Genomic DNA, 114081 nt, shown 5'->3' on the forward strand with positions numbered 1-114081 from the left:
CAGCGGGTAGTCGAAGGGGCTGCTCGCGCGTTCCTCGTAGGATGGCCGGCACATCAGGCGCAGGCCAGGGTTGTCCATGCGGGCGAAGAATACAACGGCGAAGTCCTCGGCCTTGCCGGCCTCCATCTGCGCCGAGGCGACCGGGGCGACGAAGGTGGCGTTGGTGATGGCGCTGCCGGTGGCGAGCATCTTCGCCCCGCTGACGACGATACCCTGGTCGGTCTCGCGTTCGACGTGGACGAACACGTCGCGCATCTCGTGGATCGCCTTGCTGCGGTCCAGCGGCGGATTGATGATCGCGTGGTTGAGGAACAGCCCGCGGTCGGCGAAGGCGCGGTGCCAGGCGCAGGCGTTCTGCCGGTAGTCGCCGTAGAAGCCGGCGCCGGCCTCCAGCCCGGACATGAACGCCGCCTTGTAGTCCGGGGTACGCCCCATGAAGCCGTAGGTCATGCGCGACCAGCAGCCGATCGCCTCGCGCGCGCCGAGCAGGTCCTCGGCGTTCTGCGCGGGGGTGAAGAAGCGGTGGCTGCGGCGGCCTTGGGCATCGACCCGGGTGAGGACGTCGCGCTGCTCGCCGTGGAGGCCGTCGTAGAGCCCGGCGATGCTGCGGCAGGCGTTGCGGAACGCCCTGTGCCGGGTGACGTCGGCGACCCGTTCGCCGTTGAGGTAGACCTGGCGACCGTCGCGCAGGCTGTCGAGATAGTCGGCGCCGGTCATCAGCGCGTTGGGGACGGAATGGCTCATGCTGGTTCCTTGTCGGGACGCCGGCCGTGGCGCGCACGGCCGGCGGGGCGGTCAGTCGCGCTGCAGGTGCGGGTTGCGCAGCGCCGGCTCGGCGTGGATATGCACCCGCCGCAGGTGGCGCGGCGCGCGGTGGACGAAGGCCTCGCGACCGTGCAGCAGGGTCAGGTTGTCGGCGATCACCAGGTCGTCGCTGCGCCAGCGGTGGGCGTAGTGCGCCTGTGGGTGGTACAGGCAGCGGCGCAGGCTGGCGAGCAGTTCGCCGCGCTGTTCCGGGGCGATGCCGTCGTAGTGGAACTCGGAGGGGTTGATGAAGCTGGCGTCGCCCTCGACCGGCGGTTCGCAGAAACGCAGGATGGGGAATTCTCGGCGCGGGTGGCGCTCGACTATCGGTGCCGCCGAGCGGCTGCTGTAGTGCGCCGCGCTGCGCTGGTACCGGCCGCTGGCGCGGCGCCAGAGTTCCAGCTCGCTACTGTCGGCCAGTTGCAGCGCCGCCGGGGTCGAGCTGAAGGTGGTGCGGCCGCCGTCGCTGTCGCCGGGCGCGTCGACACAGTGGAACACCTGGAATTCCGGCACCGTCTCCAGGTACATGCCGTCCCAGTGCAGCGGCACGTAGTTGTTGGCGAAGATGTGGTCCTCGGCGCCTTCCTGTTCCACCAGCTCGAGCACCGCGCCGAACGGCCACAGCATCACTTCGCCGAAGTCGTGGCAGTAGCGGGTCAGGCTCTCGGCGTCGGCGAAGGCGGCGAAGCCGCGCAGGAGCAGCAGGTGGTGGCTGCGCGCCAGGCCCTTGAGCCACTGCGCCGGCAGCTCGCCGACGTGCATGCCGGGGCGGCCGGGCTCCAGCAGCAGGCCGAAGCGCGGCTGGTTGCCCTGTTCGTCGCGCAGCGGCGAGAGACGTACCGGTTGATCGCTGAGATAGGCGTTCATCGTCTGGCTCCTCGGGCTCAGGCCACGGCGGCGCGCCGGGCGGCCCTGGCCGGCAGGCGGTAGTGACTGGGCTGGCCGTTTATCTGCACCAGTTCGCCGCCGAGTTCCAGCACCTCGCTGCGCTTCATCAGCACGAAGCGGTCCTCGGTGTTCACCGCAACGCCGTGCCAGGGCGTCAGCCAGTCGTCGCGGGTCGGCATCATGTGGATGCCGAACTTCAGGCTGTCCGCCGGCTGCGGATGGATGGACAGGCGGATCGCGCGGGGGAACTGGTCGGCCAGCAGCGCGCCCCAGGCCCAGCTGCGCTGGATCACCCCGTAGGCGCGCTCCTTGGCGTCGCGTTGCAGGGCGGTCTTCGAGCCCTGGTAGTCGGGGGTCAGGCCGTCCTCGTAGAGGAAGCGGGTGATGGCGCGGTACAGCAGCAGGCCTTCTTCGCTGGCCAGCAGGGTCTCGCGGATGCTTTCCAGCGGCTCGGCGTAGCCGTCGATCAGCAACTGGCGGAGCTGCTCGTGGTTGTCGCGCTGGGCCTCGAAGGCGCGTACGTCCTCCAGGTTGAACACGCCGATATGGGTGGCGCCGATCTCCTCGATCATCAGGCGCAAGGCATCCTGGTAGGCGCTGATGTGCGCATCGCCGATCCTCACCAGGTCGCCGAACACCCGGCCGTCGGAGCAGACGGTGATCTTCGCGCCCGGTGCATAGAACAGCTGGATGCGCTGGCACAGGTGGTTGAGGAACGACAGCGACAGGCGCTCGGCCATGTCCGGACGGCTGTCGAGGACCTTGCCGGGGTTCGGCGACTTGGCCGGAAACGCCGGCAGGACGAACTCGATGGGCTCGCCGGCTTCGATGAAGGCGGCGATGCGCGGCAACTGGACCTGTTCGATGCGGCGGACCTCGTCCGCTTCGCTGGCGCTCTGGCGATGCTCGGGGTAACGGCGGCGATAGAGCAACAGTTCTTTCAATACGCGTGCGGGACGGGTGTCTTCGGCGATGGCGTACATGCAGGTGTTTCCTCCTTGTGGGCGGATGCCGGCGGGGCCGGCAGCGGAAGGCGACATCCTGTGGACTCGCCGCCGGGGGATAAACCGGGGAAGGCCGGAAACACTGTTCGCTGAAGCTTGACGATGGGCGCCGGGCACGGGCGGGCCGCCGGCGTTGTCGCGTATCGCGGGGAGCGCGGAAGGAAGCGGCCGCCGGCGGGCGGCCGCAGGGCGGTCAGTCGGCGTTCTCGCCGCACAGGTCGAGGGCGAACCAGCGTTGCGCTTCGTCGCGTCCGAGGCCGGCGCCGAGCAGGCCGAAGAGCTTGCCCAGGGCCGCCTCGCGGGTCATTCCGCCAGCCGAGACCAGGCCGGCGTCGCGCAGGCGGCTGCCGGCGGCGTAGACGCCGAACTCGACCTGGCCGTAGGCGCACTGGCTGACCGCGGCGAGCAGCACGCCGCGGGCGTGGGCTTCACGCAGGGTCGCCAGCAGCTCCTCGTCGTCGGACGGGCCGGTGCCGCTGCCATAGCATTCCAGCAGCAGCGCTTCCACGCCGCTGTCGAGCAGTCCGCGCAGGTGCGCGGCGCGCAGCCCTGGATAGAGCGGCAGCACGGCGAGGTTCACTTCCCGGCGCGGCTGGCGGTAGCCGAGCGCCGCGGGCACCGGCGCATGCTCGGCGTGGCGTGGTCGCGGCAGTTCGGCGAAGGCGTCGAACGCATCGCTGCGCAGCTTGCTGACCCGCGCGCCGTGCAGCAGGGCATCGTTGAAATAGACCTGTACGCCGCGCGCGTGGCCCTCCTGGAGGACGCGCAGGGCGCCGACCAGGTTGTCCCAGGCATCGCTGCCCGGCGCGCCGGCCGGCAGCATGGAGCCGGTCAGCAGCACCGGGATCGGCAGGTCGAGGAGCAGGAAGGACAGCGCCGCGGCGCTGTAGGCCAGGGTGTCGGTGCCGTGCAGGAGCAGCACGCCGTCGTGGCCGGCGTCGAGCGCGGCGACGATGGCGTCGCGCATCGCCAGCCAGTTGCCCTGGGTCATGTTGGCGCTGTCCAGCGGCGGTTGCAGTTCGGCGAAGCGCCAGCGCAGGTCCGGGGCGTCGCCGAGGCTTTGCAGGTGGTCGCGCATGCGCGCTTCGAAGCCGCCGGCCGGGGCCAGGCCCTGCGGGGTCTGCAACATGCCGATGGTGCCGCCGGTGTAGAGCACGAAGAGGTTCTTGACTGGGAGCATCCGTAATCCTTGTGTCGGGCCTTTTCGCGACGGACGTGCGAAGAGGGGACGCCATTGTGGCGCAGGCGCCGCTCCAGGGGGAGGGCGCCTGCGCGAAACTCAGCGAGTGCCGCTCGGCAGCGGCTCGGCGTCCGCCTGCGCCGGGGGCTCGGCGTGCTGGCCGGCGGGCCAGGCTTCGCGGTCCAGGTCGAGGTCGGCGAACTGCGCCGAGTCGAACACCGGCTGCTTGATCCCGGCGCGGCGCTGCACGTCGTAGTCGCGCATCACCCGCAGGCCGACCTTGAACAGCAGAGCCAGGGCCATCAGGTTGACGAAGGCCAGGCAGGTCATGGTGATGTCGGCGAAGGCGAACACGGTGGACAGGTCCTGCACCGAGCCCCAGACCACCAGGGCCAGCACCAGCGCGCGGTAGCCGATCAGCACCAGGCGGTTGCGGCTGAGGAACTGCAGGCTGTTCTCGCCCAGGTAGAAGTTGTAGAGGATGCAGGTGAAGACGAACAGCGACAGGGCCACGCTGACGAACACCCGGCCCCAGTCGCCGACCACCGCGGCCAGGGAGTTCTGGGTGAGGACGATGCCGTCGCCTTCGAAGCCCGGGGTGTAGAAGCCCGAGAGCAGAATCAGCAGGGCGGTGCAGGTACAGATCACGAAGGTGTCGAGGAACACGCTGAAGGCCTGGACCACGCCCTGCGCCGCCGGATGGCGCACGGCGGCGACCGCGGCGACGTTCGGCGCGCTGCCCAGGCCGGCCTCGTTGGCGAAGACGCCACGCTTGACGCCCATCACGATGGCGCTGCCGAGCAGGCCGCCGAACGCCGGGTCGAGGCCGAAGGCGCTCTTGACGATGGTTTCCAGCATTGCCGGGACGTGCTCGATCTGGCTGGCGATGACGTACAGGGTGACACCGATGTAGGCCAGGGTCTTGATCGGCACCAGCAGGTCGGAGACCGCGGCGATGCGCTTGATGCCGCCGATGAAGACCACGCCGAGCAGCACCGCCAGGGCGATCCCGGTGTGCTGCGGGGCGAAGCCGAAGGCGTTCTGCAGCGAATGGGTGACGGTGTAGGACTGCAGGCCGTTGAAGGCGAAGCCGTAGGTCACCAGCAGGAGTACCGCGAAGACCACCGCCATCGAGCGCAGCTTCAGGCCGTGCTGGATGTAGTAGGACGGGCCGCCGCGATACAGGCCGTCGCCGTCGCTGCGCTTGTAGACCTGGGCCAGGGTGCATTCGAAGAAGCTGCTGGACATGCCGACCAGCGCGGTGACCCACATCCAGAACACCGCCCCCGGACCGCCGAGGGTCACGGCGATGCCGACCCCGGCGATGTTGCCGGCGCCGACCCGGCCGGCGAGGCTCAGCATCAGGGCCTGGAAGGAACTGAGCTGGCCGGCCTGGCCGCGCAGTGATTCCCTGAACACGCCGAACATGTGGCCGAAGTGGCGGAACTGGACGAAGCGCGAACGGATCGTGAAGTAGGCGCCCAGGCCGACGATCAGGACGATGAGGACTTTTCCGGAAAGGAAATCGTTGAGCATTTCAAGCATGGAGGTCTACCTCGGTTCTTATTCTGGTACCGGCGTGCGCTGCGGCAGCGCCTTGGTGCGCGGCGCATGGTTGGCCATGACGCACCTGGTTACAATTTCGCGGGTTGCTCCTGCTTGATGCGACCTGATGCTAGAATCGCGTCCATAGCATCACTTTCGGAGCCGCCGATGTCCGAGCACCTGGGCGCCAATCTCAAGCTGCTTTGCAGCCATTACCGCTCGATTTCCGAGGTTTGCCGGCAATTGGCGATCAATCGCGCACAGTTCAACAAGTACCTCAGCGGCCAGAGCCAGCCGACGCCGTACAACCGCAAGCGGATCGGCGACTTCTTCGGCGTCGAGGACTACGAGCTGGGCTTGCCGCCCGAGCAGTTCGCCCGCCTGATCGGCGCCCGTGCCAGCGCCCAGCCGCGCCAGTCCAGCAACGACCCGCTGTTGCGGCTGCTGCAACCGCTGCGCGCCGAGGCCGGCGACCTGGGCCGCTACTGCGGCTACTACTTCGAATATGCCAACTGCATGTCGGTGCCAGGCAGCATCCTGCTCTCCCTGGTGCATCTCTACGAGGAGGACGGCGTGTTCCTCTTCGAGCGCCAGGAACGCCAGGAGCGCACCAGCAGTACCGACGTGCAGGCAGAGGAGTGGGCGCGTTGCCGTTATCTCGGCGCGGCCTTCCAGTTGCAGGACCGGGTGTTCCTGATCGACTACGAGTCGCTGACCCTCAACGAGATGAGCCAGACCATCCTCATTCCCAGTTTCAAGAGCCGTATCACCCGCCTGAACGGCCTGAAGATGGGCGTTTCCAGCGGTGACCGGCGGACCCCGGCATGCAGCCGGGTGGTCTGGGAGTACCTCGGTGCGGAAATCAACCGGATCAACGCCTACCGCCAGGTGCGCCTGTACCGCCCGGACGATCCGCGGATCGACGAGGATATTCGCCAGCGCCTGGCGGCGGGGAGCTTGCGGCATGGGTTGCTGGAGACGGAGTGAGGGGCGGGGGATCGCGCAGGGCGGTGAGACCTGCTGACGACCCGGTTCGCGGCCACGAAAAAAGCCCCCTTGCCCGACGGGCAAGGGGGTAATGTGCGCCGGTGGTTGGCCGGCTACCGAGGTTCGCGGGAATCAGATGTGCAGGGCGTGTCCCAGCGCGCGCAGGGCGGCTTCCTGGACCGCTTCGCCGAGGGTCGGATGGGCGTGGATGGTGCCGGCGATGTCTTCCAGGCGGGCGCCCATCTCCAGCGACTGGGCGAAGGCCGTGGACAGTTCCGAGACCGCCTTGCCCACCGCCTGCCAGCCGACGACCAGGTGGTTGTCGCGACGCGCCACCACGCGGACGAAGCCTTCGTTGGCCTCCAGGGTCATGGCGCGGCCGTTGGCGGCGAACGGGAAGCTCGCCACCAGGCAGTCCAGGCCGGCATCCTTCGCCTGCTCCGGGGACAACCCGGCGACCACCACTTCCGGATCGGTGAAGCACACCGCGGGGATCGCCACCGGGGCGAACTGGCGACGCCTGCCGGCGATCAGCTCGGCGACCATCTCGCCCTGGGCCATGGCCCGGTGCGCGAGCATCGGCTCGCCGGCGAGATCGCCGATGGCCCAGACATTGCGCATCGAGGTGCGGCACTGGTCGTCGACCTTCACCGCCCGGCCGTTCATGTCCAGGCCCAGGCTTTCCAGGTTCCAGCCTTCGCTGCGCGGCTTGCGGCCGACCGCCACCAGTACCTGGTCGGCGGCGATCTCGCGCTCCTCGCCGGCGCCGTCGCGGACCCGCACGCCGTTCTCGCTCGGGCCCAGCAGGCTGTGCCCGAGGTACAGCTCGACGCCCAGCTTGCGCAAGGCCTGGGCCACCGGCTTGGTCAGTTCCTCGTCGTAGCCCGGCAGGATGCGCGGTTGTGCTTCCACCACCGCCACCTCGACGCCGAGCTTGCGGTAGGCGGTGCCCAGCTCCAGGCCGATGTAGCCGCCGCCGACCACCACCAGGCGCTTGGGCAGGCTGCCGGGCGCCAGCGCCTCGGTGGAGGAGATCACCTTGCCGCCCAGCGGCAGGATCGGTAGCTCGACGCTCTGCGAGCCGGCGGCCAGCAGCAGGTGCTCGCACTCGATGCGCTGGCTGCCGCCGCCGGCGAGTTCGACCGCCACGCTTTTGCCGTCGAGGATCCTCGCCCAGCCCTGGACGACATCGACCCCGTGTTTCTTCAGCAGCGCGGCGACGCCGCTGGTGAGGCGGTCGACGATGGCGTCCTTCCATTCCACGGTGCGGGCGATGTCGATGCTCGGCGCCTGTACCTGGATGCCCAGCGCCGACCGGCCGGCATAGTGGCGGGCCTTGAGGTATTCCTCGGCGGCGTGGATCAGCGCCTTCGACGGGATGCAGCCGACGTTCAGGCAGGTGCCGCCGAGGGCGGCGCCCTCCACCAGTACGGTGGGAATGCCCAGTTGTCCGGCACGGATCGCCGCGACGTAGCCGCCGGGACCGCCGCCGACGATCAGCAGGGAAGTCTTCAGGATCTGGCTCATCGCTTACTCCAGGAACAGGGTGGCAGGATGTTCGAGCAGGCCGCGCACGGCCTGGATGAAGGCCGCCGCGTCCATCCCGTCGACCACCCGGTGGTCGAAGGAGGAGGAGAGGTTCATCATCTTGCGCACGACGATGTTGCCGCCGACCACCATCGGTCGCTCGACGATGCGGTTGACGCCGACGATGGCCACCTCCGGATGGTTGATCACCGGTGTGCTGACGATCCCGCCGAGCGCGCCGAGGCTGCTCAGGGTGATGGTCGAGCCGGACAGCTCCTGGCGTTGCGCCTTGCCGCTGCGCGCGGCTTCGGCCAGGCGCGCCACTTCGCTGGCGTTGCCCCAGAGGTCGCGCGATTCGGCGTGGCGCAGCACCGGCACCATCAGGCCGTTGTCGCTCTGGGTGGCGATGCCGACGTGCACCGCGCCGTAGCGGGTGACCACCTCGGCCTCGTCGTCGTAGCGCGCGTTCAACTGCGGGAAGTCGCGCAGCGCCACGACCATGGCGCGGACCAGGAACGGCAGCAGGGTCAGCTTGCCGCGCTGGCCACCCCATTTCTGGTTGAGATGGGCGCGCAGGGCTTCCAGGTCGGTGACGTCGATTTCCTCGACATAGCTGAAATGCGGGATGCGTCGCTTGGCGTCCTGCATCTTCTGGGCGATCTTGCGACGCAGGCCGATCACCGGCACCGCCTGTTCGTCGTGTCGCTCGGCATACCCTTGCGCGGCGCCGCCGCTGCGCGTGACGCTGCCGTCCTGGGTCAGGTAGGCATCGAGGTCCTCGTGGAGGACGCGTCCGGCGGGACCGCTGCCCTGCACGAATTGCAACTCGATGCCCAGGTCGCGGGCGCGCTGGCGCACCGCGGGGGAGGCCAGCGGGCGTTCGCCGGGCTGGCGCCGCTGCCGTGGCGCCTCGCTGTCGCGCAAGGCGCGCGGCGCTTCGGCGGCGGCTTTCGGCGCCGCGACCGGGGTCTCCTTGGGTTCCTCCGGGGCGGCTGCGACGGGCGCGGCCGGCGTCGCCGCGGCCGGACTCTCGGCGAGGTTGCCGGCGCCTTCCACCTCCAGGCGGATCAGTTCGCCGCCCACCGCCATCACCTGGCCCGGCTGGCCGCCGAGGGCGAGGATGCGTCCGGCCACCGGCGAGGGAATCTCCACCGTGGCCTTGTCGGTCATCACCTCGGCGAGAACCTGGTCTTCATTGACCGAATCGCCGACCTGGACATGCCACTCCACCAGTTCGACCTCGGCGATGCCTTCCCCGATGTCCGGCATCTTGATCACATGGGTACCCATTCAGACCTCCATCACACGCTTGAATGCCGCGCCGACGCGCGCGGGGCCGGGGAAATACGCCCACTCCTGGGCATGCGGGTAGGGGGTGTCCCAACCGGTGACGCGCTCGATCGGCGCCTCCAGGTGGTGGAAGCAGTGCTCCTGCACCAGCGACATCAGCTCGGCGCCGAACCCGCAGGTGCGGGTCGCCTCGTGGGCGATGACGCAGCGGCCGGTCTTCTTCACCGAGGCGACGATGGTTTCCAGGTCCAGCGGCCAGAGGCTGCGGAGGTCGATGATCTCGGCGTCCAGGCCGGTCTCGTCGGCCGCGGCCTGGGCCACGTAGACCATGGTGCCGTAGGTCAGCACGGTCAGCGCCGCGCCGGGACGGACGATCGCCGCCTTGTCCAGCGGCACCTTGTAGTAGCCGTCCGGCACCTGGCTCGCCGGATGCTTGGACCAGGGCGTCACCGGGCGGTCGTGGTGGCCATCGAACGGGCCGTTGTAGAGGCGCTTGGGCTCGAGGAAGATCACCGGGTCGTCGTTCTCGATGCAGGCGATCAGCAGGCCCTTGGCGTCGTAGGGGTTGGACGGCATCACCGTGCGCAGGCCGCAGACCTGGGTGAACATCGCCTCCGGGCTCTGGCTGTGCGTTTGCCCGCCGTAGATGCCGCCGCCACAGGGCATGCGTACGGTCATCGGCACGATGAAGTCGCCGGCCGAGCGATAGCGCAGGCGCGCCGCCTCGGAGATCAACTGGTCGGAGGCCGGGTAGACGTAGTCGGCGAACTGGATCTCCACCACCGGGCGCAGGCCGTAGGCGCCCATGCCGACCGCGGCGCCGATGATGCCGCTCTCGGAGATCGGCGCATCGAACACCCGCGAGGTGCCGTATTTCTTCTGCAGGCCTTCGGTGCAGCGGAACACGCCGCCGAAGTAGCCGACGTCCTGGCCGAATACCACCACGTCGTCGTCGCGCTCGAGCATGATGTCCATCGCCGAGCGCAGCGCCTGGATCATGGTCATGCTGGTGACCGTCTGGGCGTTCTCGTGTTGCGGGTTCATGGCATTCATACCCCGAGCTCCTGGCGTTGCCGGCGCAGGTGCTCCGGCAGTTCTGCATAGACGTCCTCGAACATGCTGGCGGCGCTCGGCACCCGGCCGTCGATCAGGGTGCCATGGCTCTCCGCCTGTTTCTGCGCGGCCAGTACTTCGGCTTCGAGGGCCTTGTGGGTGGCTTCGTGCTGTTCCTCCGACCAGATGCCGAGGCCGATCATGTGCCGCTTCAGGCGGGCGATCGGGTCGCCCAGCGGGAAGTTGGTCCAGTCGTCGGCGGGGCGGTACTTGGACGGGTCGTCCGAAGTCGAGTGCGGGCCGGCGCGGTAGGTGACCCATTCGATCAGGCTCGGCCCGAGGTTGCGCCGGGCGCGCTCGGCGGCCCACTCGGAGGCGGCGTAGACCGCCAGGAAGTCATTGCCGTCGACCCGCAGCGAGGCGATCCCGCAGCCCACGCCACGGTTGGCGAAGGTGGTGCCTTCGCCGCCGGCGATGGCCTGGAAGGTGGAGATCGCCCACTGGTTGTTGACCACGTTGAGGATTACCGGCGCGCGGTAGACATGGGCGAAGGTGAGGGCGGTGTGGAAGTCCGACTCGGCGGTGGCGCCGTCGCCGATCCAGGCCGAGGCGATGCGCGTGTCGCCCTTGATCGCCGAGGCCATGCCCCAGCCGACCGCCTGGATGAACTGGGTGGCGAGGTTGCCGGAGATGGAGAAGAAACCGGCCTCCTTGCTCGAGTACATGATCGGTAGCTGGCGGCCCTTGAGCGGGTCGGCCTCGTTGGAGAGAAGCTGGCAGATCATGTCCACCAGCGGGTATTCGCGGGTGATCAGGATGCCTTGCTGGCGATAGGTCGGGAAGCACATGTCGCCGTCGCGCAGGGCCAGGGTGTGGGCGGTGGCGATGGCTTCCTCGCCGAGGCATTGCATATAGAAGGAAAGCTTTTTCTGCCGTTGCGCGGTGAGCATGCGCGCGTCGAACAGACGGGTCTTGAGCATCGCCCGCATGCCGCGCAGCAGTTGTTCGTTGCTGAGCTGCGGATTCCAGGGACCGACGGCGTGGCCGTCGTCGTCGAGCACGCGTACCAGGCTGTAGGCCAGGTCGCTGGTCTCGGCGGGCTCGACATCCACCGGCGGCTTGCGTACCTCGCCGGCGGGGGACAGGTGCAGATAGGAAAAGTCGGTCTTGCAGCCAGGACGCCCGGTGGGCTCCGGGACATGCAGACGCAACGGCTCGTAATCACTCATGACAGGCCTCCGGCCCGGTCCGGGCCAAACGGTTGGAGAGATCAGAAACGGGCGAACGGCGCTCGAAGCGGCGGACTGGGCGGATGGCGGGTTCCCGTCCTGTGGGTGGGGGCGGGTTGCAGGCATGCCGGGGTACGGCAGGCGCGGTCGTACTGGGTGACGTCACTCATGGTGAGGCCCTCGGGTTTTGTTTTTGTAATTTCAGTATAGGCTTCGGGTGCTAGTTTTTTGCTCCAAATTGACTAAGGTATTCCGGCAGTATTGGGTTGTTTGAACTACAAGAATTGCTAACAAGAGAAACAACGCACCATGGCTGAACTCGACCGCATCGACCTGAAAATCCTCCGTGCCCTGGCCGACGACGGCCGCCTGAGCTGGCGCGATCTCGCCCAGAAGGTCGGCCTGTCGCTGACGCCGACGCTGCGCCGGGTACGCCGCCTGGAAGAGGAACACTACATCCAGGGCTACTTCGCCCGGCTCGACGAGGAGCGCCTGTCCGGGGCGATGAGCGTGTTCGTCTCGGTGTCCCTGGAAAAGCAGACCGGCGACTACCTCGCTCGCTTCGAGGAACGCATCGTCGATGCGCCGCAGGTCATGAGCTGTTTCCAGATGACCGGCGATGCGGACTACATGCTGCGGGTTGTGGTCAAGGATCTCGCCGCCTACCAGGCGTTCCTCACCAATACCCTGACCTGCATTCCCGGCGTGGCTGGCATCAAGTCGGCCTTCGCGCTGAAGTCGGTGATGCTGCGCTCGGCCCCGCCGCTCTAAGCATAGACCCTGTCTATCTGCGTAACGTTACGCTATTCTGATTGCGTAACGTTACGCAGATGGAGGCGTTCATGAAAGCCAGCAAACCCGGGCCCAAGCCGAGCGGCAAGGCCAAGTCGGCCGCCCAGCGGATGCGCGAATACCGCGCGCGCAAGGCCGAAGAGGCCCTCGGCGCCGAGCATTCCGACAAGGAGCGCGAGCGGCAGATCCGCCGTGAGGCGCGCGCCGAACTCGAACGCGTGAAGCTGGAGCAGCAGCGCCGCGAACACACCCTGCGCAAGGAACTGGAAGCCTGCCAGACCGAGATTGGCCGCCTGCTCGGCCTGCTGCGCCGGCACGGCATCGATTCGCACCCGGGCAACTGATCAGCCGGGCGTGTCGAGGAAGGCCAGCAGGGTCGCTTCCTCGGCACTCAGCCAGCGGCGCTTGCGGGCGCGCCTGAGCTGGCCCAGTTGCCCGGCCTGGTAGGCCTCGATGATCGCCGGGTGGATGTAGCATTGCCGGCAGATCGCCACGCTGTTGCCCAATTCGGCGGCGACCTCCGCCACCACCGCGCCAAGCCCGTCGGCTTCGGCACGCCGCAGGCGCTCCAGCGCCAGCGCGCTGCCGGCCCAGGTACGGTAGTCCTTGGCGCTGAAATCCTCGCCGGTATGCCGGCGCAGGTACTCGTTGATGTCGTGGGAGCCGATGCGGTGCGGCTGGCCGTCCTCGTCCAGGTACTGCAACAGGTCCTGGCCGGGCAATTCCAGGCAGCGCCGCAGCACCCGCGCCAGGCGCGGATGCTCCAGGCTGACGTCGTGCTCGATGCCGCTCTTGCCCTTGAAGCGGAACCGGATGCGACTGCCGTTCACGTCCACGTGCCGGGTACGCAGGGTGGTCAGGCCGTAGGAGCGGTTGTCGCGGGCGTAGCGGTGGTTGCCGACGCGGATCAGGGTGGCGTCGAGCAGCGCAACCGCCAGGGCCACCACCTTGTCGCGACCGAGGCCGGGCAGGCGCAACTGGGCGTCGATGTGCCGGCGCAGCCGCGGCAGCGCCTGGCCGAAGCGCAGCAGGCGCTCGTACTTGTCGGCATCGCGTACCTCGCGCCAGCGCGGGTGGTAGCGGTACTGCTTGCGCCCACGGGCGTCGCGGCCGGTGGCCTGGAGATGGCCGTTGGGGTCGGGACAGATCCAGACCTCGCGATAGGCCAGCGGAATGGCCAGCTTGTCCAGCCGGCGGATCTCCTCGGCGTCGCCGATGCGCTGGCCGTCGGCATCGAAATAGACGAAGCGCTTGCCCTGCCGGCGTCGACGGATGCCCGGCTGGCGGTCGTCGACGTAGCAGAGGCCGGCGGGCAGGGCGGGGATATCCGGTGGCGCTGCGCTCATGCTTGGGTTCCGAAGGAAAGCTTGCCTGTTTAGGCCGCTGCGCCCGCTGGAACGTTCAACCGCGCTGCGCTTGCTCCTGCTCGTAGCCGAGGGCGCCGGCGATATGGCGGCCGGCGATGTAGCCGAAGGTCAGCGCCGGCCCCAGGTTGATGCCGCCGGAGGGATAGTGGCCGGCGAACAGGCTCGCCATGTCCGCGCCCGCCGCGTACAGGCCGGGGATCGGCTGGCCGCCGCCGTCCAGCACGCGGGCCTGGGCGTCGGTCTTCAGCCCGGCGAAGGTGCCGAAGCAGCCGGGCTCGACCTGCACCGCGTAGTACGGTCCGCGTTCGATGGGGGCGACGCAGGGATTCGGCCCCGGATACGCCGGGTCGCCCTGCTTGCGGTTGAATGCCGTGCCGCCGCGGCCGAACTCTGGGTCGCGGCCCTCGCGGGCGTGGCGGTTGTATTCGGCGACGGTGGCGGCCAGGCCGGACGGGTCGATGCCGCAGCTCCTTGCCAACTGATCCAGGCTGGTCCCGCGCTTGAGATAGCCGCTGCGCAGGTGCGCGGCGATCGGCAGCGGCGCCGGACGCACGTAGCCGAGGCCGTAGCGACGCAGGAAGCGCCGGTCGCAGACCAGCCAGGAGCGTGCCGGCTGCCCGGGCGGGGTGGCCTCGAGCAGGGCGGCGACATAGTCGTGGTAACCGTGCGCCTCATTGACGAAGCGCCTGCCGTTGGCCAGCACGCCGATCACCCCGGGCTTGCCGCGCTCGATGATGTGCGGGAAGTGCCCGGTCTCGCCATCGCCGTGGGGAACTCGCGAGACCGGCGCCCAGGCGATCGGCGAGCGCAGGTCGTCGGCCACCCGGCCGCCGGCGCTTTCCCCCAGGCGCAAGCCGTCGCCGTTGCAGCCCGGCGGCGGCAGCGGCAGCAGGGTGTCCAGGGTGGGGGCCAGCTCGGCGCGGCGCTGCGGATCATGGGGAAAGCCGCCGCAGGCCAGGACCACGGCGCCTGCCTCGATGCGCAGGAGTCCCTCGGCGCTCTCGACCAGCGCGCCGACCACCTTGCCGTCACGCAGCAGCAGTTCGCGGGCTGGCGCCGATTCGATCAGGCGCACACCCAGGGCTTCGGCGGACTTGGCCAGGCGCGCTACCAGGGCCACGCCATTGACCAGGTGCATGGCGCGACCGTAGCGCAGCAGGTGCCAGAGGTGGCTGGAAAAGCGCCGGGCGACATGCAGGAAGGCCGGCAGCGAGCGGGTCAGGTCGAGGAAGGCGGCGAGGTCGGCGCCGGCCATGATCGGCATGCCCATGAACGAGGTCTCCCGCAGGGTCTTGCGCAGGCGCGGCAGCAGCGGGCCCAGTTGCCGTGCGTCATAGGGCGCGGCGACCAACTGGTGGCCGCCCTCGGCGGCGCCCGGCGTGTCGCCATGCATGTCCGGGATGCCGTTGCCGTCGACGAACCGCAGGTGGGTGTGGCGCTCGAAGAAGGCCACCATGTGCGGGCAGGCTTCGAGGAAGGCGTCGATCCGCGCGGCGTCGTAACGCTCGCCCAGTTCGTGGCGCAGGTAGGTACGCGGTTGCTCGATGTCCTCCTCGATACCGGCGCGACGCGCCAGCGGGTTGCGCGGCAACCAGGCCCAGCCGCCGGACCAGGCGCTGGCGCCGCCGAACACCGGGTCCTTCTCCACCAGGACTACCCGGCGCCCGTGCCAGGCCGCGGTCACCGCCGCCGCCAGCCCGGCGGCGCCGGAGCCGACGACCAGCACGTCACAGGTTAGCGGGGTGGTCTCGACGGCCGCAGAGGTCATGGCTTCTCCCTTTTTCAATATTTCGGAACGATGTTCCATATTCTAGGGAGGCAATGCCCGCGTACCAACCCGCTCAGCGAAAGGAGCGGGCGATCATCGGCCAGGTCGAAGCGAGGTCGGCCGCCCGTTAGGGAAAAGGGAGACGGGAGGGGAAAGGCCCGGCGCAGGCGCACCGGGCCGAGGGCGTCAGCGCGCTTCGCCGCCGCCCTGGACCGCGGCGGTCTTCTTGCGCACCGGGAAGGGAAAGTAGAGGGCGCGCAGCAGCGCGACGCGCTTGATCACTTCGCCGATCAGCAGCGAGACGATCACCGAGATCACCAGGGCGACGCTGGCAGCGGCCGGTTCCGACAGGCCCAGGTGGACCAGCAGGTTGAAGGTCTTGTGCTGGATCTCGCCGTGGAAGATCAGCAGGATCAGGGTCGACTGGCCGATGTAGGTCATCGCCTTGCCCAGCCAGTCGATCTTCATCATCAGCCCGGACAGCGCCCAGCACAGGTAGACGCCGCTCACCGCCTGGACGGTGGCCCAGAACCAGTGGTCGTAGCGGCGCTGCGCCATGTCCACCACCGTCGGGTAGTAGAGGAAGCTGGCGGTGGTCACGGCAAGGGCGATGCACAGGGTCAGCAACGAACTCTGGTGGCGACGCAGGACGTCGCGCAGGACATAGCCGAACATGAAGTGGGCGCTGCTGATCAGGGTGATGTCCAGGCTGAACGGCAGGCCTGGCAGCAGGTACTGTTCGCCGCCGAACTCCACCGGGATCTGCCAGAACGTCTTGAGGAACAGGATGCCCAGGCCCAGTTGCACGGCCAGCAGCACGCAACTGGCGGCGAGGGACAGGCCGAGACGCTGGATGACGCGCAGCATGAACCAGGCGAACAGGGTCGCTACCCAGAAGTGCGGCAGGTACCAGAGCGCCTGCCAGGGCAGGGTGTCGACCGAGGCGTACAGCACTCCGCCGATGTCCGGCAGCAGCGGCTGGCCGCGCAGCAGGTCGCGGAGGATGACGTAGCCGAGCATGGTCACGAAGAACGGCTTGAGCAGGGCGTCGGCCTTGCGCAGGGCCATCTCGCCGAAGGGTTGCTCGGTCCTGAAGAACACCCCGGAAATGAAGAAGAACAGTGGCAGGATGAACGGAGAGAGCAACGGATAGAGCACGGTCGGCGAACTGGCGACGAACCAGCTGTGCCCGAAGACGATGATCAGGATGCCCACGCCGCGGGTCACATCCATCTGAATCCAGCGTTTTTTCACTTTGCAACTCCCGCTTGACGCGCTAACTCACAGTGGTTGTTCGAAGGCCCCCAGGGCCAGGCTCCCTACCCGGAGCCATGGGTCAATCGGTGCGCCAGGGCCGCAGCCAGAGCGCCATGCCGAGCAGCGCCAGGCAGCCGGCGACGGTGCCCAGGCCCAGTTGCAGCCAGATACCGTCGATGCGGAACAGCAGGCCGGCGGCGAGCGCCATGGCCAGGGCGCTCAGTAGCCACAGCCGGGCCCAGGGCAGGGCGCCGAGCAGGGCCTGGCGACGCATCAGCAGCAGCGCGGTGCAGAGCACCCCGCCAAGGGCCGCGAGGGGAATCCCCGGCAGTCCGAAAATCAACGGCAGGACCGCCAGCAGCGCGGCGTTCAGCGCGCTGCCGAGCAGCTCGCAGCGCAGTGGCAGGCGAGTATCGCCGGCGGCGTAGGCGTAACGCGCCAGCAAGGCGTTCCAGGCGCCGAACACCAGTGGCACGGCGAACCAGGCCAGCAGCGCCGGCAACGGCGAGCCGGCGGTCTGCTGCGGCAGCAACAGGGCCACCAGGCCGGGTGCGGCAGCGACCAGCCCGACCCCGGCCGGCAGGGTCAGCAGGCTGGCGGTCTCCAGGCCGCGGCGAAGCAGGGCCAGGCGCTCGCCACCCTGGCGTCGGCTCATCATGCCGAGCAACACCTGGTTGAGGCTCATCAGGGCGATCAGCGGCAGGTTCATCAGCTTGCGCGCCACGTTGACCCAGGTCACCGCGCCTTCGCCGAGCAGCGACGCCACCAGCCGCTCGACCAGCGCCAGGCCCTGGCTGGCGGCGTTGCTCAGCAACAGCGGAGCGATGCGCCCGCCAAGCTCGCCCAGTTCGACGCCGGACAGGCGCCAGTGCCAGGGCCGCCAGCCCTCGATCCATAGCGAAGGCAGCAGCACCAGCGGCATCAGCAGGCTGCCGAGCAGGCAGGCCAGGGCCAGTTGTTCGGGCTGGCTGGCCTGGCCGTGCAAGGCCAGGTAGAGCACCGGCGGCAGGTTGAACAGCAGCGAGCCGAGCCCAGCCAGGACGAAACGCTCGGCGGCCTGCAGGGGGATGCTGAACAGCGCATGGAGCATCAGCCCCGGCACGCACCAGGCGAGGATCCGCAAGTTGGCCGCGGCCTGGGCGCTGGCCGTCTCGGCCAGGCCCGGGCCGAGCAAGCGCACCAGCCAGGGCGCCGCCGCCAGCAGCAGGAGGCTGAGCGCCACGGCGATACCGAGCAGCGCCGGGAGGATCGCCGCCAGCCAGTCGAGGCGACGTTCGCCCTGGCGTTCGAGGAACAGTGGCAGGGCCGCAGCGCTGAGCACGCCGCCGGCCAGCGACATGCGCAGGGCCTCGGGCAGGAACAGGGCGATGAGGAAGGCGTCGCTGCGCTCGCCGGCGCCCCAGGAGGCCACCAGCAGCCATTCGCGGGCGAAGCCCAGGCACAGGCCGAGCAGGGTAGCCAGGGTCAGCCAGAAGGCGGAGCCGAGCATCTCAGGCCTCGGCCCCGCGCTCGAGCTGTCGCTTGAGCTTGCGATAACCCACCGCCCGCGGTTGCGGCTGGCGTTCCGGGAACAGCCGGCGGGCTTCCAGCAGGTTGATCCCGACCAGCAGCCAGAACAGGCCGATCATCACCACGGCGAAGCTGAAGTAGTGGTCGAACAGGCCGCTGACCAGCGCCGCCAGGATGCCGCCTGTGCTGCCCAGCCAGATCGCGTTGTCGCGGGTCAGGCGGATCGGGCCTTTCTCCGGACGGGCTTCGCGCCACCAGCGCCAGGTCACCGCGATGAACAGCAGCATGCCGCCGAGGCCGACCTTGTACATGAAGTTCAGCCACAGGTTGGAGATGCCCAGGAGGTCGGTGCCCGGCACCGGCGGGTCGACCTTGAAGCCGATTCCCAGCGGATAGCGGGCGACGGCCTTGGGGAACATCCGGTATTCGTCGAAGCGCACCTCGGTACTGGCGTTCTGCGGCGAGAAGATGGTCGCCAGGCGTTCCTGCAACGGCGGGTAGCTGAGCACCAGGACCACCACCAGGCCGACCCCGAGCAACAGCAGGCGGCCGGTGTAGGGCACCTTGCGCAGGGACATCCAGAACAGCACCACCGCCAGGCTGAGCATCGCCCCGCGGGAACTGGCGAGGAGGATCGCGGCGGCGCCGAGGACCGCCACGGCGAGGCCCAGGCCGCGCCGCCAGCCCTGGTTGGCGACCCCGTAGCAGAACGCCAGGGGCAGCAGCAGGGCCATGATCCCGCCGGTGGCGTTGGGGTGCATCCATGGCGAGCCCATTCGCGAGGAAAGCGCCTCCAGGCCGAACTTGAGGGTGTCCAGGTTGGCGTAGTTGAACATCGCCAGGATCGGCGCCATCCCCGACGCCGAGCGGTAGCGGATGAACACCGCGATGGACATCAGCAGCATCGCCAGGGTGCCCAGCAGCAGGGCGATGACCAGTGTCTCGCGGTTCTTGCGCTCCACCAGCAGGCGTCCGGCGAGGAACACGATGGACAGGTTGAGCAGCCAGCGCAGCCAGTTCGACAGGCCGCTGGCCTCGGCCTTGATGCTGACCTGGCCGACCACGAACGGCAGCACGGTGAACAGCATCAGCCACAGCAGCATGCGCTCGGTGGAGCGGTAGCGCAGCGTCGGCGCCGGCGGCAGGCGCGAGAGGAAGATGTGCCAGAGCACCGCGCCCCAGGTCAGGGCGAGGATCGCTTCGCTGACCGTCGAACGGATCCCCACGTTGACCGTGGAGTAGGGCATGAAGGTCGCCACCAGGGCGAACAGCAGCAGCCCCCAGAACGGGAAGCGCAGGATGGTGACCGCGGCCGCCAGGCCGACCATGGCGGCGCCGGCCTTGGCCGGGCTGAGCATCAGCAGCGCTCCGCCGAAGGCCAGGCCGAAGACGACAGCGACGAGGTTTCCCAACGACATTCTCAACTCAGTTCCTCGATCAGTGCGGCCAGCCGTTGCCGGTAGGCTTCGCGGTTGAAGCGCGCGGCCCAGGCGATGAGTTCTTCCGCCGAGGCTTCGCGCGGCGCATCGGCCAGGCGCAGCATCAGGCGTTCCAGGGCGGCGCCGTCGCTGGGCGAGAAGCGCGGCGCCGACGGCGGGGTGACTTCGTCCAGCGAGGTGCCGCTGGCCACCGCCACCGGCGTGCCGACGCTCAGCGCCTCGACCACCGGCAGGCCGAAGCCTTCCGCGTAGGACGGTTGCCAGAGCCGCTCGGCCTGGCGGTACAGCGCGTGCAGTTCGGCGTCGTCGAGCCCGCCGAGCGCGTGCAGGCCGGGCAAGCCGCGTTGTTCCTCGGGCAGGTGGTCGAGGCTGCCGACCAGCACCAGCGGCGGCACGCCGGGCGCCTGGGCGCGCGCCCGGGCCCAGGCGCTGACGAACCAGGGCACGTTCTTGCGCAGTTCGCGGGTACCCACCAGCAGCCAGTAGCGTGGCGGCAGGCCGCGTGCCGAGAGGTCGGCGGGTTCGCCGGCGAAGCCGTCGACCTGGTTGGGCAGCACCCGGACTTTCCCGGCGACCCCGGGAAACAGCCGCACAGCCTCGTCGGCGCTGTACTGCGAAGGGGTCCAGACACGGTCGGCGACACGCAGCGCATAGGCGATCGACAGGTAGTCGCTGACTCGATAGACCAGCGCCTTCAGGCGGTTGGCGTGGTAGTTCTTCAGGGTGATCTGGAACAGGTCGTGGATCAGCAGCGCATAGCGCACGCCCGGCGGACGCGGCGGTAGCGGCAGGCCCATGTTGAAGGTGCTGATGTACAGGTCGATGTCCTGCTCGCGCAAGGCGCGTGGGAGGAACCCGGCTTCGAAGCGCAGGCGCTGGTGCGGCTGGTGCATCGCGGTGCGCGGACAGCCCCACGGCGGGCAGACCGCCCGCTGGCGCAGCGGGTCGTCGAGAGGGGCCACGGTGAAGCGGGTCACCTGCGTGCCGGGCAGGCTTTCCAGGGCCTGCTCCATGGCATAGACCTGGCGGCTGATGCCCGAGTGCGGCGAGCTGCCGACGGTGCGGTAGTCGAGTCCTATGCGCATGCCGGCGCTCCTTCGGCGAGGCCGGCGTAGACCTGTTCCAGTTGGCTGGCGGCGACGCTCCAGTCGTGCGCGCGGCGCGCGTAGGCGCGGCCGTTCTCGCCCAGCACGCGGGCCCGCGCCGGGTCCTGCAACAGGCGCACTACGGCGTTGGCGAGCTGCTCGGCGGTTTCGCCGCCCAGGTAGTCCTCGCCGTCCCGCAGTTCCAGGCCGGAAACGCCCTGCGCGGTACTCGCCAGCGGCAGTCCGGCGGCCAGGGCCTCGAGCACCTTCAGCTTCGAACCGCCGCCATGGCGCAGCGCGGCGAGGAACACCGAACTGCTCGATTGCAGTTGCAGCAGGTCGGGAACGAAGCCTTGCCATTCGATGCGCGGATCGCTCCAGCGTTGCGCCCAGTCCGCCGGCAGCGCATAGCCGCAGACGCTCATGCGCGCCTCGGGGCAGTGTGCCCAGACCCGCGGCAGGATCTCGTCGAGCATCCATTCCACGGCATCGACGTTCGGTGCGTATTCGTAGTTGCCGAGGAACAGCACGCGCTGCGCTTCGGGCGTCGGCCGGGCGGCGGCGAAGTGCTCGCAGTCGACCCCGTTGACCACCACTGGCACCGGGCGCCCGAGCATCGCGCCGAGCTGCCGCGCATCTTTCTCGGTCACGGCGACGACCGCTGCCGCCTGGCTCATCACCCGGCGTTCCCAGCGGCGGTAACGCCACTGGTCGTAGCGCACGAAGGGCAGCGCCCAGCCCGGCAGGCGGTCGTAGGTGGCGGCACCGAGGGACGACTCGACGTTGTGCTCGGTGAGCACGAACGGCTGGCCGGCGTCGCGCAGCGGTCGCTCGTAGGGCTGGAAGCTATAGCTGTGCTCGACCTGGACCACGTCCCAGGGCTCGCGCAGCAACTCCGTGGCGGTGCGTTGCAGCTCCGCCGACAGGCCGTTGACGCTGGCCAGCAGCGGGTAGGGCGCGAACAGCGCGGCGAGCAGCGTGGAGAGGCTGCGCAGCGGTCGGCGCGGCAGCACGACCAGGCGTTCGAGGAAGGGCTCCAGGGCCTGTCGATCCTCGGCGCTCACCGGCTGCTTGCTGTGCAGCAGCACGGTGATCCGGTGGCCGCGTGCCGCGAGGCTGCGCAGCAGGTGGTACTGGCGGGTCTTGCCGCCGCTGGTGGTGGGCCAGGGCGAGTAGGGCAGGATCCAGAGAATACGCATGGGTGGCTTCACTCCCAGACCAGCATCTGCAGGCTGGACTTCACCGGGACTTCCAGGCCGTCGCTGCCGCTCAAGGGCGTGACCTTGCCGCTGAGCGGATCGTGCAGGGTGGCCTCCTTGAGCTTCGGCAGGCGCACGTTGCCGCCGCGGGCCGACCAGAACAGCCAGACGTTGCGACCGTCCTCGCGGGTCCAGCCGATGCTGAAGGAACCGTCGGGCAGGTCCTCGGTGACCGGCGGGTCGGCCGGGCGCAGCTTCGGCCCGGTGACCTTGAGAAAGCGTTGCAGGGCCAGGTAGACCGGCTTGGGGTTGGCGTCCAGGTCGAGCAGGCCGTAGTCGCGGTCGCGCACGCTGGCGCGCTGGTCGAGATCGCTGAGGGTGAAGAGGAAGATCCGGTCGTAGTCCAGCGCACTCATCAGCGCCAGGCGACGCAGCACGTAGTCGGCCTGGCCTTCGACGCCAATGATGTCCTGCAACTCCTTCGGCCCCTTGTAGGCCGACCAGCCCCACTCGGTGCTCCAGATCGCCGGCACGCCGGCGTTGCGCAGGGCGCGGTTGATCTGGTTGGCGTGGGAGACGAAGTCCAGGTTCCACGGGTAGTTGCCTTCCGGCAACTGGGTATAGGGGTGGTAGGTGGCGATGGTGCCGAGGCTCTCCACGCCCAGGTGGCCGAGGGCATCGAACATGGTACGGCCGTCGGGCATCTCGCTGAAGAAGGCCATGCCGGCGGAAACCACCGGCTTCTCCGGGTCGACCATGCGCAGGGCGATGGTGCTGGCCTGGAGCAGCTTGGCGTAGCCTTCCGGGTCGGCCTTGGGCCGCCAGAAGCCGATCAGGTTGGGCTCGTTCCATACCTGCCAGGCGGCCACGCTCGGGTAGCGCTGCGAGAGCATCGCCATGCGCCGGGCGAAGACTTCCGGGTCGCGCGGCGGATACTGGTCCTGGAAGGGCGAGTAGAACGGCGCGGTGGTGATGAAGCGGGCCGAACCGACCAGGTAGAACACCGACTTCAGCTGGCGCGCCTCGAGATCCTTGACCAACTGGTCGAGGGAGGCCAACTGGTACTGGTCCTCGGCGGTTTCCAGGCGGTCCCAGTGCAGGTCCAGGCGCACCCACTCCAGCCCCAGGTCCTGCAGGCGGTCGATCTGCTTGTTGTAGCGCTCCGGGCTGAACCAGAGGAACTGCGCGTTGACCCCGAGGAAGTCTTTCCAGACCACCGCGCGAGGCGCCTTCAGTACCTGGATCTCGGCGTCCGCGGGACGCCCCCAGAACACCAGCAGCAGTACCACGGCGAGCAGCAGCGCGCTGCCGCCCAGATAGAGTCCCTTACGTGCCATGAACGGTTCCCACCATGTCGTTGAACAGTGCCTGGAAGCGCAGCGCGGTGCGCGGCCAGGTCCGCGCATGGCCGATCGCTCCGGCGCGCTCGGCCCAGGCCTGTGCCAGGCGGGGTTCGCGAGCGAGGTTCAACAACTGTTCGGAGAGGGCTGCCACGTCTCCCTGAGGGTAGATGGCGCCGTTGCCGCTGGCGACTTCCTCGGCGAAGGCGCGAGCGTCCGAGGTGATCGCGCCGCGCCCGCAGGCTGCCGCCCAGGACAGGGCGCCGCTGGTGCCGCGCTGCTGGCCGAGCAGACCGAGTTTCTTCGACTCGCGGTACGGCAGGACCATCACGTGGTGGGCCTGGATGGTACGTGGGATGTCCGCGGCGGCCAGGTTCAGGTTCCAGTCGATGGCATCGGCCAGGCCAAGCTCGGCGATCTGTGCCTTCAACTGGTCGAGGTAGTTGCCGCCGGCGCCGAAGGCCATTTCCGCGGCGGTGCCGCCGGCCAGGGTCAGGCGCACGCGCTGGCGCATCTCCGGCGCGCTGGCGAACAGGTCGGCGAGGGCCTCGAGCAGGTCCTCGATGCCTTTGCCGCGATAGATGAATCCGAAGTACAGCAGGCGCAGGGTGTCCAGCGACGGCAGCGGCACCGTGGCGATCTCCAGGTTGCCGTGGTTGATCACCTCGACCCGCCCGGGCGGCAGGCGCATCCGCCGGGCCAGGCACTCGCCGCCCAGGCCGGTGAGGGTCACCAGGCGCGTCAGGCCCTGGGCCACGGCACGCTCTTCGCGCAGGGTCAGCGGGTCGGCGAGCACCACGGCGGCCTGGGGCAGGGGGGAGGGCAGGCGTTCCAGCAGGTTCAGCGGCCAGGGCAGGCGCTCGCGGCGCCAGACCATGCGCTCCGGATCGTGCACCGTGGCGCTCAGCGGCAGGCGCGGGAAGCGCTTGCGCAGCTCGCGCAGGGCGATGAACTCACCCAGGCGGCCGCCGCCGAGTTCGGCATGGACCAGGTCGAAGGCGTTCCAGTCGACGCTGTCCAGCCGGCTGGCGATATTCGCGCTGTCGGCCGCCACGCCGGCGAGCGGCGTGGCTACTTCGATGCCGAGACCCTGCAGGGCGTTGCGGAAATGACTGGCGTAGTCGGCGATGCCATTCTTTTCCGGCGGCAGGGGCGCGAGGAGGGCGATCCGCATCAGAACGCGCTCCGGTAGCGGGCGATGGTCTGCAGGACCTTGCTCGGCACCTCGAAGCGGCGCCGGTTGATGATGATCCCGTCGACCTTGCCGAACGCCGTGGTGAGGATGGTCAGCGCATGCTCGACCACCGGTACGGTGCTCTTCTGCGCCTCCACCACCAGGGCGATCAGGTCGGCGCGGCGCAGGGCGATGAAGGCCTCGCGACTGTCCAGCAGGGCCGGCGCGTCGAGCAATACCACTTCGCCCGGCTGGGCCGGCTCGCCGCCGACCCGCACGCGCACGCCGTTTTCCTCCAGCAGGCGGCGCAGTTGCTCGATGATGAAGGTCACGCCTTCACCGTGGCGCGCCGAGGTCAGGCCCAGGGTCAGGCCCTTTTCCTCGATGCGCGCGTAGGGCAGCAGCCCGTACAGCCGGTAGATGCTGGCGGTGAAGGCGTTGCTGCTCTCCGCGGTGCTGTTGCTCAGCTCCGGCAGGGTGGTCCACAGCGGCAGGCCGAATTTCTCCTCGACCAGGCCGCCGTCGTGGATGCGCTGGTCGAGCAGGTAGCAGAGATAGACCACCAGCAGTCCGACGGCGAGGCCGAAGGGCACGGCGAGGAACAGCATCAGCAGGGTTTTCGGGAAGATCCGCCCGGGGTTGTAGGTGGCCTCCTCGATCACCGAGATGTTGCTGATCTGGCTCTTGTCCAGTTCACGGTCGATCCGCGATTTCTCCAGGCTGTCGACGTACAGCGCGTAGTTGCGCTCGGTGGCGTTCAGCTCGCGCTGCAGGCGCGCCAGGGTCGGCTCGATGTCCAGCGCTTCGCGCCGTTGCGCCTCGAGTTCGGCGAGCTGCTTTTCCTGCTCCGCGAGCTGGGTGCGCAGGGCCGCGTTGTTGCTGGTCTCGTCCAGCAGGACCCGTTCCAGGTGAGTGGTCAGGGTGTTCGGCGCGCGGTCCTCGGAACTCTGCACGGTGGCGCCTTCGTCCTGGACTTCCTTCTCCAGGGCACGGATCGAGGCGTCCAGGGCCTTCACCGGCGGCGCGTCGTCGGTGTAGGTGCGCATCATGTCGGCGCGTTCCAGGCGCTTCTGGTTGAGCAGCCGGCGCAGGTCCTGCTGCGCCGGGTTCAGCGCGATCTGCCGCACCGTGACGATCTCCCTGGGCAGCCCCTTGAGTTGCTGGCGGGTGGATTCCAGGGCGCTGTCGGAGGAGGCGATCAGGCGGATCGAGTTGAAACGCTCGCCGCGCAGCACGTTGATCCGCTCGGACAGGTCCTGCAGGCGGTCCTCGATGCTGGATGCGCCGATCTCGTTGAGGTGCTTGAGGATCTGCGCCTTGTAGCTCTTGATCTGTGCCGCGCTGTCGGCGGTCTGCGCCTCGTAGAAGGCGTACAGGCTCTTGCGGCCGAGCGCCTGGGTGCGCTCTTCCATGTAGATCTCGATCCAGGCCTTGACCACTTCCTGGGCGACTTCCGGCTCGCTCCAGGTGAAGCTGATCTCCATCACCGTCGAGCCGGCCGCATGGGTGACCTCGAATTTCTTCTCCAGGTCCTTGGCCAGGCGCTCGACCGCGGTGGTTTCCTCGATCACGCCGAAGGTTTCCAGGGTCACGCGAATCCCGTCGAACACCGCGCCGATGGCCTTCTTCACATAGAACTTGGTGCGCTTCCACAGGCCCTCCGGCGGCGGCCGGTTGGCCAGCACCTCGAGGTAGCGCTCGGCCACCTGGCGGACGATCGGCCGGCCGGTGAGCAGGCGTTCTTCGTCGACGATAGGGTCGCGCTGGGTGCTCGGCATCACCAGTGCCTGGCGGTTGCTGATCTCGATCGGCAGGGTCGAGTCACGACCCGGCTTGACCAGCAGGCGTGCGTTGGACTCGTACTTGGCCGGCAGCAGGAAGGCGCCGAGGACGATGATCACCACCGCGCTGAGGGCCGCCAGCTTGAACTCGCGCTGGTAGATGAACAGCAGGCGCAACAGATCACGCAAGGAACGAATTTCTATCATGGCGATGTCGCTCCTCAGCGATCGTTGTTGACGGTGTAGCTGACGCCGACGCCGATGGACTTGGCGAAGGGCAGCAACTGGTTCAGGTAGACGTCGACGCCCTCGATACGGTCGCCGACCATCGACTTGGGCACGAAGACGATGTCGCCACGCTGCATGGCCAGGGGCTTGCGGCCTTCCGGCCCGATCTTCATCAACTGGCTGAAGTCGAGGAAGTAGGCGTGGTAGCGGCCTTCCGAGTCCTCGCGCATGAGCGCCACGCGGCGGGCGTCGCCCACCGGCAGGATGCCGCCGGCGCCGAGGATGGCCTGCTCCATGTTGTTGGCGGCGGGGATCGGCACGGCCGACGGGTTGCGCACCGCGCCGCCGACGAACACCGTATTGCCCGGCGCCTGGTTGATGTTCACCGTGACCCGCGGCTCGCGGTAGATCGGCGCGAGCTTGGTGGTCAGCTCGTTGGCGATTTCCTGCGGCGTACGGTGCGCGGCCTGGATGCGACCGATGAACGGATAGTAGATGCTGCCGTCGTTGAGCACGGTGTACAGCGTCAGTTCATAGATGGTGGCGACGTTGAACGCCGAGAGGGTCGGCATCTCCCCGGCATCGCGGACGATCCGCAGGGTGTCCCCGACGCGCACCCGCTCCATCGCCGGCGGTAGCCTGGCGAGTTCTTCCAGGGCACGCTTGCCGCTGTCCACGGTGTCGCTGTCCGGTGCGGGAATCCGTGCGGGGGTGTTGCATGCGGCCAGGGCGAGCATGGCGAGCATGAGGAGGGTGCGTTTCATGAGGGAGCACTTCCTGTAGGTCATGATGTTCACTTCCAGTAGCCTGGAAACATGCTGATGCGGCGCTTGAGGGCGACCGGCAGGTGGCGTTCCAACTGGCCAAGGCGGTAGCCGAGCAGCTTGAACGCGCTACGCAGCGCTATTTCAGGTACGCGATACAGGGCACCGGCGGCACGCAAGGCCTGTATCTCGGCGAGGACATAGCGCTTGCCCTCGCCACCCGCGCCGCCGAAGGCGGCACGTATCCAACGCTCGCGGCCGTAGAACACGCCGATGTCGAAATAGCGGCGGAACTCTTCCAGCAAGCGGTAATCGTGGGAATGGTAGACCTCGGCGCTGGCCGCGTAGCGCACCGCGTAGCCGGCCTGCAGCAGGCGCGCGGCGACGTAGGCGTCCTCGCTGCCGATGACGTCTTCGGGGAAGCCGCCGACGGCCGCCAGGGCGTCGCTGCGGTAGGCGGAGAACGAGTCGGAACTGAAGCAGGTCTTGATCCCCAGTTCCGAGGCGTCGGCCAGGCGCTTGCTGCGGCTTTCCGGCGGGTAGTTGAAGCGCCGCGCCTGGGCGCCGAGCAGGCCGGCGCCGGGGTGCGGCAACTGGCGGCCGTAGGCCACGCCGATGTCGGCCTCGGCATAGAGTTCGTCGAGCAGGTTGGCGAAACTGTCGGGCGAGGCGGGAATGGCGTCCTGGGTCAGGCAGATCAGCGCGTCGGCCTCGACCTGCTGGCTGGCCCAGCGCCGCGTCCCGCCGTGGTTGAAGCTGGCCGGCTCGATGACCTCGACCCGCGCGCCGAAGGCGCGGAAGCGCTCCACCGTGTCGTCGCTGGAGCGGCTGTCCACCACCAGGATGCTGTCCGGCTGCCGCCGTTGCGCGGCCAGGGCCGGCAGCAGCCGGTCCAGGTGCGCGCCGGCGTTGCGCGTGGGAATGACCAGGGCGCAGCGCATCAGGCTTTCTTCTCGTCGCTGGCGGGGGCGCGACCGTAGATGTCGTTGAAGCGGACGATGTCGTCCTCGCCGAGGTACTCGCCGCTCTGCACCTCGATCATCACCAGGTCGATGATCCCCGGGTTGCTCAGGCGGTGGCTATGCCCGGCGGGGATGAAGGTGGATTCGTTGGTGTTGAGGAGAAACTCGCGCTCGCCGTTCTCCACCAGCGCCATGCCGCTGACCACGATCCAGTGCTCGCTGCGATGGTGGTGCATCTGCAACGACAGCGAAGCCTTGGGGCGCACCACGATGCGCTTGATCTTGAAGCGGCGGCCTTCCTCGAGCACGGTGTAGGTGCCCCAGGGCCGGCTGACCGTGCGGTGCAGGCGGAAGGCGTCGTGGCCGCGACGCTTGAGTTCCTGGGCGACGAACTTGACGTCCTGGCTGCGCGCCGCGTCGGCCACCAGCAGGGCGTCGGGGGTGTCGACGATGATCAGGTCGTGCACGCCGACGGCGCCGACCAGGCGCTTCGGCGAATCGATGTAGCAGTTGCTGACGTCGTGCAGCACGCTTTCGCCGCGTACCTGGTTGCCGTTCTCGTCCGCCGCGCTGAGTTCGCGCAGCGCCTGCCAGGAGCCGATGTCGCTCCAGCCGATGGAGCAGGGCACCACGGCGACCTTGTCCGAGCGCTCCATCAGCGCGTAGTCGACGGAGATGTCCGGCGCCTCGGCGAAGGCCCCGGCGGCCAGCTCGCGCTGGCGGCACTGGCCGTTCTCCAGGCTGCTGCCGTCGGCCAGGGCGGCGCGGGCGGCGATCAGCACCTCCGGCGCGTGGCGTTCCAGTTCCTGCAACACGGTGGCGGCCTGGAAGCAGAACATGCCGGCATTCCACAGGTACTTGCCGCTGTCCAGGTAGGACTGAGCGGTGGCCTGGTCGGGTTTCTCGACGAAGCGCGCGACCCGGAAGCCGTTGCCCAGCGGGGCGCCCTGTTCGATATAGCCGAAGCCGGTCTCGGCGCGCTCCGGGGTGATGCCGAAGGTCACCAGGTAGCCTTGGGCCGCGAGTCCGCGAGCCTCGGCCACCGCCGCGGCGAAGGCCTGCTCGTCGCGGATCAGGTGGTCGGCGGGAAGGATCAGCAACTGCGCCTGGTCGCCGAAGTGCTCCTGCACATGCAGCGCGGCGGCGGCGATGGCCGGCGCGGTATTGCGTCCCACCGGCTCCAGCAGCAGGTCCTGGGCCAGGCCGCTACGGTTGACCGCGCGGTAGTCGTCCAGGGTACGGAACAGCAGGTCGCGGTTGGTCACCGTGAGCAGGCGGGCGACGTCCGGCAGCCCGGCGATACGCAGGAAGGTCTTCTGCAACAGGCTCTGGTCATCGGCCAGGCGCATGAAGGGTTTCGGCATGCTCTCCCGGGAAACCGGCCACAGGCGGGTCCCGGAACCGCCGGAAACGATGCATGGGATCAGCGGGGCGACGGCGTTCATCAGTAGACTTCCTTGGTCAGGAGTACGGCTGGCACCGTACGGAACAGGATGTAGAGGTCGAACCACACCGACCACTTGGCGATGTATTCGAGGTCGTATTCCACGCGTTTCTTGATCTTGTGCAGGGTGTCGGTCTCACCGCGGTAGCCGTTGATCTGCGCCCAGCCGGTGATGCCGGGCTTGACCCGGTGGCGCGAGCTGTATTCGCTGACCGCCTCCTCGAAGGGAATGCCGGCGGCCTTGGTCGCCGTGGCGTGGGGGCGCGGGCCGACCATCGACATGCTGCCGGCGAGCACGTTGAACAGCTGCGGCAGCTCGTCGATGCTGGTCTTGCGGATGAAGCGGCCGACCCGGGTGATGCGGTCGTCGTCGCGGGTGGTCTGGCGTTCGGCGTTGGCGTCGGTCCTTTCCGTGTACATCGAGCGGAACTTGAAGACCCAGATCAGCCGGTTGTTGTAGCCGTAGCGTTTCTGCCGGAACAGCACCGGCCCCTTGGAGTCGAGCCTGATCGCCAGGGCCACCAGGGCCATCAGCGGGGCGAAGAGGACCAGCGCGATGCTCGCCAGGACCAGGTCCTCGCAGCGCTTGATCAGCGGCGACCAGCCGCGCAGCGGCAGCTCGGACGCGTTGAACATGGGGATCCCGGAAACGTCGACGATGCGGTTGTGGGCATGCCGGAAGGCAGCCATGTCCGGCACCAGCAGGACGTTCACCGGCAATTGCCGCAGGCGGTGGACGATGGCGCCGATGCGCCCCTCGGCGAACCAGGGCAGGGCGACCAGCACCTGGTCGACCTGTTCCTGGCGGATCAGCTTCTCCAGGTCCTTGGTGTTGCCCAGCAGCGGCAGCGAGTTGTAGTTCTCCGGGACCCGCTCGGAGCGGTCGTCGATGAAGCCGATGATGCCGGAGCGGATGTCGTGGTTGCGTACCAGGTATTCGGCCAGGTGCATGCCGCTCTCGGTGAAGCCGAGGATCACCGTGCGTTGCAGGTACATGCCGCGTTTCATCCAGGCCCGGTACAGGCGCAGCACCAGCAGGCGCTGCACGCCGAACAGCAGCAGGCTGCCGGTGAACCAGAAGATCACCAGCTTGCTGCTGAGGTAGGGAAACAGGCCCAGGCCCTGGTACATGAACAACAGCAGGCAGAACGCCGAGGCCCAGGCGAAGAACATGATGCGGAAGCGCAGGCGGTTGCTGAAGATATCGTCGGAGTAGACGTCCAGTGCCTGGAACATGATCACCGTGAGCGCGCCGAAGAACAGCAGCAGCCCGAGCATGTTGCTGCGCAGCTCCACGGGAACCAGGCCGGGGTAGTACAGCAGGAACAGCGCCGGGGCGATGGCGGTGAGCGCGTGTACCAGCTTGGTCGCGACCAGGAAGTACTCGATGAATCCAGCCCGTGTCAGCGACAGGCTATCTACCGACTTCGAATGCATGTTGTTTGCTCTGCCGATCACGGGCAGTCCATTGAGTGGATAGGGAAGAGCAAGGCGGTGAAGCGTCAATTTAGTGACTATTTTTCATTTGCCACGCGGTTTAGTCATTTTCCCGTCGAATAGGTTCATTCGTCGATAGTGGCTTTGTGATAGCTATCTTAGCATTCCCAGGGAAATATCCGTAGTCTGGGTAAGTTTTTTTAGTCAATTTATTGACGTATTTCTGGCGCCAAACTTTTATCCAAACAGTAGACGAGGAAATCTGACGCTGCCAATCCGCGAGCGCTCTGGCCTGGGAAGCGAAGCGGGGTGAAAGGTGAGGGCAGGCCGCTCGGCCAGGTGGCCAGCCGCCGGTTCGACGACCCGCCTGTTCACTGGCGCTGCGGGCTGCCTGGGCAGGATGCGCCTGCGGTTCCATGACGCAGGATGGCCGTTCGAGCGTGCCGATCCGGCTTGGGACCGTCTTGGCGGACGCTACCCTCGTCGAAGGCGGAAGAGGTTCGAGCCCGCGGCGTGCGCGGACCGGGCTACCAGAACCAGCCGCCGCGCGACAGTTCCTGCTGGCAACTGCGGTACTGGGCGCCGAACAGCGAGGCGCGGGACTGGACCTTCTGCGAGACGTTCTTCAGCCATGGCTTGGCGTCGTAGCTGCGGTTGCGGTAGCCGCCCCAGCCCTCGTGGTAGTTCAGGTACTGGCCGTAGGCGTCCCACTTGGAGACGCCGTTGACTCGCTGGCTCTTCTGGATGTACCAGCCCATGAAGTCCAGGGCGTCGGCGAAGTCGTCGCGGCTGGCGCCCCAGCCGCCGGCCTCGCGCTTGTAGTCGGCCCAGGTCTCGTCCTTGGCCTGGGCGTAGCCGTAGGCGGAGCTGACCCGGCCCCAGGGGATGAAACCGAGGAAGTAGTAGCGCGGCGGCAGGGCGTCGTGCTTGAAGGACGATTCCTGGTACATCATCGCCATCGGCACCTGGACCGGCGCGCCCCAGCGCTGCTGCATCTTCAGCGCCGCCTCGTGCCATTTCGGTTTTTCGCGGAAGATCTCGCAGAGGTTATCGGGATTGGCGGGGGGCTTGGTGGCGCAGCCGGCAAGAGCCAGGAGCAGGGCCGGCATCGAGAGCCGCAGCATGAAAGGGGTCCTTTGGCAGACGTCTGGGTCGCTTAACGCTGGCGCTTTATACCCGCTTTCCGGCACTCCATGCATCCCCAGGCCGATTCCCTGCCTGCGGGGGCGGTCGGCGCTTCCTCAGGTCGGCCTGGGCGTCTCGGCCTGGCCGGGGGCTCCCTCCAGGCGCGGCCCCCAGTCCTCGACCTGGCCTTTTTCCAGGCGCCGCTCCAGGGTGCGCCGCCAGGATGGCGTCAGCGGCAGCGCCAGGCACTGGCGCAGCAGCTCGGCGTCGGCCCGCCTGTCGAACAGCACCTCGGACAGGCGCAACAGCGACCAGTCCGGATGGCGCCGTTCGACCAGTTGCAGGATATCGCCAGCCGCCACCACGCCTTCCTCCAGCACCCGGTAGTACCAGCCGGTGCGCCCGGACTCCTGCACCCTCAGGGACATCCCGGCGACCTCGAAGCGGTCGTTGAGTTTCCAGCAGGGCATGCGCCCCTGGGACACCTCCAGCAGCGCGGTGCCGGCCCGCACTCGGTCGCCGAGGCAGACGTCGGCTTCGCTCCAGCCGCTGGTGCTGAAGTTCTCGCCGAAGGCGCCCGCCTGCATCAGCAGGGGGTGTTCGCCCAGTTCGGCGATCCAGGCGGCGTAGTGTTCGCGTGGGTAATGGTGGATCGCTTTCTCGACGCCGCCATGGACGCGCAGGTCGCCCTGTTCGTCGCCCTCCAGGCCGACGGGGGTGACCCTGAGCGCACCGTCGCGCGGAGACTTGGCGATGCCGCTGCGCGAGCCGGGGCGGGTGAAGGGCTGGGCGCGGCCGGTGAGAAGGGCATCCAGGGGTAGGGCATCCAGGGGTAGGGCAGGCAGGGGCATGGGAGGGTTCTCTAAGATGCGAGATGGTATCGACTAAATACAATATAGAGTCCGCCAAGCCTTCGCCCGCTGTCAAGCCGCCAGACCCTCCGGATGCGTCGATAGCCTCGGCGGGCGGGGGTTCGTCCCCAGGACCTAGCTGAGCTGGCCGTGGGATTCTGAAGCTCGTCAAGAGTTTTGCCGTAATGGTCACGCTGGCTTGCACGCTACGGTGCTTACGACATTACTTTGCGTACGGAACCTAGCGCAGAAGTAACACAAGCAAGTGTTCACTCGATATCATGAAATGGATTTTCGAATCTATAAATTGTAGCGAATACTTCTAGTCGACTCATCTACGATAGTTACAATCTGGGTGACATGTCATTAGTATTCTCCATGGGGTGTTTAATGAAGTAAAAACGCAGATAAGACATGGTGCCGCTAAGGACCTGCCGAAGAGGGTGTCCGAAAATATCCGGCATTTGTCCGAAGATACTCTAGAAAAAAGATGCTTCATGCTGGTTTTATCAGCTTCCGGGCTAGTAGTACGCATGAGGCGGCGGATGGAAACAATGAAAAAGACCGAATCTATCCTGTTGCTGATCCTCCGGGATATGCGGTGATGTTGGGTTTTTTATTGCGGGCGTCTATTGATGAGTCTGCCGCTTCATCTAGGGGCGATATCGATCATACTGCAGTGTTTCGTGTTGCTAAATTGAAAACATAGTCCAAGAGAGGCGGATACCTTCGCGACTCAGATAATAGTAGTGCATGGCATGCGTGCGGAGTAGTGTTAAGCGAGTTAAAAGTAAATATCAGTAGATGGTGAAGTGCTCTTGATCTTCACCGTTAAGAGAAAAGTCCTTAAGGACTTAACCTTGCTCCGCTACCGGATAGTCACTGGCTGTTAGCAGGGTCGAGACGAGCTAGCACAAACTGAGAGATCGCCAAGAATGATAAATAAGAGAAATGCTATTTTCCTCTCAATGATTCTCATCTTTTTTATCATCGCCTGCATTGGTAGTGCAGGTGTGAGAGTGTGGAATTTTTACACTTTGTTTGACTCGGGGAAAATTGCTGAAAATTTTCGAGCAATGCCGAGACTGTTTAACTCGGTCCCAATAAAGAAGAGCGGAGCGGCTCATTTTTTTGAAAAAAAACTCAGGGATATGCCTGGCTCATTTAGCTTTCAAGGTCACGAGGTTGGCTTTAAAGACTGGTTGGCGAGCAGCAATACCACCGGCCTTATAGTTCTCAGTGACGATCGCATTGCCTTTGAGGAATACTACCTGGGCAATAGTGCGAAAAGCCTTGCTATTGGCTGGTCGCTAAGCAAATCATTAATGTCCCTCTTGATTGGAATGGCAGTTGATGAAGGATCAATACACAGTCTGCTAGATCCTGTGAACCTGTACGCCCCACAGCTTTCTGCTGGCGGATATGCGGGTGTTTCTTTGAGAGATGTGCTTGAGATGTCATCAGGAATAGCTTTCAGTGAGGACTACGGGAATTCGGACTCCGATATCAACCAGCTAGGTAGGACTATAGCGCTTGGCGGATCAGTAAATGAAAAAGTGAGTTCATTGAGAAGAGAAGATGCCCCGGGGAGAGTGCACCACTACGTTAGCGTAGATACCCAGGTGCTTGGTATGGTTTTATTGGGCGCGACTGGTATGGGCCCCTCACAGTTTATGAATCAAAGACTTTGGCCCCAACTGGGTGCCGAATGTGAAGGTGCATGGTTAACAGACGATCGGGGCACAGAGCTAGCATTCGGTGGGGTGAACCTTTGCCTAAGAGACTTTGCACGCATTGGTCTATTATTTCTTCATGGCGGTCGCAGCCTGACTGGAAGTCAAATTGTAAGTGCTGAGTGGGTCAAGGCATCAACCAAACCTCGGAGTGCTCACTTGCGTCCTGGACGTTACATAGAGGATGGTGAGCCAAATCTTGGGTATGGTTACCAGTGGTGGATTCCAGAAGGCAAAGAAGGGGAGTTCTTGGCTATCGGAGTGTACGGGCAGTTTATTTATGTAAATCCACTTAGGCGTGTGGTGATTGCAAAGACCTCCGCGTATGTCGACTACAACGTTGACGGCATCCGTATGGAGCATGAGGCACTTGCAGCGTTCAGGGCTATATCAAGAACAGTAGGGGTGAGGTGAATATAGACATGGTGACCGAACACATATTTGATTTTGAATGGCGCCCTCTGCAGAACTATCTTCGTGATCGAGATATCGCAATACCACCCTTTGCGGCAGATCAAGAGTCAAGAAGTGACGCACTTTACAACTGGATAGTTAGCAAGGGGTATTCAGGAAAAGAAGGACTGAATCTTGGTACTTATTACCATATATCTGATTATGGCGTGATAGGATTGGCGTTGCTATGCGCTGAGAACGTAGGTGATATTTTGAAAGTCATAAAGGCCTATGTCAAGTTGTTCAATCGTGATATAGCTAATGTTGACGTCAAGCCTAGGGAGAATTACGAAGTAGAAATCCATATTTCAGTTAACTTTAAGCCGGAGTGGAATGACGCATCCCGTCAGTTTCATGTAAATGTTATAGCCTCTGCAACCTACAAGCTCATTATGGACCTGTTAGGTAATGACTTTCCCATCTCTGCATTGACAGTACCTGTGCACTGCGCAGATAAAATAATCTATGAAAGTTTCTTTTCTTTGCCTGTGAAGCATGAAGGAAGTGACATAATATTTAGCTTTCCAGCTCATCAGTTGAATAGAACACTGGCGACTGCCAATCCGGCGGTATTTCAGTCAGCCCTGAATATGGCAGGTGAGAGTTTCAATGCTCTGTTGGAAGTAGAGATGGGAGGGCTCCGTCAGCGAATCGAGTTATTCCTTGAGTCCATACCAGATCAATACCCTAGCTTGGTGACTACCGCAAAGTATTTATGCATGAATGAGCGGACGGTAAGACGTCGCCTGGCGGACGAGGGATGCACTTATCGCCAGATTGTAGATAAGGCCCGCAAAGAACGAGCAATTGCACTGCTACTGAATTCATCTATACCAGTTGATCGTATTAGCGATATTCTGGGGTACTCGGAAACAGCGAGTTTTAGACATGCATTCAGACGTTGGACCGGGCAGTCTACTACAGAATTCAGAAACAGTTTCCACTGATCTATCTAGTTTGAGATTGGGCAAGGAGCATCTTATGAATTTCAATAATCGTAATAATCAGATTCTGTCTATGATTGCCGAGACTCAGTTCGATGCTTACGTTTTGGGCTATATTGCGAAGGCGCGGACAATATCGATTGCTGATGATTCCCTTCGCATTGAGGCCGAAGGATCAGCAATGCTTGCTGGACTAATTAGCGACTCATGCAGGAAACGTCGAACTCAAAAGAATCCATTTCCATATTTGCTACTTCAGATCGCGCACGAAGCCTTGGATCGAACCAGGCTTAATCTCGCAAATGTTCGTAATATATCTAGCGCTGATGCATTGTATAAAGAGCTGCTTAGTCAGGCTGCGTGGGACGCCTCAGTTGCTATGGATAATATATCGGAATTTGTCGAGCCAGATCAGGGTAGCGTCGGAGTAATCGAGCGACTTGTCGAGTTTGCACATAATTCGGGTATTGCAGAAGGTCAAAACCTGGCGCTGGAAGCTCTTGCAGTTCTTGGCTTAGACGTCAAGAGCCATTTCTAGATACTAAAATAAAAGATTGCCTCTTTTTCAAGGAGGAAGAGCGTTGAGGATAGTTTGCCTATTGGTATTGCTGAGTCTGATCGGCGGCTGCTCCCATTCAGTCACTTTGCAGGAGCGAGCAGAGCAAGAGGCCATTTTTATCCAGGAATTCCGCCAGGAATTCGCCAAGAGGCTTCGTTACCCGCTGTTCGCACCGGGAGATGAGATCCCCGAGGCCGATGTTGTGGTGTTTTTCCGCTTCGCAAGCTCGTCGGGGCGCATAAGCAGTTGCCGGGTACAGTACGGCGAGGGGAATGTTAAGAGCCGCAGTACGCTCGATGAAGTCTTCGCCAGGCGCGTGATAGCCACCTGCCGCGAGCCCGATCTACCGGTTGCTCCGCCCGCTCTGCTGGATGGTGGTGGAGGTTTCGGCTTCAAGCAGAGAGTGATGTTTCGCAAGGAAGTGGAACGTCCCAGGTGAGCAGCGTTCAGCGTCTAGGGTCGTTGCCGCAACTTTTTCCAGCTCATGCTCAATGACGTCTAAACTTTAGTGATGTTGAGAATGAAGTGCTGGTAAAACAGAATGACTCTTACAAGTCTGCTTGTGTTTTTTGGGAGGACTAGCCTGCTCGACGGAACTTATAGATCAGTCGATCTGACCAGCAAAAAAACAATCCTATATGGGATCACCCAGCGCCCCACCTAGCCGCTTTCATGCAGGGCATAAACATGAAGCTCAAAAGCATTAGCATTTTTGCCATACTCGCCCTTTGCTACAATATCACTCTTTGTGTCGCTGAAGAACCAAAGAGCTACTTCCCACCCGGGGATTACTATAGGACCGGAAATAGTGGGCTGCTGACGATATCTCCGTTATTCGAAGGACTTCAAAAGTTTCGGATACGAAGCACTGGACACAATGCCCATGCTTGCGGATTGAATGGAACTATAGAGTCAGATCATGTGCAGGTCGACGTCCGTGGCATCGGCGATATGTCGTGCGATGTCGTTTTCAAACTGAATGATGACAGAATTACCATAGAGAAAGGAGTCGCAAGTAGGGACTGTCAGGGCTTCTGCGGGGCGGCAGCAGGTTTTACTGGCACGTATTGGAAGCCTTCCCCAATCTGCGAGCCCGCCTCTATAAAATTCAACGACAAGCAAGTGAAGAAAGCACTGAAGAATAACGAGACAGAGAAGGCCTACTGGATTTCTCGAAAACTGATAACAGAGTGTAGGGACATGTTTGAAGGTTTTGGTTATCTCTCTCGTGTTTTTCATACGGCACATCTCTCCTTGTCTGCCAAAAACCACCAATGCAAGAAGATACTAGAGAAGGGCAGCTTCTTCAGAGACCTGAAGCGAGAGTATTTGCCGGAAAAAATGCAAAATGAATATGACAAGTATTCTACTGAGTTCAATCGTCTAGAAAGCGAGTGCGAACAATCAATGAAATAACAAATTGGCTTCACTAAGCAGAGGAGACTAAGGTGGATAGAGAATTGGATCAGCCCCTTCAGCGCAATCTGGAGCGGCTATACAATTACCTAGAAAATCCAGAACGAGAGGAGGCACAGCGTGTTCTGCTCGCAGCGGAACCAGAGCCGATCCGAATTACTCACGGAATTCCTGACCTCTATACCGACTGGCTGTCATCCCCCAGCTACTCAGCACAAGGTGGATTGACGGGGCAACTGACGCAGGTCATAAGCCAGACTGCCGGGCGGCCCGTTCTAGTGTTCGACGACTACTTCAAGGTTCATGAGGTCACTATTCGTACGGTCGCCGAAACCGGAGGAGCCAACAGTATTTCGGTGAGCGACCTCCAGGTGCAATTGAACCAGCAGATCAATACCTTTATCCAAGACCGCATCGATGGTGACAAAGCCGATAAGGTCAGCCGCCTCCAGTCCAATATTTCCTATCTGATTGAAATGGGTATTAATATCGATTTCACCGCCCGTCATGAGCTTCCACCTGGTGGGCGAGGCAACAGAGCTACTATTCCGACCTCTGACCCCAACGGTGAATCAGGTGTAACGATTGGCTATGGCTTCGATGTCGGCCAGCACGATGAATCCGGCATTCAGGCTCTGAACATCGCTGAATCCACGCGCAAAAAAATTCGCCCCGCCCTCGGCTTGAAAGGAGCGAACACCGCGACCTTCCAGGCATTAGCCCAACTCATCCCGGTACTCACAGATGAAGACGGGCTGTCCCTCTTTACCGCCAAGATGATCAAGGTCACTGATCGGATGAAGGTGAAGTTCCAGCAGTGGAGCACCTTACCTCCGGCGGTCAAAACCATAGTGACAGACCTGTATTACCACTATGGTGAGTATTCCTCGTTCCCAAACTTTGAGACTGCTATTTCTCAGAGCGACTGGCCAGCCGCCATTAGGGAGTTGAGGAACTGGAATGGTACTCCCAACAGTACCGATCCGAGCGATGGCATAGCCAGGCGATTGAACAATCGCGCGGACTATCTCCAACGATCCCTGGGACTCTAGAGGAGGCAACCATGGCCGAGATCAATATCTACCAGAACCCTGGTCAATCCCTGGCTAATATCTATAAGGGTTTTGCCCGTCAATGCAATCCTGGCTTTGTCTTCCCCGAAGCACAGACTATAGAGGCATGGGACATTCCGCTGAAGCTACACCCGGAATTCGTCCCGGGCGGAGACATCAGCAAAGCGGACCAGCAGTATTCGACGTTGCTTGCCCAAGAACTAGCCAACGGCGTAACCATTGGTTTCAGGATGGTCAATGAAAAGGAACGTGTTTGCAACGTTGAGATACTTCCTTTGCTCACCTCCATGGCGCAGAATCTTGATAGAATAAAGGCTCGCTTCGGCAGCGGATATCTTGACCGCTTCAAGGGCAGCCTGAACGTCTATCCAACCGACGTTGGTCTATCTCCGGACGCCTCCGGAGGCATTTCGCAGGAGTCCGGGCTGCTGGTTTCCTACGGTGTGAACCTGCGGACACTGGCTCCAGGCACTTGGCAGGCAATGACGCTCCCCGAGGATATTAAGACGTTGGTAGGGCCTGGTGTTGGCCTACGTCTGGACGCGCCAAATTTCAGCGACGTATTCAATACGATCAAATCGGGCCTCCGCTATACGACCGCAGTAGCCTTGCTGCTGGCCTATTTTGCAGCGATCTAATGTTATCTGGCCCTCTCCTTCGATAAAGAGGGCTAGATAAAAATTATCACACCCGCTAAATAATATGTAGATACCATAGCCCTTGATTCCGGAACTCGGAGAAGCGTTATTCCACACTGTCAGGTGTTGGAAAAACTCAGCTGGTTGGCCCGCAGCGCTATTTGTAGCGGTTTGCAAACGAAAGTCGCTACACTTATCGAACTATTTTTCTAGAAACCTGTCGACTCCCCACATGGGGAAATTCGTGTCACAGTTATAACTCCACGCTATACGTGTGGATGCCCAAACGATTTGCGTACCGATTAAGCGAGTCCAGTGATCCAAATACGCGCACAAGTTCACCTCGAGAACGTAGCGGGTAATATTGACCGTCGGGACTGTAGCGCACTTGGAGCTGCCAACCGTGGCCGGAAGGCGCCGGAATAGCACGTAAGTACCGCGCAGCTCCGGCAACCACTAGTATCTTCAGTGCCTCGGCGCTGATTGACTCACGCATGGCGACTTCGCCTCGATGGTGGCGTGTTATCCAGGGCGGCGGCGATATCTTCCGGCATCAGTTCTCGCTGCGCCTTCTTCGACAGCATCTTGCCTTGCGTTGACTGCCGCGGATTTCCCGGTACCGATTGCGAGCGCCGACTGTCGCGCTGCGCTTGGACGAGCTGGGCGACTTGCAGCACATGACCCAAGCGCTTGTTCTCGACGATGGCACCCTGGTCTATCTCGCAGAGTTTGTCGTAGGTGGTAAAGGGGAGGGCGGTGCCGTCCACCCTGGGCTCGATGCGGCCATCCGGGTAGTGGTAGATCTCGACATGATCACCCGCCAGGCGACGGGACTGCGGAGTGTCCGCTAGCAGATACAGCACCTTGTCGTACTGCACGGTCAACCGCTGCGAAACTCGCCGCGCTTCTCGCCAGGCGAAGATCAGATCCAAATCTTCCATCGCTCGGCCGAACTGGGTATAGCCGTCGCCGCCCTGAGGCGCCTTGTGGTTACTGCGGAACACGCTGGCTTTAACCATGATCCGTCGTACCGTTTCTTTGGCCAGCTTAAGGCCGTGGCACTCGACCAGTTTTTCCTGGGCCAGAGTTGGACCAAAGTCGCTATAGTTCCGTCGAATCAAGCTAATGGCGCGATTCTCCAGACCTGGCGACAGCTGCCGGTTACTCGGCTGACCACGTCGACGAGATGCTAGGCCGGCTGGGCCGTCCTCGCGATAACGCAGAACCAGCCGGTGCACCTGACGTGTCGTCAGGCGCAGACGCTGCGCCGCAGCGGCAGGTTTCAACCGACCCTCGATGATTGCCTCGATGACCTTGAGGCGATCCAGCTCCCGCATGCTCATTGTGACCCATCCGCAAGTTGCCGCAGTCATGGCGTGCCTCCGGTGATGCAGGAGGGAAACCCTAGACGCCGATTTGGGACATTTCTATTTGGCTAGATCGAGACATTACTATTTGGCCTTAACACTCTTGCTTCGCATAATGTGGACGGGATTACGTTAGGCCAGGCCCGACCGAAGGGAGAATGCGCAGACCGGAAAATTGCAGTCCGGTCAAGCATTTACACGTAATCCCCATTATGCGATGCGACCTGTTATTGCGTGACGTCACGCTTATTCTTCAACCAGTCGGTATTGGCGGCCCTTCGTGGATCCCAGCAGCTTGTTGTCGATCACTCGATCCAGTTGCCGGCTGGCTTCTTTGCGGTCCAGGCCTGCGGCCAGGTTCTGCCACTTGCCGCTTCCGCTGCGTCCCTGGAGCGTCCAGGTCTTCGCCTCGGGTTCGTCCTCGTAGGCGCTCTCTGGCAGTTCGGCGGCAGGTTGATCGCGGTGACGCCTTGGCTTGGTAGCCAGGTCGCGCTTGAGCTGGTCGCGTTCAGCCATGAGCTTGTGTACCAGGTCGTTGTATTCCTCGTGCTGCTGCACCAGTTGCTGTTCAAGCGCCCGTATTTGCTCAGCTTGCTGGAACACTGTTCTCCGGTACAGCGCCAGTTTCCCTTCCTCGTTCTCTTTTCGTGACGGTTGATCGTCACGCTTTTTCTTGTTCGCCCGGTAGCGCCGCGCCCGCTCTGCGTCGGACAGGGCTTTGCCGGTGGCTGGCCGACCGCGCCCGCGCTTCGGCTGCTCCAGGGGGAGGGGTTGGGTTTGCTTGTCGGTTGGGTCAATCATTGCGGCGTCTCCATGCTGGCTGGGCATGGGATAATTATACGTGACGCATCACGATAAATAAATGAATTAGCGTGACGAATCACGATAAATAGCGACCGTTCGTCGGTATTTAGTGTGACGCCACGCGGCTCGTCACGATAAATAGCGCCGCCCGCTTTTTGGATCCCCCAGCCCCATGGGAGTCCCGGCAGGTCAAGGGCCGCGACCCCGGCTTGTCAGCGCTTGCGGTGACAAACGGAGTCCCGGGCGGAGCGAACCCTTGAACCACCTCGGCCAACAGCCTCAGCTCGGGAGGGAGGGACAGCTCTTCCGTCCCTGCCTCCTGAGCCCTCGGCGGCAAGAGCGGGTTGTAGGGCAGCGCCCTACGATCTTGCTTGCGTCCAGGGTGCAACCCTGGCCGTCGGAGACATGCTTTTGACTGTGCTGAATTCGCGTGATGCGTCACGGGAATGACGCTGTAGGGGTGGGGGTGCTGTAACACCCCCACTTTACCCCGGAACTCCGGGGTGACCCCATGCGCGCAGTCGCTTTTGACTTCGCATGCGGCCTCGTCTTCGTCGCGTGGCTAGTCCCTTTTTTTGTGGAAGCGCTCAAGGTCTTCCGGGGTCATTTCTTCGAGACCCTTCAGTATCAGCCAGCGTAGGACCTCGGTGTCCTTTACCGATGCTTGCAAGTGGATCACGGCTTTGACGGTCTCTTTCTCGACCTTTCGCCATGTCGCGTCGTCGATGTGCTTTGTGGGCATCTCGTTCCTATGTCCGTCAACTGTTTGGCGGGGCCTATCCTAGCCTGATTTTCTAAGACCCTTGACATTGAGAATCTAAGAATCTAATTTTCCGCTCGAATCTAATTTCTTAGAAACTCAGTTTCGACAGGGAAATCAATGTCGCCTTCGACTGATCCGCGTTCACCGATGTTCTACGACTGGATATCCGGCTATCAGGATTTCCCGTTCGACATTCCCCAGGTGGGCAAGGTCATTCGACTGAACGTCGACTCAGAGACCAATGAGGTGCTGAGCCAGTCGTGCCCGCCCTTCCATGCTGAGGGTAGCTACAGCACGAAGTTTCGCATTCAGGTGGCAGGGCGCCGGGTGTACGTCGACGGCAATGCGAGCCGCGTTAATCGCCTGGACAACCTCTACGGCCTGACCACGCTCGCGGACAACATGGCCGTCATCAACTCGATCTTGACCGCACCGGAAATCGGTCTTCCGCCGCTCACTCGATGCACCCGGCTTGATCGTCTGCAGGACGGTTCGGCGGTGGTGGACGGGTTCACTTTCACTCGGATCGATGCGACCCGGAATCTCTTCGTAGGGAAGGGCAACGAGTCGGCATATCTGCGGGCTCTGTCGAGCCAGCGTTTCCGGAATTCCATCGGCTACTTGTACCCGGACGGCGGCACCGTTGTGTGGACGCCCAGCGGGGGAGAGAAGGCCGGTCGCCTGGTGTACCCGGGTTACTACGACAAGGGGCTGGAACTGACCCGGCATTTGCTGCCGAAGGTTCTACGACGTTACGGCGCTGAGTCTGAGGAGTATCGCTACGTCAGCCAGGTGCGCGACTGGTGCGTAGAAGTCGGAGTTGTCCGCGCTGAAATCAAGCTCAAGAGCGAGCTGCTGAAGAGGGATTGCCTCTGCCATTGGGGCCTGTTCGACGAACAGCGCATCTGGGATCACCTGGGCGAATTTTTGAAGGTGGGCGACAAAATGACCCTGACCGCACATGACATTGCCAGCATTTCCGAAGAACTGATGCGTGTAGGCGTCTGCAACTCCATGCAGGCGGCCACTCGTACTGCAACCTATGCAATGGAATGGATGAACGGCAAGACATTCGATTTCAATAAGTCTGCTGTACAGACCCATCGCGCCCGTCTTCGGGCTATCGGCTTCGATATCAAGCTGCCTTTCGACGCGTCGCGGCACATGTTCTTCATCCACAACGTGCGCGAAGTCTCCCGCACCTTCGACGTGCCCGCGCCGAGCTTCTACCGGCGTCCGGACGTGCCGCGCCATCTGCGGTTGATGGCCTGACGTGCTCGCGCCGACTCTCCATGCCCTAGCACTGCTCGCCGGTGCTGTAACCCTGATTCACGCCCTGGGCGTGTGGGTGCGCTCATGAACATGAAAACTCGCATCTTCCTGCGCACGCTGCGCTTCGTTGCCTACAACTGGTGGCTTCCCTTCCTGCTGGGCAATGTTTCCGCGCTGGTCGGCTTTGCCTTCACTGCTGATCTGATCAATGACGCGTTCGTCTCGTCGCTCGAAACGGTGGTGCAGTCATGCGCACGGTGAGTTTCCAGGGCGACGGCCTGTCGGCCAGCCAGTACCGGTCGATTCAGCTTCGCCAGCAGGTGAGGGCGGCGGTAAATCAAACCGTTCTGCAACAGCAGGTTGCGGCCACGCTCCAGGCCCTGGAGCAGCACAAAGAGCAGGGCGGTAAGCCCGAAAAGGTCTGGTCCACGATCTCCAACGAAAAGGGCACGCCGTTCCTGGGCGACGTGTTCGGGTGGCCGTGATGGCTATCGAGATCAACCGCCAGTCGTACCTGTCGCTCCGGTCCTCCCTTGAGCTTGAACTGCTCGATGCCGGTATCGACTCGCCTGAGCTGCTGAGCCGGCTTATGCGCCACGTGCTGGCCACCGAATCCGCGACACGTACCGAGTCGCAAACCGTTCGCCGTGCGTTCTTCACGGCCCGTAGAAACCCGCTGCTGGGCGCAATCCCTCAGCACAGTCCAGGGCGCACAAATCGCCCGTATATCCGCAAGAGGAAACCTTAATGCCCTTCGTCTATCTCGGCCTGACCCGCGACGCCGGAACCTCGAAAAAGACCGGCAACGCCTACGACATTTCGGTCGTTCACTTCGCTGTCGATGCCACGCAATCGACCCGCCCCGATCGCAAGTTTGCCCTCGGGTTGGAGCCTCAGAACCTGCCGATCGCGCCGGAAGCGGTCAGCCAGTTCCAGCGCGTTGAACCGCTGTCGTCTGTGAACTTCGAGTTCGAGCCGGACCCTCGGAACATGCAGCGCAACCGTATTTGCGGCGTGAAACCGCTGCCGAAAACTGCCGCTCAGGCGGCTTCGTGAAATGAACTTTATTGCGTGTAACGGCACCTGGGCGCAATCGAGCGGAGCAATAACGTGTTCGGGCACCCTGGTAACTGTTGCACGCGAAGAATTAGCCCCGGCGGGGCTAAGTTCCGAAGATCGCGATCAGTTGTTAGACCAGACGATTGTTCTGTTCGCCGTGATCTTCGGGATTCTCGCGGTGCGTAAAGCACTTAAATAACTCTGGAGTATCGAAGATGCAAAAGTTGAAAAAGATGTTCGTTCGTGGCGGCGTGGTCCTGGGCTCGGTCGGCCTGCTGGCTGGCCAGGCGATGGCTGAAGTTCCGGCTGCTGCCACTACTGCGTTGACCGATGCGCAGAAAGATGGTGTCGCCATTGGCGGAACCGTCCTGGGCGTGATCATCGCCATTGCGGCGTTCAAGTATATCCGCCGCGCTCTCTAACTTGCCTCGGGGCATGTAAGTAGCGAAGCCCCGCATTGCGGGGCTTTTCTTTTGGAGTGTCCAATGTCGATTGATCCCAATACTTATGTCTTGATTGTCAGCGCTGCCGCTATGTGGGCGTTGTTCTTTGCACGCCTGTAGGTGGTCTATGAAGCTTGCACCGGCATTTATTCTTTTGACACTGTTCCCGCTCTCTGCGATGGCTCAGAATTATTACTGGATTCTGAATGGGCCGACGGCTCCGGGTTCGTTCTCAAGTCCTGATGCGGCTTGTCAGGCGGGATTGGAAATTTATAAAAAGCAATATCCGGCTGTTACGTTTGAAATCAAAGACCGTTTTCCGGTTTCGGCTGAGGGTTTTCGTTGTAATGTTTGGCGTTATTACAATGGGAATCGCATTGATCTTGATTGGACTATCTCTGTTCAGCGCAAGGGTGATAGTTGCCCTTCGGGTTTTATCTATAACAGTCAAATGGGGCGTTGTGATGAACCGCCACCGCCTGATCCTTGCCGCGATAAAGCAGGGCAGCCCGCTTCATTCACTTTGATGCGTCCCGACCTCGGCGGTCTTGGCTCGGTTGAAAACGTTTGTATGAATGGTTGTCAGGTGGCTATCGGTTCGGCCACTTGCGGCCCGCTGAATTCTGACCCGACAAAGGGTTTCTGCTCCGGTACTGGTACGTATACGGGGTCTCAATGTTCGCCGACTGATGAGATGGGCGGCGGCAATAACCCGGACCCGGACCCGAATCCTGATCCGCCGGATCAGCCTGATCCGCCGGACAAGCCTGACGAGAATGGGTGCATCCCTCCGGCCCAGTGGTCGGGAACGACCTGTGTCATGCCGCCTAAAGAGCCTGGGGACGGTGATGGCGGTGATGGCGGCAGTGATGGCGGTAGCGGTGGTGGAAACAACAATGGCGGTGGTGATGGCTCCGGTGGTGGCGACGGCAGCGGGGGTGGTGATGGGTCAGGCAATGGCGATGGCTCCGGCAATGGTGATGGCTCGGGTGATGGTGGCGGCACCGGTGGCGGTGATAAGCCGGGCGAGGAGGAGGGGAAGTGCGACCCGGCCAAGGACCCCAGTTGTAAGCCGTCGAGCGTAACGGGTGAGAGTTGCGATGCGGACCTCTCTTGTGAAGGCGACGCGATTCAGTGCGCGATTCTCAAACAGCAGAAGAAACAAACTTGTGCGTGGGATTACGACAAGGCCAAGGCCACTATTCAGGCTGAAATCTTGAAAGATGAATACAAGCTAAAGAGTTCATCGATCGATACGGGCAAGTTGTTCAGTGATGGTACAAGTGCCAGTCGATGGCTTCCGGCTGCGTGTCCAGCGCCGAAAGTAATTTCTCTGCGTCTTGCTCCGAGTCAGACGTTTAGTTGGGAGCCGGAGTGTCAAATGGCAACGTCGTTAGCGCCGATTATTGTCGGGCTGGCTTCGGTGTTTTTCGCGGTTTATGTCGGTCGATCCCTGGGAGGGTCTTGATATGCCAATGTTTGTTGCGCTGTTTTCGTTTTTGAGTTCGATTGCTGGTCCATTGGTGGCCAAGGTGCTGATATCGCTGGGTATTGGCGCGGTCACGTATACGGGTATTAGTCTGATGATTAGTCAGGTCAAGACGTATGCGGTTTCCATGTTTGGAAGCGTCGGTGCGGACTATGCGGCGATCCTGGGGCTTGCCAAAGTTGATGTGGCTTTTAATATCGTTTTTGCGGCGGTTGTTGCACGCGCTGTGATTTCTGGCATGGATAAGGCGAGCGGTAGTATTACCAAGCTCGGTAGCGTCAAGGGTAATTAATTATGTTCGTATTGCGTACCGGCCTCCAGGGCAATAGCAAAACACTTAATACGATCAAGGAAGTGGATACGAAGGCGGCAAAGGAGGGGAGGACTGTTTATTACCACAATATCCGCGAGTTCAAGGCGGATCATCCGGCGATCAAGGCGCAATGGATTGAATTTGATCATCCGCAGGAATGGTTCAAGTTGCCGAAGAACAGCATTATCGTGATCGATGAGGCGCAGACGTTCTTTCGAACTCGGCCGCAGGGGTCGAAAGTGCCGGAGTATGCCAGCGCCCTGGAGACGATGCGCCATTCTGGTCATGAGGTTCATGCGATCACGCAGAGTCCAACGCTGATCGATCACCATATGCGTGACCTGTGCAACTGTCATATCCATTATTTTCGAGGCGGCGGCGGGCCTGTTGTAAAGCGTTTCGAGTTTCAGAAAGTTCAGATGGATGTGAATAAGAAGTACGTGTTTCCTGATGGTGAAACCACCCGGATCACCATCGATAAGACGTATTTCGGCTGCTACAAGTCTGTTGCCGATGGTGCTGAGCACCATTTCAAGTTCAAGCCGCCGAAGGCGCTCTTCGTGCTGGTCATCGTCGTCGGGGTTGTGGGTTATCTCGGCTACGGGGTCTATGAGCGTCGTATCGCGGCGCATGAGGCGTCTATCGAGCCGCCCGCAGGGGCTGAGGCGGTCATGCCGCAAACGGCTCCGCAGGCCGTTCCCGCGGCTGATGTAGCGCCGGTGCTGACCGCTCAGGAGTATCTTGATCTGCGCACGCCTCGGGTGCCTGACGTGCCAAGCTCCGCGCCGATCTACGACGAGTTGACGAAGCCGGTGACGTATCCCAAGCCGTTTTGCCTGTCGTCCAGGGACGAAGAGCTTGTGCGGCGCAATGCGCTGAAAATGGAGCTGGGTTATCGTTCGGGGCGCTTGTACGGTTGCCGCTGCAACAGCCAGCAAGGCACGCGGATGCTGATCAGTTTTGATGCGTGCATGAACTACGTGGAGAACGGTGCGTTCGATCCGGCGATTCCTGATCGCGTTGTAGGCGCAGGCGGGTTCGGGCCAGGCGAGGGACGAGCCGGTACGATCCCGCAGGCGCCGACCGCTCGACCGGTTGAGTCGGTCAGCCAGGCTCGTGTCACTGTGGTGCCTGATACGAGCCGCTTACCTCGCACGCTCTGACCTCTGGCTTCGCATAATGTGGACGGGATTACGTTAGGCCAGGCCCGACCGAAGGGAGAATGCGCAGACCGGAAAATTGCAGTCCGGTCAAGCATTTACACGTAATCCCCATTATGCGATGCGACCTGTTATTGCGTGACGTCACGCTTATTCTTCAACCAGTCGGTATTGGCGGCCCTTCGTGGATCCCAGCAGCTTGTTGTCGATCACTCGATCCAGTTGCCGGCTGGCTTCTTTGCGGTCCAGGCCTGCGGCCAGGTTCTGCCACTTGCCGCTTCCGCTGCGTCCCTGGAGCGTCCAGGTCTTCGCCTCGGGTTCGTCCTCGTAGGCGCTCTCTGGCAGTTCGGCGGCAGGTTGATCGCGGTGACGCCTTGGCTTGGTAGCCAGGTCGCGCTTGAGCTGGTCGCGTTCAGCCATGAGCTTGTGTACCAGGTCGTTGTATTCCTCGTGCTGCTGCACCAGTTGCTGTTCAAGCGCCCGTATTTGCTCAGCTTGCTGGAACACTGTTCTCCGGTACAGCGCCAGTTTCCCTTCCTCGTTCTCTTTTCGTGACGGTTGATCGTCACGCTTTTTCTTGTTCGCCCGGTAGCGCCGCGCCCGCTCTGCGTCGGACAGGGCTTTGCCGGTGGCTGGCCGACCGCGCCCGCGCTTCGGCTGCTCCAGGGGGAGGGGTTGGGTTTGCTTGTCGGTTGGGTCAATCATTGCGGCGTCTCCATGCTGGCTGGGCATGGGATAATTATACGTGACGCATCACGATAAATAAATGAATTAGCGTGACGAATCACGATAAATAGCGACCGTTCGTCGGTATTTAGTGTGACGCCACGCGGCTCGTCACGATAAATAGCGCCGCCCGCTTTTTGGATCCCCCAGCCCCATGGGAGTCCCGGCAGGTCAAGGGCCGCGACCCCGGCTTGTCAGCGCTTGCGGTGACAAACGGAGTCCCGGGCGGAGCGAACCCTTGAACCACCTCGGCCAACAGCCTCAGCTCGGGAGGGAGGGACAGCTCTTCCGTCCCTGCCTCCTGAGCCCTCGGCGGCAAGAGCGGGTTGTAGGGCAGCGCCCTACGATCTTGCTTGCGTCCAGGGTGCAACCCTGGCCGTCGGAGACATGCTTTTGACTGTGCTGAATTCGCGTGATGCGTCACGGGAATGACGCTGTAGGGGTGGGGGTGCTGTAACACCCCCACTTTACCCCGGAACTCCGGGGTGACCCCATGCGCGCAGTCGCTTTTGACTTCGCATGCGGCCTCGTCTTCGTCGCGTGGCTAGTCCCTTTTTTTGTGGAAGCGCTCAAGGTCTTCCGGGGTCATTTCTTCGAGACCCTTCAGTATCAGCCAGCGTAGGACCTCGGTGTCCTTTACCGATGCTTGCAAGTGGATCACGGCTTTGACGGTCTCTTTCTCGACCTTTCGCCATGTCGCGTCGTCGATGTGCTTTGTGGGCATCTCGTTCCTATGTCCGTCAACTGTTTGGCGGGGCCTATCCTAGCCTGATTTTCTAAGACCCTTGACATTGAGAATCTAAGAATCTAATTTTCCGCTCGAATCTAATTTCTTAGAAACTCAGTTTCGACAGGGAAATCAATGTCGCCTTCGACTGATCCGCGTTCACCGATGTTCTACGACTGGATATCCGGCTATCAGGATTTCCCGTTCGACATTCCCCAGGTGGGCAAGGTCATTCGACTGAACGTCGACTCAGAGACCAATGAGGTGCTGAGCCAGTCGTGCCCGCCCTTCCATGCTGAGGGTAGCTACAGCACGAAGTTTCGCATTCAGGTGGCAGGGCGCCGGGTGTACGTCGACGGCAATGCGAGCCGCGTTAATCGCCTGGACAACCTCTACGGCCTGACCACGCTCGCGGACAACATGGCCGTCATCAACTCGATCTTGACCGCACCGGAAATCGGTCTTCCGCCGCTCACTCGATGCACCCGGCTTGATCGTCTGCAGGACGGTTCGGCGGTGGTGGACGGGTTCACTTTCACTCGGATCGATGCGACCCGGAATCTCTTCGTAGGGAAGGGCAACGAGTCGGCATATCTGCGGGCTCTGTCGAGCCAGCGTTTCCGGAATTCCATCGGCTACTTGTACCCGGACGGCGGCACCGTTGTGTGGACGCCCAGCGGGGGAGAGAAGGCCGGTCGCCTGGTGTACCCGGGTTACTACGACAAGGGGCTGGAACTGACCCGGCATTTGCTGCCGAAGGTTCTACGACGTTACGGCGCTGAGTCTGAGGAGTATCGCTACGTCAGCCAGGTGCGCGACTGGTGCGTAGAAGTCGGAGTTGTCCGCGCTGAAATCAAGCTCAAGAGCGAGCTGCTGAAGAGGGATTGCCTCTGCCATTGGGGCCTGTTCGACGAACAGCGCATCTGGGATCACCTGGGCGAATTTTTGAAGGTGGGCGACAAAATGACCCTGACCGCACATGACATTGCCAGCATTTCCGAAGAACTGATGCGTGTAGGCGTCTGCAACTCCATGCAGGCGGCCACTCGTACTGCAACCTATGCAATGGAATGGATGAACGGCAAGACATTCGATTTCAATAAGTCTGCTGTACAGACCCATCGCGCCCGTCTTCGGGCTATCGGCTTCGATATCAAGCTGCCTTTCGACGCGTCGCGGCACATGTTCTTCATCCACAACGTGCGCGAAGTCTCCCGCACCTTCGACGTGCCCGCGCCGAGCTTCTACCGGCGTCCGGACGTGCCGCGCCATCTGCGGTTGATGGCCTGACGTGCTCGCGCCGACTCTCCATGCCCTAGCACTGCTCGCCGGTGCTGTAACCCTGATTCACGCCCTGGGCGTGTGGGTGCGCTCATGAACATGAAAACTCGCATCTTCCTGCGCACGCTGCGCTTCGTTGCCTACAACTGGTGGCTTCCCTTCCTGCTGGGCAATGTTTCCGCGCTGGTCGGCTTTGCCTTCACTGCTGATCTGATCAATGACGCGTTCGTCTCGTCGCTCGAAACGGTGGTGCAGTCATGCGCACGGTGAGTTTCCAGGGCGACGGCCTGTCGGCCAGCCAGTACCGGTCGATTCAGCTTCGCCAGCAGGTGAGGGCGGCGGTAAATCAAACCGTTCTGCAACAGCAGGTTGCGGCCACGCTCCAGGCCCTGGAGCAGCACAAAGAGCAGGGCGGTAAGCCCGAAAAGGTCTGGTCCACGATCTCCAACGAAAAGGGCACGCCGTTCCTGGGCGACGTGTTCGGGTGGCCGTGATGGCTATCGAGATCAACCGCCAGTCGTACCTGTCGCTCCGGTCCTCCCTTGAGCTTGAACTGCTCGATGCCGGTATCGACTCGCCTGAGCTGCTGAGCCGGCTTATGCGCCACGTGCTGGCCACCGAATCCGCGACACGTACCGAGTCGCAAACCGTTCGCCGTGCGTTCTTCACGGCCCGTAGAAACCCGCTGCTGGGCGCAATCCCTCAGCACAGTCCAGGGCGCACAAATCGCCCGTATATCCGCAAGAGGAAACCTTAATGCCCTTCGTCTATCTCGGCCTGACCCGCGACGCCGGAACCTCGAAAAAGACCGGCAACGCCTACGACATTTCGGTCGTTCACTTCGCTGTCGATGCCACGCAATCGACCCGCCCCGATCGCAAGTTTGCCCTCGGGTTGGAGCCTCAGAACCTGCCGATCGCGCCGGAAGCGGTCAGCCAGTTCCAGCGCGTTGAACCGCTGTCGTCTGTGAACTTCGAGTTCGAGCCGGACCCTCGGAACATGCAGCGCAACCGTATTTGCGGCGTGAAACCGCTGCCGAAAACTGCCGCTCAGGCGGCTTCGTGAAATGAACTTTATTGCGTGTAACGGCACCTGGGCGCAATCGAGCGGAGCAATAACGTGTTCGGGCACCCTGGTAACTGTTGCACGCGAAGAATTAGCCCCGGCGGGGCTAAGTTCCGAAGATCGCGATCAGTTGTTAGACCAGACGATTGTTCTGTTCGCCGTGATCTTCGGGATTCTCGCGGTGCGTAAAGCACTTAAATAACTCTGGAGTATCGAAGATGCAAAAGTTGAAAAAGATGTTCGTTCGTGGCGGCGTGGTCCTGGGCTCGGTCGGCCTGCTGGCTGGCCAGGCGATGGCTGAAGTTCCGGCTGCTGCCACTACTGCGTTGACCGATGCGCAGAAAGATGGTGTCGCCATTGGCGGAACCGTCCTGGGCGTGATCATCGCCATTGCGGCGTTCAAGTATATCCGCCGCGCTCTCTAACTTGCCTCGGGGCATGTAAGTAGCGAAGCCCCGCATTGCGGGGCTTTTCTTTTGGAGTGTCCAATGTCGATTGATCCCAATACTTATGTCTTGATTGTCAGCGCTGCCGCTATGTGGGCGTTGTTCTTTGCACGCCTGTAGGTGGTCTATGAAGCTTGCACCGGCATTTATTCTTTTGACACTGTTCCCGCTCTCTGCGATGGCTCAGAATTATTACTGGATTCTGAATGGGCCGACGGCTCCGGGTTCGTTCTCAAGTCCTGATGCGGCTTGTCAGGCGGGATTGGAAATTTATAAAAAGCAATATCCGGCTGTTACGTTTGAAATCAAAGACCGTTTTCCGGTTTCGGCTGAGGGTTTTCGTTGTAATGTTTGGCGTTATTACAATGGGAATCGCATTGATCTTGATTGGACTATCTCTGTTCAGCGCAAGGGTGATAGTTGCCCTTCGGGTTTTATCTATAACAGTCAAATGGGGCGTTGTGATGAACCGCCACCGCCTGATCCTTGCCGCGATAAAGCAGGGCAGCCCGCTTCATTCACTTTGATGCGTCCCGACCTCGGCGGTCTTGGCTCGGTTGAAAACGTTTGTATGAATGGTTGTCAGGTGGCTATCGGTTCGGCCACTTGCGGCCCGCTGAATTCTGACCCGACAAAGGGTTTCTGCTCCGGTACTGGTACGTATACGGGGTCTCAATGTTCGCCGACTGATGAGATGGGCGGCGGCAATAACCCGGACCCGGACCCGAATCCTGATCCGCCGGATCAGCCTGATCCGCCGGACAAGCCTGACGAGAATGGGTGCATCCCTCCGGCCCAGTGGTCGGGAACGACCTGTGTCATGCCGCCTAAAGAGCCTGGGGACGGTGATGGCGGTGATGGCGGCAGTGATGGCGGTAGCGGTGGTGGAAACAACAATGGCGGTGGTGATGGCTCCGGTGGTGGCGACGGCAGCGGGGGTGGTGATGGGTCAGGCAATGGCGATGGCTCCGGCAATGGTGATGGCTCGGGTGATGGTGGCGGCACCGGTGGCGGTGATAAGCCGGGCGAGGAGGAGGGGAAGTGCGACCCGGCCAAGGACCCCAGTTGTAAGCCGTCGAGCGTAACGGGTGAGAGTTGCGATGCGGACCTCTCTTGTGAAGGCGACGCGATTCAGTGCGCGATTCTCAAACAGCAGAAGAAACAAACTTGTGCGTGGGATTACGACAAGGCCAAGGCCACTATTCAGGCTGAAATCTTGAAAGATGAATACAAGCTAAAGAGTTCATCGATCGATACGGGCAAGTTGTTCAGTGATGGTACAAGTGCCAGTCGATGGCTTCCGGCTGCGTGTCCAGCGCCGAAAGTAATTTCTCTGCGTCTTGCTCCGAGTCAGACGTTTAGTTGGGAGCCGGAGTGTCAAATGGCAACGTCGTTAGCGCCGATTATTGTCGGGCTGGCTTCGGTGTTTTTCGCGGTTTATGTCGGTCGATCCCTGGGAGGGTCTTGATATGCCAATGTTTGTTGCGCTGTTTTCGTTTTTGAGTTCGATTGCTGGTCCATTGGTGGCCAAGGTGCTGATATCGCTGGGTATTGGCGCGGTCACGTATACGGGTATTAGTCTGATGATTAGTCAGGTCAAGACGTATGCGGTTTCCATGTTTGGAAGCGTCGGTGCGGACTATGCGGCGATCCTGGGGCTTGCCAAAGTTGATGTGGCTTTTAATATCGTTTTTGCGGCGGTTGTTGCACGCGCTGTGATTTCTGGCATGGATAAGGCGAGCGGTAGTATTACCAAGCTCGGTAGCGTCAAGGGTAATTAATTATGTTCGTATTGCGTACCGGCCTCCAGGGCAATAGCAAAACACTTAATACGATCAAGGAAGTGGATACGAAGGCGGCAAAGGAGGGGAGGACTGTTTATTACCACAATATCCGCGAGTTCAAGGCGGATCATCCGGCGATCAAGGCGCAATGGATTGAATTTGATCATCCGCAGGAATGGTTCAAGTTGCCGAAGAACAGCATTATCGTGATCGATGAGGCGCAGACGTTCTTTCGAACTCGGCCGCAGGGGTCGAAAGTGCCGGAGTATGCCAGCGCCCTGGAGACGATGCGCCATTCTGGTCATGAGGTTCATGCGATCACGCAGAGTCCAACGCTGATCGATCACCATATGCGTGACCTGTGCAACTGTCATATCCATTATTTTCGAGGCGGCGGCGGGCCTGTTGTAAAGCGTTTCGAGTTTCAGAAAGTTCAGATGGATGTGAATAAGAAGTACGTGTTTCCTGATGGTGAAACCACCCGGATCACCATCGATAAGACGTATTTCGGCTGCTACAAGTCTGTTGCCGATGGTGCTGAGCACCATTTCAAGTTCAAGCCGCCGAAGGCGCTCTTCGTGCTGGTCATCGTCGTCGGGGTTGTGGGTTATCTCGGCTACGGGGTCTATGAGCGTCGTATCGCGGCGCATGAGGCGTCTATCGAGCCGCCCGCAGGGGCTGAGGCGGTCATGCCGCAAACGGCTCCGCAGGCCGTTCCCGCGGCTGATGTAGCGCCGGTGCTGACCGCTCAGGAGTATCTTGATCTGCGCACGCCTCGGGTGCCTGACGTGCCAAGCTCCGCGCCGATCTACGACGAGTTGACGAAGCCGGTGACGTATCCCAAGCCGTTTTGCCTGTCGTCCAGGGACGAAGAGCTTGTGCGGCGCAATGCGCTGAAAATGGAGCTGGGTTATCGTTCGGGGCGCTTGTACGGTTGCCGCTGCAACAGCCAGCAAGGCACGCGGATGCTGATCAGTTTTGATGCGTGCATGAACTACGTGGAGAACGGTGCGTTCGATCCGGCGATTCCTGATCGCGTTGTAGGCGCAGGCGGGTTCGGGCCAGGCGAGGGACGAGCCGGTACGATCCCGCAGGCGCCGACCGCTCGACCGGTTGAGTCGGTCAGCCAGGCTCGTGTCACTGTGGTGCCTGATACGAGCCGCTTACCTCGCACGCTCTGACCTCTGGCTTCGCATAATGTATATTATGTTAAATTAAATGCTATGTTAGAAGCCAGGATGATTCAGTCCTAAAGCGTCAAGGCTAAGGGGCTATCGCGTTGGTTTGTATCTAGGGGGCATGCCGAGATAAGGGGGAAATTCATTCATTTGGTCTGTAAGTAGCTGTTTTTGATCATGAAAGCCCTAGGGCGATGATCGCATTAACCACACCCGCCTCTATCTTGTGCTGCGAACTCCATTCCCATCCGCCGACAGCGTTTTTGATCCGCTCGTAGCGCAGAAACGACTTTGAGGCTTTTGGATGGCCCTTTCCTCAACCGTCGCAGGAGGTACTGATCATGGAGCACACTGCCGCTCAACCGGTTGAAACGGTCGTAGACATTACCTGTGATGTTTGCCGCCAGAGCACTAGCGTTGAAGGTTATGGTCAACAGTTTGGAACCCTTCAGGCACACTGGGGGTATGGCTCCAAGCATGATGGCGAGCGCTACAAGGTTCATCTTTGCGAGCTTTGGTTTTTCCGCACACTAAGCGGCCTACGTCGCGAGCGCATGGTCAACGCCATGTTCGACGAGGAGCCTGATTCCACGAAGGATGAGTTCGGCCTGGTGCGGCGTGACGAATTCTGGGGCGATGGCTGAGCCTGAGCGCAGATATCAGGAGTGGTAGCCGTTCAGTCTTCAATCGAAGAGCTGAAGACAGGCTCGAAAATCGAACCCGCCGCTTGCTCCTCATTCCGGCCGGCCTGCAGCATGTCGCCCTTGCTCGGGTAGTGACACAGCAGCCGCCGAGCCTCATTGCGGATGGACTCCGACAAGGTGGTGTCACGAGAGAGCTCGACGAGAAACTCCTGGGCCTGCACCACCGAGCGGGTACGTTCGTAGGGTAGCGTCATCTGAACCTCCACTCCGCTTCTGACCTCAGTGTGCCGGATCATGAGCTACTTGCGCCACCGCTGCTCGTGGGCGGTGCCTGCCCGAGCAATTTCAGTTGCGCGGTGGCTTTAGCCAGACGCTCCTGCAGGCTCTGGGTTTGCTGTGCCTGAATCGAGGAGGCTTCACCAAGCCGGGTCACCTCATCCTGCAGAGCGTGGCAGCGCTGCTCCAGGGCTTCATTCGTACGTTCAATGCTGGTCAGCGTGTTCTGGGCGACCTCCAGAGCCTGAGCCTTCTGCGTCAGTAGCTTCTGCTGCGCATGCTGATCCTTCTGCTGCTGCCGCGCCTCGGCAAGCAGGCGCGCATTGTCGCGGTTCAGGTGGGTCAGCTCGTCCTGCTTGACGATCAGGGTCTGCTGTAGCTGTCGCAGTTCCAGTTGCAATTGTTGTACCTGCGACTCGTGCCGGCGCTGCTCTTGCTCACGCTGCTCCTTGCTGGCCTGGCGATAGTGCTCCAGGGCATCACGGGCATGCTCATGCTTGTCCTCCAGCGAGCGAATCTGCCCGTCGCGGTCTTGCAGGCGCGCTTCCTGGTCGTGGTTGGCTTGCTGCAGGCGGGCATTCTCGACCTCGGCCTGTTGGCGCAGCTGTTGTTCCTGCAGCAGTGCTTGCTGGGCAGCCTGGAACTGCTCCGTGAGCCCAGCGCGCTGACCTTCCAGCTGCTGGATACGGCTTTCGGCCTGCCGAATCTGGTTCTGGTAATCGAGTCGTTCCCGTGCCAGTTGTTCGCGCTCCTGGGCCACGTCGGCCTGCGCTTCCTCCTTGAGCTGATCCGCCAACTGGGCCACCAGGTTGGCCAGCTGCTCGCTGAGCGGCAATGCGGCCGCGTTCCGGCCGCGGTCGGCGTCTTCGAGTTCTTTCAGGTAGCGATGGATGGTGGTTTTCGAGCCGGTATTGCCCAGCTCGACCCGTATTGCGTCGATGCTGGGATTCTCACCCCGCGCCAGGATGGCCTGGCGGGCTTTCTGAACCAGTGCCTTGTTGATGCCGCCGCGGGCCATGGTCTGCTCCTACGATTTCATAATGGATTACATACCATGTATTTACATACTAAATTGTCATGAAGTAAAGCAGGATTTGAAGGCTTGTTTCAGATAAAATAACCGATGATTATTCAATATGATTGGCAAAAACGGCTGCTTCGCGGTCGTTTCCCAGTACACAAAGGGCACGCACGGGCGATGAAGGACGTCGAGCGCTACCTGCAAGCCGGCACGCGGGAAAACACCCGGCGTAGCTACCAGTCGGCCGTCGAACATTTCGAGGTGACCTGGGGCGGCTTCTTGCCGGCCACGAGTGACTCCATCGTGCGTTACCTGGTGGACTACGCCGACACGCTGAGCCTCAACACGCTAAAGCAGCGCCTCGCCGCCCTCGCGCAGTGGCATATCAGGCACGGCTTCCCCGATCCCACCAAGACCCCGACCGTACACCAGGTACTGAAGGGAATTCGCACCCTGCACCCGAGCCAGACAAAGCAGGCCGCGCCGCTGCAATTACAGCATCTGGAGCATGCGGTTGAGTGGTTGGAGCAGGAGGCTATGTGTCTGTTTCAAGCCGAAGACCTGGCGGGATATTTGCGCTGTCGGCGGGATACGGCATTGCTACTAATCGGCTTCTGGCGAGGCTTTCGTAGCGATGAACTGTGCCGCTTGCAGGTGGAGCACATTCAAGCCGAAGCCGGTGCTGGCATGACGCTGTTTTTGCCTTGGAGCAAGGGTGACCGGGACAACCTTGGCACCACTCACTACGTACCTGCGCTGAGGCGGCTGTGCCCAGTACAGGCCTATCTCGACTGGATCGGTGCAGCAGGGATTGCTCGAGGGATGGTTTTTCGTCGGCTGGACCGTTGGGGCAACTTGAACGAGGCTGGCTTGAATCCTGGCAGTCTGATCGTCCTACTGCGGCAGATACTCCAGCGTGCGGGGATCCAGGCTGACCTTTACACCAGCCACTCATTGCGTCGAGGCTTCGCCACCTGGGCCACGGCCAATGGCTGGGACATTAAGGCGTTAATGACCTACGTGGGGTGGAAGGACATCAAATCGGCGATGCGCTACATCGACCCTGCCATCTCCTTTGGCGGCCTCGCTGCGAGGCCTGCTCTCGAACTAAATGCCAGCACTTTGACTCAAGTGCCAGCTTCTCACTAACATCGACGCACGACAGGAGTGACGGTGCAATGAGTACGCAGACCAGCATCGAATGGACGGAAATGACCTGGAACCCGGTGGTGGGTTGCACCAAGGTGTCGCCGGGCTGCAAACACTGCTATGCCGAGAACATGGCGCGTCGCTTGCAGGCCATGGGCACGCCCGGCTACGAGAACGGCTTTCGCCTCAGCCTGCGCCCAGAGAAACTGCAGGAGCCTCTGCAGCGCAAGAAGCCGACCATCTACTTTGTCAATTCCATGTCTGACCTGTTCCATGAGCAGGTGCCGGACACCTACATCGACCAGGTGTTCGCGGTTATCCACCAGGCCTCACAGCACACCTTCCAGATCCTCACTAAGCGGGCCGAGCGCCTGGCCGACTATTTCAGCCAGCGCACACCGCCGGCCAACGCTTGGCTGGGGGTCTCGGTCGAGGACCGGGAGTACGGCGTGCCCAGAATCGACTGCCTGCGTGGCATCAACGCCGCGATCCGTTTCCTCTCCGCGGAACCCTTACTAGAAGACTTGGGTGAACTGAACCTGACTGACATCCATTGGGTCATCGTCGGCGGCGAGTCCGGCGCCAAGGCCCGGCCAATGAAGCAGGAGTGGGTGGATAACATCCACCGCCAGTGCGATGCCTTTGGCGCTGCTTTCTTTTTCAAACAATGGGGCGGCTGGGGCTCCGATGGCGTGAAGCGTTCAAAGAAAGCTAATGGCCGGCTGCTGAAGGGCCAGACCTGGGATGAAATTCCGCTGCTGACCCTCGCCTGATACCAAAACAAGGACGACCCGATGGCCAAGGATGACGAGAAGTACCGCTGGGACTGGGCAACCCAAACCTTTCCCACCATCGATCCACACAGCAAGATCAAGCACCAGATCATCGACGACTACATCCAGGCCTACATCGATGTCCTGATGCGGAATCAGCAAATGCCACTGCTTGGCCTATCAATTGTCGATGGCTTCAGCGGTGGAGGTATATATAACGACAGCGCAGGCGGTCACCACTTCGGCTCCCCGGTGATCGCCCTGGAAGCAATCCAGGAGTCGGAAGTGCGCAACAACGTGGGGCGCATCAAGCATCGACCGATCTGCTCGCAGCATCACTTTGTGGATGTGAAGCCGAAGAATACTGCTTGCTTGCACGCCGTCCTGGCCAGCCGCGGACATCAGGCCCGCATTGGACAGGACATTCACCTGCATACCGCCGAGTTCACCAAAGCTCTTCCGGCCATTGCGCAAAGCCTCAAGGCCTTTGGAAAAAGCGAGCGCGTTCTGTTTCTGCTCGATCAGTACGGCTACGGAGACGTGCCATTCGGCCAGATCAAATGGATCTTCCAGCACCTCAGCAATGCTGAGGTCCTGCTGACCTTCAATGTCGACTTTCTAATCACGTACCTAGCGGACCGCCACGCCAACCGCAAGGCTATTGCCAGTATCGGTCTAGAACAGTATGTCCCCTGGGAACAGCTACGGCACTTAAAAGCACATAGCTCCCAGGATTGGCAGTACCTGATCCAGCGCTATCTGTCGGACGGGATCAAGCAGGAAAGCGGCGCGCAGTTCATGACGGTGTTCTTCATTCGCCCACACGGCACCAACCCCATGGCCTACTGGTTCATCCACCTGGCGAACAGCTACCGCGCCAACGACGTGATGAAAGCCATACACTGGAAGTACGGCAACAATTTCTCCCACCTGTTATCACCGTCCTGCTTCTTTGGTTACGACGCTAACCGGGATGTGGGGGTGACCGGCCAGCCGGACCTACTCTGCGAAGGAGAACACCAGTTCGACCAAGTGACTGATACCCGGATTCGTGGGGAACTGTCCGAGCTGCTACCCAAACAGGTATTCGAAGTCGAGCGTCGTCCCTTCATCCAGCTCATGACGGAGCTCACCAACTTCACCATGGCAGACGAAAGTCGCGTGAAGCTGGCCCTGGATGTCGCGGTGGCCAACGGCGATATCCAGGCAGTGGACAAGGAAGGCAAGAGCAGGCGGCGCAAAGGCACGAGCATCAAGTCCACCGATATCCTGATCGCGCCGCCGCAGAAGACGTTTTTCTTCTTTCCCCAACAGAAGAAGACGTCCAGGGACACATGACCATCAACACCGCTGCCGCCAACAGTGTTAGATCTGATCCTGGCCTTGTCGACCGAAACGCTGGTCAAGCGCTCCACTGCGGTTAAGGCCTGGCCCCTTCTCTGGGCCTGGCTGCCAGTCTTGATTGCAAGCTCCAACGAGTGCGGCGATAAGAAGGGAGTTTCAAGCGGGCAAGCCCAAAAACTGCATAGTGCGTGATGTGCAAGTGAAAATCATTGTCACTTGCCACGGAGCTGACTAAAACCTGCCCAGTTGGCACCTCCCTCTCCGAAGTTAACTATCGATTAAGTATTTGATTTAAAAAGAAAATATAGGCGATCCAGAAAAATAATTTGACATGCCAGCCAAGTTCAAAGTAGACATGCAGGCATAGGGAAACAGATTTTCATAATAGACAGTAAGGATGCTTGAATGGGTTTTTCAATTAATCCCCCCCAGCGAATTGTCTTTGTGGGACTAGGAACGATTGCCCAGTCCTTCCTTCCTCTCCTTTCTAAGGTTCACGACTTATCTACTTTAGAAATCTACGCGATCGATCCAAAAACACCACCGCTTATTGAGTACTTTGCTAACAGTTTTGGCTTAAAATTTATCAACTCTGCAATTGATCAAATCAACTATCGCGACATTCTTGTGCCGATTCTTGGTGAAGGGACGGTTCTAATAAATCTATCAACCGATGTCTCAAGTCTTGCCCTGATAGAATTATGCCGCTCCGCAGGGGCTCTTTATTTAGACACATGCATTGAGCCGTGGAAGGGCGGATATGATGACCCAACCATACCACTGCATAAGCGAACTAACTATCACTTAAGAGAACAAATGCTGTCTCTGAAAAAGAGGCTAGGCTCAGGGGTGACGGCTCTCGTGGCGCATGGCGCGAATCCTGGGTTGGTATCCCACTTCGTTAAACGTGCTCTTTTAGATTTAGCGGAAGAGATATTGGGTGATTGTAAAAAGCCCTCTAATAAAGAGCAGTGGGCTATCCTAAGCCAAAGATTGGGTGTCAAAGTAATCCATGTCGCAGAGTACGACTCGCAAATTTCTCAGAAATCTAGGGAGAGGGGTGAGTTCGTAAATACTTGGTCAGTGCATGGGTTCATAAGTGAGTCGCAACAACCGGCAGAGTTGGGCTGGGGAAGTCACGAGCGAAGTCTACCCACGGATGCGTCAATGCATACAGATGGATGCGGAGCAGCAATCTATATTGAGAAGCCAGGGGCCTCTGTTAGAGTTAAGACATGGACGCCATTCAACGGCCCTAGCTTAGGTTATTTGGTAACTCATCACGAGGCAATTTCAATTGCTGACTTTTTGACGCTCAGAACTGCCGATGAGACATATAGACCAACTGTCCATTATGCCTATCGCCCAAGCGATGAAGCAATTCTCTCTGTACATGAATGGTTCGGCAATGATTGCATGACTCCAGAAAAGACAAAAGTACTTCGTCCTGGTGATATCTTGTCGGGTTCTGATTACCTCGGTGTTCTTCTTATGGGGCACGAAAAATCTAGTTATTGGTATGGATCTATCTTAAGCATCGAAAAGGCCAAGGAACTTGCCACTCTCAACACTGCAACAACGTTACAGGTAGCAGCCGGAGTTCTTTCCGGTTACTTATGGATCCTGAGCCATCCGTCGGCAGGAATAATTGAAGCCGAAGACATGGATCATGAAGTGGCACTATCTTATATTTCACAGTATCTAGGCGAACTAAAAGGGGTTTATTCGGACTGGAATCCTACCAAAAACAACCCAGGCACCTTTTCGGCCATAGATAGCGACTCTCCCTGGCTGTTCTCAAATTTTGTCCTCTGAACAAGGAGCGTTCAAGTGTCAAATGTTAAGTCGGGTATTGGTCTTAAAAGCTACGAATGGTCATCCCTGGAGTTGCTGAAGGGTTTGTCAATTGAACAGATAAAGTCGAATCCCTCAAAGCTCGAGGAGCGTCGGCCTTTCTTTTGGCATGACATGAGCTCTGAATTTGATTCAATAAACTTCTTGCGCTACTTGTTTGGCCGTCGCGACATTCAATTTAGCAATGAATTTATCGAGTTCGTATGCCTGTGGCATCTCGATGAGCAAAATCATTATCGCGGACTGAGAAAGATTAATAGCGTACTTTACTCCATGCCGGAAGACATGATTGATCGCGAGATTAGATCGAACTCTCCGGACTTTTCTCATATCGAAGACTTCATGAAGGATGAATTCACAATTCTTCTCTCTATCGCATTTGATGAAGTGACCAGCACAAGAGCCTACAAGCAAGATGTAAGCTTCTTTGACTCGTTTGAAAACGAGTCTCTTTCAACCTGGATTAGATATGCTGCCCGTGATGAGGCAGCCCATTACGGTAATGCAATGAAAATTCTTCGCCTTAATCACTCTCATCGCTTTGATGAGGTTGAGGCGATTCTAGACAAGATTGTGGAATTCGAAACTTCAGAGAGCTTCGACTATCAGCGAACCTTTATATTTGACCATGACACCGACGACTTTTCTCATGTTTTATTGAAGGATAGTCGCGATACCATATTAGAGGTGCTTCGAGGAAAATGACCTGGTTAGTTATGGCACTTATGGCTCCACTGCTGTGGAGCCTTTCAAATATCCTGGACAAGCTGGCAGTGATCCATCATGCGAATCACTGGACTACATTTATATTTCTCCTGAGCATTGGAAATCTTCTTTATTCTGCGCTGATTTTTCTTCTCTTTACACCATCTGACTTTGACACAACCTCAGCGCTTCTGAACCTGCTGTCAGGATTATGCATTTTTGGAATGTATTTCCTATACGCAATGCCGCTGAAGTCGGTCGATATCTCTACTGCGATTGCGCTTCATCAGTTAACTCCTTTGCTGGTGCTTGTCGTATCGATCCTCTTGCTTGGCTATTCGCCAACAGGGATTGAGCTGCTCGGCATTGCCTTGGTTTTTGTCGGGGTTTACTTTGCTGTGGCAATCGGCAAAGGGAGACCAGGCTCGATAAGTTTATCAGCAGTATTGCTTCTAATAGGTTCAGCAGTTTTTGGGGCGGTGGCTACGCTACTATACGATCACCTGCTCCTGAGTCACAGCCTGCCCTCGGTTCTTATGTTTAACTATGCAGGCTACGGTCTTGGCGGGACTCTGATGCTGCTGGTTCCGAAATGGCGCCATTCCATCGCAAAGGATGTCTCCGAAATGCCACCAAAGGGCTGGGCGGTGTATGCGCTGAGCAATCTCTTCGACGCCGGTGGATACGCGCTTTTTATTGGCGCATTATCTGCTGGTGGAAACGTTGCGGTGGTCTCGGTTTTGGTCAGTCTTCACCCGGTATATGTGCTAGCCTTAAGTCATTGGCTAGCAATAGTTGACCCAAAGATACTCAGCGAAAACTTTAGCTCGTCGGACGCATATAAGCGCATGAGCGCCATAGTCGTAATCGTTGCCGGCGTAATAATGATGACCAAGATCTGAAGATGCCATGAGCAAAAATTCAAATATCAAGTTGATCTCAGCCTCAATAGATGATGAGCTCTTACTCGTGGAGCTAATGAAAAAATACCACCTATACGATGGTATTGAGATGACTGACGAAGACAGGCTGGCTGCACTTCGCCCTCTCTTGTCATCTTCAGAAAAGGGCAACGTTTGGATTATTTGTCTTGGCAGCAAGCAGATTGGATATATTGCTACTTGCAATTGTTACAGTATCGAGTTCAGGGGGATTGAGGTCTGGATTGATGAATTTTATATCGATGAACAGTGCCGAGGACAGGGATTTGGCAGTGAGATTCTAGAAAAGGTCAAGTCCTTCTTGAAGTCTCAAGGTGCCGCAATAGTTCATCTAGAAGTGGACGAAAATAATCCTAAAGCAGTAAGCCTTTATAAGAAGTCAGGTTTCGAATTTCGCGAGCGATTCGTTATGATGAGTCATAGTCTCAAGTAAAGATATACATTTTGAGTGGTGCCTATGATTACGCAGCCCCTTGTCAAATTGGCTGCTGAACTGGTCGACGTTCGGGCAATGCCGGCGTTTCTTTGTCGTGATCGCTCAGCGGCTACCGAATCGCTAGGTCACTGATCAAGCCGGGCTGATTCCGGCTCGGCTTGATACGGTTTAACGAGCTACTGCTGATGCTCAGGCTCAAGACTGGTCAAGGGAGTTAGGAAGCCCTGAGCGGAGCGAATCCACGTCGCCAGCGCTTCTAGGCCCAACTGCACAGATTCTGCTTCAGCCCAGATACACGCGTTCTCGGTGGGCGCAGCCGGGGCAGTCCCCTCGACGATAGTCAGTGCCATTGCGTGCAATTTCAGCAGTTCGTCACGCAAGGCGGTGATACCACCCATTTCCGAGAGGCATGCATCCAGACCTTCAACTAGCCGTAGAAGTTGGGATGTATCGAATCCGGCTCGCATTCTGTCCAGTGCTGCGATGTCCACCTCACCGTAGGGTGTGACTCGAAAAGACGCTGACGCAATCTCGATCATATTGCCTCCTCGGCCGCGGCCTTACTGGTCGAGTTGACTCGCAACGAGCCGGCAGCCTGTTGGAATACCGAATCCTTGATCCAGGGCTCCGGCGGTCGGTTGAGCTTAAGGTTGAACTCGCCGAAACGCTTGACGTTACTGGTCAGGTAGGGGCTAAGAAAGGACACGTCCTCATCGGTAAACTGCCACCCTTCGCGGGCTAGTTTTTGCAAGATGCGCATCATGTCCACGGTGTTCTGCAGAATCACCGACGAAGCCACCATGTCGTTGTAACGCAGACGTTTCTGCTGCTCGTCCGGATCGTTTTCGGCAATTACATCGCCGCCAAAAGAGAGCCACTTGGAGAAGCCGTTGTAGGACTCGATCTTGTTGGTGTTCGCAGTGACTTCCTGGCGCAGCTCTCGGCTGCCAATCCAATTGAGCAGGAAAATCGTGCGGATAACACTGCCCAGCGTCTGTGCTGCGAGGTAGAGCTTGTTGCGCCGGCTGTAAGAGCCAAGTTTACGTAGCAGCATGGGCGAGGAAATCTTGCCGGCCTGGATCGACAGCGCAATCTGCATCAGATCCTGCCAGTGAGTTTCGATCAGGTGCCAGTCGGCAGTGTCGGTGAACAGTCGGTTTATGTGCTTGTACGATACGCCTCGATCCGGTCGGCACATCACTAGGTCGCGCCAGTTGCGGATACGCGGCATCAGATTGATACCCAGGAGATGAGTGAAGGCGAATACTGTGGCCGACTGGCCCTGGGTGTCGGAGTAGACCGTATCGGGCTCGACGCTAAGGCTGACTTTGAGCAGTCCCTCTATCACATAGATCGCCTCCCAGATGCCTGGCGGGATGAAGTGCTGGAACACTGCAATGTAGTTGTTGGCCACGTGTCGGTACGCCACGGCCCCCATCTTGCGATAGCGGAAGTGGTAGCCGGCCAGTAGGTTGTCGTCATAGAAGTCGAACTGGGTACCGTCTGCGGCCACTGCTTTGCCATCGCCCCAAAGCTTGGGCAGGTCAAGTTGCAGATAGAGCTCCACCAACTCGCGATTAGCCTTGTCCAGTTTCTCCAGCGAGAGGTGGCGGCGATTGGTATAGGACAGCATATGCGGTGTGACATTACCGGCCAGATGCCGCGCGGCCTGGCTGGGACCGAGATTGCAGCCCATGGCGAAGATCGTCATCAGGTAGCGCTCGGCCGGCTCTTTGAGCTTTGGCTCGTTGCCGGACATCGGTCCGAAATGCCGCGTGAACTGAATCCAGTGCTCAATGTTGGCCATAATGTCCAGCACGTGCCTGGCTGGCATACGCTGCATAAGCGCCGTCTGTAGCGAGATGGCTGAAGGCGGGATGTCCCGTGCCATCACCCGCCGCAGTACCGGCTCGCCTGCATCGTTGATCGACACATCCCCTCGACAGGAAGGGAACTTGTCATCTAACTGTTGCGCGGTTTCCTCCAACTGGCTCTTGAGCGAGGCGACAAACTCCTTCGCTGTGGTAGGAAGGCCCACCTTCTCGCAGTATGCCGGTAGCCGCTGGAGACACTCTTCCCAAGGCAGCAACTGTTTACGGTAGTCGGCGAAGGATTCCGATCCCTGCACGCACAGATCACCCGAGCGCAGTTCACTGGCCAGGTAGGAGAACACGCAGACCTCCAGATAACGTCGGTTGGTAGGCGGCCCTTCACTGGTAGGGCGACGCACGATCTTCACCCAGCGATCTGATGCAAACGACAAGTCGACATGCTCATCGATCCATTCACGGTGCAGATTCTCACTGTCCTGAATGAGCTGAAGCGCCTGGATAAGTGAGCGATCCTGGGTGGTGGGCTCCAACTGGAGAAGGTGGCTGAGGCGAAACAGCAGTGAACGATGGGACTTGAAGTGCCTCCAGATCAGCGGCAAGTAGTTATTACCTCCTGTGGCCTGAACTTCAGCACAAACCTCTCGCAACCGATCCATGTTGCCATCGGGGGAGAGGTATTCTCGAATCAGGCTACCAGCCTCCTGGTCATCCGGCTCTTGAACCAGAATCTGCACCACGCCGTCCAGGGTGGCCGCCAGTTGTTCCAACTTCTGACGTTGACGTGCCTGGATTTGCTCCAGCTCCTCCTTGGCGCGTTTGTGGATCGTGGAGATTCTTCGGATGAACATCTCGGCCAGGTGATCTCGGGTTCGCACCCGCATACGGTAGATCAAAGCAAGCATCAGCGTGTAACGCTTCGGCAGCGAGCAGTCCTTCAGTTCAGATACATCCGACGCCGCAGCTTGGGCAGCAAAGTGGCGAATTTTCGTATCGACGATCCCATCAAAAATGGCATCCAGTTTCCCGAAACTCTCTAGCCAGGCTAGGTGGTCGATCAGTACCTCCAGATGCTTGCGCGAGGGTTTCTTGGGTGCCTGTTTGAGTGTGTTGAAGTCACTCTGCCGACGCCCGAAGTCCGTGTCGAGAAGATCCCTTAGCTTATAGATCACCTTGATTGGAGCTCTGGCTACCACAAGGTTGAAGATTTTCTCTTGTGCTTCTGCACGAGCGGCTTCTGCTAGGTCATTCAAGGTCGAATAGGCGGGCAGCTCGTAGTTTTGGCGCAGCAACTCGTCAATGATCGCATTAATAATGTCAGCGCGCTGTTCGAGGAGGGGAGCCATCAACTGTGCATGCGTGGATGCTATGTCTTGACCATCCGAGCCGTAGAACGGTCGAACCCCAAGTTTTTCCCGAACGGCACTCATATGGCGGTAAAGCTGCATCCACTTGTAGGGTGATAGCGCAACCTTGCTGCGTAGACCTATTTGTGTGCGGATGAAATCGACAACTGGCTCCGGCACTTCAGCGATTTCTGGAAAGTATCGGAGTACCTGAAAAGTCTTGAACAGAACAGCGAGATTCAGTCGGAATGCTGCATTAGAGCGACTTTTGACCCACGTGACTTCTTCCTCGGAGAAGCTGAATTCACGCTGAAGCTCGGCCCTCGAATAGGAGCGCGACAAAACAGGGTAGGCGGTACGTTCGAGGGATGCCATGTGTCACTCCTTTCCTTGAACCAGACGGAAAAGATAGACCATGAGGTGCAAGCCAGCGCTTGCCGGATAGAAAGCCTTTCAGAGCAATGGCTTACATTCCAAATGAATGAATTTTCCCCTTATCTCGGCATGACCCCTATCTACGGTAGAGCTCCAGAATCGCCTACCTGTTGGCACAGAACAGCCCTTCGATTTACGTCAGCACTCCCCTCGTCCATGCTGCTTTTACGAACAGCCAGAGAAGCCATGTGCGAGGGTCGAGTTGTTCCCACGCAGGTCAGCATCAAGCCCGATCTGGCGCTGTACGGTGGTCGCTAAGCTGCTACCTTCAACGCTCAGGCGTCCTCAGATGTCATTGCCGAGGGCCTGGTGGTTGCGATGATGACGTCGTCCTCTGAGGTCACCCTTGCCAAGTACCCCTCAGATCTCATCTCGTTGACTAACCTCTGTAGTGGTCAACCCATCCCGGACAGTGGGTTGAGTTTTTCTTCGGCCACCGCAGGTGGTAACCCGTCGTTGAATTGATGCGGCCTGATCCAGTTGTAGCGGTGCATCAAGTAATGACTGATGTCCCGTTGGGCCTCCTGCGCCGTCAGGTAACCCGTTGACGGGACCCACTCCGACTTCAGACTGCGGAACAGGCGCTCCATCGGCGAGTTATCCCAGCAATTCCCCCGACGGCTCATGCTCTGCTGCATCCGATAGCGCCAGAGCCGTTGCCGAAACAGGCGGCTGGCGTACTGGCTGCCCTGGTCTGAATGGAACAGCACCTGCTGTGGCCTGCCGCGCTGTTCGTAGGCCATGTCCAGGGCCTTGATCACCAGTTCGGCATCCGGCTTGGCCGAGAACGCCCAGCCGATCACCCGCCGTGCCTGCAGATCCAGCACCGCCGCCAAGTAATGCCAGCGGCCTTGCGCCCAGATGTACATGATGTCGCCACACCACACCTGATTGGGACGCTGGACCGCGAACTCGCGGTTCAGCCGATTCGGGATATCCGGCCGCTCAACCATGGCCTGTCTATAGGCGTGCGAGCCCGGTTGCTTGCTGACCAGGCCCAGCTCACGCATCAACGCGGCGCGCATCGACCCGACGACGTCGAAGACGGTGGACGTAGTAGCAAGACCGCGCCACATCGAAAGCTAAACAGACCACTTCCACCGACTATCGAGTTTGTCCGACATCAAGAGAGCGGTAGCCTTTTTTAGGATCGCTTTCTCCCGCTCCAGCCGGTTGATCCGAGCCTCCAGCTCCTGGATCTTCTGCTGTTCTGGGGCGAGCGCCTTGCTCTTCGGGGTCACGCCGTCGCGCTTCTGCTGGAGCTGTTTCACCCAACGGCGCAAGGCCGACCCAGCGAACGGCAGGCGTCGATATGGCTGTAGCCTTGGTCCAACACCAGGGGCGCGGCCTCTCGCTTGAACTCGGCGGAAAACGTACGTCGTTGCTTGCTCATCAGACACCTCTCTCACGGCAAGGATTGTCGCCTAAATCGGTGTCCGGGATTACAAACTGCCCTTCAAAGCTAGCTATTGGTCGTTCTCTGCCGGTCTCAGATCCGATGCAAATGCTTGGTCTAGTCAAATGCAATCAGGTGGTCAAGTAAGCGCAATTGCGCAGCGGCGAGCGGTAGTTCAGTGCGCTGCGGATGTTCCTCGCTGTAATCCTCTCTCCCCTTCAGGGCCTGACACAAGAAGGGCATAATGGCATAATGCAGCCACCTGCATCGCTTGCTGCCAGGAAGCGATGACGTAGCGATAAGGAAGTCGCCCCGCAATGCTCTTCCCTTGCTTTCCGTCATTTCTTGATATCCGTAAATCATCACTACCCTCTCGATGCAACGACCAGAGTTGCGGGTAGTTCAAGGAGAGACCGTGCGTTCGACTCTGCCACCACTCACTGGTTTGCTGATGCTTGGTCTGGGCGGGTGTGTTTCGTTCCATCCCGCCGGTCCCATCGGCGCACCTTCAGAAACAGCGCAAAGCACCTACCCGCACGCTGTCCAGGTGGAAGAGGTACAGATCACCGACAGGAAAATTACCAATGCTGACTGGCGCCGCACCGTCAGCGCGGCCCTGACCCAACAGATCGGGCAGCATGTCGAGCGCGGTGAGTATTTCGGGCGCTTGATCAGCTTTCCAGCGAAGGTCGAAGGCAATGACGTTGTGTTGAAGTTCAGCTTCTCCTCGCTAGAAGGCAAGCGAACCCCGCATCCCGGCTATATCCCAGGTGCCCTGCTGACACTGACTGCATGGATCTGGGTGAACGGCCCAATCTACGTGGACAAGTACGATCTGGTCGGTGACCTGTTGATCGAAAACGCTGAGGGCAAGGCGCTGGCCAGCAGCCACAAAGCACTGGACGTCCAGCAGAACACAGGCCTCTGGGATCACGACTATGCCGCCTTCTCCCTGGGCAGTGTGCAACTCACTCAACTGGTGGAGTCGCTGCTGAAGGATGCCACTGCGCAGTTGCCCTGCCCTGAGGGGGAGCCTTGTGAAAGCAAGCCGGATTGACCAGGGAACGGTTGCAGTCCGCCAAACCGGTAGTTTCACCATCCAAACAGCAACAACGGCGATTCAAAGCATTAGCCACTGCAAGATCATCCAGAAGGCCGATGGCTACGCCTTTTTCTCACACCCTACCGATAGCACCCCCCAGAAGGAGGCAGCGAGAGCAGGGTCACGCTTCGCGTGACGCGCTATCCCTCCTCGCCCAAGGACGAGGTTTCTCGCGCAAGACTGATGAAGAAATACCACCTCGCGCTATTAGGCGCTCTCTGCCTGCAACTCACCGGCTGCATTTCCTATTCGCACCAGCAGCAGGCAGACGCCAGCGCTTGGCCGATTCCACTGAACTCGGCCAAGCCCACCGTCAGCCTCAAGGTCGATACCGACTATCAGTTCAACGGTACCCCCAGTCAGCGCGGATTCAATCTACCTCGCCTGGAGAGACTGCTGATCAAAGAGTACCAGAGCAGTCAAGCGTTCGAGCAAGTCGCGCTCGGACTCAATACTGCGGACGTCTACGCCAAGGTGAAGGTTAGCAACCATGAAACCGGCAGCATGCTTCTGGCGATCCTCTCAGGCGCTACTTTACTGGTGATTCCGGGAACCTTTGACAATGAGTGGATCATGGAGACTCGTTTCTTCGATGCCAATGGCAAGGAACAAGGACGCGTGGTCAAACGGGAGATAACGACTACCTGGACGCAGCTACTGCTGGTGTTCGCCCTGCCCTTCAACGAATCGACTGATGAGATCTTGGCCAAGTTGGCACGGAGCACTCTGGAAGAAGCAAGTCAGCGCAAGTTGCTCTGAATGACGTTACGGTAGGGGGCATCAGTAGGCCGACCAAAACATCTTGGCGTAAGACTGGGTAGGTGTGATGATCAAGGCAGTCAATGTGCCCGCGTTGCAGTGACCTGCCCCCAGTTTTAGTACCGCTGCCTAGTTAGTAGGCCCTGGGGTTGATATTAATTTTTCCTGCTTCAGCTGCTGCTGGCGAGTTCGCCAACTTGCAGCAAATTCTGCCGGGGTGGGATTGCCAATCGCGCTGTGCGGTCGGTGTGCGTTGTAATCCCGCCGCCAGGCCGCGATGCGGATTCTCGCTTCGGCCAGCGAACAGAACCAGTGCTCATTGAGGCATTCGTCCCGGACTCACCGTTGAACGACTCGATGAAGGCATTCTGCGTGGGCTTACCAGGCTGAATCAGCTTCAGCTTGATGTCGCGCTGATAGGGCATTTGATCCGCCGCCCGTTGCTCAGTGCATCGAAGACGAAGTCCATCGACCAGACTTGGTTTGGTGCGCTCGGCAAACTCAGGCGTTCGCGCTCCACCGCGACGCCATGGCGGCGGCGCCGCCGTTTCACCATCAAGCCGGCAGCGCGGTACAGGCGATAGATCCGCTTGTGGTTGACCTGCACGCCAGCACGCCGCAGCAGGATGTGCAGGCGGCGATAGCCAAAGCGCCGGCGCTCTTGGGCCAGTTCCACCAGTTGGGCTTGCAGCTCGGTGTTTTGCACACTGGCTCGCGGCTGGTAGCACAACACCGAGCGGGACAGCCCGATCAACTGACAGGCACGACGCTCGGAGATGCCGGTTCGCGCCTGCATCTCCTGCACCGCCTCCCGCCGTGCTGTCGGGCTTACCCTTGTCCCCGGGCGACCACTTTCAGCGACTCGATGTCGAGGTGGGCCTCGGCGAGCAACTTCTTCAATCGGCTGTTTTCCAGTTCAAGATCCTTCAACCGTTTGGCGTCCGCCACGGTCATACCGCCAAACTTCGCCCGCCAAGTGTAGAACGATGCATCACTGAAGCCGTGTCGGCGACACAGTTCCTTCACCGGCACACCGGCCTCCGCCTGCTTGAGGAAGTCGAGAATCTGCTCTTCAGTAAAACGCTTTTTCACTGCCGTCTCCTGCTCGGAAAACGGACTCTACTAAGTTCGGCGTGGTACTGAAATCGGGGGGCAGGTCACCGCCTCTGCACGGAGCCCACTGCATGAAATGCTGTATCGCCGATACGGGCCCGTCATGAGCAAATACTCATCCTCACGCTGAATGTCCCGCAGCCATGACGGTCCATCTATGCCGCATATTCGCAGCCTGCCGGCTGCTCTGGCACTCCGTCTGGACAATAATGCATTGGGACGACGTCCGCTGTCTTGAGTCGAAACCGGAACATGACATGAAGATGAAATTGTAGGTATGTTCCATTGACGATGACGGCGCTGCTGCGGCAAGCGCCGTCCTGCATTGAATATTCAAAAAGTGCTCTGGCGGGACTCATCTTTCTATTCGAAGATGAAACGAGCAGGCAACCATAGCAGAAGGACGACGGATGTCACCTAGCCCCTCCCCCGACGAGCGTCGGCTTGTATTCGAAGCGCGCCGACTGACCATTGAAGCACTGGTGAAAATCTATCTTGAGCAGGTTTCTTCCTCAAGGAACCTGGTGACGGTCTACCTTCGCCTCATGTTCACGTTGTCACTCGGTGCCCTCGCCGGCGTGATAACTCTATATGGGACCATGCTTCGCTTTGGCACTTCGGCCAGTATCAGCATGATCACTCCCCTGGAGGTGGTTCTTGCTATCGCAGCGCTTGCGGCCCTGGTCACTTCGGCTCTGCTTTCCGCGCGGGCGCTCCAGAAAAGTGCATTCGATGTCGCTCCGCTCTTGCATAACCCATTTCCAAGCGCGGACTCGGTGATCGATTCAATATTCGATGCAGACGATATCGATGAGCGGCAAATACTCAGAAAGCTTTATTTCGCCCTGGACAAGACTGTCGAGCATCAGCCTCCTCTCAGGCTCAGCACTCGTCTGATCACCCTCTTCCTTATTGGCGGTCTTTTCCTGACCGGGGCATCCTTTTTACTGTGAAGAGCGCGTTCGGTCTTTATGGTTATTTATCATCATCGATCAGGGGAGTACTCCAGATCACCAGTTCAAGGGCCGCGGCGATCTGAATGCGATGATCGGCAAGCCGGACGGGCAACAGGTCCTGGGCACGCTCCAGCCGGCGCAGCAATGTGTTGCGATGCGTGCCCAGCGCTTCTGCGGTCTGGGTGACATTGCAGCCATTGGCCAGGAAGGCGTGCAGCGAGCGCTGAAGCACCGAAGGCTCCGTCGCCAGCCGCCCCAGGGTGCTCAAGACGAACTGCCTGGCCGCGCGGTCGTCCTGGGTCATCAGCGACACCATCCTCACCTGGTCGATGGTGGCAACGGCGGGTGCGCCCGCCAGGCGGCCCATCAGCCTTTGCGTCGTCAGGGCCTCCAGATGCGAGCGACGGAAGCCATTGACTCCCGTGCCCGGCGAGCCGATTGCCGCGCGAATCCCTGAAAACCGCAGTGCGATGCCTTGCAGCAGGTTCAGGTCCAGCGGTTTCGCCGCATGGCTCCAGACCCACAGGGTCGCGGGGCCGGCGAATACGATCAACGGCGCCGCCGTGCCCGTGAGTTGCGCCAGGGTACGCGCCACATCCTCCAGAAGGCGGATCTCGGCGTCCGGGCTTTCGCACCAGACCAGGCCGGCGTAGTGCTTCTGGAAAAGGCTGTAGCCCAGCCGCCTGCCGAATTGCTCCGTATCCACATCCCTGCCCTCGAGCAGCCGACTGATCAGGCTTCGTTTGTCGATCGGGTCGTCATGGGCCTGGGCGCTCTTTTCTTCCAGGATGATCTGGGTCACCACACGCATGTTGCTGTCGATGAATTCCGAGATGGACCGCGACGAGACCTCCAGGAACTCCTCGAGCACCCTGGGATCCTGCGTCAGGTTGAAGGCCATCTTCATCCATAGCTCCCAGGCGGTGTTCTGTGTCGACCTCGCGACATTCATCAGCAGCTCGGACAGCCCTCTGCGGGCGAGTTCCCTGGCCGTGTCCACCATGTCGGCCGAGACGTAGGGTTGCACCGGTTCTCCGGGGCGCTGCAGATTGGCGTTCGCCCAATGCAGCAACTCTGCGCGGTTGGCGCGCCGGCACGCCGCGAGGATGACCGGGTCCTCCAGCAGCTTGGCATCTTCCGGTGAAGAGAACAGCGCCTGATTGAGGCGCTCGACCCACTCCGGCGGCAGCGTCTGAGCGAGCTCGGCGCCTTTGCGCATGAGTTCACGAACGGCTTCCGATGGGCGTGGCCAGGAGGATGGCGTACTGGTCATGGGCGGTGCAAAACACTCAAAAATCACAGAGGAAATGGTGCAGTTCGTACCTTGGCGCAAGGTTGGGGGAAACCTAGCATGAACTCACTGCCTGAACAAAAAATACAAGGAGGCGCCGTGACGCTCCATGTTCTTTTTTTGGGGTTTAGCGCAGTGGCAAGCGGGCTTGTTCGCCGGTGCCCGTTGCCCGGGCAGCGACCCGCCTGCGCCAACCGTTCCTTCAATCCGGAGTTCTTTCAATGTCAGCCTCTCGCGATACCTTCAGCCTGCCCGTCGTAACCCGCTCGACTCCAGCGCAAGAGATTGCACTGCTGAGCGACCAGGCAGGTGCGGTGATCATCCGCAACTTCATGACCCCCGAACAAGTCGCACGGATCAACAACGAACTGGACGCTCCCCTGGCCGCGCTCGAGGCCGGCTCCAAGCACCAGCACGAGCTGATCGCCGAGTTCCATGGCCGCCAGACCAAACGGCTCACCAACCTCGTCACCCACAGCAAGACCTTTCGCGAGGAGATCCTCGATGACGACCTCTTTCACGACCTGGGGAACGTGCTCTACGCCGCGGAGTGCGGTGACTGGTGGCTGACCACGGCCCAGTTGATCGAGATCGGCCCAGGCAACAAAGCGCAAATGCTGCACCGCGACATGGCGCAGTACCAACCGTTCGTGGCCATGAATAAACATGCGCCGCGCACCATCACCAACCTGATGCTGGCGCTGACCGATTTCACCGAGGAAAACGGTGCCACGCGCTTGATCCCCGGGAGCCAGGACTGGGATGACTTCGACGATGTAGGAACCCCAGAAATGACGATCCCTGCCCTGTTGAAAGCAGGAGATGCCGTGCTGTTCGGCGGGAAAGTCGTTCATGGCGGCGGGGCCAACGTGACCGCTGACTTCTACCGTCGCGGGCTGACCATCCCGATGCAGGCTTCGATCATCACGCCTGAAGAGGCCTACCCGTTGATCGTGCCGCTCGAACTGGTCAGAACGCTTGCTCCGCGCGTTCAGAAGATCCTCGGCTTCCGCTCCCAGTACCCCAATGGCAGCCCAGGCCTGTGGCAACATAACTACGCAGACCTGGCCGACTATCTCCAGCTCTAGAAGCCTTCCACGCTGGCCGGCCTGGCCCCGAAGGCGCCAGGCCCAACCGAGTCCCCGGACAAGCAAAGAGGCCGGTGAACACTTTCATTCCTGGCGGGGCATTACTCCGCGACGTGAAAACAGCAGCGGCGTGCCGTCGGCGTTGAACAGCGCCGCCGTCAGCGAGAGGCCGTCAGCCGTCGGTGCTTCCTGGAAACTGTTTCCACCATCCCTGCTCCGTACCTTCAGTCCGTCAAGCCCGACCGCCAATACCCGCGCGCCAGCCACTGCTATGGATGTGACAGAGCCCTTGCCTTGCGTTGGCACTCTGCGAAAAGCCTTGCCATCGGCAGAGCCCTGCAACAGGGTGCCACGCTGACCACCCAGCAGCAGACGCCCATCGGCCAGCACCGCGCCAGACCACAGGGTGCCCTCATAGCCGGTATCCAGGTAACGCCAGTTCTTCCCCTGGTCGTCGGAGCGCAGCACCTGCCCATGCTCGGCCGTGGCGTACAGGCTGCCGTGGTTGTCGGCAAACAGCCCCATCAGGTTGAGGTCGGCCCGCTTGGCTCCTGGAGGCGCTTGCAACGGCTGCTCCGTCCATGCCTTGCCGCCATCCTCGGTGGTCAGCACCAACGACCAGAGGCCTACCGCAACGCCCTGCCGGGCATCGAAAAAGTGCACGGCGAACAGCGGCCGGTCTTCTTCGCTCGACAGGCGCTGGACCTGCCAGGATTCCCCGCCGTCGGCGGTGGACAGGATCGCGCCCCAGTGACCCACCGCCCAGCCGTGCCTGGCATCCACGAAGGACACACCCGTCAATGGCGTGGATAGTGGGACCGAGCGTGCCTGGCGCCACTGCCTGCCCTGGTCGTCGGACAACAACACGACACCGTGGTCGCCCACGGCAACCACCCGCTCTCCGGCCCAGCCGGCGGCCAGCATGGTGGCCTGCGTGGCATTGCCCGCCTGCACGGCCGGCACGGCCTGCAACGGCGCGGCCTGGAGAGACATCAGCGGCAATCCTGCTGCGAGCAAGGCCGCGGTGAGTGAAACCCTGAACTTCATGCTTCTCTCCTCAGTGCACCAGCGCGCCGATCATGCGCACGGGACGTTTGCGCGGGAACGCCCGCTCCAGCCACACGGCGAAGGCCGGCAGTACGGTCATGGCCATGACCATGTTGACGATGAACATGAAGGCCAGCAGCTTGCCCATGTCGGCCTGGAACTTGAGCTCCGAGAAGGCCCAGGTGGCCACGCCAACGGCCAGGGTGATGGCGGTGAAAATGGTGGCGACGCCCACCTCGAGCAGCGCGTACTCCACCGCCTTGGTGATCGTCTGGCCATGGGCCAGGTGCAGTTGCAGGCGGTTGTAGATGTAGAAGGCGTAATCGACGCCAATGCCCACTGCCAGCACCATCACCGGCAAGGTGGCGATGGTCAGGCCGATCTGCAGCTCCTTCATGAACCAGTAGCCAATGAAGGTGCCGATGGTCAGCGGCAGGCAACACACCAGGACCGCCCGCAAGTCGCGATAGACCACGAACACCAGCAAGGCGATGGCGGCATAGACGTAAAGCAGCATGGGGGTTTCGCTCTTCTCCACCTCTTCGTTGATCGCTGCCAGGACGCCGGCGTTGCCGGAGGCGAGGCGAATCGAAATGCCTGACATCGGATACTCGCTGCGGAAGGCCTTGGCGGCGTCCACCACTCGGTTGATGGTCGTGGCCTTGTGATCGGCCAGGTACAGGTGCACGGCCGACATGCTGCAATCGGTGCGCATCAGCCCGGGGGTTCGCGCAACCTCGGTGGCCAGCGCGGCGTAGTTCATCGGGTCGATGGGCACCGCCGCCATCTTCGGGTTGCCTTCGTTGTAGCCCTCGTTGAACTGACGCATGGTGGTGGAAAAGGACGCGACCGAGAGGACGCCGGGCACCCCCTGCATGGCCCACACGAAACGATCCTGGTACTGGCCCAGGGCAACATCCTCGCAGGCCACCTCGGAAGGAGCCTTGTCGACTTCGAACACCACGCTGAGCCAGTCCAGGCCAATGTCGTAGTTGCTGGCGATGGAGACCGCGTCGCGATTGAAGCGCGAGTCCTCGCGCAACTCCGGCGCCCCCGCCTGCAGCGTGCCGACGACGCGGTCATGGCTTTGCCAGATCGCCGCCAGGAACACCGCCAAGGCTGCGCCGAGCACCCACTGCGCCTTGCGTGGCTCGGCGAGCCGGGCCAGGCCCCGCAGCCAACGGCTGCGACGCTGCCGGGAAACCTCCTGGGCGGCTGCATACTTGTCGTCGACGCGCAGCAACGACGCCATCAACGGCAGCATCACCAGGTTGGTGACGATCTTGTAGGCCACGCCAAGCGAAGCCGTGATCGCCAGTTCCCGCACCATCGGGATCGGGATCAACAGCAGCGTCACGAAGGAAACCAGCGCGGTCACCAGCGCCAGCGTCCCGGGAACCAGCAACCCGGTGAAGCTCGAGCGTGCCGCCTCTTCGGCGCTCTTGCCGATGGCGATCTCGCGCACGATGAAGTTGATTTGCTGCACCCCATGGGAAACCCCGATGGCGAACACCAGGAAGGGCACCAGCACTGCCAGCGGATCGAGCCCGTAGCCCAACAGGCGCAGGCTGCCGAACTGCCAGACCAGCGAGGCCAGCGAACAGACCAACGCCAGCAAGGTGAAACGCAGCGAGTGGCAATACCAGTACACCGCCCCCGCCGTCAGCAGCAACGCCAGCAAACAGAACTCCAGCACGGCTGAAGCTCCGTCGGCGATGTCGCCGATCTGCTTGGCGAAACCGATGATCTGGATTTCGAAATCGCCGTCTTCGAAGCGCTGGCGGATCTCTTTCTCCAGCCGATGGTTGAAGGCAACGTAGTCCAGATGGGCGCCCTGGCTATCGTACTCGTTGAGTTCCACCGTGATCATCGCGCTGCTCTGGTCCCGGGAAACCAGCGTACCGATGAAGCCGCCCTGGGCAGTGGAATTGGCGATCTTCGCGATGATCCGGTCATCCAGGTGCTCGGGAGAAACCGTTCCGGGTACCAGCGGATCAGCACGAAAACCTTCCTCGGTGATTTCGTTGACGAAGGCGTTGGGCGTCCACAGGGAGCGCACGCTGCTGCGCGATACTCCCGGGAGGAAGGTCACCGCCTGGGTGACGTCATACAGCCGCTTCAGGCCCGGGGCGCTCCAGATATCGCCCTCTCGGGCCTTGACCACGATGGTCAGTCGGTTCGCCCCCAGCAGGTCATTGCGGTAGGCCTCGAATGTCTCGATGTATTCGTGGCCTACCGGCAATTGCTTTTCGAAGCCGGCATCCATGCGCAGCTGTACGGCGAACCAGCCCATGATCAGCGTGAATACCGCCAGGCTCGCCAGCACCAGCCGGCGATGCCTGAACAACACACCTTCGACATATGACAACAGGCCACGTGTCGGGGCCTCAGGTAGCTTTACAGAACCGTTCAAGGCAAGCCTCACAAGGTGCGGGAGATCGCGATGCCGACATAATCGCGGTCACGATAAAGCTGGTCGTAGGGCGTCTCACCGCCCATGAACTTCGCGTAGTTGAGGGAAATCTGCCAACTGGCCGGGTTCCGCACGAAGTTCAGGTACAGGTTCATGCTGCTCGCGTCCTCGGTGAAGGTTGCGCTGAGGTTCGGTGTCCGTCCTCCCAGCGACCGTGCATAGAAGACGCCTGGCGTGACCTGCCAGCCCGGCAACAAGGTGCCGTCATAGGTCAGGCTGAAGTCCAGGTTGATCCCCGAGGAGGTCTTGTCGCCACGGGACTTCGGCGCTCTGGCAGGATCCAGCTGCCAGGCATTGAGCCCCGCGGCGAGCGGTTCGCCATTGACCTCGTCATGCAGCCCCGGGTACTTGATGACCACCAGTTCGGTCAGCAAGCTGCCCGTGCTGGCCCCGCTGAAATCCAGAAGCGTCGGGGAATTGGACGGCGTGAAGCTGTACAGGCCGGTCAGGTGCCACTGGAATTTCTTCTCGTCCTTCCAGCATTTGCCGCCGTTGCCGGTACACAGGTCGATGACCGGGTTGAGCATGACCGAGTCCTTCGGCCGGTACGACAGCTCCGTACCGACGGCCCAGTCACCGATCGGCATGTTGGCACTGATGCCGTACATCATCCGGTCTTCCTGGTACTCCCAGGTCGGTGCCGCCGCGAAGGTGTTCGGGTCGAGAATGGCGACACGCAACGATGGCAACTTGTCGTGATAACGCATTACGTAGAAGCCATAGGCGACGTCGCTGTCCTCCGGCTGCCAGCGCAGCGAAAGGCCCCACTGGCCGCTGTCACGGGCGTCCTTTTCGGAGAATCCATAGTCCCCCCTGCCCTCACCCAGCGCGTTGGTGGTGGACCAGTAGCTGCCCACCGGCGGCAATTCGCTCTTGTTCCAGCGGAATTGATAGTAGGCCTCGACGTTGACACCCGAACCCAGGCCCGACGCGACACTGAGCATCGGCGCCGGCAGCACGGCCTCCTTGAGCTGCACGCCGGGGCGCGCCAAGGCCTGGTAATCGTAGGCGTTGGTATTGTTGATGCCACCGGCCACGAACAGGCTTTCGCCCCAGTTGATCACCTGGTTGCCCAGGCGTGCGCGGACCCGCTGCCCGCCCACGTCGAAGCCTTTGCTCACCCACAGGTCCAGCAGGCGGGCCTTGAACGCGAGGTCGTCGCGGGCGTCGTCGCTCAGCCCGTTGCTGCCGACGCTCTCCGGGGTGTTGAACGACAGCGTGCCGGTGGTATCGGTGGCAGCGAAGTCGCGGATCCAGGTGCCGCGCGCCATGAAGGTGATGTCCTCGGGCATCTTCAGCAACAGCTCATGGGTGCCCTTGAGGTAGTTGGTGAACATGTCGCCGCGGTCGTAGTTCAGGTCGCCCTGGTCGGCCACGCCGGAGCTCTGCGCCAGGCAGCCGGAGGGCGCGTTGTGCCCGGTCGGTCCCTGGTTGATCAGGTTGCAGCCCCGTGACTCGGTACGCAGACCCATGCCTGCGGTGATCGTGGAGTCGAAGGAGCCATTGAGGGTTTCGGTTTCGAACGTGAATCCCATTGCCAATGGGGTTGTGCACGCGATGACAAGGCCTGAGGCTTTCGTAATTATTTTTTTCATGCTGGCTCTCGATCTGACGTCGGTTAGCGCTCGCTGATGGCTCGCAGATTGTCGGAGGTGAAGAAGTCACGCTTCAGGCGGGGGGAGCCGTTGTCTTCGGTGAGCCAGCGAATATCGTTCTTGCCCGCACCGATCGAGGTCATGTCGAAGAGGTAGCGGCCATCCGCCAGGTTGTACTGGACCTGGGCCTGGACGTCGCAGGCGCCTGTCTCGTACACGGGAATCGAGAACCCTTCGCGCACTTTCCAGATCTGCCCTTGCTTGTCGTAGTCCACCGCCAGCAACGGGTTCCAACTGTCCTCGTCGATGTAGAACATGCGCTTCGGCGCCTGATGGCGCATGCCTTGACGGACATTGGCCTCGACGACCCAGACCCGATGCAGCTCATAGCGACGCGACTGCGGCGCGATCGAGTCGTTGCCGGCAAACGTCTCCACCTTGGCGCCAGTGTCGTAGGCACCGAAATCGTTGTAAGGCACCAGCAACTCCTGCTTGCCGATCAGCTTCCAGTCGAAACGGTCCATGGTGCCGAAGAAGACGTTCGCCTCGTCGACGGTGTACTGGTTATCCAGGCCGATCTGTGGCGCATCGTAGGAGTACGACGGCATTCGCCGCACGCGGCGCTGGCCGGGGAAATAGTAGAAGGTCGTGGCCTGTTCGCCGGCCACGGCAGTCTGTACCGCGGACTGGCCGGCCAGAGCAGCCGGCTCGAGGTAGTTGAAGAAGGTCGCATTCTCCAGGCGGCCAACTGACGAGAAGAGCGCACTCCCCTTTTTCCCCCAGGGCGTGAAGAAGAAGGTATCTGTCGACTGACGTAACCATTCCCCCCCTTTGCGTGGAGAAATTCCGGAAATGGTCCGGGGAATTTCGACGCCAACGCCGCGGTAGCGCATCTTCATGTTCCACATCACCTCGGCACCGGTACTCGGCATGGGGAACGGGATGCCCGGAACGTGAGCCTCGTCCAGAGCGAGGCCGGCAGCATCGAGCTTGGCGAAACCAACGTTCTGCCGGGTGTTCTCGACCACGAAGTCCGGAGCGCTACAGGTCCGACGGGTCGGATACACATCCATGCGATAGCCGGGAACCCTCTTGAACAACTCGACCTGTCCGGGGGACAGCTTGCTCGAGTGTTGCGCGAGATTGTTCGCGTCGATGCTGTAGAGCGGCTTGTCGCCCTTGAACTTCCAGTGCTCTCCTCGCACCTGGCCGTAGCTCCATCCCTCGTCCTGCTGTCCAGGCTGCGTCCAGGCAGGAATATCCCCGCTTGCACTCGCTGCGATCTCCCCGCCCAAGGGGGTCAGTTTCGACCCCAGCGCCTCGGGGCCCTGGGGCGCAGCCTGGACCGAACAGAGCACGGTCGATACCGCGAGGGTCATGAACAACTGCTGCTGGAAAACACGACGGGTGGGCGCTTCACCTTCCAGCCGTTCAGTTACATCTTTCATTGGATGGCTCCTCACACAGGGCATGGACCGGTTGCTCGACCTCCCAAGGGGAAGAAGTCGGCTCCTGTCGATAATGATCATTTGACCTGATCAATTGACCATGTCGGACGATCATGAGGCAAACCATATGCCAGTTCTCTTTCATGTTTTTTTAATTGTTATAAATCAGGCGGTTATGGAAAAAGTTCTGTTCCAGGCCCAGTGCCCTGTGCACCACCTTGGGAAGTAAAGAAACATGTGTTACCTGGAGATGCTTGGTAACAGGGCACAAGAGAGCTTGAGGGGAACTTTCGTAGGTATCGGCTCGGGCATTTTTAATTGTCGTTTCGCCTCGAGTCAGAGGGAGCGATCGGATATGACCGGTCATGAATCGAGCAACTTTATCCGACAATGCACGCTCCGCGTGCGGAGCGGGACTATAGCGGATGTAATGCCTGCAAAAAAAACCGCCCCGAAGGGCGGTAAAAGGCAGGGCCAGGGCCTGCCATGGAGTTACAGCAGAACAGTTCTGCCAGGTTGTCGGATCAGAAAGAAAAACTTGTCGCGCCGTATTGTTTAGCGTGGACGAGGAAACGCTTGGCCGTATACCTTGTTCGAACGCTCCAGCGCACCATAGGCATAGTACAACTGCACCATGGAATAGGACCAAGCCAGGAAGGCCATGGTCATGAAGACCATCTTCGTGTCGTCTCCCGGAATCGGGAAGAAGTCATACCTGAGCGCTACTACCAGGCCCGCCAGCCCGCCAACGATGGTGGCCAGAGTATGGAGGGCTTCGCCTGCACGAGCCAGTTGCAAGGTGAAGTAGCAAAGATACAAGGTATAGGCTGACCACATGAATACATAGAAATAAGGGAGGAATCCCTTGATGATTCCAGACAGGAAATAGACGCCGGTAGCGGCAAAGCCAGCTACAAAAATGAGGATATCCTTGGCGGGCGACGGTTTGTAATCGTGGGTAACTGCCATTAGCCCGAGCGTAGCGATAACTGGCACTCCCACCCCTCGCGAAAAGGCGTCGAGAAAGATCGCGATGTTGTAGTTGGCTTGCCAGCCGGTGGCTATGAATGTAGTGAAGTTCGATGCCGAGATACCTACGATCAAGAACTCCAGACCAAGCAAATAGTTTTTCCGCCTGATGAATGCAGCGCCATAAAACAATCCGGAAATCACCAGGAGAATACATGAGAGCAGAGCGAACAAGTCTCTCGGTTCCACGTTAGCTGCCCCTTCAGATAGAGTTGTATCGATGCCTTGTGTCTAATCGGTGCAAGGGAGCACGGGCATATCCCCATTAACTCCCCGCATCGTTATCAGCCGTTCAAGGCTTTGTCTTTGCGCACTTTCTTGTCGGTCCATGCATCCAGTAGCCTGGCGGCCGCAAAGGCCGACTTTATGGCGCACCATTGAAGTGGCTCGGGTAGCATGGATGGCGTCTTGTGTTCCAGCGCCGCTAGCAGCGGAGGCTCTCCACCGCCGATTCGCTCGGCGAAAAGCGCGCCCATGAGCGATTGAGTGGCAAGGCCATGCCCTGAACATCCCGCCGTATAGAAGATGTTCTGCCTGGCCCCTGTCACCCCGACCACGGGGAGGAAGTCGTAGGCCCCGCTGATATACCCGCTCCAGCAATGCCGAATGGCAAGGCCCTGCAAGGAAGGAAAACGCTCGCGCAATACTCGCGACAACGCGGCGTAGGCGGCGTGGTCCGGAATATTGGGTGTCTTCGAGCCGTAGGCATAACCCAATTGCTTCACGGTCAGCAGCAGGGTGTCATGGGCCGTCAGGCGATGACTTTCCATGGTGTAGTGCGGCGTAATGAGGCCTTCACGCTCTTGCCAACCCAGGGACGCCAGTTGCTCCGCCGATAGTGGCTGGGTTTCGATTGCCGAAACCCGGATCGGTGCAACCTTGTTGCGTAGCACTCCCAGCTGAGGCGTGTAGGCGTTGGTCGCCAGAACCATTACAGGGGCGGTGGCGATACCCTGGGCCGTATTGCAGGTAATCACCTGTCCTTCACAGTAGGAAAGCACCGGTGTGCGTTCGTACAATTTCACGCCAGCCTTGATTGCCGCACGACGCAGGCCGTTGACGTACTTTCCCGGATTCAAGGTGCCGCCACGCTGCTCGCTGCCAAACAGGAATGCGGGCGGTATGCCTCGCGCGCGCATCTCGGCGCTATCCACGAAGCGAGTGACAGAGCCCAGCGCGTGGCCAAGCTCCATGTTCGCTCGCAGTCGCTTTTCCTGGCTGGGATGGACGGCGGCCCGGATGATTCCCGAGGGCGTGTAATCGCAATCGATGTCCAGCGCAGCCAAACGCTCTTCCACATAAGTGACGGCCTCGTCATAGAAACCGACGAACTTACGTGCCTGCTCAAGCCCCACTCGCTTGACGAAAACCTCGCATTCTATGCCCATGCTGCCGAGCAGATAGCCGGCATTGCGCCCGCTGGCCCCGAAGCCTGCGAACTGCTGTTCCAGAACGATGACGTTCGCTCCACGCGCCCTTAGTTCCAGCGCCGTTGACAGGCCGGCGAACCCGGCGCCGACCACGACTACGTCTGCGTGCTCGTGGCCTGTCAGCGCCGGCTGCAGGTCGTCTGGCTGCTCCACCCATCCGCCAAGGCTGCGGAATCTCATGGGTTCGGCATTGTTGCGTGCCGCTCCGTTGAAGGCATTCATTCACATCACTCCCGGGTTGCCGGACGTTGTTCCTCTCATGGGCCGATCCATGGCAGTGCCGCTAGAATCCCTTCCCTGCCTCGGAAAAGGAGGGCATGCCCAGCAGCTCTTGCGGGTCACGCATCTGACCATCGATCTCCACCCATCCCAGTAGCGTGGAACTGGCACTCCACCCCAGCAGACGCTGCATTTGCGCGGGGAGTTGCCGAACGCGCTCGACGGGTATGGAAAGGAAGTGGTTTTCTTCCAGGCGCAGGAAGGCCAGGTCGTAGGCCATGGTCAGGCCTGTGCGAGGAGCGTCGGATCTGTTGGCGCCACCGCCGTGATATACCGATCCCAGCCAGAGAAGCGCAGTGCCTGCCTTCATTTCTGCGCCGATGGTTTCTTCCTGGGTGGGCATACGTTCGTCATCCCATTGATGACTGCCAGGAATGACCCGCGTCGCGCCGTTCTCTTCGGTGAAGTCGGTAATCGCCAGCATGAGCTGCAAGCGAGCCTCGCGACCATACTGCGGATGCCGCCAGAGCGAAGTGGCATCGTCGCGATGCAGGGGTTGAAGACCTTGTCCAGGCCCGATCTGTATGGCCTGGGTCATGCTCAGTTGGATATCGGGCGTGATCTCGACCCGATCGTTCCCTACCCAGACATGGGTGGGAGTCTGCAATACCTGCTTTGCCGTCTCGAGGAACAGGGGGTTCAGTGCCACTTCCACGGCGGAGTCGCTTTTCGCCAGGATCCGCGCGGTACGTCGAGTCTGGGTGCCGGCGAAGTAAGGGTCCATGCCGCAGGGGGTAACGCCCAGATAGCTGTCCAGGTCCTCGGTAAGAGACTTCAAGGTTTCTTCCGAGACGAAGTTGGAAATAGCGACAGCGCCATCACGCCTGATGATTTCCACTACCTGCTCGATCGGGGTGTCGCAGCTGACTGTCGTCAATCTTCGCGTACTCATCTGATGCCTACCTGTGTGGTGTTGTCATTGTTCTGCAGGGCCTCCGCAATCAGCCTCAGCCCATGAGCGTTCACTCTCATGCGGTCAGACCGCCCTCTCCTTGCGCCTGGCGCGGAAAGGAGGTTTGATCATACGACATGATCACGTGATCAAGTCAAACGATTAATAATTCTGCGTGGCATCTCGGCGCTCAGGAAAGGCCTGCCGAATCAAGATGCGGCTCTACGCGGGTTCGCGCTGGCGATAGCGGATTGCCCAGGCTCGATCCTGTTCCGCTTCGGCTACGCATCGCCGGCGGTCGGAGCGAAACATCTGGAGAGACAAAGGGTCGCTGCCTTGGTCTTCAGGCGTGTCGACTCATGGATTGGAGAACGGCCATGCGTTAGCATTCGTCCCGGTCGACAGCGGACCAGTCGCCTGGCGGCCCGGTCGACAGCGGACCAGTCGCCTGGCGGCAACACCGAAGAAGGAGAAGCTGAATGGCTCGAGTGGGCGCCGAAGTGCGCAGGCAAGACTTTATTGAGGCCGCCGTGAAGGTGATCGCGGAATATGGTGTGGCGAATGCCACTACCCGTCGCATCGCGGCCGCGGCGAATTCTCCATTGGCCTCCCTGCACTATGTCTTCCACACCAAGGACGAATTGTTCGACGCGGTCTATGAATCCCTGATAGACACGCCACAGCAGTCCTTGCTGCACGTTACGGCGGGAGCCACGGCGGCAGACTCGGTAGCAGAGATATTGCGCCAGTTGGTCGGGTGGTTCACCACGCATCCGCAACTGGCGACTACGCAGTTCGAGCTGTTTTTCTGGAATCTGCGTAACAACCCCGCGATGGCGAGCAAGATCTACACCGACTCCATCGAAGCGACGAAGCAGGCCATCGAACAGGTCGCTGGCTCGGTGCTGGACCAGGAAGCGCTGGGCACTGTCAGTCGCTTGCTCATCAACCTGTTCGATGGCTTGCTTCTCGCCTGGTCCGCCCATGGTGACCAGGAGCGGCTGAATGCCGAGACCGAAGCCGCCTGCCAGGCTGTGAAGCTGTTGGTGGCCAGCTTCTGATCTTTTCGAAGGCGCATCTCTAGAGAGGGGCATGGTGACACGGTTCGCCGTGCCCCTGCTCTTCGGGCCTCTTGCCAGTGCAGGTGCGACGCCTCTTCTAGCTCTCCTCTCCCCGCCTCCAGCGGAATCCTGGGCGGCCACCTCGCCCGGTCTCCTCCTCGTAATCCTGCAAGCTGACTGTGCGCTTCTCGTCCATGGATCAGGCCTTCCGCCATGGCCTGGTGTGGCACCTAGGTGCAAATAAACCCAAACCGATGGAAACCTGGTGCATTTCGCACCTTGTACCAGCAACTCGCTCGCGTCTATTCTGGTCAAACGATCAAGTCAAAAGATCAAGTCTCTATAACACAACAATAGGAGGCGACATGTCCTCTCACACTGCTCTTCCAATTGAGCCGCTCGATGTTCTGATCATAGGAGCCGGTGTGTCTGGCATCGGCGCTGCGGCTTACCTTCGACGTCACCAACCGAACAAGGTGTTTGCGATTCTCGAGTCCCGGGAGCGAATGGGCGGCACCTGGGACCTGTTCCGCTATCCCGGCATACGCTCCGACTCCGACCTGTACACCTTCGGCTTCGACTTCAAGCCTTGGACCAAGGCGAAATCTCTGGCGGATGCCGCCGACATTCTCGAATACCTGCGAGAAGCCGTCGCTGAATACCAGTTGGACCCCTTCATCCAGTACCGGCAGAAAGTGGTCTCGGCGAATTGGCAGAGCGACAAAGGGCTGTGGGCAGTATGCGTCGAGGACGGCCACACGGCAGAAACCCGCACCATCGAATGCCGCTGGCTGTTCAGCGCAGGCGGTTACTACCGTTATGACCAAGGCTTCAGCCCACGCTTCGAGGGCGCGGAGCAGTTCAAGGGGCAAATCATCCACCCGCAACACTGGCCCGAGCGCTTGGACTATCGGGGCAAGCATGTGGTGGTCATCGGCAGCGGCGCAACGGCGGTGACCCTGATTCCCGCCATGGCCGACGAGGTCGCCAGCATCACCATGTTGCAGCGGACGCCCTCCTATATCGTCAACCAGCCCGCCAACGATTCCGTTGCCGCTTTTCTTCGCAAGATTCTGCCGGCGCAAACCGCCTACTCACTGACGCGCTACAAGAATGCCAAGATCACCCTGGTCTTCTGGCGATTCTGCCAGCGCTTCCCCGGGCTCGCCCGCAAGCTGCTCATATGGCTGACCCGTAGAGAATTACCGAAGGGCTATCCGGTCGACGTTCATTTCAACCCACCCTACAAGCCCTGGGACCAACGCTTGTGCTCGGTTCCCGAAGGCGATCTTTTCAAGGCCATCAGTGCAGGTAAAGCCTCGGTCGTTACCGACCATATCGAGCGCTTTACCGAGTCCGGTGTCTTGCTCAAGTCCGGCACGGAACTGAAGGCCGATATCATCATCACGGCCACCGGTCTGAACGTGCAGTTGTTCGGCGGTATCGCCCTGCACAAGGATGGCGAGCCGGTAGTGTTGAGCCAGACGCTGGCGTACAAGGGCACGATGCTTTCCGGCGTACCCAACTTTGCCTTTGCGGTGGGCTATACCAACTCATCCTGGACGCTGAAAGTGTGCCTGCTGTGCGACCACTTCTGTCGCTTGCTGGGCTTCATGGACAGCCAGGGCCATAACGTCTGCGAGCCGAAGGCGCCGGATGGTGTCGAAACCCGTCCCCTGCTGGATTTCGGGGCCGGATATGTCCAGCGGGCATTGGATAGCATGCCGCGCCAGGGGCCTCGCGAGCCCTGGGTGATGTCGATGGATTACTTCCGTGACATCAAGCTTTTGCGCCGAGGGAAGGTCGCCGACGAATGCCTCCGGTTCAGCACGGTGCCTGACGCCTACCTGCACAGAAGCGTGGCGCTTCAGACTCAGGGCGGCGGGCGATGACTGCGGATCGGTTCTGCGAGCTACCGGGCAAGCGTAGCCTCTGCTATCGCAGCCACGGTCCGGAAACCGCGCCTGCGGTCATCCTCATCGTCGGCCTGGGGCTGCAATTGATCTATTGGCCTGAAGCGCTCATCGCCGGTCTGGTCGAGCGGGGCCTGCGCGTGATCACGCTGGACAACCGTGACTCGGGCAGGTCTTTCTTCACCGAGGTTACCCCGCCCACGACCCTGCAACAGTTCTTCCGTAAACCGACTGCGGGGTATGACCTGGGCGACATGGCCGACGATGTGATCGGCCTCATGGATGGCCTGCGCCTGGGTGCGGCGCACGTCGTAGGGATGTCGATGGGCGGCATGATCGCCCAGACACTTGCCGCTCGTTATCCGCAGCGAGTCATGAGCCTGGCGTCCATCTTCTCGACGACAGGATCGCTGCGAGTAGGCCAGCCAGCGTTCAAGACCATCTTGCAGCTTCTCCGGCGCCCTCCCCGGAACCAGCAGGAGAGCGTTCGCGACTATGTGGAGATCATGCGTTCCGTCGGTACGACGCTGGAATGGGACGAGCAGGCCCATCGCGACTACGCCATGCAAGCCTGGGAACGAGGCGGCGGGGAAGCGAGCAACCTCGGGATGGCGAGGCAGATCGGCGCCATCATCAACTCGGGCGACCGAACGCAGGAACTCCAGCGAATTCGCTGCAACACGCTGGTCATCCATGCTGAGAAAGACCTCATGGTCGCCACCAGCGGAGGCTTCGCCACGGCGGCGGCCATTCCCAGGGCACGCTTGGTGCTGTTGCCGGGAATGGGGCATGACTTCCCCGCCTGCCTGACAGGAACGCTGCTCTCCCTGCTCGCAGGCCAAATGCATTAGGACGGAACATCCCTTCAGGGGCGGGTGGGTGGGTGCCGCCCCTCTTTTTACACCTCGGGACTTGCATGGGGCTTTTCGAAGTTCGTGCTTATCCAGGCCCACATAAGACAAAAAGGTTCCCGGTTGATTCTCGACCGCAGAGCCATGCATCACACGCCGGAGCCGTTGGTTCGCCCTGCGCGTGAATTCCTCCACTGCCGTTCAACAACGACAAAAATCGAGCAAGAGGTACGTATGGAATTCAAGTTCTTACTCCCCGCCAAAGTCGTGATGGGACCCGACCTGCGTGAGCGCACCGGCGAATACCTGCGGGAACTCGGCATGGCGCATGTGCTGATCGTGACGGACGCCGGGGTAAAGGCCGCAGGCCTGTTGAATGGCGTGTATGCCAGCCTGAATGAGTGGGAGATCGCGTTCGACGAGATATCGGACGTCAAGGCAAACCCTCGCAGCGAAGACATCAACCAGGCGGCGCAGCTGTATCGCGGCAAAGGTATCCAAGGCCTGCTGGCCATCGGCGGCGGCAGCGCGATGGACGCGGCCAAGGCGATCAGCCTGCTGCTGACCCACGAGGGTCGGATCGAAGACTACGAGGGCTCTTTCACCCTCAGGCACGCCATCCCGCCTATCGTCGCCATCCCGACCACCGCCGGAACCGGCAGCGAAGTGACCTGTTTCTCGGTGATCACCGATACCGCCCGGCATTTCAAGATGAGCGTCCAGGATTACCGGGTGGGCCCCGTTCTGGCATTGCTCGACTCCCGCATTCTCGACACGCTGCCTGCATCGATTGCCGCCGCAACCGGCATGGATGCCCTCACCCACGCCATCGAAGCCTACACCTGCCGCGTGTCGAACCCGATCAGCGACGGGCTGGCGCTGCATGCCATCCGCCTGATCAGCCAATACCTCAGGCCCGCCGTACTGGAGCCGGACAACCTGCATGCACGCGAGCAAATGCTGGTGGCCAGCCTGATCGCCGGCATGGCCTTCGGTAACGCGGACGTCGGCAGCGTGCACTGCATTTCCGAAGCCATCGGTGGCATGTACGACACGCCACACGGCGTGGGCAACGCGATCTTCCTGCCCTTCGTGTTCGGCCATAACCGCGACGCCGACATCACCCGCCACGCGCAGGTCGCCTATGCACTGGGTATCGACCCCAACCTCTCGCCGGCCGAGGCCGCCGAGGCCGCCGTTGGCTACCTGTTCCAGATGAGCAAGGACCTGGGCATCCCCCGCTTCGCCGAGGTGAAAGGCGTGCGCGAGGAAGACTTCCTGAGCATCGCCGAAAAGTCGAAGAAGAATTTCTCCGACGGCAGCAATGCCAAGCAAATGACGGTGGAAACCTACCGTGAAATCGTCGCCGCCGCTTACCACTACGTAGCGTGAAGGAGGCCCGTCATGAGCGAATCAATCGCCGGCGCTTCATTGAAGCGCACGCTGGGTCCGTTTTCCGTTCTGCTGTTCGGTCTGGCGTTCCTCGCTCCGTTGATCGTGTTCGGCACCTATGGCGTGATCACGCAGGCCAGCGGCAACACCACGGCGATGGCCTACCTGATCGCGGCAATCGGCGTGGTGTTCACGGCCTTGAGCTATGGCCGGCTGGTCAGGGTGTTCCCGGTCGCCGGTTCGGCCTACACCTATACCCGCAAGATGCTGAGCGCGAACCTCGGCTTCATGGTGGGCTGGGCCGCCCTGCTCGATTACTTCTTCATCCCGATGCTGATCTGGCTGCTCGGCGCCAGCTACCTCAACATGGCCTTTCCAGAGGTGCCGCAATGGGTGTGGATCATCGGCTTCATCGTCTCCACCTCGCTGCTTAATATCCTGGACATCCAGGTCGCCAACCGCTTCAACGTGCTGTTGATGGTCGCGCAACTGGCCATCATCGTCGTGTTCATCAGCCTGTGCGTGCACTACATCGTCGCGGCCAACGGCCCTGGCGGGCTGCTGTCGGCCAAGCCGTTCTTCAACCCGGACGTGTCCTTCGCCACCAGCATGGCCGGCGCCGCCATTGCCGCGTACTCGTTCCTGGGCTTCGACGCGCTGTCCACGCTCAGCGAGGAGACCCGCGACCCGGGCCGGACACTGCCGCGCGCGATCCTGCTGGTCGCATTGATCGGCGGCTCGGTCTACGTCGGCTCGTCGTACTTCATGTACCTGGCGCATCCCTCCCCCGCCTTCGAGCATGTGGACGGCGCCGCCTTCGAGATCGCCCGCATGATCGGCGGCGACCTGTTCTTCGGCGTGGTCCTGGCGGGGATCATCATCGCCCACTTCGCCGCAGGCATGTCGTTCCAGGCCAGCGTGGGCCGGCTGCTGTACGCCCTGGGGCGGGACAACCAACTGCCGCGCAAGCTGTTCGGTGCCCTGCATCCTCGCTACAAGACCCCGGCCTTCAACATTCTGCTCTGCGGCATTTTCGGCTGCGCGGGTTTTGCCCTGACGATCGCCACCGCGACGTCCCTGGTCAATTTCGGCGCGTTTCTCGCCTTCAGCGCAGTCAACCTTTGCGCGTTGCGGCTCTCCTTCGATACCCGCCTCGGAGACGGGGCGGGCTTGCTGCACGGGGTGCTCTGCCCGCTCGTTGGCCTGGTCACGGCCGGGTGGATGCTGGTCAGCCTGGATAAAGACGCGCTGATCATGGGCTGTAGCTGGCTGGGCCTGGGGGCGGTCTATCTCGCTTGCCGGACCAGCTTCTTCCGCAACCCGGTGCCCGACGCGCTGGCGTAGCGACCACCCTTCTATCGAACGCTCTGACAACAACCACAAGGCCGGCTTCGAGCCTGCCCTTCAATGGCGAGAATCGATATGCAAACCAAACTTCTGATCAATGGTGCCCTGGTGGCCGGCGAAGGCGAGAGCCACGCGGTGTACAACCCGTCCCAGGGCAACGTCCTGGTGCGAATTACCGAGGCCAGCGGCGCCCAGGTCCATGCCGCGGTGCAGAGCGCGGATGCGGCCTTCGACGCCTGGTCGCAAACGCCGCCCAAGGATCGCGCGGCCCTGCTGCTCAAGCTTGCCGAGCGCATCGATGCCCAGGCGCACGTGTTCGCTCGCCTGGAGGCGGACAACTGCGGCAAGCCTTTCAACGCCGTGCTGCTGGACGAACTGCCCGCCGTGTCGGACGTGTTCCGTTTCTTTGCCGGCGCCGTGCGCTGCCTGCAGGGCTCGGCGGCGGGAGAGTACGTCGCGGGGCATACCTCGATGATCCGCCGCGACGCGGTAGGCGTGGTCGCCTCCATCGCGCCGTGGAACTATCCGTTGTTGATGGCAGCGTGGAAACTCGGCCCGGCATTGGCCGGCGGCAACACCGTGGTGCTGAAACCGTCGGAGCACACGCCGCTGAGTACCTTGAAACTGGGCGAGCTGCTTGCCGAGATCTTCCCCGCCGGCGTGGTCAACATCGTCCACGGTCGAGGTGCCTCGGTGGGTGAGCCGCTGACCAGCCATGCCCAGGTGCGCATGGTGTCGCTGACCGGCTCCGTGCGCACCGGCAGCCGGATCATCGAAGGTACGGCCGAGAGCGTGAAACGCATGCACATGGAGTTGGGGGGCAAGGCTCCTGTACTGATCTTCGACGATGCCGACATCGACGCCGCCGTCGAAGGCATCCGCGCCTTCGGCTTCTACAACGCCGGCCAGGACTGTACCGCCGCGTGCCGCCTCTATGTGCAGAAAGGGGTCTACCAGGAGTTCGTTCGCAAGCTCGGCGAGGCCGTATCCAGCATCCGGTGCGGGCTGCCGGACGATCCGGCGACCGAGATGGGACCGCTGATCACCAAGGAGCATCTGGAGCGTGTCGAGGGGTTCGTGAACCGGGCCAGGGAGTTGCCGCACATCGAAGTGGTCACCGGCGGCAAGCGCGCCGAGGGTGCCGGCTTCTTCTTCGAGCCGACGGTCCTGGCCGGCGCTACGCAGGAGGATGAGGTGGTGCGCCGCGAGATCTTCGGCCCGGTGGTGACCGTCTCGTCGTTCGAGGATGAAGCCCAGGCGCTGGCTTGGGCGAACGACTCCGATTACGGCCTGGCGTCTTCGGTATGGACCGCCGATGTGGGGCGCGCTCATCGCCTGGCCGCCCGCCTGCAATACGGCTGCACCTGGGTCAATACCCACTTCATGCTGGTCAGCGAAATGCCCCACGGCGGGGTCAAGCTGTCCGGCTACGGCAAGGACCTGTCGATGTACGGCCTGGAAGACTACACCGTGGTGCGCCACGTGATGTTCAAGCACTGACCGCCCACACCCCGGACTACCCAGATCATTTTTCAAGAGGTTTGCATGAACAACATCGAGACGTTCGAAAGGCTCGAGTCCAACGTGCGGATGTACTGCCGCGACTTGCCCCTGGTGTTCGATACCGCCCAAGGCAGCAGGATCCGCGGCGAAGATGGCCGCGAATACCTGGACTTCTTCGCCGGCGCCGGCGCCCTGAACTATGGCCACAACGACCCGCGCATGCGCGATGCGCTGATCGCGTATCTGTCGGCCAACGGCGTGACCCACGCCCTCGACCTGCACACCACCACCAAGCGCCAGTTCCTGGAAGCGATCGAGCGCGACCTGTTCAAGCCACGCGGCTGGGACTACAAGGTCCAGTTCACCGGCCCGACCGGTGCCGACGCCGTCGAGGCGGCGTTGAAGCTGGCGCGCAAGGCGACCGGGCGTACCAAGGTCGTATCGTTCTACGGGGCTTACCACGGCATGACCGCCGGCGCCCTGGCCGTCACCGGCAACCGCACTCGCCGTGGTCCCGGGCTTTCCACCGACGTGGTGTTCGTGCCCTACGAAGACAGCCCCTATGGCGAATTCGACAGCATTGGCTTCCTCGAGCGCCTGGCCAACGACCAGGGCAGCGGCTCGGAGCTGCCGGCGGCGGTGATCGTCGAGTCGGTGCAGATCCAGGCCGGCGTCTACCCGGCTTCCAACCAATGGCTGCAACGCTTGCGCAAGTGGACCACCGACCACGGCGTGCTGCTTATCTGCGACGAGATCCAGGCCGGTTGCGGCCGCACCGGCGACTTCTTCGGCTTCGAGCGCTCCGGGGTGGTGCCGGACCTGATCACCTGCGCCAAATCGATCGGCGGCTTCGGCCTGCCGATGGCGATCGTGTTGCTTCGTGCCGGGCTGGATGTATGGCAACCGGGCGATCACATCGGCACCTTCCGCGGCAACCAGTTGGCGTTCCTGACCGCCCGCATCGCGCTCAGCTATTGGCACGATGAGCAGTTCCTGAAATTGCTGGCCGACAACTGCGCGGCCATGGAGCGCGCGGTTGCCGGCTTTGCGGAAATTCCAGGCGTCGCGTCCGCGCGTTGTCGCGGCATGATCGCCGGCATCGATTTCGGCCGCGGCAACGTCGAGGTCGCCAAGGACGCCCAGCAGCGCGTGCTGCAAGCGGGCGTGCTGGTCGACCGCTGCGGCCCGAATGGCGAAATCATCAAGCTGATGCCACCGCTGAACACTCCGACCGACCAACTCGAAGACGGCCTCAGGGCCTTCGGCGAATCGGTCGCGGCAGCGCTGGGCGAATAGCTGCCAGGGTCACCCTTCGGCCTGTGTTGAAGCGCAGGCCGGAGACCTGTTGGACATCAGCCAGAACAATAATCAGGAGACCTCGAGCGTGCGTGAACACAATGATGAAAGCGTCGAGTTCGAAGTGTCCGTGATCGGGCTCGGAGCCATGGGAACCATCATGGCCCAAGCGTTGCTCAGGCAAGGCAGGCGCGTGGCGATCTGGAACCGCTCACCCGGCAAGGCCGCGGCGCTCGTCGCCGCTGGCGCTCACCTGTGCGAGAGCGCCGAAGCCGCGCTGGCTGCAAGCCCGGCCACGATCTTCGTGCTCCTGGACAACCAGGCGACCCGCGAGGTGCTCGGGATGCCAGGTGTGATGCAGGCACTGGCCAACCGTACGATCGTCGATTACACGACCAACGCCCAGGACGAGGGTCTGGCGCTTCAGAGTCTCGTCAACCGCGCGGGCGGCCATTACGTCAAAGGGATGATCGTGGCCTACCCGCGCAACGTTGGTCGTCGCGAAAGCCACAGCATTCATACCGGTGATCCTGAGGCCTTCGAACGGCATCGGGCGCTGCTTGAGGGGCTTGCCGGTCATACGACGTTCCTCCCCTGGGACGAAGCATTGGCCTTCGCCACCGTGCTCCACGCGCATGCGTTTGCCGCGATGGTGGCTTTCTTCGAGGCCGTGGGGGCTGGTGTCCACTTCGGCCTGCCGCCTTCGAAGACCGCTCGGCTCATGCTCGACACGTCGCGCTTTTTCGTCGCCGATGCACTCGAGGAAGCGGTCCGTCGGCTGGAAGCGCAGGATTTCGCAGGCGATCAGGCGAGGCTCGATGTGCATGCCCAGGCCTTCGCCCATATCGCCGGAGCCCTGCACGCACAAGGGGCCTGGACGCCGGTCTTCGACGCGCTGTGCCAGGCCGTGCAACGCGCGGCAGCCATGGGCTATGGCGATCAGGACATCGTAGCCGTCACCCGCCTGTTCGCCCGCGAATGCGACACCGCAAGCGCGGCGGGACAGTGACTGCGCTGCGCTTCTAAGGTCCTCGTGGATAGCGCCCGAAGAAAAAATCGCTGGAGAATCATATGCGCCGATTCGGTTTTCTACTGGCTGTCCTTGTACTGGTCATCTTCCTGAGTGCACTGTTTTCGAAGCCTTCCGTCGTCAACCGCGGGACGGCTCAGCGCATGGAGCACTACCCCACCGTCGGTATCGGAGACATCTTCCGGGGGCACTAGCCAGGCCTCGGGCGACAGACAGCCTCAAAGCCTGCCACCCGTTCGACAGCGACCGTGTGCGCCTCAGTGGTCTATGGCTCCGCTGGCGCCAAGGCCGGTCTGGCCTCGTACGTACTGGTCGGCGAAGGCTGCCCTTTCCGCCATGGCCCGCGTGGTCCGGTCCAGGCGGGAAACGCCATACGCCACCAGGAACGCCAACGGCATGGAGAACAGCGCAGGCTGGGTATAGGGGAACAGCGGCTCGGCGAAGTGCAACACATCCACCCACACCAGCCTGGAGAAAACCACGAAGCCCATGGCGCTGAACAACCCGACGTAGCCACCGGCCAACGCGCCACGGGTGGTCAGCCCGGACCAGAACATCGACAGGAACAGCACCGGGAAGTTGGCCGAAGCGGCGATGCCAAAGGCCAGGGCGACCATGAAGGCCACGTTGATGTTCTCGAACACGATGCCCAGGGCTATCGCCACCAAGCCAAGGCCCAGGGTTGCCAGCTTGGTTACCCGCAGCTCCTGCGCCTCGCTGGCCGCGCCCTTCATGATCACCCGCGCATACAGGTCATGGGCGATAGCGGACGCCCCGGCCAGGGCCAGGCCTGACACCACGGCCAGGATGGTGGCGAAGGTCACGGCGGAGAGGAAGCCCAGCAGCAGGTTACCTCCCACTGCCTGGGCCAGGTGCATGACCACCATGTTGCCCCCGCCCAGCAGCTTGCCTCCCGCCTCCCCGCCCTCGAAGAACCGGGGCTGCTGGCTGACGATCACGATCGACGCCAGGCCCAGCAGGAAAATGACATTGAAGAAGTAGCCGATGAACCCGGTGGCGTAGAGCACCGACTTGCGCGCCTCCCGGGCATCGCCGACGGTGAAGAAACGCATCAGGATGTGCGGCAGCCCGGCGGTGCCGAACACCAGCCCCAGGCTCAGCGATAACGCGGTCAACGGGTCGGCCAGCAAGCCACCAGGGGCCAGCAGGCGTTCGCCCAGGGCATGGCTATCCATCGCCTGGCTGACCAGCCTGTCATAGCTGAAGTCGAATTCGCGCATCGCCAGGAACAGCACCAGCGAGCCGCCGACCAGCAGCAGGAATGCCTTGACGATCTGCACCCAGGTGGTTGCCACCATACCGCCGAAGGTCACATACAGCATCATCAGCGCACCGACGATCACCAGGGCGATCTGGTAGTCCAGGCCGAACAGCAGCCTGATCAACTGCCCGGCCCCGACCATCTGCGCCACCAGGTAGAAACACACCACGGTCAGCGAGCCGATGGCGGCCATGGTGCGCACCTTGCCCTGGTCGAGACGGTACGAGGTGATGTCGGCGAAGGTGAAGCGGCCCAGGTTGCGCAGCCGCTCGGTCATCAATAGCAGCAGTACCGGCCAGCCCGCGAAGAAGGCGATGAGATAGATGTAGCCATCCATCCCGGAGCTGTAGATGAGCGCGGTGATTCCCAGCAGCGTGGAGGCGGACATGTAGTCGCCGGCCAGCGCCAGGCCGTTCTGCCAGCCCCGGATACCGCCACCGGCGCTATAGAAATCCGCCGTCGAATGGGTCCGTCGCGCCGCCCACCAGGTGATGCACAGGGTGAACAGCACGAACACCATGAACATGCCGATGGCATGCAGGTTGAGCGGCTGGCGCTGGCCAGCGTCCAACGCGGGCGAGGCCGACAGCAGGCCGGAGTGCAGCGACAACGCCAGGGGAAGGAGCTTCTTCATGCGCCCTGCTCCTCTTCCAGCCCAGCGACCAGAGCCTGGGTCAGGCGATCGAATTCGCCGTTGGCGCGGTACACATAGAGCGCCGACAAGGCACAGAAGAACACGAACAGGAACACGCCGGCCGCGACCCCGAAGGTCATGTTCGAGCCCTGCGCCAGACGCCTGGCAATCAGCTCGGGGCAGAACGATACCAGCGCGATGTAGCCGTGGAACGTAGCCAGGATCAGCAGGAGCAGGCTCAGGGTGAAACGGTTTCGGCGCGCCACCAGTTGCTGGAACCGGGCACTGGCGCGGATACGCGCGTATAGCAGGCTGGACATGGGACACCTCGGGCAACCTAGTTATTGTTATGGAATGTGCGGGTGCGGCAGCGCCATCAGCTGCCGGCGTCGCCGGCCTCCTCCTCCTGCCGGGCCCACTCGCGCAGGACGAACTTCTGGATCTTGCCGGTGGCGGTCTTGGGCAGTTCGGTAAGCGTCACATGCCGCGGCGCCTTGAAGTGCGCCAGGCGCTCGCGGCACCAGCGGACCAGATCGTCACCCGTGGTTCTGGGTAAGGCATCCGCCCGCAAGGCGACGAACGCGTGGGGTGTCTCGCCCCAGCGCGAATCCGGGCGCGCCACCACCGCGGCCTCGACCACCTCGGGGTGCTGGTAGAGCACTTCCTCGATCTCCAGCGAGCTGATGTTCTCGCCGCCGGAAATGATGATGTCCTTGGCCCGGTCCTTGATTTCCACGTAGCCGTCCGGGTGCAGCACGGCCAGGTCGCCGGTGTGCAGCCAGCCGTCGGCCAACGCGGCGCGGGTGGCCTCGGGGTTGTGCAGGTAGCCTTTCATCACGGTGTTGCCCCGCACTACCAGTTCGCCAAGGGTGCGGCCGTCGGCCGGGACCGGACGGCCGGTGTCGGTATCCAGCACCGTGGCCTCCTCGAGCATCGGGTGGGCGACGCCCTGGCGGCTCATGAACTGGGCCCGGGCCTCCAGCGGCAATTCGTCGACCCCCGGCTGCCACAGGCACAGGGTGCTGGGGCCGTAGCTTTCGGTCATGCCGTAGGCGTGGGTGATGCTGAAGCCGCGTGCTTCCATGGCGGCGATGACCGCGCTGGGCGGCGCGGCGCCGCCGGTGATCACCGATACCGGCACGGCAGGGACACTGGCATGCTCGGCATGGATCAGCATCGACATCACCACCGGCGCGGCGCTCAGGTGGGTCACCGCATGCTCGGCAATGGCGGCGTGGATCGCATCTGGCTGGACCTTGCGCAGGCACACATGGGTGCCACCGGACAGCGTCACCGCCCAGGTATGGCTCCAGCCGTTGCAGTGGAACATCGGCAAGGTCCACAGGTAGACGCTGCGCGGCCCCAACTGGAAGATCAGCGCGCCGGCGCAGGCGTTGAGGTAGGCGCCGCGGTGATGCAGGACCACGCCCTTGGGATCCCCCGTGGTGCCGGAGGTGTAGTTGATGGCGATCGACTGCCATTCGTTCTGCGGCGCACTCAGCGGCCGCCCCGGGTCGCCCTGGGCCAGAAACGCCTCATAGTCCAGGTCGTGGGCGAGGTCGGCGCGCTCGGCCTGATCATCGTCGATGCCCACCAGCAAGGGCGGCGCATCGAGCATGGCCAGCGCCTGCTGGGCCACGGCACCGAACTCACGGTCGCAGATCAGCACCCTGGCCGCGCAGTGGCGCAGGATGAAGGCGATGCTGCGTGCCTCCAGGCGGATGTTGATGCATACCAGCACCGCCCCGGCACCGGGTACGCCATAGTGGGCCTCGAGCATTTCCGGGATATTCGGCGCCAGTATCGCCACCCGCTCGCCCGCTTGTACGCCGACCCGCTCCAGGGCGCTGGCCAGGGCGCAACTGCGCTCGTGCAACTGGCGGTAGCTGTAGCGCCTTGCGCCATAGACCACCGCATCGCGCTGCGGGTATACCTGCGCGGCACGCTTGAGGAACGACAGCGGCGACAGCGGGACATGGTTGGCTTCGTTGGGAGCAAGCTCGTGCTCGAGGGTAGGAACCATCATGGCAGCCACCTCATCGACACATTGCTCGGGTCTTGCACGCACATACATACCTCCTGTTCTTGTTGTTATTGCGCCAGGGCGCGTTACAGGCTGCTGCACAGGTGGCCGCCATCGACCACGATCTCGGCGCCGCTCATGGCCCGCCCGGCATCGCTGGCGAGCAGCAGCAAGGCGCCGTCCAGGTCCGCCGGCACGCTGAAGCGGCGGCTGGGGATACGCGAGCGCAACTTGTCGCCGGCCTCGCTGGCCAGGAACGCCTCGTTCAGGTCGGTCATCACGTAGCCGGGCGCCAGGGCATTCACCCGGATGCCATGGCGCGCCAACTCCAGCGCCATGGCGCGGGTCAGGTGGGCCAGGCCGGCCTTGGCCGCCAGGTAAGGGCCGACGGCACCGGCCACACGGCTGGCGAGGATCGAAGTGACATTGATCAGGCTGCCGCCCTTCCCCGCCGCGACCATGCGCCGGGCACTTTCCTGGGCCACCGCCCAGGCGCCCTTGAGGTTGGTGTCGAGCACGCGGTCCCAGCTTTGATCGTCGCAGGCCAGCAAGGGCTGGCTGTCGCTCACCCCCGCATTGTTGACCAGCACATCCAGCGGGCCGGCGGCATCGAGCACCCGGCAGATATCCTCACGGCAGGTCACATCGAGGGCAAAGGCCTGCGCCCGCCCTCCCGCCACCTCAATGGCCTCCACCAGTGCCTGCAGCGGCGCCTGGCGCCTGGCAGTCACCACCACCTCGGCGCCTGCGGCGGCCAGGGTCATGGCGAAGTGGCGGCCCAGGCCGCTGGAGGCTCCGGTCACCAGGGCGCGGCGCCCGTCGAGGGCGAACAGTCGGGTCAGGTTCGGCTGCATCAGCGGGCCTCCAGGCGCTGGTCGAGCAGTTTCTTCGCCAGGCTCATGCGGTGCACCTCGCTCGGGCCGTCATAGATGCGGAACGGACGAATGTCGCGGAAGATCCGCTCCACCACGGTGTCTCCGGTCACCCCGCGCCCGCCCAGTACCTGGACGCAACGGTCGACCACCCGCCACAGCGCCTCGGCGCTGATCACCTTGGCCATGCTGGAGTCGACATTCGCCCGCCGGCCCTGGTCGAGCACCCAGGCACAGTGCCACACCGCCAGTCGCACCACGTGCAGGTCCATCATGTTGTCGGCCAGCATGAAGCCCACACCCTGGTGCTCGCCCAGCGGCTTGCCGAAGGCGTCGCGGGTGCGCGCATAGTCGCAGGCGATGTCGTGGGCGCGACGCGCGGCGCCGAGCCAGCGCATGCAGTGGGTCAAGCGCGCGGGCGCGAGGCGCACCTGGGCATAGCGGAAGCCCTTGCCGATCTCGCCGAGCACATCGCTCGCCGGAATACGCAGGTTGTCGAAACGCAGCTGCCCGTGGCCACCGGTGAAGCAGCTGTCCAGCGAGTCCAACTGGCGCTCATGGGTGATGCCGTCACGCTTCATGTCGGTCAGGAACATGGTCGCCGTACCATCCTCCATGCGCGCCATGACGATGCCGAAGTCAGCGCCTTCTGCGCCGGTGATCAGCCACTTGCGGCCATTGATCAGGTAGTCGTCGCCATCGCGGGTGGCGGTGGTGCGCAGCATCGAGGGGTCCGAGCCTGAGCCTGGCGCAGGCTCGGTCATGGCGAAGCAGGAACGGGCATGGCCCTGGACCAGCGGGCGCAACCAGCGGTCTTTCTGCGCCTCGGTGGCGACCACGTCCATCAGGTGGATGTTGCCTTCGTCCGGGGCATGGATGTTCAGCGCCACCGGGCCCAGCGGCGAGTAGCCGGCCTCTTCGAAGACGATCGCCTTGGCCACGTGGCTCAGCGCCAGGCCACCCATTTCGCGGCTGGCGTGGGGCGTCAGCAAGCCGGCCGCGCGGGCGCGGGCCACCAGATCCTGGCGCAGGGCGTCGCTGGGGCCGTGGCTGTCCTGGCGGGGGTCGTTCTCGAGCGGGATGACCTGTTCGGCGATGAAGTCTCGGGTCTTGGCCTGCAAGGCGAGCAGTTCGTCCGGGAGGGTGAAGTTCATGGTTGTCCTTCTGGGTGCTTGTCTGTCGGGAATGAGATGGCTGACGCCGTTCAGGGCAAGGCCTTGGGATTGCTGATGGCCAATCGGGCGAGGGTGACCTGGCGCAATGTCTCGACCAGGGTTCTATGGTTTTGCGGGGCGTCATGGCTGCCCAGGCGAATGGCCCGTGCCAGTTGGCGGCGCAGGTCGGGCAAGGCTGCGGGCGCCTCGTCGACCAAGGCGGCCAGACGTGTCCGCTCCTGGTCCTCGGCCAGAGCCCCCAGGCGGCTTTCGCGGGCTGCGATGGCCATGGCATTGGCGATCATCAGGGCCGGGTAACGCAGCTCGCCGGGCAGCGCTGGCAGCAGTTGCTCCAGAAGCGTCGAGCGAGCGATGTCGAGCAGTTCATGGGCATCGGGCTGGGTCATGGCGCTTCGGCTCCGGTCATGTGCAGGATGTCGAGCTCAAGCTCCGGCAGCAGTCGTGCGGTCAGTGCCAGCTCAATGGACGGCTCTTCGCCGGACAGGTGGCGCTGGCCTTGCTGCAGGGCGATCACCGCCCAGCGCAGGGTGGCCATGACCTGCCAGTAGTGCAGTTGGCTGCGCTCGATACGCAGCGGAGACACCTCGTGGTAGCCCCCCAGGAAGTCCTCCAGTTGGCCGATACCGCCGGCCTCGAGGTCTGGGCGGGTGAAGCGCCAGCAGCGGGCGGTGAACCAGCCTAGGTCCTCGCAAGGGTCGCCCCAGCCGGTGAACTCCCAGTCGAGTACGGCTTCGAGTCCCTGTTCGCTGGCCAGGTAGTTGCCGGTGCGGTAGTCACGGTGCAACAGACACAGGGTGCCGTTGTGCGGTGCGTGCAGCTCGCACCAGCGCAGGCCCCACTCCAGCACCGGATAGGCATCGGCGAGGGTGTCGAGGTAGTGGCGATAGGCGTCGATGGTCGCCAAGGCCGGTGAGCGGGTTGGCATCGGCAGGAAATCCAGCGCGGCGCACGGCGGGCGAACCTGATGCAGGCGCGCCAGGTTGGCGCCAAGCTGCGCCGCCAGCTGCGCCCGGCCCTGGGTGCCGGCGCCGGCGCTGAGCAAGCGACCGGCGGCGACACCCGGCACGTACTCCATCAGGAAGAACACCCGCCCATGCACGCGCATATCGCGGCACAGCCACAGCGGGCGCGGTACTTTCACACCGGCCTGATGAACCACTTGCAGCACCGCGAACTCCTGTTCGCGGTCCAGGCTGGCGGGTAGCGCGGAAAGCGCATCGCTGCGCAGCACCCAACGCCGGGCGCCAGCCCAGGGGCCGCCTTCGATCAGCAGGTCCAGCAGCCAGTTTTCCTGGATGGCGCCGCCGCTCAGGCGCTGGCGTGCCTGGATGACCACCCGCTTCGCTGCGGCGTACTCGCGGATGAACTCGACCAGTGGCTGGTCGTCCGGGGCCACGAATGTCTCGCCGTCCCGTACGGTCGTAGGAGGAGTGCTCATGGGGTTGTAGGGCCTGCCTGTAGTCATGTTGTCAGACAGCTTTAGCAACGCCTGGGCCAATTTTCGGGATATGCCTGTAACCCGCGCGCTCTCTGGCGCCAGGCTTTTCCATGGCGCTCGACGAAGCAATCTTGGTTTCACTTTTGCAACGAACTGATTCAGTATCGAAACAATTCAATCCTGAACAGGTTTCGACATGCGTCCTCCCCTTTCCCAGGTCGTCGTGCTGGTCAGTCACCTTCAACGACCTCGGCAGCGCAGTCGCCTCGCCAGCCTGGTGGCCGGCCTGGCGGCGGGCTACCCGGACGTCCATATCGAGGTGCTCGACACCTCGGTATCCGAAGCCCTGCAAACCGCCCGCGATCTCGAACAGCACGGCAAGGCCGACGTGTTCGTCTGTGCTGGCGCCACTGCCGCCTACCTGCGTAGACACCTGGCACGTCCGGTTCTGACGATGCGCGTTGGCGGCGGAGACCTGTTGCGTGCGCTGGAGCAAGCCCGCGAACACTCCTCCCATGTCGCCCTGCTCAGCTACAACCGCATCGACCGGGACCTGCAAGCCATGCGAACGCTGTTCACGGTGCAGGTTCACCAGGTCGCCTACACCACCCTGGAAGAGGCTCGCCAGGCTGTCCTGGAGGTAGCCCGGCTGGGTTGCCGCAGCATCATCGGTTCGTCGACGGTGGTGGAGCTGGCGGAACAGGCAGGCCTGCACGGCGTGCTGTCGCTGAGCGAAGACACTGCGCGCAAGGCGCTCGAGGAAGCCATGGGAGTCCTCGACAGCCAGCGCCTGGAGATCGCCAAGCGGCGGCATCTGGACGCGGTGCTGCAACACATTCCAAGCGGTGTGGCAGCGGTCGACAACCAGGGTGTGGTGCAATCGCTCAACCCTGCCCTTGCCCAGTTGCTGGAGTTGCCGGTCAGCTCGGCTCTGGGTCGACCGTTACAGCAGCTATGCCCGGAGCTTGACCTGCAACAGGCGCTAGAGGATGGCGGTGGCGAGGAAAACCGGGTGATCCGGCTGGGCTCGCACGCCGTGGTCAGCAATCTCCTGCCGATCCTGGAGAATGGCGAGCGTACCGGCCTGGTGCTCACCTGCCAGGACATCACCGCCGTGCAGCGCGCGGATCAACGCATCCGCTCCACTCGCCGTCCAGGTGCCTTCACCGCGCGTTACCGGCTCGAACAACTCAACGGCGCGAGCAAGGCCAACCGTGAGATGTTGCAGCTGGCCAAGCGCTTTGCCGCCAGCCATTCGACCATCCTGATCACTGGCGAAAGCGGCACCGGCAAGGAACTGCTCGCCCAAGGGATCCATAACGAGAGCCCTCGCCGGCACGGGCCTTTCGTCGCCATCAACTGCGCGGCGTTTCCCGAGTCGCTACTGGAAAGCGAACTGTTCGGCTACGAGGAAGGCGCCTTCAGCGGTTCGCGCAAAGGCGGCAAGCCCGGCCTGTTCGAGGCGGCGCACCGTGGCACGCTGTTCCTCGACGAGATCGGCGACATGCCTGTGTCGCTGCAGACTCGCCTCCTTCGTGTATTGCAGGAGCGAGAGGTCTTGCGCCTGGGCGGCACCGAGCCGATCTCCATCGACGTGCGCATCGTCGCCGCCACCCACAAGGACCTGGGGGCCGCCATGAAGGATCGCGAGTTTCGCACCGACCTGTATTACCGGCTGAATATCCTGCGCTTGCAGACCACTCCCCTGCGCGAGCGGCCCGAGGACATTCCTCTGATTTGCCAGGGAATCAGCCAGCGCCTGCTGGTCCAGGGCCAGCCACCGGGTGCCGCAGGCATAACGACGCTCCTGCTACCCTACCTCGTCCGCCATTCCTGGCCCGGAAACGTCAGGGAACTGGAGAATGTCATCGAACGGGCGATGCTCTCCGCCAGCGAAATCTTCCATGAGCACGGCGTGGATGAGCATTACCTGGCTCGCGTGCTGCCCGAGCTATTCGAAGGCCAGCCTCAGCCCAGGTCCCGGAAAGAGCCATCGCGCACAAAGGATTTGCACGCCATCGGCAAAACCGCGCAGTTGCGCTACATACAGGAGACGCTGGACAGCTGCCAGGGCAGCCTTGACGAGGCTGCGCGTCGGCTCGGGATCAGCCGGACCACGCTGTGGCGGCGGCTTCGTTCGGCACGCTGAGCAAAACGATGCGCCTGGGCGATGCGGAACTCGCCCAGGCATGGACGCGGCCGGTGCCGTGAAACTCAATTGATCAGCGGAACCTGCTTGCCGATCTGCAACGCCTCCAGCGCGTCCAGTTGCGCTTCGATCTGCAGGAAGCGCATGGCCCGCCGAGGTGACATCTTCTCGGCCACTTCCTGCACGTACCGGTGCAGCACGGCCAGCTGTTTCTCCTGCAATCCCCGATAGAGGTCGACCATCCTCGAAGCTTCCGCGTCGGTAATGCTGCCGGAACCATAGGCGCGGGCATATTCGAGCAGGAGCTGGAATGTCTCCTTGTGCAGGCTGTCCGTCTCGCCTCGGTAGCGTGAATAGATCGGCCAGAACGTCTCGGCTTCGGTACCGTCCAGCGCCATGTTTGCCTCGACCATCCGTTTGCGCTTGTAGTTGATGGTTTCCAGCTGGTTCCTGATCTTTTCCTTGTGCTCGTTCATCACCTGCTCGACCGATGGCAGGGGTTCGTCGGCATGAGCGGCAAGGGAAAGGGTCGCGACCAGGGTGGCCACGAAAAGCAAGCGCCTGGACATCGGCGTTCTCCTTCTGGGTTGATCGAATGGATTCATGCTGCCGCGGTGCGATGCGACATCAACGGGCCCCGCGCCTCAGGGCGATCCTGGGCGCCCACTCCAGCCATTCGTCATTGGCCGAATCGAACAGGGCGAAGGTCTGCCCCGGCTTGGCGGGCTCGCCCATCTGCGCATTGTTCGGGGTGGCGAAGGCAATGCCGCCCTCCATCAGCGCCTCCATCGACTCGGTGCGTAGCGACAGACCCTTGAACAGGCTGGCGTCGACGCCGAAGCCGCTGGCATTCCAGAAACGGCTGCCGGTACGCACCAGCGGTACGTAGCGCGGTTCGATGAGGATGCTGATCAGCACCCGGTCGGCCTGTTCGCCCAAGGCCAGGTCGACGACCTTGCCCACCGGGATCTGCCGGTAGGTCACCAGGTTGCCCGGCTTGATCGAGCCCTTGCGCGGCGCGCTGAGGGTCAGCCGCAGGCCGTTTTCCCGGCCCAGCAGGTTGGGCGCTTCGGCGAGAGTCTGGAAGCGTGCCTGGCGCTCGCCCGGCGTGCTCGACGGCAGCGCCTCGATATAGGGGCCGCTGACCAGGGTTCCGAGGTTCTCGGTACGCAGCAGGCCGAGCGCCGGACGCACCACCCAGAAGCGGGTTCCGCTGCGGGCGACGCGCTCGCCGGCGGAAGTCAGGCGGGCCTTCATCTGTACCCCGGAGAGGTCCGGGTTCAGCTCGACGCTTTCGATCTTGCCGATGTCCAGGCCCTTGAAGCGGATCGGCGTGCCTTCGCGCAGGCCGTCGGCATTGTCGATGCTCAGCTGGATCTCCACGCCACGGGCCATCGCCGCCTCCTCGCTGTCGAAGAGGGTGAAGCGACGCACCTTGGTCACGGTCGGCGCCTTCGGATCGAGGGTGTCGAAGGAAATCCCGCCGGTGATCAGGGTCTGTAGCGACTCGCTCTTCACCTGCACGCCGCTGAGGTTGCCGGTCAGGGTGATCCCGCTGGAGTTCCAGAAGCGCGTCGAGGTATTCACCAGGTGCGCGTACTCCGGCTCGATGTGCACACCCACTACCACTCGCTGGCGGTCGCGCGACAGCTGGTAGCTCTGCACGCTGCCGACGCGGACCTGGCGGTAGAGGATCGGCGCGCCGATGTCGATCGAGCCGAGCTTGTCGCTGGTCAGCACCAGGTGCAGGCCGGGCGCGTCGGTGTTCAGCGGCGGCGCTTTCGGGCGGATGGTGAACTCGCGACTCGGCGCGCCGCTCTTGGCGAAGCGCACGTCGATGTAGTTACCTTTCACCAGGGCCTCGAGGCCGGTGATGCCGGCCAGGGAGATGCTTGGCTTGACGGTCCAGAACTCGGTGCCTTCCAGCAGCATGTCCTCGACCCGCGGATCCATCGCCAGGTCGGCAGTGGCGCTGCTGTAGTCCTTGTCCATGTCGATCGACTTGACCAGACCGACCTGCACGCCGTTGAACATCACCGGGGTGCGGCCCGGATCGATGCCGCTGACGTCGTTCATCTTCAGCTTCACGCGCAGACCGGCCTGGGCCGCGTCGTAGTCGTCGTACAGGCGGAACGGCTTGCTCGGATCGGTCGGCGGGCTGTCGCCTCGACTATCGGAAGTAGCGAAAGCGATGCCGCCGGCCGCCAGGGTCAGCAACGATTCGCTACGCACCTTGAAGCCGGACAGGCCACCGGAAATGGAGATGCCGCTGGCGTTCCAGAATCGCGTGTGCTTGCGCACCAGGTCGGCGTAGGCCGGCTCGATGTGCACCTTGATCTCGATGGTCCTCTGGTCATCGCCCAGCTGGAAGCTCTTCACCTGGCCGACCTGGATCTGCCGGTAGAACACCGGGCTGCCCTGCTCCAGGGAGCCCAGGCGATCGGCCTTGAGGGTCAGGTGCAGGCCGGGCAGCCTGTCGGAAAGGGGGGGCGGCTGCTTCAGCGCGGTGAAGTTGCGTTCTTCCTTCTCGCCCTTCACCGGATCGACCGCGATGTAGACTCCAGAGACCAGGGTTTCCAGGCCGGTGACGCCAGCCAGGGAAACCCGCGGCTTGACCAGCCAGAAGCGGGTACCCTTGCTCAGGTACTGGCGCGCCTCCTTGTCCATTTCGATGGTGGCCACCACGCCCTTGATATCTTCGCTGACATCCAGCGCGACGACCTTGCCGACCGCGATGCCCTTGTACAGCACCTCGGTCTTCTTCGCCTGGATGCCATCGCTGCTCTCGAAGCGCACCTGGATCAGCACCCCTGCCTGGTCGTAGGCGCGCCAGCCCAGCCAGGCCCCGATAGCCAGGGCCACCAGCGGCAGCACCCAGATCGCCGACCAGTTCGAGGTCTTGTGTTTCTTCGGGCTTGGCAAATCACTCATTCTCGTCGTCCAGATTGGTGTTGTCCCAGATAAGCCGGGGGTCGAACGTCACGGCGGCGAGCATGGTGAGCACCACCACGCTGGCGAAGGCGGCGGCGCCGAGATTGGCCTCGATGCTCGCCAGGTTGCCGAAATTGACCAGCGCCACGAGGATGGCGATGACGAAGATATCGAGCATCGACCAGCGCCCGACCCATTCGATGAAGCGGTACATCATGATTCGCTGGCGGGCCGACATCGGCTGGTGCCGCTGCACCGAATAGAGCAGCAGGGCGATGCCGACCAGCTTGAAGGTGGGGACGACGATACTGGCGACGAACACCACCAGGGCGATGGGAAGCATGTCGGCCTGGATCAGGGTCACGACCCCGCCCATGATGGTCGCCGGGGAGCCCTTGCCGAGCATGTTGACGGTCATGATCGGCAACAGGTTGGCGGGAACGTAGAGAATCATCGCCGAGATCAGCAACGCCCAGGTACGGGCAATGCTGCTCGGCCGCCGAGGATGCAGCTTCGCGCCGCAGCGACTGCAACGCGGATGCTCGTTCCCGTCGGCGCGATTCAACTGGTGGCACTCGCCGCAGACCAGAATGCCGGCATCGATCGCACGCATTGTCGTTCTCCAGGATCTCTGCCGGGACGGTGATGGTTTGTCGTCGTCCAGCGCGGCGGCCAACCTGTGCCTTGCCCGGCAGGGAATGGGCACGGGGAAACCACCTGTCGGGGGAGGCTGCCGTCGGAAGACGATTCTGTTCGGGGCGTTACAGCGATGGCATGGGTTCGGCCACTCACGCGCATCAGTTGTCCGCTCGGCTCGATCTGGCCAGGCTGGGCCGGACTCGCTATTCATGCCGCTTGGACGACGATCGAGCGCTGGGATCGCATGATGCTTATATAGTTCACATGAGTCAATATTGTCTCATGTGTTTTTCACCATCGCGCTATACGGAGCCAAGCGGCGATCCTGCCAGGGGGGCATCATGGCATTCGCCACGGAAGGAAGGACCCCCGGAGAGATTGTGGCGCGCCTCCTGTCTCATGCCGATGCAAGTGGCGGTATCGGCCGAGAATCCCTCGACACCGAGAAGCGGCTTTTCCGCGTCCAGGCATGGGACGATAGGAGCACTCGGGTAGCCCTGGATCGATACTCGCTTTGCTCATTCGGGGTACAGGCAGGAACACCGGCGGGCCTCTTCCGGGGCTCCTCCAGTGTCCTGCTGCACACCTCTGAGGCTCCGATATCCTCCGACCCTCGTCTTTGCCCGGTTCCTCTTTCAGTCAATCGCCGCCCGCGTCTCAACCCCGTCCACCAACCGCGCAATCCCCAATGGGTTGCCATCCTTCAGCGCTTCCGGCAGCCACGCGTCCGGGTAGTTCTGGTAGCACACCGGGCGCAGGAAACGCTCGATGGCCAGGGTGCCCACCGAGGTGCCTCGGGCGTCCGAGGTGGCCGGGTACGGACCGCCGTGGACCATCGCGTCGCAGACTTCCACGCCGGTCGGATAGCCGTTGAGCAGCAGGCGCCCTGCCTTCTGTTCCAGGAGCGGTACCAGGTCGGCGAAGGACGCCAGGTCTTCCGCTTCGGCGATCAGGGTCGCGGTGAGCTGCCCGTGCAGCCCATGCAGCGCGCGCTTCAGTTCGGCGTGGTCGGCGACCTCGACGACCACGCTGGCCGGGCCGAAGACTTCTTCCTGCAGCAACTCGTCGCCCTCCAGCAGCAGGCTGACGTCCGCCTGGAACAGTTGCGGCCGGGCCTGGCGGCCCTCCTGCGGTTGCCCGGCGAGATGGCGGACGCGCGGGTGGGCGTGCAGCGCCGCCAGGCCTTTTTCATAGCTGGCCAGCGTGCCGGCGTTGAGCATGGTCTGCGCCGGCTGGTCGTCCATGCGGGCGGCGAAGCGTTCGAGGAACGCCGAGAATTGCGCAGAGCGGATGCCGATGACCAGCCCGGGATTGGTACAGAACTGGCCGCAGCCGAGCACCACCGAGGCGCTCAGTTCGTCGGCCACGGCCTCGCCGCGCTTCTTCAGCGCCGCCGGCAGCAGCACCACCGGGTTGATGCTGCTCATCTCGGCGAACACCGGGATCGGCTGCTCCCGGGCGGCCGCCATGTCGCAGAGGGCGCGGCCGCCCTTCAGCGAACCGGTGAAGCCGACCGCCTGGATCGCGGGGTGGCGGACCAGCCGCTCCCCTACTCCGCCGCCGTAGATCATGTTGAACACGCCCGCCGGCATGCCGGTGCGCTCGGCCGCGCGGAGGATCGCTGCGGCGACCCGTTCGGCGGTGGCCATGTGTCCGCTGTGCGCCTTGAACACCACCGGGCAGCCGGCGGCCAGGGCCGCGGCGGTATCGCCGCCGGCGGTGGAGAACGCCAGGGGGAAGTTGCTCGCGCCGAACACCGCCACCGGGCCGAGGCCGATCCGGCACTGGCGCAGGTCGACGCGTGGCAGCGGCTTGCGTTCGGGCCGGGCGCGGTCGATGCGCGCGCCATGGAAGTCGCCGCGCCGCAGGACTTCGGCGAACAGGCGCAGCTGGCCGCTGGTGCGGCTGCGTTCGCCCTGGATGCGCGTGGCCGGTAGCGCGGTTTCACGGCAGACGATGGCGACGAAATCAGCGTCCAGCGCGTCGAGTTCGGCGGCGATGGTATCGAGGAATTCCGCGCGGCGGCTGGCCGGCAGTTGCCGGTAGTGCGGGTAGGCGCTGGCGGCGGCTTCGGCGGCGGCGTCCACTTCTTCCGGGGTGGCTTGCACGAAGCGGTACGGCAGCGCCTCACCGCTGGCGGCGTCGAGGCTTTGCAGGAAGAGCGTGCCGGCCGCGCTGCGGGCGCCGCCGATGAAGTTGTGTCCGAGGATGGCTGTCATGTCGACCTCATACAGGGGAAGCCCCGCCGGGGATGGCCGGCGGGGTTGGAGCCAAGGCTCCGCAGGAATGAAGGAAACCGTGCCGCGGGTTTCTCGTGGAGCTCCGGCCTATGCACGGCGGTGGGGCTTCAGAGCGCTACCACCCGCCCCGGCGTCAGTGCGGTCTCGACGGCGGCGATGCCATTGCGCAGCGGCGCGCCGAACTCGGCCATGGCGATCTCGAAGACATCCCCCGGAGCAGCCTTGATCCCGTCGGCGAAGGACAGCGTGGCGGTACCGAAGTAATGCACGTGGACGTCGCCCGGACGGAGGAACTGCGCGTACTTGAAATGGTGGTACTCGAGGTTCTCCAGGCTGTGGCACATGTTGTCCTCGCCGGAAAGGAACGCCTGCTGCCAGAGCACTTCGCCGTCGCGCAGGATCCGGCTCTCGCCCTGCAGGTGGCGCGGCAGTTCGCCGACTCGCAGCTCCGGCCCGTAGCAGCAGGCGCGCAGCTTGGAATGCGCCAGGTACAGGTAGTTGCGGCGCTCCATCAGGTGGTCGGAGAACTCGTTGCCCAGGGCGTAGCCGAGCCGGTAAGGCCGGCGGTCATCGCCGATCAGGTAGAGCCCGACCAGCTCCGGTTCCTCGCCGGCGTCCTCGGCGAAGGCCGGTAGCGGGAAGTCCGCGCCGGGTCGCACGACGATGCCGCCGTCGCCCTTGTAGAACCATTCAGGCTGCGCGCCGACCTGGCCCGCCGGTGGCTTGCCGCCCTCCAGGCCCCACCTGAAGATGCGCATGGTGTCGGTCAGCGCGGTCTCGTCGCCCTGGTTCTGCTGGTGCATGCGGTCGCGCGTCGCGGCGCTGCCCAGGTGGGTCAGGCCGGTGCCGCTGACCAGGCAATGGGCCGGGTCGTCATGATCCAGCGGCGGCAGCACCCTTCCCTCCTCCAGCAACCCGGCATAGTCCGGGCCTGGCTCGCTGCCTCGGCGCAGCACCTCGTCGTGCAGGCCGCTGCCCGCGCGAATCGCCGCCAGCCCCAGTTCGCGCGTGCTGCGCACGCCGCGCAGCACCTGTATCCCGGCGCCTTCGACGACGCCGACCCGGCGCTGCCCTGCCCGGTCCTCGAATTGAATCAGCCGCATCTCGGCTCCTCCTGTGGGCTCCGACTATCACTCGATGATGATGAAATCCTTGAGGTGCTCTTCGGATATCTCCAGGCCCAGGCCGGGCTTGTGGTCGTCCAGCTGGATATAGCCGTCGACCGGCTGCGGCTCGCCCTTGAACACGTAGTAGAACAGCTCGTTGCCGACCTCGACGTCGAACACCGGGAAGAACTCGGCCATCGGCGAGGCGGTGCTGGCCATGGTCAGGTGATAGTTGTGCAACTGTCCGGCGTGCGGGATCACCGGCACTGACCAGGCCTCGGCCATGGCGTTGATCTTGCGCGCGGCGGTGATCCCGCCGACGCGGTTGGTGTCGTACTGGATGACGTCCACCGCGCGGCGCTCCAGCAGGTCCTTGAAGCCGTGGCCGGTGAATTCGTGCTCGCCGCCGGAGATCGGCATGATCCCCATCTTCTTCAGCTCGACGTAGCCCTCGATGTCATCGGCGATCACCGGCTCCTCCAGCCAGCGCGGTTCGAACTCGGCGAGCTTCGGCAGCATCCGCCGGGCGTATTCCAGGGTCCAGCCCATGTAGCATTCGAGCATGATGTCGATGTCCGGCCCGGCCAGTTCGCGTAGCGCGCGGACCTGCTCGATGTTCCTGCGCATGCCCGCCGGGCCGTCCTTGGGGCCATAGCCGAAGCGCATCTTCAGCGCGGTGAAGCCCTGGTTCAGGTAGCCCTGGGCCTCTTCGAGGAAGGCGTCGAGGTTGTCGTTGGCGTAGAGCTTCGAGGCGTAGGTCCAGATCTTCTCCTTGGTGCGACCGCCGAGCAGCTTGAACACCGGCTTGTTCACCGCCTTGCCCATG

103 protein-coding genes and 2 pseudogenes (2 of these 105 cut by a window edge) are annotated in these 114081 nt (G+C 61.9%); 50 read left to right on the top strand and 55 right to left on the bottom strand.

All coding sequences use genetic code 11. The features are described from left to right. From pvcC to VQ067_RS14295, 5 genes are all read right to left on the bottom strand, one after another. Window positions 1-744: the start of a paerucumarin biosynthesis protein PvcC gene (pvcC, locus tag VQ067_RS14275; protein WP_003089259.1), read on the bottom strand. Its footprint begins 759 nt before the window's first position; 744 of the gene's 1503 nt are visible here — the first part of the coding sequence; it begins with the start codon at window positions 742-744; its stop codon lies beyond the left edge, outside the window. A 51-nt stretch (window positions 745-795) separates the two neighbouring features. Beyond that, complete coding sequence (gene pvcB / locus VQ067_RS14280) at window positions 796-1671, bottom strand: paerucumarin biosynthesis oxygenase PvcB (RefSeq protein ID WP_003110740.1); 876 nt, start codon at window positions 1669-1671, stop codon at window positions 796-798. 17 nt (window positions 1672-1688) lie between these two features. Further along, on the bottom strand, window positions 1689-2675 hold the full coding sequence (gene pvcA, locus VQ067_RS14285) for a paerucumarin biosynthesis protein PvcA (protein WP_033991575.1): 987 nt from the start codon (window positions 2673-2675) through the stop codon (window positions 1689-1691). Window positions 2676-2889: 214 nt separating this feature from the next. After that, window positions 2890-3876: an asparaginase gene (locus VQ067_RS14290; protein WP_023095619.1), complete on the bottom strand. Its 987-nt coding sequence runs from the start codon at window positions 3874-3876 to the stop codon at window positions 2890-2892. Between the two features lie 99 nt (window positions 3877-3975). Next, window positions 3976-5421 (bottom strand): alanine/glycine:cation symporter family protein, encoded by a 1446-nt coding sequence (locus tag VQ067_RS14295; protein ID WP_003089254.1) that lies wholly within the window; start codon window positions 5419-5421, stop codon window positions 3976-3978. Between the two features lie 168 nt (window positions 5422-5589). Between VQ067_RS14295 and VQ067_RS14300 the strand changes: the two genes are divergently transcribed. After that, entirely contained in the window at window positions 5590-6408 is an 819-nt protein-coding gene (locus VQ067_RS14300) for a transcriptional regulator (protein WP_003089253.1), read from the top strand. A 132-nt stretch (window positions 6409-6540) separates the two neighbouring features. Here VQ067_RS14300 and lpdA read toward each other — a convergent pair whose 3' ends face one another. From lpdA to VQ067_RS14320, 4 genes are read right to left on the bottom strand one after another with little or no spacing between them, the layout of a single operon-like run. After that, entirely contained in the window at window positions 6541-7935 is a 1395-nt protein-coding gene (lpdA, locus tag VQ067_RS14305; RefSeq protein WP_033991576.1) for a dihydrolipoyl dehydrogenase, read from the bottom strand. 3 nt (window positions 7936-7938) lie between these two features. Beyond that, a complete protein-coding gene (locus tag VQ067_RS14310) occupies window positions 7939-9225 on the bottom strand; it encodes a dihydrolipoamide acetyltransferase family protein (RefSeq protein WP_003131834.1) in 1287 nt (428 codons plus the stop codon). Then, window positions 9226-10278 (bottom strand): alpha-ketoacid dehydrogenase subunit beta, encoded by a 1053-nt coding sequence (locus tag VQ067_RS14315; RefSeq protein WP_003089248.1) that lies wholly within the window; start codon window positions 10276-10278, stop codon window positions 9226-9228. Next, the gene (locus tag VQ067_RS14320) at window positions 10275-11507 is read right to left on the bottom strand and encodes a 3-methyl-2-oxobutanoate dehydrogenase (2-methylpropanoyl-transferring) subunit alpha (protein ID WP_003111886.1); all 1233 of its coding nucleotides are present in this window, start codon (window positions 11505-11507) and stop codon (window positions 10275-10277) included. Before VQ067_RS14320 ends, VQ067_RS14315 begins: the two co-directional genes overlap by 4 nt. A gap of 309 nt (window positions 11508-11816) precedes the next feature. On the opposite strand from VQ067_RS14320, the gene VQ067_RS14325 reads away from it, so the two are divergent. Both VQ067_RS14325 and VQ067_RS14330 read left to right on the top strand, forming a co-directional pair. Further along, the gene (locus VQ067_RS14325; RefSeq protein ID WP_003089245.1) at window positions 11817-12278 is read left to right on the top strand and encodes an Lrp/AsnC family transcriptional regulator; all 462 of its coding nucleotides are present in this window, start codon (window positions 11817-11819) and stop codon (window positions 12276-12278) included. Between the two features lie 71 nt (window positions 12279-12349). Further along, window positions 12350-12643, top strand: coding sequence for a hypothetical protein (locus VQ067_RS14330; protein ID WP_340080841.1), 294 nt, complete (start codon window positions 12350-12352; stop codon window positions 12641-12643). On the opposite strand, the gene VQ067_RS14335 is transcribed toward VQ067_RS14330, so the two are convergent. The 16 genes from VQ067_RS14335 to VQ067_RS14410 form a co-directional block, all read right to left on the bottom strand. Further along, window positions 12644-13645, bottom strand: coding sequence for a DNA topoisomerase IB (locus tag VQ067_RS14335; RefSeq protein WP_340080842.1), 1002 nt, complete (start codon window positions 13643-13645; stop codon window positions 12644-12646). It lies immediately after the preceding gene. 55 nt (window positions 13646-13700) lie between these two features. Continuing rightward, window positions 13701-15434, bottom strand: coding sequence for an FAD-dependent oxidoreductase (locus tag VQ067_RS14340; RefSeq protein WP_003120149.1), 1734 nt, complete (start codon window positions 15432-15434; stop codon window positions 13701-13703). 186 nt (window positions 15435-15620) lie between these two features. Then, on the bottom strand, window positions 15621-16688 hold the full coding sequence (locus tag VQ067_RS14345) for an acyltransferase family protein (protein WP_003160261.1): 1068 nt from the start codon (window positions 16686-16688) through the stop codon (window positions 15621-15623). 82 nt (window positions 16689-16770) lie between these two features. Beyond that, window positions 16771-18180, bottom strand: a complete 1410-nt coding sequence (locus tag VQ067_RS14350; RefSeq protein ID WP_033990973.1) for a lipid II flippase MurJ — start codon at window positions 18178-18180, stop codon at window positions 16771-16773. Between the two features lies 1 nt (window position 18181). Then, window positions 18182-19618 carry a biofilm formation protein PslJ gene (locus VQ067_RS14355; RefSeq protein ID WP_003111164.1) on the bottom strand — a complete coding sequence of 479 codons (1437 nt, stop codon included), beginning with the start codon at window positions 19616-19618 and terminating at the stop codon, window positions 18182-18184. A gap of 2 nt (window positions 19619-19620) precedes the next feature. Beyond that, the gene (locus VQ067_RS14360) at window positions 19621-20724 is read right to left on the bottom strand and encodes a glycosyltransferase family 4 protein (RefSeq protein WP_003089232.1); all 1104 of its coding nucleotides are present in this window, start codon (window positions 20722-20724) and stop codon (window positions 19621-19623) included. After that, a complete protein-coding gene (locus VQ067_RS14365; protein WP_003111163.1) occupies window positions 20715-21923 on the bottom strand; it encodes a glycosyltransferase family 4 protein in 1209 nt (402 codons plus the stop codon). The genes VQ067_RS14360 and VQ067_RS14365 overlap by 10 nt, the downstream gene beginning before the upstream one ends. 8 nt (window positions 21924-21931) lie before the next feature. Further along, window positions 21932-23260, bottom strand: a complete 1329-nt coding sequence (locus tag VQ067_RS14370; RefSeq protein ID WP_003089230.1) for a cellulase family glycosylhydrolase — start codon at window positions 23258-23260, stop codon at window positions 21932-21934. Then, the gene (locus VQ067_RS14375) at window positions 23250-24437 is read right to left on the bottom strand and encodes a glycosyltransferase family 4 protein (protein ID WP_003089229.1); all 1188 of its coding nucleotides are present in this window, start codon (window positions 24435-24437) and stop codon (window positions 23250-23252) included. Before VQ067_RS14375 ends, VQ067_RS14370 begins: the two co-directional genes overlap by 11 nt. Then, window positions 24437-26425: a GumC family protein gene (locus VQ067_RS14380; protein ID WP_003089228.1), complete on the bottom strand. Its 1989-nt coding sequence runs from the start codon at window positions 26423-26425 to the stop codon at window positions 24437-24439. Before VQ067_RS14380 ends, VQ067_RS14375 begins: the two co-directional genes overlap by 1 nt. Before the next feature lie 14 nt (window positions 26426-26439). Further along, on the bottom strand, window positions 26440-27210 hold the full coding sequence (locus VQ067_RS14385; protein ID WP_003089227.1) for a polysaccharide biosynthesis/export family protein: 771 nt from the start codon (window positions 27208-27210) through the stop codon (window positions 26440-26442). A gap of 29 nt (window positions 27211-27239) precedes the next feature. Next, entirely contained in the window at window positions 27240-28151 is a 912-nt protein-coding gene (locus VQ067_RS14390; protein WP_019485422.1) for a glycosyltransferase family 2 protein, read from the bottom strand. Next, complete coding sequence (locus tag VQ067_RS14395; protein WP_003113717.1) at window positions 28151-29617, bottom strand: mannose-1-phosphate guanylyltransferase/mannose-6-phosphate isomerase; 1467 nt, start codon at window positions 29615-29617, stop codon at window positions 28151-28153. The genes VQ067_RS14390 and VQ067_RS14395 overlap by 1 nt, the downstream gene beginning before the upstream one ends. Continuing rightward, a complete protein-coding gene (locus VQ067_RS14400; protein ID WP_003111160.1) occupies window positions 29617-31053 on the bottom strand; it encodes an undecaprenyl-phosphate glucose phosphotransferase in 1437 nt (478 codons plus the stop codon). The genes VQ067_RS14395 and VQ067_RS14400 overlap by 1 nt, the downstream gene beginning before the upstream one ends. Window positions 31054-31580: 527 nt before the next feature. Then, a complete protein-coding gene (locus VQ067_RS14405; protein ID WP_003089218.1) occupies window positions 31581-32177 on the bottom strand; it encodes a transglycosylase SLT domain-containing protein in 597 nt (198 codons plus the stop codon). Between the two features lie 117 nt (window positions 32178-32294). Next, the gene (locus VQ067_RS14410) at window positions 32295-33029 is read right to left on the bottom strand and encodes an MOSC domain-containing protein (RefSeq protein WP_034019754.1); all 735 of its coding nucleotides are present in this window, start codon (window positions 33027-33029) and stop codon (window positions 32295-32297) included. Window positions 33030-33519: 490 nt separating this feature from the next. Here VQ067_RS14410 and VQ067_RS14415 point away from each other — a divergent pair, with 490 nt between their 5' ends. From VQ067_RS14415 to VQ067_RS14450, 8 genes are all read left to right on the top strand, one after another. After that, window positions 33520-33738, top strand: coding sequence for a hypothetical protein (locus tag VQ067_RS14415; protein WP_126071301.1), 219 nt, complete (start codon window positions 33520-33522; stop codon window positions 33736-33738). A gap of 226 nt (window positions 33739-33964) precedes the next feature. Continuing rightward, a complete protein-coding gene (locus VQ067_RS14420) occupies window positions 33965-35176 on the top strand; it encodes a serine hydrolase domain-containing protein (RefSeq protein WP_034019756.1) in 1212 nt (403 codons plus the stop codon). 8 nt (window positions 35177-35184) lie between these two features. Further along, window positions 35185-36162 (top strand): HTH-type transcriptional regulator VqsM, encoded by a 978-nt coding sequence (vqsM, locus tag VQ067_RS14425; RefSeq protein ID WP_034019758.1) that lies wholly within the window; start codon window positions 35185-35187, stop codon window positions 36160-36162. Window positions 36163-36196: 34 nt separating this feature from the next. Further along, the gene (locus VQ067_RS14430) at window positions 36197-36697 is read left to right on the top strand and encodes a hypothetical protein (RefSeq protein WP_003131852.1); all 501 of its coding nucleotides are present in this window, start codon (window positions 36197-36199) and stop codon (window positions 36695-36697) included. Window positions 36698-36740: 43 nt separating this feature from the next. Beyond that, on the top strand, window positions 36741-37157 hold the full coding sequence (locus tag VQ067_RS14435) for a hypothetical protein (protein ID WP_003111054.1): 417 nt from the start codon (window positions 36741-36743) through the stop codon (window positions 37155-37157). Window positions 37158-37405: 248 nt separating this feature from the next. Beyond that, window positions 37406-38134, top strand: a complete 729-nt coding sequence (locus VQ067_RS14440; protein WP_003131854.1) for a hypothetical protein — start codon at window positions 37406-37408, stop codon at window positions 38132-38134. 32 nt (window positions 38135-38166) lie between these two features. Beyond that, entirely contained in the window at window positions 38167-39186 is a 1020-nt protein-coding gene (locus VQ067_RS14445; RefSeq protein ID WP_003131856.1) for a pesticin C-terminus-like muramidase, read from the top strand. Window positions 39187-39197: 11 nt separating this feature from the next. Continuing rightward, a complete protein-coding gene (locus VQ067_RS14450; protein WP_033990972.1) occupies window positions 39198-39845 on the top strand; it encodes a DUF3218 family protein in 648 nt (215 codons plus the stop codon). Between the two features lie 488 nt (window positions 39846-40333). Here VQ067_RS14450 and VQ067_RS14455 read toward each other — a convergent pair whose 3' ends face one another. Together VQ067_RS14455 and VQ067_RS14460 are read right to left on the bottom strand one after the other, a co-directional pair. Next, the gene (locus tag VQ067_RS14455; protein ID WP_033958260.1) at window positions 40334-41218 is read right to left on the bottom strand and encodes a helix-turn-helix domain-containing protein; all 885 of its coding nucleotides are present in this window, start codon (window positions 41216-41218) and stop codon (window positions 40334-40336) included. 240 nt (window positions 41219-41458) lie between these two features. After that, window positions 41459-42013 carry a hypothetical protein gene (locus tag VQ067_RS14460; protein ID WP_317951602.1) on the bottom strand — a complete coding sequence of 185 codons (555 nt, stop codon included), beginning with the start codon at window positions 42011-42013 and terminating at the stop codon, window positions 41459-41461. Window positions 42014-42926: 913 nt separating this feature from the next. On the opposite strand from VQ067_RS14460, the gene VQ067_RS14465 reads away from it, so the two are divergent. The 9 genes from VQ067_RS14465 (at window position 42927) to VQ067_RS14505 (ending at window position 48518) form a co-directional block, all read left to right on the top strand. Beyond that, a complete protein-coding gene (locus VQ067_RS14465) occupies window positions 42927-44051 on the top strand; it encodes a phage/plasmid replication domain-containing protein (protein ID WP_317951601.1) in 1125 nt (374 codons plus the stop codon). A gap of 90 nt (window positions 44052-44141) precedes the next feature. Beyond that, a complete protein-coding gene (locus tag VQ067_RS14470) occupies window positions 44142-44312 on the top strand; it encodes a hypothetical protein (RefSeq protein WP_153274397.1) in 171 nt (56 codons plus the stop codon). Next, entirely contained in the window at window positions 44300-44536 is a 237-nt protein-coding gene (locus VQ067_RS14475; RefSeq protein ID WP_317951600.1) for a hypothetical protein, read from the top strand. The genes VQ067_RS14470 and VQ067_RS14475 overlap by 13 nt, the downstream gene beginning before the upstream one ends. After that, on the top strand, window positions 44536-44799 hold the full coding sequence (locus VQ067_RS14480) for a hypothetical protein (protein WP_317951599.1): 264 nt from the start codon (window positions 44536-44538) through the stop codon (window positions 44797-44799). Before VQ067_RS14475 ends, VQ067_RS14480 begins: the two co-directional genes overlap by 1 nt. After that, window positions 44799-45107 carry a hypothetical protein gene (locus VQ067_RS14485; RefSeq protein WP_003142300.1) on the top strand — a complete coding sequence of 103 codons (309 nt, stop codon included), beginning with the start codon at window positions 44799-44801 and terminating at the stop codon, window positions 45105-45107. The genes VQ067_RS14480 and VQ067_RS14485 overlap by 1 nt, the downstream gene beginning before the upstream one ends. A gap of 218 nt (window positions 45108-45325) precedes the next feature. Continuing rightward, complete coding sequence (locus VQ067_RS14490) at window positions 45326-45532, top strand: major capsid protein (protein ID WP_003142298.1); 207 nt, start codon at window positions 45326-45328, stop codon at window positions 45530-45532. Window positions 45533-45680: 148 nt separating this feature from the next. Then, entirely contained in the window at window positions 45681-47021 is a 1341-nt protein-coding gene (locus VQ067_RS14495; protein ID WP_317951598.1) for a virulence factor TspB C-terminal domain-related protein, read from the top strand. Between the two features lies 1 nt (window position 47022). After that, window positions 47023-47334: a DUF2523 domain-containing protein gene (locus VQ067_RS14500; protein ID WP_237500603.1), complete on the top strand. Its 312-nt coding sequence runs from the start codon at window positions 47023-47025 to the stop codon at window positions 47332-47334. Between the two features lie 2 nt (window positions 47335-47336). Continuing rightward, a complete protein-coding gene (locus VQ067_RS14505) occupies window positions 47337-48518 on the top strand; it encodes a zonular occludens toxin domain-containing protein (protein ID WP_311061370.1) in 1182 nt (393 codons plus the stop codon). Window positions 48519-48665: 147 nt separating this feature from the next. Here VQ067_RS14505 and VQ067_RS14510 read toward each other — a convergent pair whose 3' ends face one another. Further along, window positions 48666-49220, bottom strand: a complete 555-nt coding sequence (locus VQ067_RS14510) for a hypothetical protein (protein WP_317951602.1) — start codon at window positions 49218-49220, stop codon at window positions 48666-48668. Window positions 49221-50133: 913 nt separating this feature from the next. On the opposite strand from VQ067_RS14510, the gene VQ067_RS14515 reads away from it, so the two are divergent. From VQ067_RS14515 to VQ067_RS14560, 10 genes are all read left to right on the top strand, one after another. Then, the gene (locus VQ067_RS14515) at window positions 50134-51258 is read left to right on the top strand and encodes a phage/plasmid replication domain-containing protein (protein WP_317951601.1); all 1125 of its coding nucleotides are present in this window, start codon (window positions 50134-50136) and stop codon (window positions 51256-51258) included. A 90-nt stretch (window positions 51259-51348) separates the two neighbouring features. Further along, window positions 51349-51519 carry a hypothetical protein gene (locus VQ067_RS14520; RefSeq protein ID WP_153274397.1) on the top strand — a complete coding sequence of 57 codons (171 nt, stop codon included), beginning with the start codon at window positions 51349-51351 and terminating at the stop codon, window positions 51517-51519. Further along, window positions 51507-51743 (top strand): hypothetical protein, encoded by a 237-nt coding sequence (locus VQ067_RS14525; RefSeq protein ID WP_317951600.1) that lies wholly within the window; start codon window positions 51507-51509, stop codon window positions 51741-51743. The genes VQ067_RS14520 and VQ067_RS14525 overlap by 13 nt, the downstream gene beginning before the upstream one ends. Further along, window positions 51743-52006, top strand: a complete 264-nt coding sequence (locus VQ067_RS14530; RefSeq protein WP_317951599.1) for a hypothetical protein — start codon at window positions 51743-51745, stop codon at window positions 52004-52006. Before VQ067_RS14525 ends, VQ067_RS14530 begins: the two co-directional genes overlap by 1 nt. Then, complete coding sequence (locus tag VQ067_RS14535) at window positions 52006-52314, top strand: hypothetical protein (RefSeq protein ID WP_003142300.1); 309 nt, start codon at window positions 52006-52008, stop codon at window positions 52312-52314. Before VQ067_RS14530 ends, VQ067_RS14535 begins: the two co-directional genes overlap by 1 nt. Before the next feature lie 218 nt (window positions 52315-52532). After that, window positions 52533-52739: a major capsid protein gene (locus VQ067_RS14540; RefSeq protein WP_003142298.1), complete on the top strand. Its 207-nt coding sequence runs from the start codon at window positions 52533-52535 to the stop codon at window positions 52737-52739. Window positions 52740-52887: 148 nt separating this feature from the next. Beyond that, window positions 52888-54228, top strand: coding sequence for a virulence factor TspB C-terminal domain-related protein (locus VQ067_RS14545; protein ID WP_317951598.1), 1341 nt, complete (start codon window positions 52888-52890; stop codon window positions 54226-54228). A 1-nt stretch (window position 54229) separates the two neighbouring features. Beyond that, window positions 54230-54541 carry a DUF2523 domain-containing protein gene (locus VQ067_RS14550; RefSeq protein ID WP_237500603.1) on the top strand — a complete coding sequence of 104 codons (312 nt, stop codon included), beginning with the start codon at window positions 54230-54232 and terminating at the stop codon, window positions 54539-54541. Between the two features lie 2 nt (window positions 54542-54543). Further along, entirely contained in the window at window positions 54544-55725 is a 1182-nt protein-coding gene (locus VQ067_RS14555) for a zonular occludens toxin domain-containing protein (protein ID WP_311061370.1), read from the top strand. A gap of 338 nt (window positions 55726-56063) precedes the next feature. Then, on the top strand, window positions 56064-56366 hold the full coding sequence (locus VQ067_RS14560; RefSeq protein WP_010794183.1) for a hypothetical protein: 303 nt from the start codon (window positions 56064-56066) through the stop codon (window positions 56364-56366). A gap of 32 nt (window positions 56367-56398) precedes the next feature. On the opposite strand, the gene VQ067_RS14565 is transcribed toward VQ067_RS14560, so the two are convergent. Both VQ067_RS14565 and VQ067_RS14570 read right to left on the bottom strand, forming a co-directional pair. Next, the gene (locus VQ067_RS14565) at window positions 56399-56620 is read right to left on the bottom strand and encodes a BPSL0761 family protein (RefSeq protein WP_010792965.1); all 222 of its coding nucleotides are present in this window, start codon (window positions 56618-56620) and stop codon (window positions 56399-56401) included. 38 nt (window positions 56621-56658) lie between these two features. Further along, window positions 56659-57660, bottom strand: a complete 1002-nt coding sequence (locus VQ067_RS14570; protein WP_010794184.1) for a DNA-binding protein — start codon at window positions 57658-57660, stop codon at window positions 56659-56661. Window positions 57661-57765: 105 nt separating this feature from the next. Here VQ067_RS14570 and VQ067_RS14575 point away from each other — a divergent pair, with 105 nt between their 5' ends. The 7 genes from VQ067_RS14575 (at window position 57766) to VQ067_RS14605 (ending at window position 64862) form a co-directional block, all read left to right on the top strand. Continuing rightward, window positions 57766-58812 carry a site-specific integrase gene (locus tag VQ067_RS14575; protein WP_077488341.1) on the top strand — a complete coding sequence of 349 codons (1047 nt, stop codon included), beginning with the start codon at window positions 57766-57768 and terminating at the stop codon, window positions 58810-58812. Window positions 58813-58841: 29 nt separating this feature from the next. Next, complete coding sequence (locus VQ067_RS14580; protein ID WP_003111049.1) at window positions 58842-59585, top strand: DUF5131 family protein; 744 nt, start codon at window positions 58842-58844, stop codon at window positions 59583-59585. A gap of 21 nt (window positions 59586-59606) precedes the next feature. Further along, entirely contained in the window at window positions 59607-60923 is a 1317-nt protein-coding gene (locus tag VQ067_RS14585) for a three-Cys-motif partner protein TcmP (RefSeq protein ID WP_003111048.1), read from the top strand. A gap of 411 nt (window positions 60924-61334) precedes the next feature. Further along, window positions 61335-62744 carry a saccharopine dehydrogenase NADP-binding domain-containing protein gene (locus VQ067_RS14590; protein WP_012075823.1) on the top strand — a complete coding sequence of 470 codons (1410 nt, stop codon included), beginning with the start codon at window positions 61335-61337 and terminating at the stop codon, window positions 62742-62744. 15 nt (window positions 62745-62759) lie between these two features. Further along, window positions 62760-63488 carry a hypothetical protein gene (locus tag VQ067_RS14595; protein ID WP_003111046.1) on the top strand — a complete coding sequence of 243 codons (729 nt, stop codon included), beginning with the start codon at window positions 62760-62762 and terminating at the stop codon, window positions 63486-63488. Then, window positions 63485-64390, top strand: a complete 906-nt coding sequence (locus VQ067_RS14600; RefSeq protein WP_003120172.1) for an EamA family transporter — start codon at window positions 63485-63487, stop codon at window positions 64388-64390. Before VQ067_RS14595 ends, VQ067_RS14600 begins: the two co-directional genes overlap by 4 nt. 7 nt (window positions 64391-64397) lie before the next feature. Then, window positions 64398-64862, top strand: a complete 465-nt coding sequence (locus VQ067_RS14605; RefSeq protein WP_003120171.1) for a GNAT family N-acetyltransferase — start codon at window positions 64398-64400, stop codon at window positions 64860-64862. A gap of 179 nt (window positions 64863-65041) precedes the next feature. On the opposite strand, the gene tnpC is transcribed toward VQ067_RS14605, so the two are convergent. The 3 genes and pseudogenes from tnpC to VQ067_RS14620 form a co-directional block, all read right to left on the bottom strand. Next, window positions 65042-65404: a Tn3 family transposase post-transcriptional regulator TnpC gene (gene tnpC / locus VQ067_RS14610; protein ID WP_003111043.1), complete on the bottom strand. Its 363-nt coding sequence runs from the start codon at window positions 65402-65404 to the stop codon at window positions 65042-65044. Then, entirely contained in the window at window positions 65401-68415 is a 3015-nt protein-coding gene (locus VQ067_RS14615; RefSeq protein ID WP_003111042.1) for a Tn3 family transposase, read from the bottom strand. Before VQ067_RS14615 ends, tnpC begins: the two co-directional genes overlap by 4 nt. A 455-nt stretch (window positions 68416-68870) precedes the next feature. Continuing rightward, window positions 68871-69868 (bottom strand): annotated as a pseudogene (locus VQ067_RS14620) (IS3 family transposase). 418 nt (window positions 69869-70286) lie between these two features. On the opposite strand from VQ067_RS14620, the gene VQ067_RS14625 reads away from it, so the two are divergent. Beyond that, window positions 70287-70928, top strand: a complete 642-nt coding sequence (locus VQ067_RS14625) for a hypothetical protein (protein WP_023087971.1) — start codon at window positions 70287-70289, stop codon at window positions 70926-70928. A 177-nt stretch (window positions 70929-71105) separates the two neighbouring features. Beyond that, a complete protein-coding gene (locus VQ067_RS14630) occupies window positions 71106-71732 on the top strand; it encodes a hypothetical protein (RefSeq protein WP_169311264.1) in 627 nt (208 codons plus the stop codon). A 129-nt stretch (window positions 71733-71861) separates the two neighbouring features. Here the strand turns inward: VQ067_RS14630 and VQ067_RS14635 are convergent. After that, window positions 71862-72824, bottom strand: a pseudogene (locus VQ067_RS14635) (IS3 family transposase). 431 nt (window positions 72825-73255) lie between these two features. Between VQ067_RS14635 and VQ067_RS14640 the strand changes: the two are divergent. Continuing rightward, window positions 73256-73798, top strand: coding sequence for a hypothetical protein (locus VQ067_RS14640; protein ID WP_003122765.1), 543 nt, complete (start codon window positions 73256-73258; stop codon window positions 73796-73798). Window positions 73799-73820: 22 nt separating this feature from the next. Here the strand turns inward: VQ067_RS14640 and VQ067_RS14645 are convergent, their stop codons facing one another. Beyond that, a complete protein-coding gene (locus VQ067_RS14645) occupies window positions 73821-75020 on the bottom strand; it encodes a PucR family transcriptional regulator (RefSeq protein ID WP_033991337.1) in 1200 nt (399 codons plus the stop codon). A gap of 293 nt (window positions 75021-75313) precedes the next feature. On the opposite strand from VQ067_RS14645, the gene VQ067_RS14650 reads away from it, so the two are divergent. Further along, window positions 75314-76180: a phytanoyl-CoA dioxygenase family protein gene (locus VQ067_RS14650; RefSeq protein WP_003089190.1), complete on the top strand. Its 867-nt coding sequence runs from the start codon at window positions 75314-75316 to the stop codon at window positions 76178-76180. 84 nt (window positions 76181-76264) lie between these two features. On the opposite strand, the gene VQ067_RS14655 is transcribed toward VQ067_RS14650, so the two are convergent. The 7 genes from VQ067_RS14655 to VQ067_RS14685 form a co-directional block, all read right to left on the bottom strand. Next, window positions 76265-77227: a WD40/YVTN/BNR-like repeat-containing protein gene (locus VQ067_RS14655; RefSeq protein ID WP_033991336.1), complete on the bottom strand. Its 963-nt coding sequence runs from the start codon at window positions 77225-77227 to the stop codon at window positions 76265-76267. 10 nt (window positions 77228-77237) lie between these two features. Beyond that, window positions 77238-79640: an efflux RND transporter permease subunit gene (locus VQ067_RS14660; RefSeq protein ID WP_023094735.1), complete on the bottom strand. Its 2403-nt coding sequence runs from the start codon at window positions 79638-79640 to the stop codon at window positions 77238-77240. A gap of 8 nt (window positions 79641-79648) precedes the next feature. Then, window positions 79649-81295 (bottom strand): DUF1302 domain-containing protein, encoded by a 1647-nt coding sequence (locus VQ067_RS14665; protein ID WP_003089183.1) that lies wholly within the window; start codon window positions 81293-81295, stop codon window positions 79649-79651. 23 nt (window positions 81296-81318) lie between these two features. Further along, window positions 81319-82743: a DUF1329 domain-containing protein gene (locus VQ067_RS14670; protein ID WP_033953450.1), complete on the bottom strand. Its 1425-nt coding sequence runs from the start codon at window positions 82741-82743 to the stop codon at window positions 81319-81321. Window positions 82744-83298: 555 nt separating this feature from the next. Further along, window positions 83299-83946 carry a hypothetical protein gene (locus VQ067_RS14675; RefSeq protein ID WP_023910721.1) on the bottom strand — a complete coding sequence of 216 codons (648 nt, stop codon included), beginning with the start codon at window positions 83944-83946 and terminating at the stop codon, window positions 83299-83301. A 110-nt stretch (window positions 83947-84056) separates the two neighbouring features. Continuing rightward, a complete protein-coding gene (locus VQ067_RS14680) occupies window positions 84057-85424 on the bottom strand; it encodes an NAD(P)/FAD-dependent oxidoreductase (RefSeq protein ID WP_023091817.1) in 1368 nt (455 codons plus the stop codon). Between the two features lie 61 nt (window positions 85425-85485). Continuing rightward, window positions 85486-86373, bottom strand: a complete 888-nt coding sequence (locus VQ067_RS14685) for a phytanoyl-CoA dioxygenase family protein (protein WP_019485409.1) — start codon at window positions 86371-86373, stop codon at window positions 85486-85488. Between the two features lie 479 nt (window positions 86374-86852). Here VQ067_RS14685 and VQ067_RS14690 point away from each other — a divergent pair, with 479 nt between their 5' ends. From VQ067_RS14690 to VQ067_RS14725, 8 genes are all read left to right on the top strand, one after another. After that, window positions 86853-87434: a TetR/AcrR family transcriptional regulator gene (locus VQ067_RS14690; RefSeq protein ID WP_003089176.1), complete on the top strand. Its 582-nt coding sequence runs from the start codon at window positions 86853-86855 to the stop codon at window positions 87432-87434. A 365-nt stretch (window positions 87435-87799) separates the two neighbouring features. Continuing rightward, a complete protein-coding gene (locus VQ067_RS14695) occupies window positions 87800-89326 on the top strand; it encodes a flavin-containing monooxygenase (protein WP_016253449.1) in 1527 nt (508 codons plus the stop codon). Beyond that, window positions 89323-90198 carry an alpha/beta fold hydrolase gene (locus VQ067_RS14700; protein WP_003089172.1) on the top strand — a complete coding sequence of 292 codons (876 nt, stop codon included), beginning with the start codon at window positions 89323-89325 and terminating at the stop codon, window positions 90196-90198. The genes VQ067_RS14695 and VQ067_RS14700 overlap by 4 nt, the downstream gene beginning before the upstream one ends. A gap of 234 nt (window positions 90199-90432) precedes the next feature. Then, window positions 90433-91590: an iron-containing alcohol dehydrogenase gene (locus tag VQ067_RS14705; protein ID WP_023094040.1), complete on the top strand. Its 1158-nt coding sequence runs from the start codon at window positions 90433-90435 to the stop codon at window positions 91588-91590. 12 nt (window positions 91591-91602) lie between these two features. Then, entirely contained in the window at window positions 91603-92934 is a 1332-nt protein-coding gene (locus VQ067_RS14710) for an APC family permease (RefSeq protein WP_317951597.1), read from the top strand. A gap of 78 nt (window positions 92935-93012) precedes the next feature. Then, a complete protein-coding gene (locus VQ067_RS14715; protein WP_009876410.1) occupies window positions 93013-94437 on the top strand; it encodes a gamma-aminobutyraldehyde dehydrogenase in 1425 nt (474 codons plus the stop codon). A 45-nt stretch (window positions 94438-94482) separates the two neighbouring features. Continuing rightward, complete coding sequence (locus VQ067_RS14720; RefSeq protein ID WP_003089166.1) at window positions 94483-95736, top strand: aspartate aminotransferase family protein; 1254 nt, start codon at window positions 94483-94485, stop codon at window positions 95734-95736. Between the two features lie 88 nt (window positions 95737-95824). After that, window positions 95825-96745 (top strand): NAD(P)-dependent oxidoreductase, encoded by a 921-nt coding sequence (locus VQ067_RS14725; protein ID WP_011666656.1) that lies wholly within the window; start codon window positions 95825-95827, stop codon window positions 96743-96745. A gap of 278 nt (window positions 96746-97023) precedes the next feature. Here VQ067_RS14725 and VQ067_RS14730 read toward each other — a convergent pair whose 3' ends face one another. The 7 genes from VQ067_RS14730 to VQ067_RS14760 form a co-directional block, all read right to left on the bottom strand. Next, window positions 97024-98682, bottom strand: a complete 1659-nt coding sequence (locus VQ067_RS14730) for a cation acetate symporter (protein WP_011666657.1) — start codon at window positions 98680-98682, stop codon at window positions 97024-97026. Next, the gene (locus tag VQ067_RS14735) at window positions 98679-99002 is read right to left on the bottom strand and encodes a DUF485 domain-containing protein (protein WP_003089157.1); all 324 of its coding nucleotides are present in this window, start codon (window positions 99000-99002) and stop codon (window positions 98679-98681) included. The genes VQ067_RS14730 and VQ067_RS14735 overlap by 4 nt, the downstream gene beginning before the upstream one ends. Before the next feature lie 56 nt (window positions 99003-99058). Continuing rightward, window positions 99059-100705 carry an acyl-CoA synthetase gene (locus VQ067_RS14740; RefSeq protein ID WP_445324206.1) on the bottom strand — a complete coding sequence of 549 codons (1647 nt, stop codon included), beginning with the start codon at window positions 100703-100705 and terminating at the stop codon, window positions 99059-99061. A gap of 86 nt (window positions 100706-100791) precedes the next feature. After that, window positions 100792-101559: an SDR family NAD(P)-dependent oxidoreductase gene (locus VQ067_RS14745; RefSeq protein ID WP_003123438.1), complete on the bottom strand. Its 768-nt coding sequence runs from the start codon at window positions 101557-101559 to the stop codon at window positions 100792-100794. Then, window positions 101559-102731 carry an acyl-CoA dehydrogenase family protein gene (locus VQ067_RS14750; protein ID WP_003132040.1) on the bottom strand — a complete coding sequence of 391 codons (1173 nt, stop codon included), beginning with the start codon at window positions 102729-102731 and terminating at the stop codon, window positions 101559-101561. Before VQ067_RS14750 ends, VQ067_RS14745 begins: the two co-directional genes overlap by 1 nt. 50 nt (window positions 102732-102781) lie before the next feature. Beyond that, complete coding sequence (locus VQ067_RS14755) at window positions 102782-103138, bottom strand: DUF6285 domain-containing protein (RefSeq protein ID WP_003089151.1); 357 nt, start codon at window positions 103136-103138, stop codon at window positions 102782-102784. Further along, complete coding sequence (locus VQ067_RS14760; protein WP_023094045.1) at window positions 103135-104190, bottom strand: phosphotransferase family protein; 1056 nt, start codon at window positions 104188-104190, stop codon at window positions 103135-103137. Before VQ067_RS14760 ends, VQ067_RS14755 begins: the two co-directional genes overlap by 4 nt. A gap of 196 nt (window positions 104191-104386) precedes the next feature. Between VQ067_RS14760 and VQ067_RS14765 the strand changes: the two genes are divergently transcribed. Continuing rightward, window positions 104387-106339, top strand: a complete 1953-nt coding sequence (locus VQ067_RS14765; RefSeq protein WP_003132042.1) for a sigma-54-dependent Fis family transcriptional regulator — start codon at window positions 104387-104389, stop codon at window positions 106337-106339. 65 nt (window positions 106340-106404) lie between these two features. On the opposite strand, the gene VQ067_RS14770 is transcribed toward VQ067_RS14765, so the two are convergent. From VQ067_RS14770 to VQ067_RS14795, 6 genes are all read right to left on the bottom strand, one after another. After that, window positions 106405-106908, bottom strand: a complete 504-nt coding sequence (locus tag VQ067_RS14770) for a hypothetical protein (RefSeq protein ID WP_003089145.1) — start codon at window positions 106906-106908, stop codon at window positions 106405-106407. A gap of 58 nt (window positions 106909-106966) precedes the next feature. Continuing rightward, window positions 106967-109270, bottom strand: a complete 2304-nt coding sequence (locus VQ067_RS14775) for a PqiB family protein (RefSeq protein ID WP_023094739.1) — start codon at window positions 109268-109270, stop codon at window positions 106967-106969. Next, window positions 109263-109883 (bottom strand): paraquat-inducible protein A, encoded by a 621-nt coding sequence (locus VQ067_RS14780; protein WP_003132056.1) that lies wholly within the window; start codon window positions 109881-109883, stop codon window positions 109263-109265. Before VQ067_RS14780 ends, VQ067_RS14775 begins: the two co-directional genes overlap by 8 nt. Before the next feature lie 661 nt (window positions 109884-110544). After that, window positions 110545-112128, bottom strand: coding sequence for an aldehyde dehydrogenase (NADP(+)) (locus VQ067_RS14785; protein ID WP_033989832.1), 1584 nt, complete (start codon window positions 112126-112128; stop codon window positions 110545-110547). A 128-nt stretch (window positions 112129-112256) separates the two neighbouring features. Further along, a complete protein-coding gene (araD1, locus tag VQ067_RS14790) occupies window positions 112257-113252 on the bottom strand; it encodes an AraD1 family protein (RefSeq protein ID WP_003111007.1) in 996 nt (331 codons plus the stop codon). A gap of 27 nt (window positions 113253-113279) precedes the next feature. Further along, a protein-coding gene (locus tag VQ067_RS14795; RefSeq protein ID WP_003111006.1) for an L-lyxonate dehydratase crosses the window boundary here: on the bottom strand, window positions 113280-114081 show its 3' portion. It continues 374 nt past the right edge of the window; the window shows 802 of its 1176 coding nt (coding positions 375-1176); its start codon lies off the right edge, out of view; its stop codon occupies window positions 113280-113282.

It is taken from the genome of Pseudomonas sp. KBN12P06040 (genome assembly GCF_037574965.1).
Lineage (GTDB): Bacteria > Pseudomonadota > Gammaproteobacteria > Pseudomonadales > Pseudomonadaceae > Pseudomonas > Pseudomonas aeruginosa.

Excerpts from the sequence above, each read along its gene's own strand:
- VQ067_RS14365 (WP_003111163.1), bottom strand. The coding sequence starts at position 21,923 with ATGCGTATTCTCTGGATCCTGCCCTACTCGCCCTGGCCCACCACCAGC.
- VQ067_RS14510 (WP_317951602.1), bottom strand. The coding sequence starts at position 49,220 with ATGATTGACCCAACCGACAAGCAAACCCAACCCCTCCCCCTGGAGCAG.
- VQ067_RS14560 (WP_010794183.1), top strand. The coding sequence starts at position 56,064 with ATGGAGCACACTGCCGCTCAACCGGTTGAAACGGTCGTAGACATTACC.
- VQ067_RS14770 (WP_003089145.1), bottom strand. The coding sequence starts at position 106,908 with ATGTCCAGGCGCTTGCTTTTCGTGGCCACCCTGGTCGCGACCCTTTCC.
- VQ067_RS14670 (WP_033953450.1), bottom strand. The coding sequence starts at position 82,743 with ATGAAAGATGTAACTGAACGGCTGGAAGGTGAAGCGCCCACCCGTCGT.
- VQ067_RS14360 (WP_003089232.1), bottom strand. The coding sequence starts at position 20,724 with ATGCGCATAGGACTCGACTACCGCACCGTCGGCAGCTCGCCGCACTCG.
- VQ067_RS14470 (WP_153274397.1), top strand. The coding sequence starts at position 44,142 with ATGAAAACTCGCATCTTCCTGCGCACGCTGCGCTTCGTTGCCTACAAC.
- VQ067_RS14330 (WP_340080841.1), top strand. The coding sequence starts at position 12,350 with ATGAAAGCCAGCAAACCCGGGCCCAAGCCGAGCGGCAAGGCCAAGTCG.
- vqsM (WP_034019758.1), top strand. The coding sequence starts at position 35,185 with ATGGTGACCGAACACATATTTGATTTTGAATGGCGCCCTCTGCAGAAC.
- VQ067_RS14495 (WP_317951598.1), top strand. The coding sequence starts at position 45,681 with ATGAAGCTTGCACCGGCATTTATTCTTTTGACACTGTTCCCGCTCTCT.
- tnpC (WP_003111043.1), bottom strand. The coding sequence starts at position 65,404 with ATGATCGAGATTGCGTCAGCGTCTTTTCGAGTCACACCCTACGGTGAG.
- VQ067_RS14390 (WP_019485422.1), bottom strand. The coding sequence starts at position 28,151 with ATGCGCTGCGCCCTGGTCATTCCCACGCGCAACGCCGGCGCGCACCTG.
- VQ067_RS14380 (WP_003089228.1), bottom strand. The coding sequence starts at position 26,425 with ATGATAGAAATTCGTTCCTTGCGTGATCTGTTGCGCCTGCTGTTCATC.
- araD1 (WP_003111007.1), bottom strand. The coding sequence starts at position 113,252 with ATGCGGCTGATTCAATTCGAGGACCGGGCAGGGCAGCGCCGGGTCGGC.
- VQ067_RS14570 (WP_010794184.1), bottom strand. The coding sequence starts at position 57,660 with ATGGCCCGCGGCGGCATCAACAAGGCACTGGTTCAGAAAGCCCGCCAG.
- pvcA (WP_033991575.1), bottom strand. The coding sequence starts at position 2,675 with ATGTACGCCATCGCCGAAGACACCCGTCCCGCACGCGTATTGAAAGAA.
- VQ067_RS14690 (WP_003089176.1), top strand. The coding sequence starts at position 86,853 with ATGGCTCGAGTGGGCGCCGAAGTGCGCAGGCAAGACTTTATTGAGGCC.
- VQ067_RS14755 (WP_003089151.1), bottom strand. The coding sequence starts at position 103,138 with ATGACCCAGCCCGATGCCCATGAACTGCTCGACATCGCTCGCTCGACG.
- VQ067_RS14695 (WP_016253449.1), top strand. The coding sequence starts at position 87,800 with ATGTCCTCTCACACTGCTCTTCCAATTGAGCCGCTCGATGTTCTGATC.
- VQ067_RS14455 (WP_033958260.1), bottom strand. The coding sequence starts at position 41,218 with ATGACTGCGGCAACTTGCGGATGGGTCACAATGAGCATGCGGGAGCTG.
- VQ067_RS14740 (WP_445324206.1), bottom strand. The coding sequence starts at position 100,705 with ATGGTTCCTACCCTCGAGCACGAGCTTGCTCCCAACGAAGCCAACCAT.
- VQ067_RS14705 (WP_023094040.1), top strand. The coding sequence starts at position 90,433 with ATGGAATTCAAGTTCTTACTCCCCGCCAAAGTCGTGATGGGACCCGAC.
- VQ067_RS14460 (WP_317951602.1), bottom strand. The coding sequence starts at position 42,013 with ATGATTGACCCAACCGACAAGCAAACCCAACCCCTCCCCCTGGAGCAG.
- VQ067_RS14615 (WP_003111042.1), bottom strand. The coding sequence starts at position 68,415 with ATGGCATCCCTCGAACGTACCGCCTACCCTGTTTTGTCGCGCTCCTAT.
- VQ067_RS14355 (WP_003111164.1), bottom strand. The coding sequence starts at position 19,618 with ATGTCGTTGGGAAACCTCGTCGCTGTCGTCTTCGGCCTGGCCTTCGGC.
- VQ067_RS14525 (WP_317951600.1), top strand. The coding sequence starts at position 51,507 with ATGCGCACGGTGAGTTTCCAGGGCGACGGCCTGTCGGCCAGCCAGTAC.
- VQ067_RS14585 (WP_003111048.1), top strand. The coding sequence starts at position 59,607 with ATGGCCAAGGATGACGAGAAGTACCGCTGGGACTGGGCAACCCAAACC.
- VQ067_RS14505 (WP_311061370.1), top strand. The coding sequence starts at position 47,337 with ATGTTCGTATTGCGTACCGGCCTCCAGGGCAATAGCAAAACACTTAAT.
- VQ067_RS14385 (WP_003089227.1), bottom strand. The coding sequence starts at position 27,210 with ATGAAACGCACCCTCCTCATGCTCGCCATGCTCGCCCTGGCCGCATGC.
- VQ067_RS14375 (WP_003089229.1), bottom strand. The coding sequence starts at position 24,437 with ATGCGGATCGCCCTCCTCGCGCCCCTGCCGCCGGAAAAGAATGGCATC.
- VQ067_RS14300 (WP_003089253.1), top strand. The coding sequence starts at position 5,590 with ATGTCCGAGCACCTGGGCGCCAATCTCAAGCTGCTTTGCAGCCATTAC.
- VQ067_RS14765 (WP_003132042.1), top strand. The coding sequence starts at position 104,387 with ATGCGTCCTCCCCTTTCCCAGGTCGTCGTGCTGGTCAGTCACCTTCAA.
- VQ067_RS14745 (WP_003123438.1), bottom strand. The coding sequence starts at position 101,559 with ATGCAGCCGAACCTGACCCGACTGTTCGCCCTCGACGGGCGCCGCGCC.
- VQ067_RS14730 (WP_011666657.1), bottom strand. The coding sequence starts at position 98,682 with ATGAAGAAGCTCCTTCCCCTGGCGTTGTCGCTGCACTCCGGCCTGCTG.
- VQ067_RS14775 (WP_023094739.1), bottom strand. The coding sequence starts at position 109,270 with ATGAGTGATTTGCCAAGCCCGAAGAAACACAAGACCTCGAACTGGTCG.
- VQ067_RS14400 (WP_003111160.1), bottom strand. The coding sequence starts at position 31,053 with ATGCATTCGAAGTCGGTAGATAGCCTGTCGCTGACACGGGCTGGATTC.
- VQ067_RS14415 (WP_126071301.1), top strand. The coding sequence starts at position 33,520 with ATGCTTCATGCTGGTTTTATCAGCTTCCGGGCTAGTAGTACGCATGAG.
- VQ067_RS14715 (WP_009876410.1), top strand. The coding sequence starts at position 93,013 with ATGCAAACCAAACTTCTGATCAATGGTGCCCTGGTGGCCGGCGAAGGC.
- VQ067_RS14710 (WP_317951597.1), top strand. The coding sequence starts at position 91,603 with ATGAGCGAATCAATCGCCGGCGCTTCATTGAAGCGCACGCTGGGTCCG.
- VQ067_RS14555 (WP_311061370.1), top strand. The coding sequence starts at position 54,544 with ATGTTCGTATTGCGTACCGGCCTCCAGGGCAATAGCAAAACACTTAAT.
- VQ067_RS14665 (WP_003089183.1), bottom strand. The coding sequence starts at position 81,295 with ATGAAAAAAATAATTACGAAAGCCTCAGGCCTTGTCATCGCGTGCACA.
- VQ067_RS14540 (WP_003142298.1), top strand. The coding sequence starts at position 52,533 with ATGCAAAAGTTGAAAAAGATGTTCGTTCGTGGCGGCGTGGTCCTGGGC.
- VQ067_RS14640 (WP_003122765.1), top strand. The coding sequence starts at position 73,256 with ATGTCACCTAGCCCCTCCCCCGACGAGCGTCGGCTTGTATTCGAAGCG.
- VQ067_RS14750 (WP_003132040.1), bottom strand. The coding sequence starts at position 102,731 with ATGAACTTCACCCTCCCGGACGAACTGCTCGCCTTGCAGGCCAAGACC.
- VQ067_RS14655 (WP_033991336.1), bottom strand. The coding sequence starts at position 77,227 with ATGAAGTTCAGGGTTTCACTCACCGCGGCCTTGCTCGCAGCAGGATTG.
- VQ067_RS14395 (WP_003113717.1), bottom strand. The coding sequence starts at position 29,617 with ATGAACGCCGTCGCCCCGCTGATCCCATGCATCGTTTCCGGCGGTTCC.
- VQ067_RS14310 (WP_003131834.1), bottom strand. The coding sequence starts at position 9,225 with ATGGGTACCCATGTGATCAAGATGCCGGACATCGGGGAAGGCATCGCC.
- VQ067_RS14580 (WP_003111049.1), top strand. The coding sequence starts at position 58,842 with ATGAGTACGCAGACCAGCATCGAATGGACGGAAATGACCTGGAACCCG.
- VQ067_RS14590 (WP_012075823.1), top strand. The coding sequence starts at position 61,335 with ATGGGTTTTTCAATTAATCCCCCCCAGCGAATTGTCTTTGTGGGACTA.
- VQ067_RS14685 (WP_019485409.1), bottom strand. The coding sequence starts at position 86,373 with ATGAGTACGCGAAGATTGACGACAGTCAGCTGCGACACCCCGATCGAG.
- VQ067_RS14370 (WP_003089230.1), bottom strand. The coding sequence starts at position 23,260 with ATGGCACGTAAGGGACTCTATCTGGGCGGCAGCGCGCTGCTGCTCGCC.
- VQ067_RS14485 (WP_003142300.1), top strand. The coding sequence starts at position 44,799 with ATGCCCTTCGTCTATCTCGGCCTGACCCGCGACGCCGGAACCTCGAAA.
- VQ067_RS14480 (WP_317951599.1), top strand. The coding sequence starts at position 44,536 with ATGGCTATCGAGATCAACCGCCAGTCGTACCTGTCGCTCCGGTCCTCC.
- VQ067_RS14535 (WP_003142300.1), top strand. The coding sequence starts at position 52,006 with ATGCCCTTCGTCTATCTCGGCCTGACCCGCGACGCCGGAACCTCGAAA.
- VQ067_RS14465 (WP_317951601.1), top strand. The coding sequence starts at position 42,927 with ATGTTCTACGACTGGATATCCGGCTATCAGGATTTCCCGTTCGACATT.
- VQ067_RS14605 (WP_003120171.1), top strand. The coding sequence starts at position 64,398 with ATGAGCAAAAATTCAAATATCAAGTTGATCTCAGCCTCAATAGATGAT.
- VQ067_RS14315 (WP_003089248.1), bottom strand. The coding sequence starts at position 10,278 with ATGAATGCCATGAACCCGCAACACGAGAACGCCCAGACGGTCACCAGC.
- VQ067_RS14780 (WP_003132056.1), bottom strand. The coding sequence starts at position 109,883 with ATGCGTGCGATCGATGCCGGCATTCTGGTCTGCGGCGAGTGCCACCAG.
- VQ067_RS14735 (WP_003089157.1), bottom strand. The coding sequence starts at position 99,002 with ATGTCCAGCCTGCTATACGCGCGTATCCGCGCCAGTGCCCGGTTCCAG.
- VQ067_RS14520 (WP_153274397.1), top strand. The coding sequence starts at position 51,349 with ATGAAAACTCGCATCTTCCTGCGCACGCTGCGCTTCGTTGCCTACAAC.
- VQ067_RS14350 (WP_033990973.1), bottom strand. The coding sequence starts at position 18,180 with ATGCTCGGCTCCGCCTTCTGGCTGACCCTGGCTACCCTGCTCGGCCTG.
- VQ067_RS14325 (WP_003089245.1), top strand. The coding sequence starts at position 11,817 with ATGGCTGAACTCGACCGCATCGACCTGAAAATCCTCCGTGCCCTGGCC.
- VQ067_RS14545 (WP_317951598.1), top strand. The coding sequence starts at position 52,888 with ATGAAGCTTGCACCGGCATTTATTCTTTTGACACTGTTCCCGCTCTCT.
- VQ067_RS14530 (WP_317951599.1), top strand. The coding sequence starts at position 51,743 with ATGGCTATCGAGATCAACCGCCAGTCGTACCTGTCGCTCCGGTCCTCC.
- VQ067_RS14430 (WP_003131852.1), top strand. The coding sequence starts at position 36,197 with ATGAATTTCAATAATCGTAATAATCAGATTCTGTCTATGATTGCCGAG.
- VQ067_RS14575 (WP_077488341.1), top strand. The coding sequence starts at position 57,766 with ATGATTATTCAATATGATTGGCAAAAACGGCTGCTTCGCGGTCGTTTC.
- pvcB (WP_003110740.1), bottom strand. The coding sequence starts at position 1,671 with ATGAACGCCTATCTCAGCGATCAACCGGTACGTCTCTCGCCGCTGCGC.
- VQ067_RS14680 (WP_023091817.1), bottom strand. The coding sequence starts at position 85,424 with ATGAATGCCTTCAACGGAGCGGCACGCAACAATGCCGAACCCATGAGA.
- VQ067_RS14550 (WP_237500603.1), top strand. The coding sequence starts at position 54,230 with ATGCCAATGTTTGTTGCGCTGTTTTCGTTTTTGAGTTCGATTGCTGGT.
- VQ067_RS14450 (WP_033990972.1), top strand. The coding sequence starts at position 39,198 with ATGGCCGAGATCAATATCTACCAGAACCCTGGTCAATCCCTGGCTAAT.
- VQ067_RS14335 (WP_340080842.1), bottom strand. The coding sequence starts at position 13,645 with ATGAGCGCAGCGCCACCGGATATCCCCGCCCTGCCCGCCGGCCTCTGC.
- VQ067_RS14420 (WP_034019756.1), top strand. The coding sequence starts at position 33,965 with ATGATAAATAAGAGAAATGCTATTTTCCTCTCAATGATTCTCATCTTT.
- VQ067_RS14340 (WP_003120149.1), bottom strand. The coding sequence starts at position 15,434 with ATGACCTCTGCGGCCGTCGAGACCACCCCGCTAACCTGTGACGTGCTG.
- VQ067_RS14500 (WP_237500603.1), top strand. The coding sequence starts at position 47,023 with ATGCCAATGTTTGTTGCGCTGTTTTCGTTTTTGAGTTCGATTGCTGGT.
- VQ067_RS14645 (WP_033991337.1), bottom strand. The coding sequence starts at position 75,020 with ATGCGCAAAGGCGCCGAGCTCGCTCAGACGCTGCCGCCGGAGTGGGTC.
- VQ067_RS14565 (WP_010792965.1), bottom strand. The coding sequence starts at position 56,620 with ATGACGCTACCCTACGAACGTACCCGCTCGGTGGTGCAGGCCCAGGAG.
- VQ067_RS14515 (WP_317951601.1), top strand. The coding sequence starts at position 50,134 with ATGTTCTACGACTGGATATCCGGCTATCAGGATTTCCCGTTCGACATT.
- VQ067_RS14440 (WP_003131854.1), top strand. The coding sequence starts at position 37,406 with ATGAAGCTCAAAAGCATTAGCATTTTTGCCATACTCGCCCTTTGCTAC.
- VQ067_RS14405 (WP_003089218.1), bottom strand. The coding sequence starts at position 32,177 with ATGCTGCGGCTCTCGATGCCGGCCCTGCTCCTGGCTCTTGCCGGCTGC.
- VQ067_RS14700 (WP_003089172.1), top strand. The coding sequence starts at position 89,323 with ATGACTGCGGATCGGTTCTGCGAGCTACCGGGCAAGCGTAGCCTCTGC.
- VQ067_RS14650 (WP_003089190.1), top strand. The coding sequence starts at position 75,314 with ATGTCAGCCTCTCGCGATACCTTCAGCCTGCCCGTCGTAACCCGCTCG.
- VQ067_RS14295 (WP_003089254.1), bottom strand. The coding sequence starts at position 5,421 with ATGCTTGAAATGCTCAACGATTTCCTTTCCGGAAAAGTCCTCATCGTC.
- VQ067_RS14785 (WP_033989832.1), bottom strand. The coding sequence starts at position 112,128 with ATGACAGCCATCCTCGGACACAACTTCATCGGCGGCGCCCGCAGCGCG.
- lpdA (WP_033991576.1), bottom strand. The coding sequence starts at position 7,935 with ATGAGCCAGATCCTGAAGACTTCCCTGCTGATCGTCGGCGGCGGTCCC.
- VQ067_RS14290 (WP_023095619.1), bottom strand. The coding sequence starts at position 3,876 with ATGCTCCCAGTCAAGAACCTCTTCGTGCTCTACACCGGCGGCACCATC.
- VQ067_RS14320 (WP_003111886.1), bottom strand. The coding sequence starts at position 11,507 with ATGAGTGATTACGAGCCGTTGCGTCTGCATGTCCCGGAGCCCACCGGG.
- VQ067_RS14760 (WP_023094045.1), bottom strand. The coding sequence starts at position 104,190 with ATGAGCACTCCTCCTACGACCGTACGGGACGGCGAGACATTCGTGGCC.
- VQ067_RS14600 (WP_003120172.1), top strand. The coding sequence starts at position 63,485 with ATGACCTGGTTAGTTATGGCACTTATGGCTCCACTGCTGTGGAGCCTT.
- VQ067_RS14410 (WP_034019754.1), bottom strand. The coding sequence starts at position 33,029 with ATGCCCCTGCCTGCCCTACCCCTGGATGCCCTACCCCTGGATGCCCTT.
- VQ067_RS14720 (WP_003089166.1), top strand. The coding sequence starts at position 94,483 with ATGAACAACATCGAGACGTTCGAAAGGCTCGAGTCCAACGTGCGGATG.
- VQ067_RS14475 (WP_317951600.1), top strand. The coding sequence starts at position 44,300 with ATGCGCACGGTGAGTTTCCAGGGCGACGGCCTGTCGGCCAGCCAGTAC.
- VQ067_RS14490 (WP_003142298.1), top strand. The coding sequence starts at position 45,326 with ATGCAAAAGTTGAAAAAGATGTTCGTTCGTGGCGGCGTGGTCCTGGGC.